Raw genomic sequence first — 114,850 nt, 5'->3', positions numbered from 1 at the left:
TCGCCCTCAAGGTACTTGGCCATCAGCTTCATGCCCTGATAGCCCCATTCGAAGGGCTGCTGCACCACGGTGCCGGCAAAGCTGCCGTCGCGCACGGCGCCAAGGGTGATCGGGTCTTCGTCAAAGGCGATGACCGTGATCTGGCCGAGCTTGTTGGCGGCCTGCAGGGCTTCGTAGATCTTCGGGGGATTGTACGAATAGAAACCGACCATGCAGTTGATCTCGGGGTTGGCGGCCAGCACGTCGTCCACGTTGCTGCGGGCGCGGGCGAAGTCCACGTCATCGCCGCGTGTATCAACGAGTTCGATGCCCTTGCCTTCCACGGCCTGCTTGAATCCGGCAATGCGTTCCTTGGCGTTGTCGGCATCGAGGAAGCCGACGAAGCCCATGCACTTGCCGCCGTTTGGCAGAGCCTTCACAGCCACTTCACCAGCCTGCACACCCGCATCGGTGTTGGAAGAACCGAGGTAGGCAATGCGGTTGCTGGCAGGTGCATCGCTGTCCGTGGTGAAGAGCGGCACCTGGGCGGCAATGCGGTTGAATGCGTCGATCGAGGTCTTGGGATCGACCGACGAGATCATGATGGCGTCGGTGCCCGCGGCCACGAGGTCGTCCATCAGGGCGTTCTGCAGGGCGGCAGTGCCTTGTGCGGGGTATTTGAACTGCAATTCATAGTTGGGCAGTTCGGCCTGCGCCTTCTTCACGCCCGCTTCCGCAAGTTTCCAGAAGTCCGAGGCGGCATTCACGATAAAGGCCAGTTGCTTCTTCTCCTGTGCCAGTCCGGGTGTGACTGAAAGCATCAGGCCGGCAGCCACGGCTGCAGCAAATCTCAGTTTCATCAGGCGTCTCCCATTCAAAATGTTGTCGTCATCGTCTTTGCCGGCTTGCCAGACGGCAGGGCCGTGAGTTAACGTAATCACTATTACTAATATCAGTCAACATTACTGTTGGAAGTTGTGGAGGGGGAAACATTGCAGTTTGAGGATGTCCGACGGTGTGGTTGCATTGGCAGGCGAAAGACCTGGGGGATAATCCATGACTGAACAACGCCGCCCGACCATGACTGACGTGGCAACATTGGCGGGGGTGTCGCAGACCACCGTGTCGCTGGTGCTGAACGGCATTGCCGAGGCCCGGGTGTCAGACGACACCATCACGCGTGTGAAGAAGGCGGCGAAATCGCTGGGCTATCTCCATGCCGGCCGCCGCAATGGAAACGGCGCGCGTCCCGACAGCGGCGTCATTGGATTTCTTGTCGATGAAATGTCCACCGATCCGTGGATGGCGATTGCGCTCGACGGGTTGCGGGAGAAAGCGGCATCGAGCAGCCTCGACATCCTGACCTTCGTCACCAGCGGCGATGCGGAAGCGGAAGAGATGGCCATTCGCACGCTGGCCAGGATCAATCTCAGGGGACTCGTCTACGGCACGATCCAGACCCGTGCGGTCACGCCATCGCAGGCGGTGCTGGGCCAGCCCACGGTACTGCTCAACTGTTATGTCATGGACCGCAGCGTGGCATCGGTCACGCCGGGCGAGGTGGTTGGCGGGCGTACGGCCACGCGTCACCTCATCGAACTGGGCCACCGCCGCATCGCCATCATCCAGGGCGAAGACTGGATGGATGCCTCCAAGGACCGGCTCAAGGGCTATCGCCAGGCCCTCGCAGCGGCGGATATCGCCTTCGATGAAGATCTCGTGCGGCCCGGCAACTGGGAGCCGTCCGCCGGTTATGCGCAAACCAAAGAGATGATGCAGTTGCCCCATCCGCCCACGGCGATTTTCTGCTGCAATGATCTCATGGCGCTCGGTTGCCTTGAGGCATTGCGGGAACTGGGCAAGGCCATTCCCGGCGATGTCAGCGTTGTCGGCTACGACGACCGCGAGATCGCGCAGTTCACCCATCCGCCGCTGACAACCGTGCTGCTGCCGCATTTCGAGATGGGCGCGCTGGCGGCGGAACTGCTGCTCGAACAGATCGACCAGCCCGGCGTGCCTCCGGCGCAACTCAAGTCCGAATGTCCGCTCGTCGTGCGGAATTCCTCCAGCCAACCCTAGCAAGCCGCGCCGTCCGGTGCCGCGATCAGGAGATGAACATGAAACTTCTCATCACAGGCGCAACCGGCAAGGTGGGAACGCGGTTCATTGCGCATCTTGAGTCGGCGCTCGGCATGCCGCGCTCGGCCATGCGGGCCCTGTGCCACACCAGGAGCATTGCAGGCATCGAAGCAATCCACGGCACCATTGCAGACCGCAATTGTGTTGCGCGTGCGATGCAAGGCGTCACGCACGTCATCCACATGGCGACCTGCAAGGAAACGCCTGACGATGTGATGGACGTGACGGTGAAGGGCCTGTTCTGGATGCTGGAGGAATTCCGCCAGAGCAAGACGGCGCGCCAGTTCATCCTGATCGGCGGCGATGCGGCGGTGGGTCATTTCTTCTACGATCACGGCACACCTGTCACCGAGCAGACACCACACATGGCCTATCCCGGCTGCTATGCGCTCTCCAAGGTGCTGGAGGAGGTGATGCTTCGCCAGTTCGTCATACAATACGGCATCAATGCCTGCTGTCTGCGGGCGCCGTGGATCATGGAGAAAGACGACTTCAAATACACCCTGTCCTTCGGTGATGATGTGTTCGGCGGTCCGCGCTGGAAAGAACTGGTGGCGCCCGATGTGGCCGCGGCCGCAGCGCTTGACGGCACGGTTCCGCTGCTGCTGGATGCGAAGGGCCGGCCGCTGAGGCGCAACTTCGTGCATGTGGATGATCTGGTGGATGCCATCGGCAAGGCGCTGGGCCGTGAGGATACGGCGGGGCGCACCTACAACATCTGCATGAATGAAGCTGTCGACTACGGCGAAGTGGCCGCCTACCTGCTGGCAACGCGGGGGTTGAAGAGCATTGCCATTCCCAGTTCCTATCATTCCAACTGGATGGACAATGCCGCCGCGAAGTTTGATCTGGGCTGGCGGCCCGCCGTCGACCTGCCGCAACTCATTGACCGTGCCTATGACCATGTGCGCAGGCCCGAGGAACCGCGCAAGATCTGGTACCCGGGCTGAGGTGTCTTCCACGCTGGAAGATTTTGGTCTTTAGTGCGGAAATTGGGGGACCACCTGCATCATGCCCGACGCTCACTATCATGCTTTGGATACAAGCCGGTTGCGTGACTATCTCAATGGATTGCCAATTGCGCGGGAACGGCTGGGTGGAACGGCGCAGGCGTGGACAATCCGTGAAGTGGGTGACGGCAACCTCAATCTCGTCTTCATCATCGAGGGCGGCGCAGGCGGCCTCGTGGTCAAGCAGGCATTGCCGTACGTCCGGCTTGTGGGCGAAAGCTGGCCCTTGCCGCTGAAGCGGTCCTTCTTCGAGAGCAGCGCCCTTGCCATTCAGGCGCAACATGCGCCGGCGCTCACGCCGCAGGTCTTTCACTACGACAACGACATGGCGCTCATCGTCATGGAATACCTCACGCCGCACATCACCTTGCGCAAGGGGCTGATCCGGCGCCGCATCTATCCACGCGCGGCGCAGGACATCGCGATCTTCATGGCGCGGACGCTGTTCCACACCTCCATGCTGGCGTCCTCCGCCGAGGCGCACAAGGCGCGGATCGAGCTGTTTGCCTCCAACACGGCGCTGTGCCGGATCACAGAAGACCTCGTCTTCACCGATCCCTACCGCGTGGCGGAACTCAACCGCTGGACCAGGCCCTATCTCGATGGGATCAAGTCCGCCTTTGAGGCCGACGCCGCACTCAAGATCGCCGTGCAGGAAAAGAAGTGGCAGTTCATCACGGAGGCGCAGGCCGTGATCCACGGAGACCTGCACACCGGTTCAGTGATGGTGACGGAAACGGAAACCCGCGTCATCGACCCGGAATTTGCCTTCGTCGGCCCCATGGCCTTCGATGTGGGCGCCATCATCGCCAACTATCTCCTGTCCTTCTTCGCCCATGCGGGGCAGGGACAAGGCCGGCCCGATCCCTATTGTGACTGGCTGCTCGAACAGACGAAAATCGTGTGGTCCGCATTCAAGGCGGAGTTCCTGCACACGTGGGAACATCATGCGGATGGAGAAACATTCGGGCAAGGCCTGTTCAAGGATGATGCGGCGTTGGCCGCGCTGGCGCGATACCGGGCGGATTTCATGGACAAGCTCTTCCGCGATTCGCTTGGCTTCGCCGGATGCAAGATGATCCGCCGCATCCTCGGCCTTGCCCATGTGGAAGACATGGAGAGCATAGCGGATGAGCGTGTGCGGGCGGGTTGCGAGTTGCTTGCACTTGGCTTCGCGCGCAGCCTCGTTCTCAACGCTACATCATTCAACGGCATCGAAGAGGTCGTTGCTGCAGCGCGGGATCACGTGAATGCAACGCAACACTCTCAAGGCGCACCGCCGAACGCATGAAGGAATCACATCAGTCACCATGCGACGCGCGCAGTGTGCTTGACAGCCTTCACCTATTGTATGACAAATATTTCCACCTCGTCCCGCAGAGGACGACAATTTGAAGAGCAGGCATACCTGCCGGTCGACGTACTGAATTCGCTTTTCACGTAAACGAACATCAGATTGGGAGACCCAAATGGCACGCAAGAAGGAAGAAACGATTCTGGACGACCGCAAACTCTTTGAGGATGCGTCGCGCCGGGACATTTTCAAGGCAATGGGCGGAGCGGCGGCGCTTGGCGCCATCATGTTGGCGGAAGCGGGCTTCGATCCCGCGATCGCGCAGGAACTCAAGCCGTCTGGCAAGCCCTTGAAGGCTGCCATGGGCAACGCCGGTCTCCAGGCCACATGGTGCGCGCAGGGCAAGCAGGCGGCGGAAGCGTGGGCCAAGCTGATGAACGTGGAAATCACATGGTTCGACGGAGAACTGTCGGCCACCAAGCAGCGCGCCACGGTTGAAAACCTGGCGACGCAGAAGTGGGATTTCGTGGCGCTGCAGACGTTCGGCATCGGCACACTCAATGAGCCGATCCAGCGCGTCATCGATGCGGGCACGCCCGTCATCGCCATGGACACGATGATGGCGCCCGAAGGCCAGCTTGCGCTCCACACCTTCATCGCGCCCGACAACCAGATGATGGGATCGGTCGTGACCGCGGCGCTCATCAACGCCATCGGCGGCGAGGGCAATGTGGTGATGACGCAAGGCGCACTGGGCCATTCCGGCGCACAGGGACGCGCCAAGGGCTTCCATCAGGTGATCGACGGCAACGGCAAGATCAAGCTGCTCGACGAGCAACCCGCCGACTGGGACGTGACGAAAGTGACGCGCATCTGGGATTCGTTGCTCACGCAGCATCCCGACATCAAGGGTGCATTCTTCCACAACGACGACATGGCGCTCGCTGCCCATAACGTGATGAAGGCCAAGAACCGCACCGACATCCTGATCGCGGGCGTCGACGCGATGCCGCCGGCGGTGAACGCCGTTCTCGACGGCACCATGGTGGCGACGGTGCGCAACCCGTCCTGCCGCATCCATGGCTGGGCTGTTGCGGCAGGCGTCGCTGCGGTCGCTGGTGGAGAGAAGGCGGGCAAGGACATTCCGAACTTCATCCTCGCCGACGGTCCCGTCATCACCAAGGATACGGCTGCAGGTCATCTCTGGCTGCAGAAGAACTTCCTGATCTGATCAGGGCCTCTGTCGTGGTTCCTCCCACACACGACGCGATCAACGGCACGTCTGTGCCGTTGATCGAGTTGAAAGGCGTCTCCAAGACGTTCGGCGGCGTGACGGCGCTGCAGAACGTGGACTTCTCTGTCTTCCCCGGCGAGATCCATGGTCTCGTCGGCGAGAACGGCGCCGGTAAATCAACCCTCATGAAGATCATCGCCGGCCTGCACACGGGCTACGAGGGCGAGATGCGCGTCGAGGGCCGCGTGGTGCAATTCCGCTCCGCGCGCGATGCCATCGCCGCCGGCATCGGCATGGTGCACCAGGAATTGTCGGTGGTTCCCGACCTGTCGGTGGCCGAGAACGTTTTTCTTGGCGTGCAGCCCGTGAAGGCGGGCGGCATCATCGATTGGTCCGGCATGAAGCAACAGGCGCGGGCCCTGATCGGCAGCCTTGGTGTGGATATCGATCCGTCCACGCGGGTGAGCACATTGCCGGTCGGAGTCCAGCAACTCATCGAGTTGTCGCGCGTGCTGTTCTCCGGCGCCCGCACCATCATCCTGGACGAACCCACGTCCGCACTCTCACCCCCGGAAGTGGCGCGCCTCTTCTCGGCCTTGCGCAAGTTGCGCGCCGAAGGCCGCGGCCTGGTCTTCATTTCGCATTTCCTCGATGACGTGCTCGACATCTCCGACCGCATCACCGTGTTCCGCAACAGCCGCCGCGTTGCCACGGAGCCGCGCGCCAATCTCGACAAGGACAAGATCATCGGCCACATGATCGGGCGCGGCTCGGCCGACATGCACATGGGCGAAACGGCAGTTCTTCGGGGTGCGCCGGACGCGCAACCCATTCTCGTGGCGCGCGAGGTGGGCGATGGCCGGTCGCTGAACGGTGTATCGATCGAACTCCGCCCCGGCGAAATCACGGGCATGTATGGCTTCATGGGAAGCGGCCTGATCGAATTCGCGCGTGCGCTGTTCGGGCGGCACGCCTTCACGCGGGGCAACATCACGCTGGAAGGCAAGCCAGCGCATTTCCGATCCACCGCCGCGGCACGCAGGGCAGGCCTTGCCTTCGTTCCCGAAAACCGCGGCATGATGCTGTTCCGCAATGAACCCGTGTTCAAGAATGTCAGCATCTCAATGCTGGGGCGCATTCACCGCATCCTGCTCAAGCCGCAGCAGGAGCGCGTTGTGGCCCAACACCAGATCAAGGACCTGCAGATCAGGCCGCCGTTGACGGACATCGACCTCGGTTCACTTTCGGGCGGAAACCAGCAAAAGGTGGCCCTGGCGAAGTGGCTGACCAGCCTTCCGAAAATCCTGATCCTGTCCGAGCCGACGCGCGGCATGGACGTGGGCGCCAAGGAAGACGTGATCCGCATCATCAAGGCGTTGCGCGACAAGGGTGTGTCGATCCTCGTCCTCTCCACGGAACCCGAAACCATCCTGACGCTGGCCGACAAGATCTATGTGGTGAAGCGCGGGACCGTGGTGAGTGAAATGACGTCGGGCACTGTCACCAAATCCGACCTGTTGACGGCAGCTTGAGAAAGGCCAGATGAACGTGAGCACAGATACCGCCGCCGCCAAGAGCTTCAATCCCAAGCGGGCCATCGCCGACAAGCTGCGTACGCTGGCGCCGCTGCTCACCCTCGTGGCGCTGGTGGTGTTCTTCTCTTCCACCACCACGACTTTCGCCACGCTCGACAACGCGGTGAACATCATCCGGCAGATGTCCATCACGGGCATCATCGCGGTTGGCCTCACCTTCGTCATTCTCACGGCGGAGATTGATCTGTCGGTGGCCGCCGTCGCCAATGCCGTCGGCATCACGGTCGCCTATTTCACCATACAGCCGGACTACGTGAACATCGCCAACATTCCGCTGAATGGTGCACTGGCGATCATCCTGACGCTGATGTCGGCGCTGGCCTTCGGGCTGATCACGGCCTTCGGCATGACATCGATCGGCATCCCGTCCTTCATCATGACGCTCGCCATCATGCAGATTGCCAATGGCGTTTCGGCGCTGCTGGTGCGGGGCCAGATTGCCTACCAGTATCCGGACCTCGTGACTCTGCTTGGTGCCAAGACGGCATTCCAGATTCCGCTGGGCGTCGATGCGGCTGGGAAGGCGCTGTTCATTCCCGTGGGCTGGACCATCATCGTTTGCCTCATCTTCTTCATCGTCGGGCATCTGGTGCTGACCTACACGCGTTTCGGGCGCTACGTTTACATGGTGGGCGGCAACCGCGAGGCGGCGGAATATTCGGGCGTCAACGTGAAGCTGGTCATCGGCTCCGTCATGGTCATCAGCGCGTTGTGCTCTGGCATCGCCGGCATGCTGGGCGTGGCCTACTTCGGCTCGGCCCAGCAGAACCAGTTCGATACATACTTGCTGGATGCCATTGCCGCCGTTGTGGTGGGCGGCACCAGCCTGTTCGGCGGAAGGGGCGGGATCGGGAATACCATCATCGGTCTCCTTGTGCTTGGCGTGGTGAACAACGGACTGGATCATATCCAGATGGATTCGTTCCAGAAAATCCTGATCCGCGGCCTCATCCTGCTGGCGGCCCTTGTCATCAACGTCTACGTCGAGAAATTCCGCGAGAAAGTCTAGCGGGCCTCCTGCAAAGCACGTGCTCCGCGCTGGCGGCTTGATGTGAGTCAAGTCGCGCCACCCGACGGATGTTACAACTCCCCCGGTTGACGGCCGATGGGAGACGCTGATGTTTCAGGTTCGGATTCACGGACGGGGCGGGCAGGGAGTCGTGACGGCGGCGGAGATGCTCTCGGTTGCGGCCTTCATCGAAGGCAAACACGCCCAGGCCTTTCCCAGTTTCGGCTCCGAGCGCATGGGCGCACCGGTTGTTGCCTTCTGCCGCATTTCCGATCGCGAAATCCGCCTGCGCGAACCGATCCAGAATCCTGATGCGCTGATCGTGCAGGATGCCACCCTTTTCCGTGCCATGGATGTGCTGGAGGGCCTCTCGCCGAGCGGATATTTGCTGGTCAACACCGGCAAGAGCTTCGCGGACCTTCATCAGGACGCCATTGCCGCACGGCTGTCGCAAGGCCATGCGCAAACCGTCGCTGCCACGGAACTGGCGCTCAGCCACGTGGGCAGGCCCGCGCCCAATACCTCGCTCCTTGGTGCGTTCACCGCGATGTCAGGACTTGTCTCGCTCGCGTCCGTGCTGGAAGCGATCCGCCGCACGTTTCCCGGCAAGGTGGGCGAGGCCAACGTGATTGCCGCCCGCGCCGCCCATGACATTGTTGCCGCAGCCTTGGGCCGTCCGGCGGCCGCTGCACGGGAGGCTCTCCATGCTTGAGCAAATCGAAGGCTCCAAGGCCATGGCGAAGGTGATCGGCCTCTGCCGCCCTCAGGTGGTCTGTGCCTATCCGATCACGCCGCAGACGCATATCGTGGAAGGACTGGGTGAACTGGTCCGCACGGGTGATGTGCAGAACTGCGAGTTCATCAATGTGGAAAGCGAGTTCGCGGCCCTGTCGGTGGCGATCGGCGCCTCTGCGGCGGGAGCCCGCGCCTATACGGCCACGGCCAGCCAGGGTCTCCTGTTCATGGCGGAGGCGGTCTACAACGCGGCGGGGCTCGGCCTTCCCATCGTGATGACGCTGGGCAACCGTGCCATCGGCGCGCCCATCAACATCTGGAACGATCACTCCGATGCCATGGCGCTCCGCGAGTCGGGGTGGATACAGCTTTTTGCCGAGCACAACCAGGAAGCAGCCGACCTTCACGTCATCGCCTTCAAGCTGGCGGAAGAATTGTCCGTGCCCACGATGGTCTGCGTGGATGGCTTCATCCTCACGCATGCCATGGAACGGATCGACATTCCCGCGCAAGCGGATGTGGATGCCTACCTGCCTCCTTATGAACCGGTGCAGGTGCTGGACCCGGAAGATCCGATCTCCATCGGCGCGATGGTGGGGCCCGATGCCTTCACGGAGGTGCGCTACTTGCAATTCTACAAGCAGCAGACGGCGTTTCGCCTGATCGAGCAGATGGCGCGCGATTTCAGGCAGCGCTTCGGGCGCGAAGCCGGGGGATTGCTGCGGAGCTACGCCATGGACGATGCCGAGACGGTGGTCGTTGCGATGGGTTCGATCAACGGCACCATCAAGGATGTCATCGATGAGATGCGGGGCGAAGGCATTCTCATCGGCCTTGTCAGTCTCGTCACCTTCCGGCCGTTCCCGGCCAAGGCGTTGCGCGAGGTGCTGACGCAGGCGCGCGACGTGATCGTGATCGACAAGAGCCTCGATCCGGGAATGGGCGGACCATTGGCGAGCAACATCGCCATCGCGCTGCGCGACATGCCGCAATCGCCCCACATGCACGCGGTGATCGCAGGGCTGGGTGGCCGTCCCGTCACCAAGGCATCGCTGCACCGCGTCTTCCGCCAGGCGCTGATCCAGCCGTGGGAAGGTCCGCATTTCATGGACCTCAACGAGCGTGTCATCGCGCGGGAAATCCATCGCAAGGGCAAGGCGCGGCGGTCGGGCCCATCGGCGGAGAATGTGTTGAAGATTCTCGAGCGCGAGCGGGCCGAGCGGGCCCAGCGCGCCGACGCCGAACGCCAGGCAGCGGCGGAGAAGGAGACATCGTGATGAACGAGATCCAGAAGCTCAAATTCTACCAGAAGGGTACGCTCACTGTCGGCAACCGCCTCATTGACGAAACGGAACGCAATGTTCAGGCCAGCCTGTCGCGCTCCAACTCGCTCACCTGCGGCCACCGCGCCTGCCAGGGCTGCGGCGAGGCGCTAGGAGCGCGCTACGCGATTGATGCCGCCATGCGGGCGAGTGGCGGCAATCTCATCGCCGTCAACGCGACGGGTTGTCTGGAGGTCTTCACCACGCCCTATCCGGAAACGTCGTGGCAGATGCCGTGGATGCATTCGCTCTTCGGCAATGCGGCGGCTGTGGCAACGGGCGTCGCTGCGGCGATGCGCGTCACGGGGCGCGCGGGCACGCGCGTCGTTGCCCAGGGCGGAGACGGCGGCACCACCGACATCGGTTTCGGCTGCCTCTCCGGCATGTTCGAGCGCAACGATGACGTTCTCTACATCTGCTATGACAACGAAGGCTACATGAACACGGGCGTGCAGCGCTCGTCCGCCACGCCGCCGGCGGCGCGCACGGCGACGACGCCCACACTGGGCGATGAGCCCGGCAATGTCTTCGGCACGGGCAAGTTTGTTCCCAAGATCGCGGTTGCCCACGACATTCCCTATGTGGCCACCGCAAGTGTCGCCGACCTGCATGATCTCGAAGCCAAGGTGACAAAGGCGATGGGCATTCGCGGTGCGCGCTACATCCAGATCAATGTGCCGTGCCCCCTCGGTTGGGGTGCGGCCTCGCATGACACGATCCGCCTTGCCCGGCTTGCCATTGAAACAGGCCTGTTCCCCATCTTCGAGGCGGAAGGCGGACACATCACCCATGTGCGCAAGATCAGGCAGCCCAAGCCGGTGACGGAGTATCTCAGGCTCCAGCGCCGTTTTGCCCATCTGTTCAAGGGGGGTGTCACGGACCCGCGGGTGGCGCGCATCCAGGCCATTGCCGACCGTCATATCGCGGAGTTCGGATTGACCGAGGCCGTGGCGCAGGCAACGACGGGAGCGGCGTCATGAAACATCCCTATGCGATCGCGCTCGATGTGGGCACCAGCAAGCGGAACCTGACGGGCTCCTGGCGCACCGTGCGGCCCGAATACGTGGACCGCCTGCCGCCCTGCAATGCCGCCTGCCCGGCAGGCGAGGACATTCAGGCCTGGCTCTTCCACGCAGAGGCGGGTGACTATGAAAAGGCCTGGCGCGCCCTCACGCTGAACAATCCGCTGCCCGCCATCATGGGCCGTGTCTGCTACCACCCCTGCGAAGGCGCCTGCAACCGCGCCAGCATCGACGAGGCGGTCGGCATCAATTCGGTGGAACGTTTCCTGGGTGATCTTGCGATCGAGAAGGACTGGCAGTTCGATCCGCCTGCGGCTGAAAGCGGCAAGACGGTGCTGGTGGTGGGGGCAGGGCCTGCCGGGCTGTCGGCGGCCTATCACCTGCGGCGCATGGGCCATGGCGTCACGTTGCGCGAGGCGGGGCCGCTCGCCGGTGGCATGATGCGCTTCGGGATCCCGAAGTACCGCCTGCCGCGCCACATCATCGACGCGGAAGTAAAGCGCATTACCAACATGGGCGTGACGCTTCATCTCGACAGCAAGGTGGCCGACATCGAGCAGGAGATGATCGCGGGCGGATATGATGCGGCATTCCTCGCCGTCGGCGCGCATATTGCCAAGCGTGCCTATATTCCCGCTGCGGGCGCCGCCAAGGTGCTGGATGCGGTGCAATTGCTACGGTCCATGGAAGGCGAGGCACCGCCGCTTCTCGGCCGCAAGGTCGTCGTCTATGGCGGCGGCAACACGGCCATCGATGTGGCCCGAACGGCGCGCCGTCTTGGGGCCGAGGAAGCAATCATCGTCTATCGCCGCACCCGCGAGAAGATGCCGGCCCATGACTTCGAGGTGGAAGAGGCTTTGGAAGAGGGCGTCTCGATGAAGTGGCTCTCCACCATCAAGACCATCGACGGCGGCACCCTGCAGATCGAAAAGATGGCACTGGACGACAAGGGTTTTCCGCAGCCGACGGGCGAATACGAAACGCTTGATGCCGACAGCCTGGTGCTCGCGCTGGGGCAGGACGTGGACCTGTCATTGCTGGAGAAAGCGCCGGGTGTGGTGATCGAGAACGGCGTGGTCAAGGTCGGTCCCGACATGATGACGGGTTGTGCCGGCGTGTTCGCGGGTGGCGACATGGCGCCCTCCGAACGCACCGTGACCGTGGCCGTGGGGCACGGCAAGAAAGCCGCGCGCCATATCGACGGGTATCTGCGCGCAGCACCCTATGTGCCGGCTGAAAAGCATGGACTCGCGTCACCCGAGCGCCTCAACACCTGGTACTACGAGGATGCCTCGCCCACGGTGCGGCCAATGCTGGAGGCGGCACGGCGCGTGCGCAGTTTTGCGGAGGTGCAGGGCGGGCTTGACGAGACGAACGCGCTCTACGAGGCGCGGCGCTGTCTCTCCTGCGGCAACTGCTTCGAATGCGACAATTGCTATGGCGTCTGCCCGGACAACGCCATCATCAAGCTGGGGGCGGGCAACCGCTTCCGCATCGACTACGACTATTGCAAGGGCTGCGGCCTGTGCGCCGCCGAATGCCCCTGCGGGGCAATCGACATGGTGCCGGAAAGCAGCTGAGGACGGTCAGCGGACGAGTCGCACCAGTTCATTGCTGATCTGGGCGGTGATTTCCGAGAAGACCAGGTTGATCGAATTGCCGCCCACGTCCGGCTCGAAATATTTGCCGGGGGCACAGCTCTTGAGCAGCGTCGTCACCTGCTTGTCGGTCACGTCATAGGCGATGGTGAAGACGGTGATGCCCTTGGCGCGCATGCCCGTGCAGAGCGTCACCAGGTTCTTCTGGCCGTGTTCGATGTTGCGGCTCTTGCCTGGTCCCCACTCCTTGGACGTCTGCACGCCATCGGTCAGCAGCACCAGGTACTTTCGCGTCTCCTTGTCGTTATAGGGCACGGCCTGGGCATAGGGAGCGGCGTCATCCAGAAGGTTCCAGCCGAATTCGGCGCCCAGCGCGATGTTGGTGTTGCCAAGCGGCCTCATGGCATCGAGCTTCTTGCCGACCTTGACGAAATCATCCGTGAGCGGAAGAATATCCAGCGATTTGGCGGCATAGGCATTGCAATCGTAGGCCCCCTTGTTCTCGGACGTGTTGTCGAAATAACCCCATTTGCTGTCTGCACCACCGGATGGACTGGCCACGCCCGTGTTGTTGGGATAGGCGCGGTCCTGGGTGCAGCCGTTCCATGTTTCTCCCGCTGCGGCCTGCGTCACCATCGCCGATGGCATGCTGGTGCGCACCATGGCGGAAAACGGCACGAGCCCAACCTTGAGGTTGCCATGCTCCGTGGCGGTGGCGAGGCGGGTGACCATGTCCTTGGCAGCAGCGGCCATGCGGACGTACTTGCCGGACTCCGACATGGAGCCGGAATAATCGAGGACGAGCGCCACCTCGGCCTTGCCGGCGCTGGGCAGCATCACTTCCGATGTGGCCTTGGCGGTCATGGTGGGAATGCCACCCAACTGCATCAGGATCGTCGGCACGTCTTCCTTTGCCGTCGCCATGATGGAATTGCCGCTCATCTCGACGGACAACTCAGGGGCACGGCCGGAGCCGGTGACGTTCTTGGCGAAATAGTCGCGCGCAATGCTGATGCGGTCGGCTTCGGTGGCGTCCTTGGCCGTTGCCGCAGCGAGTGCCGCGCCATCCAGTGCCGCGCTCAACTCGGTTTGCCGGTCGCTCAGGCGTACGTAGTCAACGGCGGCGCCCACGCCCAGCAACAAGGGCACGAGGACAAGCGCAAACATAACGCCAGTATTTCCGGCCGTGGAAGCGCGGAAGTTCGTCAAGTTCGTAAGCATTTTCGCAGTCCCTGGGTGCCCCTTCAGGTCAGGGATGATCCTACAGAGGGAATGCGAATGCTTCCGAAACAGATTGCCTCAAATTTTAGGGATGCGAGCGGCCGCCCGGACGTCAGACCTTGCGCGGGCGGGCAACGTCGTTGGAGCCTTCCGCTTCGGGCCCGTGGCCATAGCTCATGCGCTTCATCTGGGCGATGACGCGTTCCATCTCGTCGTCGGGCAGGATGGGCGGATCGCCCAGCGTGAGGGCCTGCACGTAAAGGCGCGAGATCGTTTCCACTTCCGTGGCAAGCCACAATGCGCTGTCCAGCGTCTTGCCGAGCGAGATCTGCCCATGCTGGCCAAGCAGGCAGGCGAGGCGGCCCTCAAGCGCCTCGATCGCCGCATCGGACAGTGCCTGCGTGCCGAAGGTGGCATAGCGGGCGCAGCGGATGGTGGTGCCGCCGGCAACGCCGGTCATGTAATGGAAGGACGGAATGGTCTTGTGGTGCACGGCCAGCGTGGTGGCGTAGACGGAATGGCAATGCAGCACGACGTCAATGTCGGTGCGGTGCTTGAGGATGTCCCGGTGGAAGCGCCATTCCGAAGACGGGCGGCGGCCGACATAGGTGCCGTCGAAGGCCATCTCCACAATGTCCTCGGGCGTCATGGTGTCGTAAGGCAGTGATGACGGCGTGATGAGGAATTTGTCGCCGATGCGCAGCGAGAGATTTCCGGCGGTGCCCTGGTTGATGCCGCTGGCATTCATCTTGCGGCAAATGGCAACCATCTCGCGGCGTTCGGCGAGGTCGGAAATCGCAGGCATGGGCAGGTCCTTGTGGGGCGGGGGTTGAGGTGAACGGTCTTTTCCAAATTGTGCGCTTAATCGCAAGGGCAATGCACACACACTTGCCATGCGGGTGAGGCAGGCCTCAGGTGAGGGAGACGGTCACGCGACCCAACGTGCCGAAGTCGCCCTCTACGGTATCGCCTGCGGCGATGGGCATGGGAACAAGGCAGGTGCCGGTGGTGACAACCTCGCCCGCCCGTGCGGTGATGCCATGGGCGGACAGTTCATTGACGAGCCATGTCATGGCGGTCCGGGGTGAGCCCAGCACGTTTGCGCCGAGGCCCTTCACCTCAGGTTTGCCCGAGACGCGGCCCACCGGCACAAAGCGCGCAAGGTCCAGCGTGCGCCATGTGTCCGGCATTGCTTCGCCGACGCAGAGCCAGTGGGCGCAGGCATTGTCGGCAATGAGGGCTGCTGCACCCACTGTCTCGAAGTGATCGTAGCGGCTGTCGGGAATTTCGATCGCGGGATGAAGGGCGGCCACCGCTGCGAAGACCTCGTCGTCGCGATAGGGCGCGGACCGTGGCGGCAGGTCGCGTCCGAGGCGGAAGGCAAATTCCACCTCCGCCACGCGCATGTGATTGTTGCCGAAGGGGATGTGGCCGCCCGAGGAGACGACGCGCTCCGCGATGTAGCGACCGGCGAGTGGACCATCAACACCGATATGCTTCTGCCCGGCAATGCTGGTGGCGGCGATCTTCCATCCCGCCAACGGTTGCGAGGACTGATCCTGCCAGTGACGTTGCACGCGATAGCCCTCGGCCCTCGTGGCGGGAGCGCAGGCAGGGGGCAGCCGGTCGAGGCGGCTCTCCTCGCGCCAATGTCCGATGAGAATGGAGGCGGCGCGGCGGGCGGATTGATCGTCAAACATGGGCCCAGCATGGAACGCAGGGCGCGCCGTGACAAGACGGGCTCAGGCCTGCAATTCGTCGGGGCAGGTGGACGCCGTTCCCTTCACCGCGCCCCGGGCGGTGTAGTCGGAGCGCTTTGCCGGGTCCATCGCCTCCCGTTCACTGTCGGCGGCGGCGTAGAAATCGAAGCAGTTGGCGCTCACCTGCACGATGCGGAAACAGCCGCCGGTCATCGCCGTGTAGAAGGTGCAGAACAGGTTGTTGACGACGGACCATTGCCCGCCGCTTGAGGCGCGGGGATCCCAGTAGTCGATGTTGCCGCCGCTGAAATAGGTTTCGCGGAAAGCCAAGCCGTCATTGTAGGCGCCTTCCACCGTCTTGCCCTCGAAGGCGGAAATTATGTCGGGGCCCTGCAGCAGCCTGGGCGCAGTCGTGACCGTCGCGCTGTCCGCCAGCCACAGCATGAGCAGCGGCAGGGCGATGGCGGCAGCGCCGGGGCTCAGGCTTCGATGATCTTCCATGCGTGGGAAATCTCCGCGGTCTTCTCGAACATCTTGGAGGCTGAACAGTATTTTTCCGCCGAAAGTTTGACGGCGCGCTCCACCACGGCGGGTTTCAGTCCGTGGCCCTTCAGCACGTAGGTCATGGTGACTTTCGTGAAAACTTTGGGGTCTTCCGTGGCGCGTTCACCGTCGAGTTCGATTTCGCAGCCCGTCACTTTCTCGCGCGCCTTTTCGAGGATCATCACGATGTCGAAAGCGGTGCAGCCGCCGAGGCCGAGCAGCAGCATTTCCATGGGGCGCACGCCGATGTTGCGGCCTCCCGCCTCCGGCGCACCATCCATGACGACGGCATGACCCGAGCCCGACTCGCCCAGGAAGGCGCGGCCGTTGATCCAGGTGATTTTGGCTTTCATCTGATGCTCCCGGAGATTGCGTGGCCTTCCCTTAGGGTCGCGGGCGGGATTGGTCAAAGGACAAAAGCCGTGTTAGCCTTTGGCCCATGGCCACTGTCCATTTCACCTCGAACCTGCGGCGCCATGTGGATTGCGCGCGCGTGGAGAGCACCGGAGGTACGGTCAGGGCCGTGCTGGATGGCGCCTTCGCGGCCAATCCGCAGCTCCGCCACTATCTGCTGGATGACCAGGGGGCGCTGCGCAAGCACATGCGCATCCTCATCGACGGCCAGGCCATCAACGACCGGCACCATCTCTCCGACATCGTGACGCCCACTTCGCAAATCTGGGTCATGCAGGCCCTCTCGGGAGGCTAGAATGGCACCATCCCTCATGGTTTCCACCCGCAAGGGCTTGTTCGATGTGGCGAAGGGAAGCCGGGGATGGATGGTGCGGGATGCCCATTTCCTGGGAGACAACGTCACCCTCACCCTGCACGACCCCCGTGACGGGGCCGACTATGCGGCGCTGAACCACGGGCATTTCGGCATCAAACTGCATCGCCGCGACAGGGGCCGCAAAAGCTGGAAGGAAATCACCACGCCCGCCTATCCCAGGAAGCCGGAGACGCTTGTCGATCTTGATGGCTGGGGCAAGCCCGTCACCTGGTCCACGCAACTGATCTGGTCGATGGAGACGGGTGGTCCCAACCAGAAGGGCACGCTCTGGGCCGGCACCTTGCCGGGCGGTCTCTTTCGCTCGCGTGACCGGGGCGAGACTTGGGAGTTGATGGAAAGCCTGTGGCGTCACCCGTCGCGCAACAAGTGGCTGGGCGGCGGTGCCGACATTCCGGGCATCCACTCGATCTGCGTTGACCCCCGCGATCCGGATACGGTTCGCGTTGCGGTCTCGTGCGGCGGCGTGTGGGTCACGAAGGATGGCGGCGAGACCTGGGCGCAGTCGGCCCATGGCATGCGCTTTGGCGATGGTCCGCCGGAAGAAGTGGCCAACCCCGAGACGCAAGACCCGCACATGATGGTGCAATGTGCCGGAGACCCGTCGTGCTTCTGGGTGCAGCACCACGCCGGCATCTTCAAATCAGTCAACGATGGCGTGACGTGGCGCGAGGTGAAGGCCAAGCCCTCTTCATTCGGCTTCGGCGTTGCTGTTCATCCGCAAGACCCTGACACGGCGTGGTTCGTGCCGGGCATCAAGGATGAAAAGCGAATCCCCGTGGGCGGTGCGCTGGTGGTCACGCGCACGCAGGATGGCGGGCGGACGTTCAAGAGCCTCAGCAAGGGCCTGCCGCAGAAGAATGCCTATGATCTCGTCTTCCGCCACGGCCTCGCCATTGACGGCAGCGGCAAGCGCCTTGCCATGGGGTCGACGACGGGCAACCTGTGGGTCAGCGAAAACGGTGGCGAGGGGTGGAAGCAGGTCAGTTCCACGCTTCCACAGATCTATGCGGTGCGCTGGGTGTAACGGTGGAACCGCACGCGGGCCTTCGGCGTTGAAGCCCCGGCGGCCGAGGAGGACTTGCGATGAACAAGAGCACAATCTGCCTGTGGTACAACCACGACGCCGAAGAGGCCGCGAATTTCTATGCGGAGACATTTCCCGACAGCAAGGTGACGGGCATCCACTACGCGCCCTCGGATTTTCCGGATGGAAAGAAGGGCCAGGTACTGCTCGTTGAATTCACCGTCTGCGGCATTCCGTGCATCGGCCTCAACGGCGGTACGGCCTTCCGCCACAACGAGGCGTTCTCTTTTCAGATCGCTACCGACGACCAGGTTGAAACCGACCGCTACTGGAACGCCATCGTGGACAATCACGGCGAGGAAAGCGCCTGCGGCTGGTGCAAGGACAAGTGGGGCGTGTCGTGGCAGATCACGCCGCGCGTCCTGACGGATGCCATGGCCAAGGGTGGTGCCGTTGCCAAGCGGGCCTTCGATGCGATGATGCCCATGCGCAAGATCGACGTTGCCGCGATCGAGGCGGCGGTGCGGGGCGAAGCCGCCTGAGATCAGATGGCGGCAAGATGCCGGGCAAACCCCGGCGCTGCCATCAGAGTCTTGCAGCGGTTGAAGCGGTTGAGGGCATACGCCGCGAAATCATCCGCGGGATTCTTGTTGGCATGCTGGATCAGGCCCCACAGGGTCCACAGCAGATCGCACATGGCCTTGTAGATCACCATGCGGCCGTGATCGGCGGCGGCGGGCGCGCCATCGAAGTAGGCCGACAGCATCTCCATCTCCTGCGTCTGGTCAAAGCCTGCCTCGACGGACAAATCTCCGAGGTCCCACATGGGATCGTTCATGCCGGAGTATTCCCAATCGACAATCCACATGCGGCTGCCGGTGTCGATGAAGTTCTCGCACAAGGGATCGCAGTGACAGGCAACAAGCGGTGCGGGTTTGCGCGCCAGTGCGGCGCGGATGGCATCGGCCTCGCGCACCACGTCATGATAACCGTCCGGCAGGTCCACATCCTTGGTTGCCAGCACCTTGAGATAGTCGTCGATCATGGCGAAGAGTTCGAAGCGGAACGGGAAGAGTCCGCCCGAGGTGTGCAGGCGGCGGAGTGCCAGTCCGGCGCGGGCGGGTGAGCCCTTGCGGCTTCGGAAGGCGTCGGGCGACATGGTCACGGCATCGGGCACCAGCACGGTCGCCATCACACCGGTCTGTGGATCGGCGTGGATCACTTCGGGGCTCACGCCCGCCGTGGCGGCGACACGGGCTGCCTCCGCCTCATGGGTCCGGTTGATGTATTCCTCCGTGCCTTTGCCGGGGATGCGCAGCACATGGCCCCCGGCGCGGTAGACCCGGTTGGTCAGGCCACCCAGGCGCTCAATGGGGCCGGAATAGGCCGAGAGGGTGGGAATGACGCGCATGGCGTCGCGGGCGTCTTTTTCTTCTTCTGGCGTCATGGCAAAACGCTAACATGCAAAAAACAACTTTGGGAAGAGATCATGGGGCAAGGTGACGGCGCGAAGCACGACGGCTTTCTCGGAGCTGTCTATGACTCCCGAAGCACGACGGACGTTGCGGCCCTCTACGACAAGTGGGCGGCCACCTATGACGCCGAGATGGCGCAGGCGGGCTACCGCCATCCCACCATCTGCCTCGCCCTGCTGGCGCGCCACCTGCCAAAAGGAACAGCGCCCCTGCTGGACGCCGGAGCGGGCACGGGCCTGATCGGGGAATGGTTGCAGATCATGGGCTACCCGCAAGTCGAAGCGCTGGATATTTCCGAGGGCATGTTGAAGGTGGCCGAGACGAAGCGCTGTTATTCCGCCTTTCATGTGCTGGCGCTGGGCGGGCCCTTGCCCTTTGCCGATGACAGCTATGGCGGCGTCATCTCGGCGGGCGTCTTCACCTCCGGTCACGTTGGCGCGGAAGGCCTGGATGAGCTGATCCGCATCACGCGGCCCGGCGGCATCATCGTGCTGACCGTGAAGAACACCCTGTGGGAGGCAGGCTTCGCGGAGCGCGTGGCGGCCCTCGAATCAGAAGGACGTGTGAGCCGCGCCGAAGAGACGGAGCCTTACGTGTCGATGCCCGGCGAAACCGGGACCACCCCCAGCCGCGGGCTGGTTTTGAGGGTGCGCTAAACCAGTTCCGCCAACTCAACGAGGCTGGTGATCACGCGGGCGGGTTTGCCGGGGATGTTGTCGTCGATGGTGGGCTGGCGGGCGATCCGCACCACCTGGAAGCCGAATTGGGCTGCGGCCTGTGCATCCCAGGTGTTGGCGGATACAAAGCAGATCGATGGCGTGTCGTGGATCACCAGCTTCTGCATGGCGAGACGGTAGACGCGGCGGCTTGGCTTGTAGATGCCCACTTCCTCGGCCGACAGCACGTGATCGAAGAGCTTGTCCATCCCGGCGTGGCGCACGGTTGAATCGAGCATCGATGGCGAGCCATTGGAGAGAATGGCCGTGCGCTTGCCCTTCTTCTTCAGCGCCGCGAGACCCTCCAGCGCATCGGGGTAGGGATCGAGTTTGAGATAGAGCGTCATCAATTCATCGGCGAGGCCGGCTTCATTGATGTCGAGTTGCTTGAGGGAGTAGTCGAGCGCCTCGCGCGTCACATGCCAGAAATCGGCATGCACGCCCATGAGGCTGCGGAGCCAGGTGTATTCCAGTTGCTTGCGGCGCCAGAGAGGCGCCAGGTCCACCGCCTTGTCACCAATTTCGCCTGCGAGTTTTTCCACCGGAGCGGCGACGTTGAACAGCGTGCCATAGGCGTCAAAGACGCAGGCCTGAATGCCTTCCAGTTTCGCCGCTGCCATGGGTCTTGGTCCTCGTGCCGGACACTACAGCGTTTTGATGTTTTGCAGAACCATCAAAATCGCCTTGGGTTATTGATGCCGATCCATTCGCCTGAATCTTGGCGGTCCCGTCAGAGCGCAGATTTTCCTGGACGATCAGCCGATGGATGCAAGGCCGGGGAACCACTCGATCAGCCAGTAGGAGAGCGTCTGCATGGAGCCTGTGAGGAACATGACGCCGGTGATCACGAGCAGCAGTCCCATGATGCGCTCCACCTTCGGCATGTGGCGGCGGAACTTGCGGGAGAAGCCGAGGAACGTATCAAGGCTGAAGGCGGCGATGAGGAAGGGAATGCCGAGGCCCAGCGAATAGATGGCGAGCAGGCTCATGCCCTTGCTGACGCTTTCCGTCGATCCTGCCACTGAGAGAATGGCGGCCAGCACAGGCCCGATGCAGGGCGTCCAGCCGAAGGCAAAGGCAAGTCCGATGCCGTAAGCGCCGATCAGCGTCACGCCTTCGCCGGGATGATGGTAGCGCTTCTCCTGCGCGAGGAAGGAGAGGCGGAAGAGTCCGAGGAAGTTCAGCCCCATGACGATGATGGCGATGCCGGCCACCTGCGTCAGCACGGGAAGATACTGGCGCAGCATCTGCCCGGCGGCGGAGGCCGTGGCCCCCAGCAGCACGAAGACGGTGGTGAAGCCGAGCACGAAGCACAGGGCCGCCAGCATCACGCGGAGGCGATGATGGTTCTGTACCTTTACTTCTTCTCCGGAGAGATCGTCCAGCGAGACGCCGCTGATGTAACAGAGATAGGGCGGCACCAGCGGCAGCACGCAAGGGGAGAGGAAGCTGAGAGCTCCCGCCAGAAGAGCCGCGCCGATGCTGACATTCAAATCCATGCCCGGCTCTCTGGCAGGGGATTGGCCGTGGCGCAAGGCAGGCAGCGTCGCGGGGGCGTCACGATCGCGTGCGCAGGGGGAGGAAAACCGGACTTGATCGATCGCCTGGATATGTTATGTTATAACATATCCAACCATGGGAGGGTGAATGCGCCTGAATACCTGCCTTGCAGCGCTCGCACTCGGGACCGCGATTTCTACGCCCGGCGCACTCGCCGGCCCCCGCGTCATTGCGTCCATCGTGCCGGTACATTCCCTCGTGGCATCGATCATGGACGGCGTGGGGGAGCCGGAACTTCTGTTGCAGGGGCTGAGCAGTGAACACCAGGCCTCCTACGCGCCGCGGCAGATCGAGGCGCTGGGGTCCGCTGATGTGGTGTTCATGATCGGTCACGGCCTTGAACTGAAGCTTGATGAATTGAGCGGCAGCGAAGCGGTGAACCGCCGGACATTCGTCGCCCTTTCGGACACGCCGGGCCTGACGAAGCTGCCGATCCGTGTGGGGGCCACCTTTCCGGCACATGTGCATGACGCGGGCGAAGCGGAGGACGGCCATGCCGACGGCACGGCGGCCTACGACCCGCATCTCTGGCTTGATCCCGAGAATGCCAAGCTGATGGGGGCGGCGATTGCCGGGACGCTGGCGAAAGCCGATCCGGATCATGCCTCGCAATACGCTGCGAATGCCAGGGCCTTGTCGGCGGAGATTGATGCACTGGAAGCCGCGTTGCGCCGCGACCTTGCGGATGTGCGCGGCAAACCGTTCCTCGTGCAGCACGACGCCTACCAGTATTTCGAAAGGCGCTTTGGCCTCACGGCGGCTGGAAGCATCACGGATTTTGCCGCGAGCGAACCGTCGGCGCAGCGGCTGAAGGAGGTGCGCGACATCGTCAAGGAATCGGGTGCCGTGTGTGTGTTCCGTGAGCCGCAGTTCTCGGCGCGCGCCGCAGATGCCGTGACGGAGGACACGCCCGCCCGCAGTGGTGTTGTCGACGGCATCGGCAGCACGCTGGTGCCGGGCAAGCAGGCCTACGGCACATTGCTGAGCACTTTGGCGCAGAGCCTGAAAGACTGCCTCGCCGGGTGAGGCCTTCACTTTCTCGCCCCATTCTCCGATCATTGCAGGCGTCGAATCGGATTTTGGAGCGACATGCGGCGGCCCATCCTTTCTCTCGTCTTTCTCTGCGGCGTGGGCCTGTCTTCGGCGTCGGCGCATCCGCATGTGTGGGCCGATGTGCGCACGAGCCTGATGGTGGACGCACAGGGCCTCATCACCGGTGTGCGCATGGAGTGGACCTTCGATGAAGCCTACAGCGGCTTCGCACTCGATGGACTCGATGTGAACGGTGACGGCACCTATGGACCGGAAGAAATCAAGCCGCTCACCGACGAGAATATCGCAAACCTCGCGGAGTCCGACTACTTCGCCGTGATGCGGCAGAACAACAAGCCGCTGCCGCATGGCAAGGTCACGGACTACACGCAGATCTACGAGAACAACCGCCTGACGCTGGCCTTTGTCTTCCCGCTGGTGACACCGGCCGATCCGCGCAAGGGCGTGTTCGACTACAAGGTCTATGACCCCGACTTCTTCATCTCCTTCGATTACGTGAAGGATGATCCCGTCGATGTGGAGGGAACGCTGCCGCAGGGCTGCAGCTGGGAACTGAAGCCGTTCCTCAGCGATGAGGAACTGGAGAAGAAGCGCAACTTCCTGGCCGACAAGGGCACGGACTGGGTGAATGACACGGGCGAGGATTTTGGCTCGCTCTTCGCGCGCCCGATGGTGGTGACATGCGGCTCCTGATCCGCGCGGTTCTGGTGCTGATGATGCTGGCGGGAGGGTTCTCGCTGCCGGTGCTGGCGCAGGAGGGTGCATCATCGCCACCGCCGCCGAAGATCGTGATCGACAAGCGCAAACTGCTGGTGCCTCCCCGCAATCCCGACGGGTCGATCATCGAGACGCCGTTCAGCGAGGACCCGGTGCGCTGGGCGCGGGACAAGCAGCAGAATTTCTATCACAGGCTCTCCGGTGCGATCCGCGGGCTTGCGTCCGATTCGCCGCTGCAGGCGGGATGGACGCTGGTGTTCGTGAGCTTCCTCTATGGCGTCTTCCACGCTGCCGGTCCGGGGCATGGCAAGGTGGTGATTTCGGGCTGGCTCGTTGCCACGCAGAACGACCTGAAGCGCGGCATCGCCATCGCCGCCCTGAGCGCCCTGTTCCAGGCCCTGACGGCGATCATCATCGTGACCGCGTTGCTGGCGCTGGTGGGAAGTGCTGCCGGCATGGCGCGAGACGTGGCGGGCTTCCTGGAAAGCGCCAGTTATCTCATGATCGCGGGACTCGGGCTTTATCTGATCTGGACCGGCCTGCGGCGGCCGGCGGTGGCGGTTTCCGCACCGGCACCCGCACCGGCACCCGCACCGGCACCCGTGCCGGCAGGCGTGGCGATGGGCGCAGACGATGGCTTCCGCTTCGAATTGGCGGAGCCCATGTCCGCATCACTTCCTGCTGGTCATGTGCACGGGCCGGAGTGCGGCTGCGGCCATGCCCATGTGCCGGCGGCGGCTGATGTCCGGGGAGACTGGTCGTGGCGGCGGGCCTTGTCATTGGCGCTGGCGGTGGGCCTCAGGCCCTGTTCGGGGGCGCTGCTGGTGCTGCTGTTTTCCTGGGGCATGGGGCTCTACTGGGCGGGAATCCTGTCCACGCTGGCCATGGGGCTCGGGGTGTTCATCACCATCTCGGCCATCGCTGCGCTGGCGGTGTTTGCCAAGGGTGCGGCATTGCGGTTTGCCGGATTGGGGAACCAAATGCTGGAGCGTGTCGTATTGGTTGTACGCCTGCTCGCCGGAGCAGGCATCGCGGCACTTGGCGGGCTCATGTTCTGGGCCTCGCTCGGCAGCGTCAACGGGATGATGTAAAGGTTGATCATGCGGGATTTTCTGGCACTTCTGGGGTTCATCGTGCTGTGCCTCGCGGTGGGCGCGCTGGGCGGATGGGCCACGGCCCAATCGGTGGCGGACTGGTATCCGACCCTGGCCAAGCCCTCGTGGACGCCGCCACCGTGGCTGTTCATGCCGGTGTGGACGACGCTCTACGTTCTCATGGGCATTGCGGCGTGGCTGGTCTGGCGCAAGGGCAATGCGCGGGGCGCCATGCTCATCTTCGCGGCGCAGCTGCTCTTGAACCTCGCCTGGTCGTTCCTGTTTTTCGGAGCCCGTTCGCCGGGGCTGGGGCTGCTCGACATCATCCCCTTGTGGATTGCGATCGCGGCGATGATCTTCGCCTATTCCTTCAGAAGCCGCCTCGCCGCCTTCCTGATGGTGCCCTATCTCGCCTGGGTCAGCTTCGCCACCGCGCTCAATGCGGCGTTGTTCATGCTGAATTGATGAGGGTTCATTCCCTTATTAAGAATTAAGGCACATTTGCGGGCTTGACTCTTGCGGTTGTGCGTGACAGAACAAATACAGAACATTCTGGACATCCTGTCATGCGTATCAACCCGATGCCCCTTCGGGCGGCGGGGGCGTTTTCGCGCCCGGCGTCTGCCTCACTCACCGGCTCTCCTGCAGGGGAGCCTGCCGCCATGCCTGCCGTGGCCCGGGTTCTGCCGGAGCGGGAGGAGGCGCAAGCCCTGATCGCCCGCCTGCGGGAGCATCTGGCCCGGCAGGGAGACGCAGGGGTCCAGCCGTCTCCCGGGCGACGGGCATCGCGCCGGGACAGCGTACCCTGGACCTTGGGCCTTCCGGACCTCGACAGGTTCCTGCCGGGCGAGGGATTGGCCGGGACAGGCCTTCATGACATCTCGCCTGCCGCCTATGGCGACTTCCCGGCGGCCTGTGGCTTTGCCCTGGCGCTGGCGGTTCGGCGCCTGACAGACCCGCGGGAGAAACGCCCCGTTTTATGGTGTCGTCTCGAAACTGAACAGCGGGAGTATGGTCATGTTTTTGGTCATGGCGTGGCGGCCATTGGCCTTCCCCGGGCCCGCTTTCTCACGCTCAGCCTGAAGCGTCCCGTGGCCCTGTTGTGGACCCTGGAGGAGGCTCTGAAATCCGGCTGTTTATCCGTGGTTCTGGGTGATGTTGCAGCGCACACTGCTGATCTGACGGCGACCCGTCGGCTGGCTCTGGCGGGGCAGGCCGGAGGCTCTGCCGGCCTTATTGTATTGACTCGATACAGTATGGATTCGACGGCCAGCTCCAGTCGATGGTGCATTGCAGCATCACGCTCGCCCCCGGCCGCATCCGATCTCCGCGCCCCCGGACTTCCCGCCTGGCAGGTGGCCCTTACCCGCATCCGGGGCGGCCGCCCCGGTTCCTGGACACTCAACTGGCAGAAGGATCATGCGCCGTCTCGTTTCACTCTGGTTCCCGGCCTTTCCGGTGGAGCGCTTCATTCGGGCGCGGCGGAAGAGGCGGGCCCCCGTGCCGCCCCCAAGCCTGCCCTTCGCGCTGGTTGAACGGGGCGCCAAGGGGCTTCGGCTCGCGGCCGTCAATGCGGCGGCGCGGGAATTCGGACTCATGCGCGGGCAGCGGCTGGCGGATGCGCGCGCCGCCGTGCCCGATCTCCTGAGCGAGGCCCATGAGCCGGAGCAGGACATCGCCAGTCTGCTTGGGCTGTGCCGCTGGATGGAACGCTACAGCCCATGGGTCGCCCCGGATGTGCCGGATGGCATCCTCATGGAGGTGACGGGCATTCCCCACCTCTTCGGCGGGGAGGCCGCCATGATGGCGGGCATGAAGGCGCGGCTGGCGGGCTATGGCTTTACCGCCCGCATTTCCTGTGCCGCCACCATCGGAGCCGCCTGGGCGCTGGCCCGTTATGGACGCGAGGGCGAGGACAGCCTGCAGGACCTCCCGGTGGAGGCGCTCCGCATCAATGCCGATGCCGCCCGCACCCTGCGGCGGCTGGGGCTGAAGACCATCGGGGCCCTCACCAGCCTGCCGCGGGCGAGCCTGGCGCGGCGCTTCCGTGGGGAAAGCATCCATGAAAACGTGCTGCTCCGCCTTGATGAACTGCTGGGCCAGAGGGCCGAACCGCTCAATGCGGTCAATCCTGAAACCTCGGTCATGGCGCACCGCGGGTTCCTGGAGCCGGTCATCACCCATGAAGGGCTGGTAACGGTGCTGCGCACCCTTTCCGCCGAGGTGGCGCGGGCGCTGGAGGCCAAGGGTGAAGGGGCCTTGCGGCTCATTCTCAAGCTCTTCCGCAGTGATGGCGGGCGGGTGCAGGTGCCCATTGGCCTCACGGTGCCGTCGCATGACGGCGGACATCTGTTCCGCCTGCTCTCGCCCCGGCTGGAGACGCTGGATGCGGGCTTCGGCATCGATGCCATGACGCTTGAGGTGCGCGAGGCGGGCTCTGCCGTGGCGCGGCAATACGGCTTCATGGAGGAGAACACGGCCAGCAACCTTGCCCAGCTCAACGACCGGGTGATGAACCGGCAGGAACGGGCGATCACGCAGCTTGCCGCTGTCGAAAGCCATCTGCCGGAGCGGTCGGAAGAGGCGCAGGCCTTGGGAATGCCCCTGCCACCGGCGGGAGGCGGCGGATTGCCGGAGCGGCCGCTGATGATCTTCGTGCCGCCGCAGCCCGCCCGCGTCATCGCCGCGGTGCCCGGATGGCCCGCCCATGTCACTCACCTGGCGGCGTGTCACGCGGCGCATCCTGCGCCATGCCGGGCCGGAACGGATCGCGCCGGAATGGTGGCGCGGCGACACGGGCACGCGGCCGCGCGACTACTACATGATCGAGGACGAGCAGGGCCGGCGCTACTGGATCTTCCGCGAAGGTCTCTATGGTGAAGACTCAGGCCCGCCGCCCAAATGGTTCGTACACGGACTATCGGCATGAGGAACCACGAGAGGGCTGCATCATGAACCGCTATGCCGAACTCGCCTGCGCTTCCAACTTCTCCTTCCTGCAGGGCGGATCGCATGCGGAGGAACTTGTGCTGCAGGCGAAGCACCTGGGGCTTTCGGCCCTCGCCGTCACCGACCGCAACAGCTTTGCGGGAATCGTGCGCGCCCATGGTGCGGCGAAGGATGCGGGCCTGCGTTTCCTGGTGGGTGTGCGGCTGGTGATGCGCGACGGCCTGGACCTGTTTGCCTGGCCCACGGACCGCAAGGCCTATGGGCGCCTGTGCCGGCTTCTCTCGCTGGGGCAGCGGCGGGCGGAGAAGGGGCAATGCCTGCTCACGCTGGAAGATGTGCGGGATTTTTCCGAGGGCACGCTCTTTGCCTTGCCGCAGGACCACGCGGTGCGGCTGGAGGAGGTCAAGGCCATCATCGCCGCGCCGCTTCACCTGGCGCTCTCCTGCCGTTTCGACGGGCGCGACACGGCGCGGCTGGCCGAGAGTGCCGCGCGGGCGCGCAGCGCCGGCGTGCCGCTGCTCGCCATCAACGACGTGCTCTACCATCATGCCGACCGGCGGCCCCTGCAGGATGTGCTCACCTGCATCCGCGAGAAGGTGACGCTGGCGGAAGCGGGCTACAAGCTGCAGGCCAATGCCGAGCGGCACCTCAAGACGCCGGATGAAATGGCGCGGCTCTTCCGCGCCTATCCCGACGCCATTGCCAACACCGTCGCGGTTGCGGAGGCGTGCCTCTTCTCGCTCGATGAACTGCGTTACGAATATCCTGAAGAGCCGGTGCCGGCGGGACTCGATCCGCAGGCCTATCTCTCGCATCTGGCCTGGGAGGGCGCCCGGGAGCGCTACCCCGAGGGCATTCCCCGCCAAGATCAAAAGCAACATCGCCAAGGAACTGGTGTTGATCGAGAAGCTCGACTACGCGCCGTATTTCCTTACCGTCCATGACATCGTGCGCTTCGCCCGCAGCCTCGATCCACCCATCCTCTGCCAGGGGCGGGGCTCCGCTGCCAACTCCACGGTCTGCTACGTGATCGGCATCACCGCGGTTGATCCCAACCAGATCGATCTTCTCTTCGAGCGTTTCATCTCGGAAGAGCGCAAGGAGCCGCCCGACATCGACGTCGACTTCGAGCATGAGCGGCGCGAGGAGGTGATCCAGTATCTCTACCGGCGCTACGGGCGCGAGCGTGCCGGGCTTGCCGCCACCGTCATCACCTATCGCGGGCGCTCGGCCATGCGCGAGGTGGGCAAGGTCATGGGGCTCTCCGAAGACGTGACGGGCGTATTGGCCGGAAGCATCTGGGGCATGATGCCGGAAGAGTTGCAGGAGAAGCGGCTGAAGGAGATCGGCCTTGATCCGGATGATCCGCATCTCGCCCGCGTGCTGGAACTTGCCGCCGAGATTGCCGGTTTCCCGCGTCATCTCTCGCAGCATGTGGGCGGCTTCATTCTCACGCGCGAGCGGCTGGACGAGACGGTGCCCATCGGCAATGCGGCGATGGATGACCGCACCGTCATCGAGTGGGACAAGGACGACATCGATACGCTCGGCATGCTGAAGGTCGATGTGCTGGCGCTGGGCATGCTCACCTGCATCCGCAAGAGCTTCGAGCTCATCGAGGCGTGGTATGGGCACAGATATGTTCTGGCCACCGTGCCGCGCGAAGATGCGGCCGTCTATGACATGCTGTGCAAGGCGGATTCCATCGGCGTGTTCCAGGTGGAGTCACGGGCGCAGATGAACATGCTGCCACGCCTCAAGCCGCGGCGCTTCTATGATCTGGTGATCGAGGTGGCGATCGTGCGGCCCGGTCCCATCCAGGGCGACATGGTGCATCCCTATCTGCGGCGGCGCGATGGTCTTGAGCCCGAGGACTATCCCGCGCCCCACCCGGATTTCGGGCCGCCGGATGAATTGCGCCAGGTGCTGGGCCGCACCAAGGGTGTGCCGCTGTTCCAGGAACAGGCGATGAAACTTGCCATGGTGGCGGCGGAATTCACGCCGGCGGAGTCCAACGAGTTGCGCAAGGCTTTGGCCACATTCCGGCGGCGCGGCACCATCGGGCGGCTGGAACAGAAAATGGTGAGCCGCATGGTGGAACGCGGCTACGACCCGGACTTTGCCGCGCGCTGCTTCAACCAGATCAAGGGCTTTGGCGAATATGGATTCCCGGAAAGCCATGCCGCAAGTTTCGCGCATCTCGTTTACGTCTCGGCCTGGCTCAAGTGCCACTATCCGGCGGTGTTCGCCTGCGCGCTGCTCAATTCGCAGCCCATGGGCTTCTACGCGCCGGCCCAGATCGTCCGCGACGCCCGCGAACATGGCGTCGAGGTGCTGCCTGTCGATGTGAGCTTCTCACAGTGGGATTCCGTGCTGGAGAAACGCGGCAGAGCGATTGCCGTGCGACTCGGCTTTCGTGAGGTGGATGGTTTGCGGGAACGGGATGCCACTCCGCTTCTCTGCCCTGCGGGGCAGCGGCGCCTGTCGGGAATGACGGATCTTCTGCGCCTCGGCCTTCCTGTTCCGGCGCTGGAGAAACTGGCCGCCGCCGATTGCTTCCGCTCCCTCGGTCTCGACCGGCGGCAGGGCCTGTGGGAGGTGACGGCGCTGGCCAAGGCGCGGGCGCCCTTGCCGCTCTTTGCTTTCGCTGAGGAACGGGACCAGGGGGCGGAGCAGCCCGTGCCGCTGCCCGAGATGCCACTCTCCGAGCATGTGGTGAACGATTACCAGACGGTGAAGCTGTCGCTGAAAGCGCATCCCATGCACTTCCTGCGGGCGCGCTGCGCGGCGGAAAAGGTGACGAACAACGGGGCGCTGAAATCCCTGCGCAACGGCCGTGCCGTATCGGTTGCGGGCGTGGTGCTGGTGCGTCAGCGGCCGGGTTCGGCGAAGGGGGTTGTCTTCCTTACTCTCGAGGACGAGTTTTCGGTGTGCAACGCGGTGATCTGGCCGGATGTGCTGGAGGCGCACAGGTCCACCGTGATGGGGGCGCGGCTGATGCTGATCCGGGGACGGGTGCAGCGGGCTGGCGACATCATCCACGTCGTCGCCAACCGCATCGAGGACAAGACGCACTGGCTCTCGTCCCTCACCGAGGATGGCCTGACGTTGCGCAGCACCACGGCGCGTGCCGATGAAGTGAAGAAGCCGGGGCCAGACCCCGCGCAACACCAGCAAAGCTCAACCCGCCATCCCCGCAACATCCGCGTGCTGCCGAGGAGCCGGGATTTTCACTAATGGCTTACGCCACGCGCCCCACGAAATGCGTCTCGCCACGCGAACGGGCGTGGGCGCGCACGGCATCGCCGAAGGTGGTGAAGAGCTTCACCGAGTCGGGATTGTTCGCGGCCTTGAACTCCGGGTGCCATTGGGTGCCGAAGGCGAAGGCTTTGGCGGTCTTCACCGACACGGCCTCGATCACGCCATCCGGCGCGGTTGCTTCCACGGCCAGTCCCTCGCCCAGGCGCTTGATGCCCTGGCGGTGGATGGTGTTCACCATGGTTTCGTCCTTGCCGAGCACGCGGTGCAGGAAGCCGTTGGGTGTGATGGCAATGGAATGGCGCGGCGCATAGCGCACGTCCACATCGTCGGACTTGGGCGCGCGGTGGTCGAGACGGCCCTCGACGCGCTGCAATTCCGTCTCCAGCGACCCGCCCATGGCGACGTTCAGTTCCTGGAAGCCGCGGCAAATGCAGAACAGGGGAATACCGCGCGCGATCACGGCCTTGATGAGTTGCAGGGTGGTGGCATCGCGGCGGTGGTCGTAGGGTTCGTGGTCCGCCGTGGGATCTTCGCCATAATGCGGGGGATGCACGTTGGAGACCGCACCCGTCATGAGAATACCGTCGAAATGGGCGAGCATGCCGTCGAGATTGCCGTGATCGAGCTGCGAAGGGATCATCACCGCATCGACATTGGCGACATCCGTCAGTGCACGGACATATTTGTCGCCGAGTGAATGGAACAGGAAGCCATCCTTCTCATAGGTATCAGCCGGAAGGCCGACCAACGGCTTTGACGAGGGCGCGCGCGACTTCACCTTGATCTCCAGGTCAGTTGACGACAAGCTGCCATATTAGCCCGGCCATTGCCGCCAAGGCCAGCGTTTTGGGAATGCCCAGCTTCGCCCAGAGCAGGGCAACACCGGCCAGCAGCGCCAGCACGGCCGAAGCCGGGTCGAAGCCCGCAAGCTCCGGCCACCACAGGGGCACGGGTCCCGGCAGGCGTTCCACTTTCGCAAAGAGCACATGCAGGCCGAACCAGAGGCTGAGGTTCAGGATGACGCCGACAACCGCCGCCGTGATGCGGGAGAGGGCGGCGGCGAGGCGCGGGCGCGATTGCAGGTAATTGATCCAGGGGGCGCCCGCAAAAATCCACAGGAAGCAGGGCGCGAAAGTCATCCACAGGAAAACCACTCCGCCCGCGAGGCCAGACCACAGGCTGCCCTCCTGTTTCGCGGCGGCGAGGAAGGCCACGAACTGGCCCACTAGGATGAGCGGTCCCGGCGTTGTTTCCGCCAGCGCCAAGGCGTCCACCATCTCGCGGGTGGTGAGCCATCCCGTCTGCTCCACCATGGTCTGACCGAGCGAGGTGAGGGCGGCATAGGCTCCGCCGAAGGTGACGATGGCGAGCACGGAAAACATGCGGCCCAGTTTTGCATAGATGTGATCGCTGCCGGGCAGGAGATGCAGGGCCGCCAGCGGCGCAAGCCACACGAACAGCCCTGTCGCGAGGGTGCGCAGCGTGGCCGTGCGGGAGGGACGCGGGACGGCAATGACATCAGGCGCTCCATCCCCGCGTTGCAGGAAACCCGCCATTCCCGCCAGCAGCACGACAAGCGGAAAGGGGAGCGCGAAGGCAAAGAGGGCGACGAAGGCCAGCGCCGCCGTGATCCAGTCGGCCGCCGACGTGAGGGCGCGGCGCGATACCTTCAGCAGGGCCTCCAGCACTATCGCCAGCACGGCCGCCTTCATGCCCCACAGAATGGCGGCGACGAAAGGCACGGTGCCGAACAGGATGTAGACCGCTGCCAGCGCGAAGATCACGGCCGCGCCCGGCAGGACGAAGAGAAGCCCGGCGATCAGTCCGCCGCGCACGCCGCCCTGCTTCCATCCGGCATAGGTCGCAAGCTGCATCGCTTCCGGACCCGGCAGCAGCATGCAGAAATTGAGGGCGGCGAGGAAATCCCGTTCGCGCAACCACTGCCGCTCCTCCACCAGTTCCCGGTGAAGCAGCGCAATCTGGCCGGCAGGCCCGCCGAAAGAGAGGAGGCCGATCCGCAGGAACACACGCGTTGGCGAGGGCGAGGCCTCCGTCACCGCGCCTGCTTGGCGATGTGGTGGAGCACATGCATGGCAATCCGCCCCGCCACCAGGGCGGCAACACTGTTGCGGTCCTTGGCGGGTACGAATTCCACCATGGCAAAACCGCCGATCCGCGCCTTGGCGGCAATGCCGGCGATCAGGTTTGTCACCTGCAGGAATGAGAGACCGCCAGGCGACGGATAGGCCACCGCCGGCATCACCGAGGAATCCAGCACATCAAGGTCGAGGGAGATGACACAGGTCGAATCCGGCTCGACATGTTGCAGCACGCTTTCAACGCCGTCGCGATGCAGCGTGTTTCCGGGCACGATGCGCGCACCCCAGGCGATGGCGGTGTCCACTTCACCCTGCCGGGCACTGCCGATGCCGCGCGCGCCCGCCTGCACGATCCGCCAGACATGGGGCATCTCGGAAGCGCGGCGCATGGTGGAGGAAAAGCCGAGGGGCTCGCCCTCGCGTTCCTGACGCCAGTCGATATGGGCATCGATCTGCACGATGGTGATGGGTGGTCCGCCTGCGAAGCCCGCGAGAAAGGGGATGGGCACGCTGTCGTCGCCGCCCACCATGATGGGCACGGCGCCCGCATCGAGGATGGCCTTCGTCTGTGCCTCGATCTTGCGGCGGTTGCCCTTGCCGTCCTTTGCTGCTGTTGCCAGATCGCCGAGGTCGACGGCCTTGAAGCCTTGATCGGGCAGAAGCCTGCTGCCGAAATCGAAGTCCCAATGGTCGAGCCACAGCGCATCACTTGCCAGGGCGGTTCGCACCGCGTCGGCGGCACCGGCATGGGGACGGTTGTCGATGGTCTTGTAGGGGGTGCCATGGGGCGCGCCAAAGATCGCGGCCTGGGTGCCTTTGGCTGATGCGGCGTAGACTGCACCCATCATGGCGGAGGCGCGGCGGCGGATTGCCTTCGCAGCCGGTGTGCGGGAGGGCTTGGCCGCATTCTTGCGGCGCGGTGACGGTTTCGGTGTCTTTGCCATGGCACGAAGTGTGCCGGAGAATCAGCAGTCAGGCAACGTGGCTTGCTTGTGCAAGGGGGGCTGCGGGAAGTGTCATCCAGTTCACCCGCGCGGCGGGAATAAACAGCCGCACCTCGGTGCCGGCGGCAGGACTGCTCTCCAGCGTCACGTCGCCTCCGTGAAGGCGCAGGATGCCCCGGGCGATGTAAAGGCCGAGACCCAATCCGGCATGGTGGCGCGCAGCACCTTCATCCAGTTGGCGGAAAGGTTCGAAGGCGCGGGCGCTGTCTTCGGGGGAAATGCCAGGCCCCGCATCCGTCACCGTGACGACAAGGCCGCCGCCTTCGCCGCGCAGCATGTTGACGTTGATGATGCCATCTCCCGGCGAGAAGGCGATGGCGTTGTCAATCACGCAGGCGATGGCCTGGCGCAGGCGGTTGGCGTCTCCGTGACAGGCGATGCCATCGGCGATCCGCGCCACGATGGTGACGCCGCGCGCTGCGGCTGCATCATAGCGGTCGCGGCACACCACCTCGATGATCTCCGCCAGATCACAGGCCTGCTCGGCGAGGTTCAGGGACTTGCTGGACAGGCGGTTGGCATCCAGAACGTCATTCAGGCGCTGCTGCAACTGGCGGGCATTGCTGACGATGGCGCCGGCAAATTCCTCGCGCTGGCGCCCGCCCGTGCCGGATGTCTCCGCATCGCGCAACAACTCGGAAAATCCCACGATGGCGTTGAGCGGCGTGCGCAGTTCATGACTGGCGGCGGCGAAGATGACCTGCGATGCGGGCGTCTCCCCGGCGGTCTCCCGCACCGGTTCGGCCGCTGGCGTTCGCGTGCGGGCGAGAGGGGCGGGTTGGGCCGCCACCGCGAGGGCGGCAAAGATGATGAGCGCGAGCCAAAGAAGGTCCGGCACGTCGACGCGGTTGAAGCGTCCGGCCGCCGTGAAGACGAGGCCTGTGAGCAGCAGCAGCGCCGCCGCGAACAACTGGCGCCAATGGCGCGTCAGTGCTCCGGCATGTTCCAGCCCGTCCGGTATTGTGTCCCTCATGATCCCAGCCCGTCCATCACACGGCCCCCCGTGGCAACGAATCAGGCGGCAGCTTAGCGCGACTTGCGGCGGAGGGCGCTGCCATTCGTGCGCGCCGACGGCGTGGCATGCGTGCCGATGGGGCGCGCGCCGTGTTGCACAATGGCTTCGCAGAGCGCGTCGTCCGCGCTAAGGGAGGCGCAATCCGGCGCTCAATCCGGTCCGTTGAAGTTGATCATGCCAGACATTTCCAATCCCCACCTGCCGCCGGGCCATCCGCCCATCCCCTCGCGCAAGACCGGGCTGCTGCTGTTGAACCTCGGCACGCCGGAGGCGACCGATTATTGGTCGATGCGCCGCTACCTGAGGGAGTTCCTCTGGGACAGGCGCGTGATCGAGGTGAACCGGGTGCTGTGGTGGCTGATCCTCAACGGCATCATTCTCACAACGCGGCCGAAACGATCCGGCCATGCCTATGAGCAGATTTGGAATCGGGAGCGGAACGAGTCGCCGCTCAAGACCTTCACGCGCGCCCAGGCCGAAAAACTGGCGGCGGCGCTGGGCCGTGCCGGCACTCTGGTCGTGGATTGGGCCATGCGCTACGGACTGCCGCCCGTGGCGGAGCGGGTGCAGGCCCTGAAGGACCAGGGCTGCGACCGCATCGTGCTGTTTCCGCTCTATCCGCAATATTCCGCAGCGACCACGGCCACGGCACTGGACAAGGTCTACGAGAAGCTCCTGACCATGCGCTGGCAGCCGATGATCCGCGTGGTGCCGCCCTATTTCGCGCACCCCGCCTATGTCGCCGCCATTGCCGACAGCCTGAAAGCCCACATGGACCAGTTGGGCTGGACGCCGGACCGCATCCTCGTCGCCTTCCACGGCCTGCCCAGGGAATATCTCGACAAGGGCGATCCCTATCATTGCCAGTGCCAGAAGACGGCGCGGCTGCTGCGGGAGCGGCTGGGCATGTCGAAGAATGATCTGCAGGTCGTCTTCCAGTCGCGCTTCGGCAAGGCGGAATGGCTCAAGCCCTACGCCCAGGACACGGTGGAAGAGCTTCCTTCGCAGGGGGTGAAGAAGCTGCTTCTCATCTCGCCGGGCTTCGCCTCGGATTGCGTGGAGACGCTGGAGGAACTGGCGATCGGGCTCAAGGAAACCTTCCTGGAAAAGGGCGGCGAGCAGTTCTCGGTGGTGCCTTGTCTTAACGATTCCCCGCGTTCCATTCAGATGCTGCAAACCATTGCCGGGGAAGAACTCACCGGCTGGGTCTGACAATCTTGTGCGATTCACCGGGGCGTCCCATATTGTCGGGACATTCAACCGGAGGTTCGCATGCCTGAAGGCCTTGGCATTTTCGTCATCATCCTGCTTGCGGTGGTGGTGTTCTACCTGCTGCGGGCCATCCGCATGGTGCCGCAAGGGTACAACTACACGGTCGAGCGCTTCGGCAAATATGTGCACACGCTGGAGCCGGGCCTCGGGCTGATCGTGCCGTTCATCGATCGCGTGGGCCACAAGATCAACATGATGGAACGTGTGATGCCGGTGCCGTCGCAGGAAGTGATCACCCGCGACAATGCCATGGTGACAGTGGACGGCGTGGCCTTCTTCCAGGTGCTGAACGCGGCGCGCGCGGCCTATGAAGTGCATGACGTCGAGAACGCCATCATCAACATGACAATGACCAACATCCGCACCGTGATGGGCTCCATGGAGCTGGACAGCCTTCTGTCACAGCGCGACCAGATCAATCATTCGTTGCTCGGCGTCGTCGACCAGGCCACGCAGCCGTGGGGCGTGAAGATGACACGCATCGAGATCAAGGACATCAACCCGCCGCGCGACCTCGTGGACTCCATGGCACGGCAGATGAAGGCCGAGCGCGACAAGCGCGCTTCCATTCTCGAAGCCGAGGGCATGCGCAGCGCCGCCATCCTCAAGGCCGAAGGCGAGAAGCAATCCTTCGTGCTGGAAGCCGAAGGCCGCAAGGAAGCCGCCTTCCGTGACGCCGAAGCCCGCGAACGCGCAGCCGAGGCCGAGGCCAAGGCGACACAGGTGGTGAGCGAGGCCATTGCCAAGGGCAATGTGCAGGCCATCAACTATTTCGTCGCCAACAATTACGTGAAGGCGCTGGAGTCTCTTGCGAAGTCACCGAACCAGAAGGTGCTGATGATGCCCGTGGATGCGACGTCGATTCTCGGCAGCATCGGCGGCATCGCGGAAATCGCCAAGGAAGCCTTCGGCGCGCCGCCCGCGCCCGAAGCTCCGCGCCGCCCGCGCAGCATGCCCTGAGGCGCTGGGTTGAAAGGATACGTCCATGGGTGATCTCTTCCCTCTCCTCGGCGACAACTGGTTCTGGTTCGTCGTCGGCCTTGCGCTGCTCATTGGCGAGTTGCTGATGCCGGGTATCTTCCTCCTGTGGCTTGCCATCGCGGCGGGGCTTACGGGCTTCGTCAATGCGGCCTACAATATGAGCTGGCAGGGTGAACTTGCTGTTTTTGCAGTTCTTTCCATCATCCTTGTGATGGCGTCCTGGCGATATGTGCGGGGTCAGCACCGGCCCAAAAGCGACCAGCCCGACCTGAACCAGCGCCAGACCGGCTACATCGGCCGCCGCACCACGCTGCTCAAGGCAATCAGCAACGGCTCCGGCAAGGTGAAGATCGATGACAGCGTGTGGGACGTGACAGGCCCCGACATGGCGCAGGGCACACCCGTGATCGTGACCGGCGTGAAAGATGCGACGTTGCAGGTGAAGGCGGTGGACTGAGGCGTGGGTTGCACACCCCTTGAGGCCCGCTGCGTGGGCTCCTCAGGGTGAGGACCATTTGTAATTGTCTACCCGGCGATCTATTTCACCTGCCTCTTCACGCCACCCATTCGCCGTTGCGCATCAATGCTTCCGCCTTCCCGTCCTTCGTCACGCCATCGACGTTCAGTTCGCCCGAGCCGATCATCCAGTCCACGTGGATGAGTGAGGTGTTCATGCCGGCGGCGAGTTTCTGTTCTGCCGACATCTCCGCCGTGCCTTCCATGTTCTGGGCGTAGGCCTGGCCCACGGCGATATGGGAGGCGGCGTTTTCATCGTAGAGGGTTTCGTTGAAGACGATGCCGGACGCCGAGATGGGCGAGGAGTGCGGCACCAGCGCCACTTCGCCGAGGCGGGCGGCCCCTTCATCCGTTTCGATCATCTTGCGGAAGACGTCGCCGCCCTTTTCCGCCGTGCCTTCGACGATCCGTCCCTTCTCGAAGCGTACCGAGATGCCGTCGATCAGCGAGCCCTGATAGGAGAGCGGCTTTGTCGACCGCACGATGCCGTCGGCGCGCTCGCGGTGCGGCATGGTGAAGACTTCTTCCGACGGGATGTTGGGATTGCAGAGAATGCCGTTGCGCGCCGTCGATGCACCACCCGCCCAGACGTGATTGTCGACGAGGCCGAGGGTGAAGTCCGTTCCCGGGCCTTTGTATTTCAGCGCGGCGTAGCGCTTTGCGTTCAGCATTTGCACGCGGGCATGCAGCGCCGCGTTGTGGTCTTTCCATGCGGCGACGGGATCAGGCTGGTCGGCGCGGGTGCATTTGAAAATGGCGGCCCAGAGGGCGGCGAGCGCCTGTTCCGGCGGCAGCTGGGGGAAGACCGACTTCGCATGCGAAGGCGTCGCCGCCGAGACGACGCACCAGTTTGTGGCAAAGCCCGTGATCTGCTCGATCACCGGCTTGTAGGCCCTGGAGCGGGCGCGGTTGGCACGCGAGACGTGTTCCGGGTCCTCCTTCGACAAGAGGGACGGGTCCTCGCCGATGATGGCGAGGCGTGCCGTGGAACCATCGCGGAAGGCCTCCGCCATGCCGTTGAACAGCCAGCCGGGAGCGGCATCAAAGGCAGTTTCCGCCCCGTGGCGGAAGCGCATGAGCGAGGTCTGTTCGTCGCTGTAGAGCGTGGTCACAAGAGAAGCGCCCGCCTTGTAGGCATGGAAGGTGACGCGGCGCACCAGGTCCACGGCCTCCAAAGGCGCCGTCATCAGCACCTGCTGTCCCGCCCGCACGTTGAGGCCGGAGCGGATGATGAGTTCGGCATACCTGTCGAGAAGCTGGTCGTGGCTGGTCATGGTGCACTTTCACTGAAGCTGGTTTCAGGTGAATTATCGCGGCTGTTGTCACGGGGCGCAACGATTGTGTTAGGGTCGCAGCCTGATATTCGGGCTTCCACATTCTTCTTCCTGCCCCTGCAATTTCTGGAGTTTCTTCATGCGCGCTGCCGGCTACGTCACGTCTCTCCCCGTCACGGACCCCAAGGCGCTGGAGGATGTGACCGTGCCTGAACCGGTGGCCACGGGCCACGACATTGTTGTCGATGTGAAGGCCGTCTCTGTGAACCCGGTCGATACCAAGGTGCGCAAGCGCTCTGCTCCTGCGGCGGGGCCAAAGGTGCTGGGATACGATGCAGCGGGCGTTGTGCGCGCCGTCGGTCCGGATGCGGCGGGGCTGTTCAAGGTGGGCGATGAGGTCTGGTATGCGGGCGCCATTGACCGCCCGGGCAGCAACGCGGAGCGGCAGGCTGTCGATGCCCGCATCGTGGGCCACAAGCCGGCGTCGCTCGATTGGGCAGAGGCCGCTGCTCTGCCGCTGACCGCCATCACGGCCTGGGAGATGCTGTTCGACCGGCTGGACGTGGCGCGGCCTGTGCCTGGTGCCGCAGCTGCGATCCTGATCATCGGCGGGGCCGGTGGCGTGGGTTCCATTGCCATCCAGCTGGCGCGGCAATTGACCGGCCTCACCATCATCGCCACGGCGTCACGGGCGGAAACGCAGGCGTGGTGCCGCAACATGGGTGCGCATCACGTGATCGACCACAGCCAGCCGTTGACGCCGCAAATTGCGGCACTCGGTGTCGGAGCGCCTGGCCTGGTCTTTTGCACCAGCAATGCCCAGCCCTATGGACCGGACATTGCCGCTCTCATTGCCCCGCAGGGACGGCTTGGATTGATTGCCGACGGGCTCGACATGTCGCCCTTCAAGACGAAGAGCATTTCCTTCCACTGGGAATTCATGTTCACGCGGCCCGTGGAGAAGACCGCCGACATCAGCGAGCAGGCGCGGCTTCTTGATGCGGTGGCGCGCCTCGTGGACGACGGCAAGCTCCGCACGACGCTCACGAAACGCATGGGCAAGATCAACGCGGCCAACCTCATCGCGGCGCACGCGGCGCTGGAAGAAGGCCGCATGATCGGCAAGCTGGCGCTTGAGGGTTGGTGATCAGACCTTGGCGAGGTCTTCAGGCCGCGGCATCGAGATGATGTTGTAACCGGAATCCACGTAATGGATTTCGCCAGTGACACCGCCGGACAGCGGCGAGAGCAGGTAGACGGCCGAGCCGCCCACTTCATCCAGCGTGATCGTGCGGCGGAGCGGCGCGTGCGCATGCTGGTAGTTGAACATGGCGCGGGCATCGCCCACGCCGGCGCCTGCGAGGGTGCGCATGGGGCCTGCGGAAATCGCATTCACGCGAATTCCCTGCGGGCCAAAATCGGCGGCGAGATAGCGGACGCTGGCTTCCAGCGCCGCCTTGGCCACGCCCATCACATTGTAGTTCGGCATCACGCGCTGTGAGCCGCCATAGGTGAGGGTGAGGATCGAGCCGCCGTCGGGCATCATCTCGGCGGCGCGCTTGGCGATTTCCGTGAAGGAGAAACACGAGATCACCATTGTGCGGGAGAAATTGGCGCGCGTCGTGTCGGCGTATTTGCCCTTCAACTCGTTCTTGTCGGAGAAGCCGATGGAATGGACGAGGAAGTCGATCTTGCCCCACTGCTTCTTCAGTTCGGCGAAGGCGGCATCGACGGAGGCAATGTCTTCCACGTCGCAGTTGATCAGGATCTTCGAACCGACGCTTTCCGCCAACGGCGCCAGACGCTTGCCGAACGCCTCGCCCTGGTAGGTGAAGGCCAGTTCCGCCCCATGCTTCGCCAGGTTCTGGGCGATGCCCCAAGCGATCGAATGATCGTTGGCCACACCCATTACGAGGCCGCGGCGGCCCTTCATCAGTCCGTCGGTCATGTTCTGCTTATCCGTTGTAACGTTGGAAGACGAGGGTGGCATTGGTGCCGCCGAAGCCGAAGGAGTTCGACATCACGGTATCGACCTTGGCGTTGTCCACCCGCTTGCGCAGGATGGGCACACCTTCGAATGCGGGGTCGAGTTCCTCGATGTTGGCGCTCTCGCAGAGGAAGCCATTCTTCATCATGAGGAGGGAATAGATCGCCTCCTGCACGCCGGTTGCTCCGAGCGAATGGCCGGTCAGCGACTTGGTAGAGGAAATCGGCGGAATCTTCGCGCCAAAAACCTCGCGGATCGCTTCGATTTCCTTGGCATCGCCCACGGGCGTCGAGGTGCCGTGCGGGTTGATGTAGTCGATCTCACCCTTCACGTCCTTCATGGCCATGCGCATGCAGCGTACAGCACCTTCGCCCGAGGGGGCGACCATGTCGTAGCCGTCGCTCGTGGCGCCATAGCCCACGAGTTCGCCGTAGATTTTGGCGCCACGCGCCTTGGCGTGCTCAAGTTCTTCGAGAACGACGACGCCAGCCCCGCCGGCGATCACGAAGCCGTCACGGTTCTTGTCATAGGCGCGGGAGGCGGAGGCCGGCCGGTCGTTGTATTTGGACGACATGGCGCCCATGGCGTCGAAGAGTACCGAAAGAGTCCAGTCCAGTTCCTCGCCGCCACCGGCGAACATCACATCCTGCTTGTTCCACTGGATCATTTCGGCGGCATTGCCGATGCAGTGGGCCGACGTGGCGCAGGCGCTGGAGATCGTGTAGTTCACGCCGCGAATGCCGAACGGCGTGGCCAGCACGGCCGAGTGGGCCGAGGACATCGATGGCGGCACGGCGAAGGGGCCGACGCGCTTTGGGCCTTTCTCGCGGGTGGTGTCGGCGGCGGCAACAATTGTCTTGGTCGAGGGGCCGCCCGAACCCATGATGATGCCGGTGCGCTCGTTCTTGACGTCTTTTTCTTCAAGGCCTGCATCGGCGATGGCCTGTTGCATGGCCACGTAGTTCCAGGCCCCGCCATCTCCCATGAAGCGGCGGGCGCGGCGGTCCACGGTATCGAGATCGTAATGGGGGGCACCATGCACCTGGCAGCGGAACCCCAGTTCCCTGTACTTGTCGGCCGAGACAATGCCCGACTTGGCCTCACGCAGGGAAGCAGTCACCTCCTGCACATTGTTGCCGATCGAGGAGATGATCCCCATGCCTGTGACGACGACTCGCCGCATTCTCTTCACACTCCGTGGAACAATGAACCGGTCTTCACCGTCTTCTAGCAGGACGGCGCGGGCCATTCCATGCGTTAAAAGGGGCCGTCCCCTACTTGGCTTCCGGCTGGAACAGGCCGACCTTCATGTCGGTCACCTGATAGATGGGTTCGCCATCGGCTTTCATCACGCCGTTGGCGACGGCGAGCTTCAGCTTGCGGAGGATCAGGCGGGTGACATCGACCTCATAGGTCACGGTCTTGACCTTGGGCGTCACCATGCCGGTGAACTTCACTTCGCCCACGCCGAGGGCACGGCCCTTGCCGGGTTCGCCCAGCCAGCCGAGGAAGAAGCCCGTCAACTGCCACAGCGCATCGAGACCGAGGCAGCCGGGCATCACGGGGTCGCCCTGGAAATGGCAGGGGAAGAACCAGAGATCGGGCTTGATGTCGAATTCGGCGACGACCTTGCCCAGCCCCGACGAGCCGCCATCCTTGCTGATCTCGGTGATGCGGTCGAACATCAGCATGGGCGGCAACGGAAGCTGCGCGTTGCCGGGGCCAAACAACTCGCCCCGCCCACAGGCCAGAATTTCTTCGTAGGAATAGGATGGTTTTCCGATCGGCATGATGTGCGTGAGCCCCTGTTTTTCCCTTGGTTAGCATGTCGCCCGCCCGGAACGCAAAGCAAGCAGGTTGACGTTGAACAGCTTCCCCTACAGCCTTCGCAGGAAGACGCTCCGGACCATGTGGTCGGTGCCCTTGCGCAGCACCAGGTCGGCGCGGGGGCGGGTGGGGAGGATGTTTTCTTTCAGGTTCACCAGGTTGATGGCGTTCCAGATGCGCGTTGCTGTATCGCGCGCCTCGTCGTCGCTCAGCTTGGCGTAGCGGTGGAAGTAGGACCTGGGGTTCTGGAAGGCGCCGCTCCGCAGGGTGAAAAAGCGCTCGATGTACCAGCTCTTCAGGTCGGATTCTTCGGCGTCGATGAAGATCGAGAAATCGAAGAAGTCGGAGGTGTTGGGAATGCCGCGGCCATCGCGGGGCGGGCGGCCCGTCTGCAGCACGTTGATGCCTTCGACGATGAGGATGTCGGGCTGGTCCACCACCTGCGTCTGGCCGGGGATCACGTCATAGGTGAGATGCGAATAGACCGGCGCTTCCACATCGCGCTCGCCGGACTTGATGTCGGACATGAAGCGGAGGATGCGCTGGAGGTCGTAGGACTCGGGGAAGCCCTTGCGCTGCATCAGGCCCTCACGGTCGAGCACGGCGTTGGGCAGGAGGAAACCATCAGTGGTGACAAGGTCCACCTTCGGATGCGACGGCCAGCGCGACAACAGCCGGCGGAGGATGCGCGCCGTGGTGCTCTTGCCGCTGGAGACGCTGCCCGCGATGCCGATCACATAGGGCACCTTCAGATCGCGGATGTGGAGGAACTGGTTGGAGGCGTGGAACAGCTTCTGGCTGGCCTGCACATAAAGATTGAGCAGGCGCGACAGCGGCAGATACACTGCCTCCACTTCCGCAAGGTCGATCTTGTCGTTGAGCGAGCGCACCTCGTCGAGGTCGGCGCTGGTCAGCGTCATGGGCGTGTCGGCGCGGAGTTCGGCCCATTCGCTGCGCGAGAAGCGGCGGAAAGGAGAGACTTCGCGGGCGAAGTCCTCGGCGAGGTCAATCATGCGGGCGGCTTGCCTTTTCCGCGAGGCCCGAGGTGCCTTCGCGACGCTTCAACTCGTCCATCACGGCCGATGGCGACACGCCGGCGGCCTGCAGCAGCACCAGCAGGTGATAGAGAACATCGGCGGCTTCTTTCGTGACCTCGGCCTTGTTCTTCTCAACGGCGGCGATCACCAGTTCCACCGCTTCCTCGCCCAGTTTCTTGGCGCATTTGTCCACGCCCCTGGAGAGCAGCTTCGCGGTATAGGAAGAGTCGGGGGAAGAGAAGGCCTTGGCCTCAATCTCCTTGGCGAGAATTTCCAGCTGGCTGAATGTTGTCATCACGAACCCGCTGCCATGCGGACGGGTATCCCCGCCTTCGCCATGGCTTCCTTTGCCTGGGCAATCGTAAAGGTTCCGAAGTGGAAAATCGAGGCGGCGAGCACCGCCGTGGCGTGGCCTTCCGTTATACCTTCGGCCAAGTGGTCGAGCGTGCCTACACCACCCGAGGCGATCACGGGGATGGTCACAGCATCGGCGATGGCGCGGGTAAGGGCGAGGTTGAAGCCCTTGCCGGTGCCGTCGCGGTCCATGGAGGTGAGCAGGATTTCGCCTGCTCCAAGTGCTTCCACCTCGCGGGCGAATTGCACGGCGTCGATGCCGGTTTCCTTGCGCCCGCCATGGGTGAAGATTTCGTATTTTCCGGGCGAGACTTCCTTGGCGTCGATGGCGACGACAATGCACTGGCTGCCGAACTTCCCGGCCGCGTCCTTGACGAATTGACGGTTGGCGACGGCGGCGGAATTGATCGAGACCTTGTCCGCGCCCGCCAGCAAAAGGGCGCGAATATCTTCGAGTGTGCGCACGCCGCCACCCACGGTGAGCGGCATGAAGCAGGCTTCGGCGGTGCGTGTCACCACGTCGAGCATGATGCCGCGGCCTTCGTGGGTGGCCGTGATATCGAGGAAGCAGAGTTCATCGGCGCCGGCCTTGTCATAGGCCTTGGCTGCTTCCACGGGATCGCCGGCATCGACGAGGTTCACGAAGTTCACGCCCTTGACGACGCGCCCGTCCTTCACATCGAGGCAGGGGATGACACGCATCTTCAGCATCAGCGGCCTCCCGCCACGCGCAATGTCGTGCCCGTGATGTAGCTTGCGGCATCGCTGGCGAGGAAGAGAATGGCTTCCGCCATTTCCTCCGCCTTGCCAATGCGCTGCATGGGAATGCCGGGGCGGATGCGTTCGACACGGGCGGCATCGCCGGTGGAGCGCTCATGGATTTCGGTTTCGGTCATGCCCGGCGTCACGGAGACGACCCGCACGCCCTCCATCGCCACTTCCTTGGCGAGGCCGGTCGTCAGGGAATCGATGGCGCCCTTGCTGGCGGCATACCAGACATATTCACCGGGGCTGCCCAGCAGGGCGGCGGCGGAGGAAATGTTGACGATGACGCCGCCCTTGCCGCCGTTTCGCGTCGAAAGGTGTTTCACCGCCTCGCGCGCCACGTAGATGGCGCCCGTGGTGTTGATGGCGATGGTATCGGCGATCACCTGCGGGTCGGCCTGATCGAGGCGGCTCGACTTGCCAGTGATGCCGGCATTGTTCACGACGACATCAATGGCACCGAAGCTGAGGATTGTTTGGCGGAACAGGCGCTCGATGTCGCCGAGCTTTGCCATGTCGCCCTGGAAGGCCAGCGCCATGCCGCCATCGCTGCGGATGTCCTCGCACAGGGCTTCGGCTGCGGCGCGGTCGGCGACATAATTCACGACCACACGGTAGCCGCGGCTTGCCGCCATGCGCGCCGTCGCCGCCCCGATGCCACGGCTGCCGCCGGTGATGAGCATCACTTTTGTCATGTGGCCTCCGCGATGAGTTTCAGGGCTTCGCCTGCATTGATGCGTCCGTCGTAGAGGGCGCGGCCGGTGATGGCGCCTGCGAGATTGCAGGCGTCAGGTTGCACCATGCGGCGAATGTCGGCGAGCGAGGCAAGCCCGCCCGAGGCAATCACCGGAATGGAGACGGCATTGGAGAGCGCGATGGTAGCATCCCAGTTGATGCCGGTGAGCACGCCGTCGCGGTCGATGTCGGTGTAGATGATGGCGGCGACGCCCGCGCCTTCGAAGGTCCGCGCCATTTCGATGACGCCGAGCGAGGAGGCCTCGGCCCAGCCTTCGACCGCCACCTTGCCGCCCTTGGCATCAATGCCGACGGCAACCTTGCCGGGGAAAAGGCGGCAGGCTTCCTTCACCAAGGCCGGATCACGTACGGCGATGGTGCCGAGGATGACGCGGGCAAGCCCTTTCGACAACCAGCTTTCGATGTGGGCCAGCGTACGGATGCCGCCACCCAGTTGCACAGGATTTTTCGTCGCCTTGATGATCGCTTCCACTGCGGCACCATTCACCGATTGTCCGGCGAAGGCACCGTTGAGATCGACCACATGCAGCCAGCGGAATCCCTGCTGCTCGAAGTCGCGTGCCTGCGCGGCGGGATCCTCGTTGTAGATGGTGGCCTGGTTCATGTCGCCCAGCTTCAGGCGCACGCACTTGCCGTCCTTCAGGTCGATGGCGGGAAAGAGGATCATCAGGGCTTCCAGCGCAGGAAATTGGCGATGAGGCGGAGGCCCAGTTCCTGGCTCTTCTCGGGATGGAATTGCGTGCCCACCAGATTTTCATAGCCGACGATCGCGGTGACGGCGCCGCCGTAATCGGTCGTGGCGATCAGGTCTTCCGGCAGCGTTGGCTGGAGGTGATAGGAGTGTACGAAATAGGCGTGCAGGCCACTTTCGCCCGTGGCGATGTCCTGCATCACGGGATGGCCGGAGTGGAGCTTCAGCGTGTTCCAGCCCATGTGCGGGATCTTCAGGGCGGGGTCATCGGGGGTGATGCGCACCACGTCGCCCGCCACCCATCCCAGGCCTTGCGTCGTCTGGTGTTCCAGCCCGCGCGTGGCCATCAACTGCATGCCGACGCAAATGCCGAGGAATGGGCGGCCGCGCGCGATCACCTGCTGTTGCAGAACCTCGCGCATGCCCTCCACGGCATTCAGGCCGTCGCGGCAATCCTTGAAGGCACCGACGCCCGGCAGCACGATGCGGTCGGCGGTCGCCACCTCGTCGGCCTTGTTGCTGACGATGATCTTGCCCTTGATGCCGTTGTCCGCCGCGGCGCGCTCGAAGGCCTTGAGGGCCGAGTGGAGGTTGCCGGAGCCGTAGTCGATGATGACGGTCTTCATCATCCGGCGAGCGACCCCTTGGTGGAGGGAATGCGATCCTTCTGGCGCGGATCGATTTCAAGGGCGTCGCGGAGCGAGCGCGCCAGCGCCTTGAAGCTGGACTCGGCGATGTGGTGGGCGTTGCCGCCCGCAGTGTTCTCGAGGTGCAGCGTGATGCCTGCGTTCATGGCAAAGGCCTGGAACCATTCGCGCACCAGTTCTGTGTCGAAGTCGCCGATCTTGTCGCGCGGATACTCGCAATTGAAGACGAGGAAGGGACGGCCCGAGACGTCGATGGCGACGCGGGTCAGGGTTTCGTCCATGGGCAGGTCGCAGGAGGCGTAGCGGCGGATGCCCTTGCGGTCGCCCAGGGCCTTGGCCACGGCCTGGCCCAGGGCAATGCCCGAATCCTCCACCGTGTGGTGGGCGTCAATGTGCAGGTCGCCCGTGGCCTTGAGGGTGATGTCCATGAGAGAATGGCGGGCCAGTTGCTCCATCATGTGGTCGAAGAAGCCGACGCCCGTCTTCACGTCATAGGTGCCGGTGCCGTCCAGGTTGACCGTGCAGGTGATGCCGGTTTCGGTTGTCTTGCGGCTGATGGTGGCTGTGCGCATGGCTTTTCCCGCTGTTTCGCGGCTGCGAGATAGCAGAACAGCCAAGCCCCGTCACCCCTGCGGTTGTGCAACCCGTTAACGCTTTTTCCGGGGGGCGGGATAGACCTTGATGATGGTGTCGGTGTCGGCCAGCAGGTCCAGCATGGCCTTGCGGGCGGCGGGGCCGTCAGCGGCGGTCACGGCGCGGACGATGTTCTGGTGCAGTTTCAGGGCGCGGTTGAAATGGGGGTTCTTGCGGGTGGTGTAATCGAACAGGTTGGTCAGCGCCTGTTCGATGATGATGGAGAAGGGCACCAGAAGTTCGTTGTTGGCGCAGGCCAGCAGGGCCTCGTGGAATTCCACGTCGGCGGCCACCATCGCCTGGGCTTCACTCGCCGTCGCCATGCCGTGGCAGGCCGCGGCGAGGCGCTCCAGTTGCAGGGGCGTGTGCTTGCGCGCGGCGAGTTCGGCGATGCCGGGCTCGACGAGACGGCGGGCTTCCTGGGTGGAGGCGAGGAAGGCCTTGCGGTCCATGGCGGCGCGGTGCCAGGCCAGCACGTCGCGGTCCAACATGTTCCAGCGGGTCCGGGGCTCCACGCGCGAGCCGATCTTGGGGCGGGACTGGATCAGGCCCTTGGCGGTGAGGCTCTTGATGGCTTCGCGCACGGCGGTGCGGCTGGCGTCATAGGTCCGTCCCCACTCCGCCTCGTTGGGCAGGAGTGCGCCCGGCGTGAACTCGCCACTGAGGATGCGCTCGCCGATGGCGCGTTCGATCTTGGCGTGAACGTTGCCGCTGGACCTGGTCTTGCCTCTGCCGCTCATGTTGCGCTGCCGCAATTGTCCCTTCGCAATTGTCATACAAGGGACGGGCTATTTGTCATACAAAATTCTTGATCAGTTTTTGACGTGCCACTAAGGTCCGGCCTCAAGAACCGCGCAAGCCCGGCATAGGGCCAGGCACAGCGGCTCTTTCAGGGAGGACTACTCGTGACAAACCGCAGACATTTCATGATGGCAACCGTTGCCGCTGCCGTCATCGCCGCGGCTGGCCCGGCATTGGCCGAAGGCAAGGGCCTGATCGGCATCTCCATGCCGACGAAGTCGTCGACGCGCTGGATTTCCGACGGTGAATCCATGGTGAAGGAATTCACCGCGCTCGGCTACGACACCGATCTCCAGTATGGTGAAGATGACATTCCCAACCAGCTCGCCCAGATCGAGAACATGGTCACCAAGGGCGCCAAGGTCCTGATCATTGCCGCGATCGACGGCTCCACGCTCTCGGACATCCTCAAGAAGGCCCACGAAGCCGGCGCCAAGGTGTTCGCCTATGACCGCCTGATCACCAAGACGGGCGACGTTGACTACTACACCACGTTCGACAACTTCGGCGTGGGCGTGCTGCAGGCCAACTCGCTGGTGAAGGGCCTCAAGGAGCGCTTCCCGAGCGTGAAGCCGTGGAACGTCGAGCTGTTCGGCGGTTCGCCGGACGACACCAACGCCTTCTACTTCTACGACGGCGCCATGTCGGTGCTGAAGCCGCTGATCGACTCGGGTGACATCGTCATCCCGTCGGGCCAGATGGGCATGGACAAGGTCGGCACGCTGCGCTGGGACGGCGCCGTGGCGCAGGCCCGCATGGATAACCTGCTGTCGGCCAACTACACCGACAAGAAGGTCCACGGTGTTCTCGCCCCTTATGACGGCCTGTCGCGCGGCATCATCTCGTCGCTCAAGGGCGTGGGTTATGCACCGGGCGCCGAAATGCCGATCGTCACCGGCCAGGACGCCGAAGTGCCGTCGGTCAAGGGCATGATGGCCGGCGAACAGTATTCGACCGTGTTCAAGGACACGCGCGAACTCGCCAAGGTCACGGCCAAGATGGTGGACTCCGTGCTGCAGGGCAAGGAACCCGAAATCAACGACACCAAGACCTACAACAACGAAGTCAAGGTTGTACCGTCCTATCTCCTCACGCCGCATGACGTGGGCAAGGACGACATCCAGAAGCTCCTCGTCGACTCGGGCTACATCAAGGCCGACGACCTGAAGTAAGACGTCATGGAAGCGGGCCCTGCAAGTTCACTTGCGGGGCCCGCCTTTTCATGTGTAGCGTTGCGCGAAGCACGCAAGATGCAAACAGCGCAAGATGCGGCGCAAAGCTGGTCCGCCGGATGGCCGGACGCGCTGCAGGGGTGGGAGGACCGGGATGGGCATGCAGCCGATCCTTGAAATGAAGGACATCACCAAGACGTTTCCCGGCGTGAAAGCGCTGACGAACGTCAATCTCTCGGTCATGCCGGGGGAAATCCATGCCGTGGTGGGCGAGAACGGGGCCGGCAAGTCGACGCTGATGAAGGTGCTGTCGGGTGTCTATCCGGCGGGCAGCTATGAGGGCGCCATCCAGTTCGAAGGCGCCGAGCGGCGCTTCCACACCATTGCCGACAGCGAGAACACCGGCATCATCATCATCCATCAGGAGCTGGCGCTGGTGCCGCTCCTTTCGATTGCGGAAAACATCTTCCTCGGTCATGAGCCGGCGACACGCGGCGTCATCAACTGGTATGAAGCCTTTGCCCGCACGCGCGAACTCCTCGACAAGGTCGGGCTGAAGGAACATCCCAACACGCTCATCACCAACATCGGCACCGGCAAGCAGCAACTCGTCGAGATTGCCAAGGCGCTGAACAAGAAGGTGAAGCTGCTGATCCTGGACGAACCCACGTCCAGTCTCAACGAGACCGATTCCAACGCGCTCCTCGAATTGCTCAAGGGTTTCCGGGCGCAGGGCATTTCCTCGATTCTCATCACCCACAAGCTGAATGAAGTCACCAAGGTCGCGGACCGCATCACGGTGTTGCGCGACGGCATGACGGTGGACACGCTGGATGCCCGCACGGGCACCGTGGACGAGGACCGCATCATCAAAGCCATGGTCGGCCGTGAACTCACCGACCGCTTCCCGCCGCGTCACGCCAAGATCGGCCATCCGATCTTCGAGGTGAACGACTGGAGCGTCTATCACGCGCTTCATGCCGACCGGCAGATGATCAAGAATGTCAGCTTCCATGTGAAGGCGGGCGAAGTCGTCGGCATCGCGGGGCTGATGGGGGCAGGGCGCACGGAACTTGCCATGTCGGTGTTCGGCCGCGCCTATGGCCAGAAGATCACCGGCGAGGTGAAGCTGCACGGAAAGCCCATCGATGTCTCGACGATCCCCCGCGCCATGGACGCGGGCCTCGCCTATGCCACCGAGGACCGAAAGACCTATGGCCTCGTGCTCATCGACCACATCAAGCACAACGTCACGCTGGCCAATCTCGAAGGCGTGTCGAGCCGCGGCGTCATCAACGACCTGCACGAGCTTTCGGTAGCCAACAAGTACCGCAAGGACCTGGGCATCCGTTGTTCCGGCGTGTTCCAGACGACAGTCAACCTCTCGGGCGGCAACCAGCAGAAGGTGGTGCTGTCGAAGTGGCTGTTCTCGGGGCCCGAGGTCCTGATCCTCGACGAGCCGACGCGCGGCATCGACGTCGGCGCCAAGTATGAAATCTACGAAATCATCAACCAGCTCGCCGAAAGCGGCAAGGCGGTGATCGTGATCTCCTCTGAAATGCCGGAACTGCTCGGCATCTCGGACCGCATCTACGTCATGAACGAAGGCCGATTTGTTGCCGAAATGCCTGCCAGGGACGCCAGCCAGGAAAAGATCATGCGGGCCATCATGAAATCATGGGACACTTCACAATGAGCGACGCCGCCACCCCCGCCCTGCCCAAGCCGGATCTCCTGCGCTTCGTGAAGGCCAACATCCGCGACTATGCCTTGCTGCTGTCGCTGCTCGCCATCATGATCTTCTTCCAGTTCACCACCAACGGCACGTTGTTCAAGCCGGTGAACATGACGAACCTCATCCTGCAGAACAGCTACATCGTCATCATGGCGCTGGGCATGCTGCTGATCATCGTGGCGGGGCATATCGACCTGTCGGTGGGGTCCGTCTCGGGATTCATCGGCGCCGTCGCGGCGGTGATGATGGTCAACTGGAAACTCGATCCATTCTCCACCTCGATCGCCTGCATCGCGCTCGGCGCGTTGATCGGCGGAACGCAGGGGTATTTCGTCGCCTACTACAAGATACCGGCCTTCATCGTGACGCTTGCCGGCATGCTGATCTTCAAGGGCCTCGCGCTCACGGTGCTGGGCGGCGCTTCGGTCGGTCCGTTTCCCAAGGAGTTCCAGTTGCTCTCGTCCGGCTTCGTGCCGGACGGCCTGGCGCTGACTTTCGCGGGCGGCCCGTTCAATTTCGTGGCGCTGCTGATCGGTGCGGCCGTGACGGCGCTGATCATCTATTTCAACGTGAAGGAGCGGCGCAGCCAGCAGGCGCATGGCGTTGCCGAGGAACCGGATGTCATCTTCCTCGGCCGCAACCTGCTCATCGCCGTGGCGCTTCTGGGCTTCACCTTCCTCATGGCGCAGTACAAGGGCCTGCCCAACGTGCTGATCGTCATGTTCGCGCTCATCGCGCTGTTCGTGTTCATCACCACGCGGACAACCTTCGGGCGGCGCATCTATGCCATGGGTGGCAATGAAAAGGCGACCAAGCTCTCCGGCATCAATACCGAGAAGCTGACCTTCCTGATCTTTGTCGTCATGGGGGCGCTGGCTGGCCTGGGCGGCCTCATCTTCGCGGCCCGCCTCAACGTGGCGACACCGAAGGCGGGGGCGGGCTTCGAACTGGAAGTGATCGCGGCCTGCTTCATCGGCGGGGCGGCGGTGACGGGCGGCGTCGGCAAGATCGTGGGCGCCGTCATCGGGGCCTTCATCATCGGCGTCATGAACAACGGCATGTCGATCATGGGCATCGGCATCGACTGGCAGTTCGTCATCAAGGGCGCGGTCCTGCTGCTGGCCGTGTTCCTGGACGTCTATTTCAAGAACAAGTCCTAGCGCCCGTTGGACAAGGCCGTCCGGATGCCCCTCGCCACACCGGGGGGAATGCCCTTGGGCCAACCTGGGTCAGGGGCTGGGGCCAGTGAAAACGACCCCATTGCCGGAACGTCACATCGGCGTCATAGTGTGTGAATAACTCAGCCAGAAACCGGGTTAACCGGACCTATGGGAGTTTACGATTGGCATTGGGCCAATCCCAGTTTGGAGGAACAAACATGAGCAAATCCAAATCCACGATGGAGCTGCTGAAGGCTGCCCAGCTTTCGCGCCGTACGGTGATGAAGGCTGCTGCTGCCACGGGCGCAATGGGCTTCGCTGCGCCCTTGCTGTCGCAGAATGCGCTGTCGTCGTCGGGCGAACTCAATCTCCTGATGTGGTCGGACGAATTCCCCGGGGACGTCATCCCGAACTTCGAGAAGGCCAGCGGCATCAAGGTGAACCAGACGCCGTTCTCGCAGAACGAAGAACAGATCAACAAGCTGCAGGCCACCGGCGGCGAAGGCTTCGACCTCTGCCAGCCCACCGTGAACCGCGCCCCGCAGTTCAAGGACATCGACGTCACCGCAGCCTATGACATGAACAAGCTGAAGAACACGGGCGCCATCCTGCCGTCCATGATGAAGGCTTCGGAAGACCTGTGGAAGTGGGAAGACGGCCTGCATCATTTGCCGCACTGCTGGGGTTCTGAAGCCCTGTCCTTCCGCACTGATCTCTACAAGGGCGACCTGAGCAAGCTTTCCTATGGCTCGCTGTGGGCAGACGACGTGAAGGGTCACACCCAGGGCCGCGGCCATTCCTTCCTGCTGACCATCGGCTTGTGGTGGGATGCCGAAGGCAAGATGGCGACCAACCGCATGCTGGACGGCTACAAGGACGAAGACAGCTTCAAGAAGGCTTGGGACCCGATCCTTGCCTTCGCCATCGAGCACAAGAGCTGGGTGAAGCAGTTCTGGGATTCCGCCGACAATACCAAGTCGGGCCTCATGGAAAACGACGTGTGGCTCGGCCAGACGTGGGACGGCCCGCCGCTGACCCTCAAGAAGGAAGGCAAGCCCGTGAGCTACCAGGCTCCGAAGGAAGGCGCCATCGTGTGGATCGACGGCATCACCATGACGAAGGCTGCCAAGAACGTCGACCAGGTCTACGAGTTCCTCAACTACCTGCACACGCCGGAAGTCTCGGCCATGGTGTCGGACGGTTCGAACTACAACCCGGTCATCCAGGGCGCCGATGCCAAGACGTCGGACGCGTTCAAGAAGAACTTCCAGGAAGCCTATCCGGGCGACGCCTTGAAGAACCTCTGGCCGTGGCCGGCTGAGCCGTCGTGGTATGCGGAAATCCGCAGCCAGTACACGGACAAGTTCAAGGCCGCCTGATCCGGGCCAAGCCTGCTCACATCGAGCCAGTCCCTCCGGGGGCTGGCTTTTTTGTTGGCGCAAAGTGGTCCGGTGGATTGTCTTGATCTTTCGCCACGTTCCGTGGAAAGTGCATTCCAAAGCGAAAAATAAACGCGCAGGGGAATCTTTATGAGTGCAGGCGTCGAGCTTGACCACGTCACCGTGAAGTTTGGAAATTTCACGGCGGTGAATGATGCCACGCTCGATATCAAGGGCGGTGAGTTCTTCTCGTTCCTTGGGCCGTCGGGCTGCGGCAAGACCACCATCCTGCGCACCGTGTCTGGCTTCCTCGATCCCACCGGTGGCCGCGTGCGGATCGGCGGGCAGGACATGGAAGGGATCGGCCCCAACAAGCGGCCAACGGCCCTCATCTTCCAGAACCTGGCGCTGTTCCCGCTCATGACGGTTGCCGACAACATCGCCTACGGCCTTCGCGTGCGCGGCATGTCCAAGGCCGAGCGCATGAAGAAGGCGGATGAACTCCTGCACATGATCGCGCTGCAGGGGCAGGGCCAGAAGCTGGTCAGCGAATTGTCGGGCGGCCAGAAGCAGCGCGTCGCCATCGCGCGCGCGCTGGCGGTGCAGCCCAAGGTGCTGCTCCTCGACGAGCCGCTCTCGGCGCTCGATCTCAAGCTCCGCCAGCACATGCGCACCGAGTTGCGCGCCATCCAGCAGCAGGTCGGCATCACCTTCATCTACATCACCCATGACCAGGGCGAAGCACTCACCATGTCGGACCGCATCGCCGTCATGAGCGACGGCGTGATCGAGCAGGTGACTGACGGCAAGACCGTCTATGATGATCCCTCGACGCCGTTTGTCGCGTCCTTCGTGGGCGAGAACAATGCCTTCCCCGGAACAGTGGTGGCGGCGGATGCCAGCGGCGCCATGATCGAAACGGCCTTCGGGCCGTTGCGCGGGCGCAATCCCAAAGGCCTGAAGAAGGGCGACAAGGCCATTCTCTTCGTGCGGCCGGAAGCCTTGCGGCCCGGCAAGTCGACGGCAGACACGAGTTTCGCCAGCCCGGTGCTGAGCGTCGCCTTCGAAGGCAACATGACTCATCTGTTCCTGAAGGGTCCCGCGAAGAAGGACATCATGATGACAGTGGCGCGCCACAGCGGGGCGAAAATCCCGGCTCAGGGCAGCACAGCGGCGGTGCATTACGAACCCATCCACGGCCTTGCCCTGCCCGAGGGCAAGATGGCGCGCGAGTAACCGCCATGGGCAGCCGCGGTTTCGTTTTCATCATCCCCGTCATCGTCATCGCCGCCTTCTGGCTGATGGCGCGCTGGGAGGAGCGTCACTTCCACGACCCGACGCACAAGGGCTATTTCGAACGCAACGGCGTCATGCTCGGCACCGCCTTCGTTGTGCTCGTCGTGTTCTGGACGTTGTTCCTCGTGACGCTGCCCTATCTCTACATGGTGGTGGAAAGCTTCCATCCGCAGTTGCCGGTTCTGCAGCGCGGCGGGCCCAAGGATTTCCTGACGGTTGCGCAATACAAGTCCTTCATCATCGATCCCACAAGCGACGAAGTGAACTGGCCGCACATCAACGCCTTCTGGATCTCGATTCTCATTTCGGCGCTGGTCACTTTCATCAACCTGGTGATCTGCTATCCGCTGGCATTCTACATGGCGCAGACGGGCGGGGCGCAGAAGGTGCGCCTCCTGATGATGGCGCTCATCGTGCCCTACTGGGTCAACGAAATCCTGCGCGCCTTCGCGGTGCGCGTCATTCTCGCCGCCAAGGGGCCGCTGAATCTTGCCCTCATGGGATCAGGCCTCACCAGCGAGCCCATCGATTTCCTCGGCAACAACACAGGCCTCTACGTGGGCCTGTCCTATGCCTACCTGCTGGTCATGATCTTCCCGCTCTACAATGCCATCGAAAGCCTGGACAAGAACCAGATCGAGGCGGCACGCGATCTCGGTGCGCCCTTCTGGAAAATCCATCGCGACGTGGTGATCCCCTACGCCAAGCCCGGCATCGCGTCTGGCTGCACCATGGTGTTCATGCTTGCGGCGGGCTCGCTTGCGGCACCGCTGTTCCTCGGGGGCCCACGCACGCAGTGGTTCACCCTCAAGGTCTATGACTTCTTCTTCCAGACCTTCAACTGGCCGCGTGGCTCGGCCTACGCCTTCATCCTGCTGGCGGCCTGTATCACGCTGGTGATGATCATGCTGCGCCTCTTCAAGGTGAAGCTCGGGGAGGCGATCCGATGACATCCTCCACGCTGCGCAAGGCCATGATGGTCTTCTACACCGCGTTGTTCTTCCTCTACCTCTTCGGGCCGCTCATCTTCATGTCGGTCACGGCCTTCAACACCTCGTCCTATCCGCAGGCCATCCCCTTCGAGGGCTTCACCACGGAATGGTTCGGCAAGCTGGTGCATGACCGCCAGATGATGGAGGGACTGCTGAACTCCATCATCATCGGCGTCGGTGTCACGGCGCTTTCGGTACCGGTCGGGCTCGCCGCGGCGATCCTGATGAACCAGATCTACCATCGCGCCCGCGGACTGTTCTATCTCATCACCATTTCGCCCATGCTCACGCCCGGCGTCATCATCGGCATTTCCACCGTGATCTTCTGGAAAGACATGATGGGGCTCACGGCGGTGACCAAGGCGCTGTTCTACAAGGGCATCATCCTCACGATCTTCGGACAGGCGAGCTTCGTCTCGGCCTATTGCCTGCTCATCATCATGGCGCGGCTGGCGCGTTTCGACCGTTCGCAGGAAGAAGCCGCACTCGACCTCGGCGCCTCTTATCCGCAGGTGTTCTGGCATGTGCTGCTGCCGTTCCTGAAACCGGCGCTCGTTTCGGCGGGCGTCATCGCCTTCCTGTCATCGTTCGAGAACTTCAACACCACGACCTTTTCCATCCTCGCCGACAAGACGCTGGTGACAGTGCTTGCAGGGCAGGTGCGGCAGGGCACGACGCCCGCACTTTCGGCGCTGGCGGTGATCATCATCTCGCTCTCGCTTGTTGGTGCAATCATCTATGAATTCATGAAGCGGCGCGAAGAAGCAGCAACCGAGCAGATGAAGGAAAACGCCCGGCTCGCCGAACGGGGCGAACTTGCGGTCGCCTGAACCTCTTTCAACGGCGTCTTCCACCTTTCCCCCAACGCGGTTGGGGGGCTGTCACTCCGTGACTGACGGGTTGCTGCGGCTGATGATCAGACCGCTCTCAGTCCCCTCCGCCCTTCGCGCACCTTCCCGGCAGAGCCGGTCAAGGGGTGGGGGCCCGGATTGAGGCGGGACTTATGGCAGCAGAGTACAAATGCCCGAGAGGCAAATCTCCCCGCCACTGCATTCACTGTTGGTCACGCACGCCTGGGGGCCGGGGGCAGGTTTCCGGCTCTGCTTGGTGTTGGACCAACCAGTGCTCAGCTGCACTTTCTTCTGCAGGAAATCATAGCTCAGCATTGGCGTCACATGGGTGAAGTTGTAGCCGGCGCCCACGTCTACGCCGAACTTCTGTTCGGCCCAGGGATAGAAGGTCACGCCCGCACCGAGCACAGGATTGTTCTCGTGGCGGTTTGAAATGATCTTGGCGGTCAATCCGACATCGGCGGATGAAGGACTCGATCCTCCGAAGGCAAAGGCCATCCCCACGCTCACCCCGGGCTGGTCAAAAACATCGTCGCTCCAGCTTGGCGCTCCACCCAGCGGCGCGAGGACAAGTCCCAGCACCAGCGCCATTCGCCCCACTGCGGCCATTGCAATCTCCCTCAGCGCCCCCGGTGCTTGTGGGTTATTCCGTGCAGTCCCCCCGTGTCGTGCACCATACCGAGACGACTCGCGGGCCTGCAAGAAAAACTGCGCCAACCGCAGCTGTCCGCCGGCGCTCGCACGGGTTGCGAGGTCTAGTTGCGCGCCTTCACCTTCAGGCGGGCGGCGTGGAGGAGGGGTTCGGTGTATCCGTTGGGTTGCTCGCGGCCCTTGAACACGAGGTCACAGGCGGCCTGGAAAGCGGTCGACAACTCGAAATCCGGCGCCATGGGCTTGTAGGCGGAATCTCCGGCGTTCTGCTTGTCCACCACAGCGGCCATGCGCTTCATCACATCCATCGCCTGCGCCTTTGTGCAGATGCCATGATGCAGCCAGTTGGCAATATGCTGTGAGGAAATGCGCAGCGTGGCGCGGTCTTCCATCAGTCCGACATTGTTGATGTCCGGCACCTTGGAGCAGCCGATGCCCTGGTCGATCCAGCGCACGACGTAGCCGAGGATGCCTTGCGCATTGTTCTCGATCTCGCGAAGTATCTGCGCCTCGCCCCACATGCGGAAGCTGGCGACGGGAATATCCAGCAGCGCCTCCACATGGGCACGGCGGCCCCCGGCGGCGAGCTTCTTCTGTACGGCGAAGACATCGATGCGGTGATAGTGCAGCGCGTGCAGCGTGGCGGCCGTGGGAGACGGCACCCAGGCGCAGTTGGCGCCGGCCTTGGGGTGATCCACCTTCTGCTCCAGCATCGCGGCCATCAGGTCGGGAGCGGCCCACATGCCCTTGCCGATCTGGGCCTTGCCGGACAGGCCGCATTCGAGCCCGATATCCACGTTGAGATTCTCGTAAGCCGTGATCCAGCCCTTGCGCTTGATGAAGTCCTTGCGGCTGAAGGGGCCCGCTTCCATGGAGGTGTGGATTTCGTCGCCGGTACGGTCGAGGAAGCCGGTGTTGATGAACACCACGCGTCTTCTGGCGGCGCGGATGCATTCCTTGAGGTTGACGGTGGTGCGGCGCTCCTCGTCCATGATGCCGATCTTCACGGTGTCTGCGGGCAGCCCCAGCAGCTTCTCCACGCGGGTGAAGATGTCGTTGGTGAAGGCCACTTCCTCGGGCCCGTGCATCTTGGGCTTCACCACATAGATGGAACCGTGCAACGAATTGCGCGTGCCGTCCTTCTTCTTCAGGTCGTGCACCGCGATGGTGCAGGTCAGCACGGCATCCATCAGGCCTTCGGGAATCTCCGCGCCGCCCTTGTCGAGAATGGCGGGTGTCGTCATGAGGTGGCCGACATTGCGCACCCAGAGCAGGGCCCGGCCCTTCACGGTGAAGGGCTTGCCGTGGGCGCCGGTGAATTCGCGATCGGCATTGAGGCGGCGGATGAAAGTCTTGCCGCCCTTGTCCATCCGGGCTTCAAGGTCGCCCCTCATCAGGCCAAGCCAGTTGGAATAGGCGAGCACCTTGTCCTCGGCATCGACGCAGGCAACCGAATCCTCACAATCCATGATGGCGGAAAGAGCGCTCTCGATTACCACATCGGCAAGAAGTGCCTGGTCCTTGCTGCCGATGAAATGGGCGCGGTCGAACACCAGTTCCACATGGAGGCCGTTGTTGCGGAGAAGAACCGAGTCGGGTGCCTTCGGGTTTCCGCGGTAGCCGACGAACTTTTCCGGCTGCAGCAGAGGCTGGTCATCCACCAGCAACGCACCGTCCTTCACGTGATAGCGGCGCACGTCGGCATGGCTTGTGCCCGCAATGGGGAAGGCCTCGTCGAGGAACACACGCACCCGTGCCACAACGCGCGCGCCCCGGCCCCGCTCATAACCACCGGGCGGCGGCGGGCTTCCCATGGCGTCCGTGCCGTAGAGGCAATCATAGAGCGATCCCCAGCGGGCGTTCGCGGCGTTCAGCGCGTAGCGGGCATTGGTGATGGGCACCACCAGCTGCGGGCCTGCAATGGTGGCGATCTCCGCGTCGACATTCTTCGTCTCGATCTGGAAATCCGGTCCTTCGGGCAGCAGGTAGCCGATCTCTTCGAGGAAGGATTTCTGGGCGGCGATGCTGGCGCCCTGGTTCTGGCGATGCCAGGTGTCGATGCGGGCCTGCAGGCTGTCGCGGGTGGCCAGCAGGGCGCGGTTGCGGGGTGCGAGGTCATGGACCAGCGCCGAAAAACCGCCCCAGAACGCGGCGGCTTCCAGTCCCGTTCCCGGCAGCACTTCGTTCTCCACGAAATCCGCCAGCAGCGGCGCAACCTTCAGTCCATGCTTTTCAATGTGCATCGTTGTCCACCCGATCCAGTTTGGCGGGCCGTGGCCCGCCATAGGCCCAGTCCAGCAGTTCCACGGTGTGCACTACAGGAACTTCCGCGCCAAGACCAAGTTGCGTGATGCAGCCGATATTCCCCGTGGCGATGACGGCTGGGGCGGTGGTGGCGATGTTGGCCAGCTTGCGCGCCCGCAGTTGGGCGGAAATGGCGGGCTGGAGAATGTTGTAGGTGCCTGCCGACCCGCAGCAGAGGTGGCCCTCGGGAATCTCCGCCACGTCGAAGCCGGCGCGGCGCAACAGGGCTTGCGGGACTTGCGTGATCTTCTGGCCATGCTGCAGGGAGCAGGCGGAATGATAGGCGACGCGGAGGCCACCCTTTGCTTCCGGCAGGTCAAGTCGGGACAGGAGTTCGCTCACGTCGCAGGCCTTGGCCGACACCGCCGCTGCCTTGGCCGCGTAATGCGGGTCGAGGCGCAGCATGTGGCCGTAATCCTTGACGGTGGTTCCGCAACCGGATGCCGTGATGACGATGTGGCCGGGATTTTCATCCGTCCACTGATCAATCATGCGGCGGGCGCGGGCCAGCGCGTCATCGTCCTTGCCCATGTGATGGGTCAGGGATCCACAGCAGCTTTCGCCACCGCTCACCGTGACGTCGTATCCGAGGCGGTTCAGAAGCCGGATGGTGGCGGCATTGATGGCGGGATCGACGACTGGTTGCACGCAGCCGCGCAGCAGCGCCACCTTGCCCTTGCGCGCAGCTTGCGCCGGATAGATGCCGGGCCGTCCCACATGCTCGTTGGGAAGGTTTGCCGGGACCAGCGAGAGGCCCGCTGCCATGCGCGTCAGCCCCAGCGACCGGAGAAGCGGCGCCAACGGTTTCGCCAGCGTTGCCGCCGCCATGGCATAGCGGAACAGGGCCGGGCGCGGCATGACGAAGGCGAGCAGGTTGCGCAACAGGGTTTCGCCTGGCGGACGTGTGTAGGTCTTCTCGATGTGCACGCGCGCGGTATCGACGAGGTGCATGTAGTTCACGCCCGAGGGGCAGGTGGTCATGCAGGCGAGGCAGGAGAGGCAGCGGTCGATGTGGCGGACGTCGCTATCGGTCGCGGGGCGGTCTTCCTCCAGCATCTGCTTGATGAGGTAGATGCGGCCCCGCGGACTGTCGAGTTCATCGCCGAGCAGCACATAAGTGGGGCAGGTGGCGGTGCAGAAGCCGCAATGCACGCAGGCGCGCAGGATGCTGTTGGCATCGGCGGTGACGGGGTCCTGCAATTGCTCCGGCGTGAAATGCGTCTGCATGGATCAACCCTTCACCATGATGCCGGGATTGAAAAAGTTGCCGGGGTCGAAAGACTGTTTCACGCGCGCCGCCAGCGCGGCCAGTGCCGGGGGTTGCGGCGTGAAAGCGGAAACGGCCTTACGCACCGGATCAGGCGCGCGCATGAGCGTGGCATGTCCGGAGGTCAGCGCGGCGCGGATCACGGCGGCGCCGCCGTCACTTGCATTGGACACCGCCATCCAGATCAGGCCGCCGGCCCAGTCGAAATAGGAGCTGGCATCGATCTCGCGGGCGATGCGTGCTGCAATGGCGGGGCCTTCCGAGGGCGTCACGCTGATGCGCCATATGGCACTCTCTCTCAGCGGCCACAGGGGCTTCACATCGCGAAGACCGGTCCACAGTGCCGTCGACTCAGCCGAACCGAGAATGCCGGTGTCGCGGGCCAGCAGTTTCACCAGGCGGTCGCGGCGCGCGGCGACAGATGGAGCAATGCCTTCCAAACGGAGATAGGTCCCCACACCCGGCACATGAGCCGCGGCCGAGACATCCGCAGGCGATTGCATGGCTTCGGAAAGCAGCGCGATGGCGGCGGCGTCGTCAAGGCCGCGCAGCACAAGTGTCTCTTCCGTTTCCGGGCGCGGCAGCACTTTCATGATGATCGAGGTGAGGGCCACCAGCGAGCCATGGGAGCCCGTGGCAAGTTTGGCGAGATCGTAGCCCGTCACGTTCTTCACCACGCGGGCGCCCGCACGCATGGTCACGCCTGCACCGGTGACGCCGGAAAACCCCAGCACATGATCACGCGCCGCCCCCGCCCGCACGCGCCGCGGACCGGACAACCCGCAGGCCACGACGCCGCCCAGGCTGCCGGCGGACGTGCTGCCGAGAAGGCTCGCATAATCCGGCGGCTCGAAGGCCAGCATCTGGTTCCTCTGGGCCAATGTCTTTTCGATGTCGGAGAGAGGTGTTGCCGCACCCGCCTCAAGGATCAGTTCTTCCGGTTCGTAGATCACGAGGCCGGTGAAATGGCGCAACGACAGCACCTGCGGGGAGGAGACGGGATTGCCCAGGGTAGGCTTCGTCCCCAGTCCCTGCAGGCGAAAGGGTGAAGCTGCATCCTTCACGCAGGCGGCGAGTTCGGCTTCACTGGCGGGGGCAAGAAGGGGTGTCATCAGAAGCGCGGCAAGTCCGGGTGTGTTAGGTTTCCCTTGCTCACATGCACGCGGCCCAGTTCGGCGCAGCGGTGCAGCACGGGGAACACCTTGCCGGGGTTGAGCAGGCCCTTGTCATCGAAGGCGCATTTCACCCGCTGCTGTTGTTCAAGGTCGGCCTCGGAGAACATCTCGGGCATGAGGTCGCGCTTCTCGATGCCGACGCCATGTTCGCCCGTCAGCACGCCGCCCACCTTCACGCAGAGGCGGAGGATGTCGGCGCCAAAGGCTTCGGCGCGGTCGAATTCGTCGCCCGTGTTGGCATCGAACAGGATCAGCGGGTGCAGGTTGCCGTCGCCTGCATGGAAGACGTTGGCCACGCGCAACCCGTGTTTTTTCGAGAGGTCCTCCATGCCGCGCAGCACCTGCGGCAGCGCCTTGCGCGGAATGGTGCCATCCATGCAGATGTAGTCGGGCGAGATGCGGCCCACCGCGGGGAAAGCGGCCTTTCGCCCCGCCCAGAAGGCGAGACGTTCGGCCTCGCTAGTCGAGACCTTCAGCGTGCGCGCCTTGTTCTGCCCGGCAATCGCCTTCACGCGCTCGATCAGGTGGTCCACCTCAACCTGCGGCCCGTCGAGTTCGATGATGAGAAGTGCCTCCACATCGCGGGGGTAGCCGCATCGCGCAAAATCCTCGGCCGCGTGGATGGCGGGGCGGTCCATCATCTCCATGCCGCCGGGGATGATGCCGGCGGCGATCACATCGGCCACGCACTGACCGCCGTCCTCGCTGGTGTCGAAGCCGACCAGAAGGGCGCGGGCGGTTTCCGGTTTCTGAAGGATGCGTACCGTCACCTCCGTGACGACGCCGAGCAGGCCTTCCGAACCGGTCATCAGGCCCAGCAGGTCATAGCCTTCGCTGTCGAGATGCTTGCCGCCGAGGCGGATCACCTCGCCCGTCACCAGCACCATCTCGAGGCCCAGGATGTTGTTGGTGGTGAGGCCGTATTTCAGACAATGCACGCCGCCGGAATTTTCAGCGACGTTGCCACCAATGGTGCAGGCGATCTGCGAGGAGGGATCGGGCGCGTAATAGAAGCCCTTGTGCTCCACGGCCTTGGTGATGGCGAGATTGGTGACGCCCGGCTGCACCACGGCGCAGCGGTTGGCAAAATCCACGTCGAGCACGCGGTTGAATTTCGCCATGCCGAGCAGGATGCCATCGGCGAGCGGCAGCGCGCCGCCAGAGAGTGACGTGCCTGCGCCGCGTGGCACGATCTTGATGTTGTTGTCGAAGGCATATCTGAGAATTGCGGAGACCTGCGCCGTCGTTTCCGGGAGCGCCACGACCAGCGGCGGTTGACGATAGGCGGCAAGACCATCGGACTCGTAGGCCCGCAGGGCGGAAGCCGCATCGATCACGCTTGCCACCGGAATGATGCGGCGGAGTGCGGCGGCGATGTCATCGCGCCGGGACATGACGTCCGCATCGGGCAGAGGCATGGCAATCATGGATGTTACCCGTTCACCGCCAGGAAGACCGAATAGAGCGAGGTGCAGCCGCAAATGAAGAGGCGGTTGCGGCGGGGTCCGCCGAAGCACACGTTGGCCACGAGTTCGGGGATGTGGATTTTGCCGATCAGCGTGCCATCCGGCAGGAAGCAGTGCACGCCGTCGCCGGCGCTCGACCACACGCGGCCCGACTCATCGACACGGAAACCGTCGAACAATCCGGCCGTGCAATCCGCAAACACCCGGGATTTGCCCAAGGTCTTTCCATCTGCATTCACGGTGAAGGCGCGGATGTGTTTCGGCCCATCCTGCTTGTGGGAGATGCCCGTGTCGGCGATGTAGAGAAGGCTTTCGTCCGGCGAGAAGGCGAGGCCGTTGGGCTTGTCGAAATCATCGGCCACGATGGACACCGAACCCGAGGGATCAACGCGGTAGACGTTGCAGCGGCCGATCTCGCTCTCGCTGCGCTTGCCTTCGTAGTCGGCGAGGATGCCGTAGCTCGGATCCGTGAACCAGATGGAGCCATCCGACTTCACCACCACATCGTTGGGCGAGTTGAAGCGCTTGCCGTCGAAGTGGTCGGCGATGATTGTGATGGAACCGTCATGTTCCGTGCGCGTCACGCGCCGCGCCAGGTGTTCGCAGGTGACGAGGCGTCCCTGCCCGTCGGTGGTGTTGCCGTTGGAGTTGTTGGAGGGGTGGCGGAACACCGAGACATGGCCGTCGCATTCATCGAAGCGCATCATTCGGTTGTTGGGAATGTCAGAGAATACGAGATAGCGGCCGGCGGCGAACCATGCCGGTCCTTCAGCCCAGCGCGCCCCTGTCCACAGGCGCTCCACGCGCGCATGTCCGATCAGGGTTTCGGAGAAACGCCTGTCGAAAACCTCGAAACCCGTTCCTTCGGGTTCACCGTGATAGACGGTTGCATGCATGGCGGTTCCTCCTGCTCCGGCGAGTTTAAGCGAAAGCCCGCGCGGGCGTCATGTGGAATTCGCGCGGAAGAGGGATACCGATTGCGGGGGGCAGCCGGGGCCGGTCCCGGAGGTGAAGATGCGGCTCCAGGACTCACCCTCACCTTGCAGGGGGAGCGCCACGGCGGCATCCGTCCCGTTGACGGCAAGGGCCAAACGCTCGGCGTCACCCGTGAGGACGAGGCCGAGGAAGCGCTTGCCGGATTTGTCCCAGTCCGCCGGACCGCCCTCCGCGCCGAACCAATGCGCATCGCCGTCCCCGTTCAGGAACCGGTCTTCTGCCAGCATGGGGTGGCGCTTGCGGATGGCGATGAGGCGGGCGGTGAAATCGACGAGCGAGCGGTCGGCGTCCTCCCACTGCAACCAGGTGGTGGCATTGTCCTGGGCGTAGGCGTTGTTGTTGCCGCCCTGGCTCCGGCCCAATTCGTCGCCAGCCGTCAGCATGGGCGTGCCGCGGGACAAGAAGAGCGTGGCGAGGAGGGCGCGCACATCGCCGCCCGGCCACGTCACCTCGTCGGACTTGCCGTCGCGGTTGCCCTCGCCATTGGCCATGTTGTCCTTGTGGGCAAAGCGCGTGAGGTCGGCCAGCGTGAAGCCGTCGTGGGCGGCGATGAAGTTTACGCTGTTGGAAGGTTGCCTTGGCTTGAAGATGTCGGACGATCCGGCGATGCGCGTCGCCAAGGCATTGACGGAGAAGCTGTCGCCGCGCCAGAAGCGGCGCACATCGTCGCGGAAGCGGTCGTTCCACTCCAGCCAGCGGGGCGGGAAATTGCCGAGCTGATAACCGCCCGGCCCCACGTCCCAGGGTTCGGCGATGAGGATGGAGCGGGAGAGAACGGGATCGGCGTTGATGGCGCGGATCAGGGGCGCATCGGCGTGAAAACCATGGGCGCTGCGGCCCATGACGGTGGCGAGGTCGAAGCGGTAGCCGTCGATCCCCGTGACATTGATCCAGTGGCGGAGCGCCGCCAGCGCGTAGGCGGCCACCACGGGATGATCCAGCGCAACCGTGTTGCCGCAGCCCGTGTCATTGACGGGATGGCCGTGGACGTGGCGGTACCAGAGCGTGTTGTCCAGGCCGCGGAAGGACAGCGTCGGCCCTGCGGCGTCGCTTTCGCCGGTGTGGTTCAGCACCACGTCGAGCAGCACCTGGATACCGTGGTCGTGCAGCGTGGCCACGGTGCGGGCGATTTCGGCAAAGCCGCCGGGCGCAAGCCGCGGGTCGGGCGCAAGGAAGGTGACGGGATTGTAGCCCCAGGCATTGGCGAGGCCGAGCGCATGCAGATGGCGCTCGTCGATCCATGCCATGAGCGGCATGAGTTCGATGGTATCGACGCCCAGGCGCTGGAAATGTTCCAGCGCTGCGGATTCGGCCAAGGCTGCGATGGTGCCGCGTTTCTCCGGCGCAATGCCGGGATGGCGCATGGTGAAGGCCTTCACCGGCACTTCATAAATCCAGCCGGGCATGCGCGGTGGGGCGCGCGTCGCTTGTGGCAGCGGTGCCTGCACGATGGCCTTGGGCACAAGGTCGCTCGTGTCGCGCCCGTGTTCGCACAGGCCGGGATGAAAGGCATAGGGCCGGTCGAGTGCCGTGGCATAGGGATCGACCAGCAGCTTGCTTGCGTCGAAACGCTGGCCCTCATGCGGATTCCACGGGCCTTCGGCGCGGAGGCCATAGCGAGCGCCGTCCTTCACGCCGGCGATGAAGCCATAGTGAATGTCGCCCTGCCGTTGCGGCAAGGCGAAGCGGTGCAGCTTGCGCCTGCCATGGGCATCGAAGAGGCAGAAGAACACCTGCGTGGCTTGGGCCGCATGCACGGCCACGTTTACGCCGCCCTCCACAAGCGTTACGCCAAGCGGGTGCGGCGTGCCGCGCGGCTCCAGTCGAACGGGTGTCAGGTGATCACCGTCGGCGCGGTGCGGCCGGTGTGGCCTGCGATGTCGGGAATACTGCGCGAGAGGGCGATGAGATCCTTCAGCGCCTCCTGCGTTTCGGTGCTGTGGCGCGCCGGGTCCGCCTCGTAGCGTTCGATGTAGACGCGCAGTGTGGCGCCCGATGTGCCCGTGCCCGAGAGGCGGTAAATGATGCGCGCCCCATCCGCGAAGATCAGGCGGATGCCCTGCTTGGCGGTGTGCGAATGGTCCACGGGATCGTCATAGGCAAAATCGTCCGCGGTGGTCAGGCCGTATTGTGTCTTGATGGCGGGGAGCCGGGCGCGCAAGCCGTCCATCAGGCGGTTCGCTGCGTCCGTTTCCACTTCCTCGTAGTCGTGGCGCGAATAGAAATTGCGGCCGTATTCCTGCCAGTGCGCCGTCACGATGTCGGCCACGCTCTTGCGCGTTCCGGCGAGAATGTTGAGCCACATGAGCACGGCCCAGAGGCCATCTTTCTCGCGCACGTGGTTGGAGCCGGTGCCGAAACTTTCTTCGCCGCAAACCGTGGCAAGCCCCGCATCGAGCAGGTTTCCGAAGAACTTCCAGCCTGTCGGCGTTTCGTAGCAGGCGATGCCCTTCTTCTTCGCCACGCGGTCGGGGGCGCAGCTCGTCGGCATGGAGCGGGCGATGCCGGCGATGCCGCTGGCATAGCCGGGCGCACATGTGGCGTTGGCGGCGATGATGGCGAGCGAATCCGAGGGTGTGACGTAGATGCCGCGGCCGACGATGAGGTTGCGGTCGCCGTCGCCGTCGGAGGCAGCGCCGAAATCGAAATCCTTGCCCAGCATCACGTCGTCGCACAGTTCCTTGGCGTGGACGAGGTTGGGGTCGGGGTGATGTCCGCCGAAGTCAGGGAGCGGCGTGCCGTTGATGACCGTGCCTTGCGCCGCCCCCAGCATGCCCTCCAGGATCGTCTTCGCGTAGGGCCCGGTGATGGCGCTCATGCCGTCGAACTTCATGCGGAAACCAGCCTTGAACAGGGCGCGGATGGCGTCGAAATCGAAGAGCTTCTGCATCAGCTGCGCATAATCGGCGACGGGATCAATCACATCGACGGTCATGCCCTCGACCAGACTGCGGCCCGTGCGCGAGAGGTCCACGTCGGGCGTGTCGGTGGTCTGGTAGGCGGTGATCACCTTGCTGCGGGCGAAGACGGCATCCGTCACCTTCTCTGGTGCGGGGCCGCCATTGCCGATGTTGTACTTGATGCCGAAGTCGCCATCGGGTCCGCCGGGATTGTGGCTGGCCGAGAGGATCAATCCGCCGAAGGCGCGGTGGTGGCGGATGACGTGGGAGGCCGCAGGCGTTGACAGAAGGCCGTTCTGCCCCACGATGACGCGGCCGAAACCATTGGCCGCCGCCATGCGGATGGCGATCTGGATGACTTCCTTGTTGTAGTAGCGGCCATCCCCGCCGATGACGAGAGCCTGGCCCGCATGGCCTTCCAGGCTGTCGAAGATCGACTGGATGAAATTCTCGGCATAGTGCGGCTGCTGGAAGACGGTGACCTTCTTGCGCAGGCCGGATGTGCCGGGCTTCTGCCCTTCGAAGGGTTTGGTGGCGGTGGTGACACGCATGAGGGGTCAGCCCTTTAGCTGCTTGTAGAGATTTGCATAGTGGGTGGCGCTGCGGTCCCAGGAGACATCGGCCGCCATGCCGTTGAGTTGCACCTTGCTCCACTGTGACGGCTCGGCAAAAAGGGCGGCGGCACGCTGCAGGGCATTCTGCAGGGAAGGCTCATCGACGGGCGAGAACTGGAAGCCCGTGGCAACGCCCGACGACAGGGCCGCCTCGTTGGCGTCAATCACGGTGTCCGCCAGTCCGCCGGTGCGCGCCACCACGGGCACGCAGCCATAGCGGAGACCGTAGAGCTGCGTCAGGCCACACGGTTCGAAGCGCGAGGGTACCAGCATGGTGTCGGCACCGCCCTGGACGAGGTGCGATAGCTGCTCATCGTATTTCATTGCGAAGCCGATGCGTCCCTTGTGGCGCTGGGCGGCGGCGGCGAAGGCGCCTTCGATGCCAGGCTCGCCCGTGCCGATCACCGCCAGGCGCGCGCCCGATGCGACCAGCCAATCCAGTTGGCCCGCCAGAATGTCGAGACCCTTCTGCCAGGTGAGGCGGCTTACCACGCCGTGCACGATGCCGTTGCCTTCCTCAAGGCCGAAGCGCTTTTCCAGTTCGCGCTTGTTGTCCTTGCGGCGCGCCACGGTCTTGGCCGAGTAGGTTGACTTCAAGGCGCCATCGGCAGCGGGATTCCAGATGTCGGTGTCGATGCCGTTGACGATGCCATGGGTGTTGTGACGCCGGGCCCGCAAGAGGCCATCGAGCCCCATGCCGAATTCCGGCGTGCAGATTTCGCGGGCGTAGGTTGGCGACACGGTGGTGATCGCATCCGCCATGGCAAGCCCACCCTTGAGGAAGCCGACGTTGCCGTAATACTCGACACCCTCGATCGAGAAGGCGGCGGCGGGCAATCCCAGTTGCGGAAAGACCGCCGCCGAGAACTGGCCCTGGAAGGCGATGTTGTGCACCGTGACGATGGTGCGCGGCCCGCCGCGATGGCGGACGTCGACGGCGGCAAGGGCGGCCTGCCAGTCGTGCAGGTGCAGGATGTGGGGTTGCCACGTCTTCAGTGCGCCCCGCCCGATGTCGGCGGCCACGGTGGAGAGCGCGGCAAAGCGGATGGCGTTGTCGGGCCAGTCCTTGCCATCGGCGCCGATGTAGGGATTGCCCGGCCGGTCGTAGAGGTGGGGCGCATCGAGGGCGAGAATGTCCATGCCATGCACGCTGCCCGACACAATGCGGGCCTTGCCGCCGAACAGGTTGGGGTAGGCATGCACCGGCTTGCCGGCGGCAAGGGCCGCCATCACGGCGGGATAGCCCGGCACCAGCACGCGCATGGCAACGCCATGGGGCTTCAACGCGGCAGGGAGCGCCCCCACCACATCGGCGAGGCCGCCCGTCTTCACCAGCGGAAAGACTTCTGAGGCGACGGAGAGGACGTGGATCATCCGCTGCGTCACCCCAGCCGGTCGATCATGGGCTTGGTGATGAGGCAGACGCCGTTCTCGGTGCGGCGGAAGCGCTTGGCATCCAGTTCCGGGTCTTCGCCCACCACAAGGCCTTCGGGGATGATGACGTCGCTGTCGATCACCACGCGCTTCAGCATGGCGTTGCGGCCGATGGTGGCGCGGGGCAGTACCACGGCTTCTTCCAGCGTGGTGAAGGAGTTGACGCGCACATTGGTGAAGAGCAGCGAACGGCGGATCGCTGCACCCGATACAACGCAGCCGCCGGAGACGAGCGAGGCGACGGCAAGGCCGCGGCGGCCTTCCAGGTCGTGCACGAACTTCGCAGGCGGCGTCACTTCGCCGTAAGTCCAGATCGGCCAGTTGTGATCGTAGAGATCGAGTTCCGGCACCGTGTCGGTCAGATCGACATTGGCGGCCCAGTAGGCATCGACGGTGCCGACGTCGCGCCAGTAGGAGCCGGCTTCAAGGTCGGAGCGCACGCAGGAGCGGGTGAAGCGGTGGGCCACGGCCTTTCCGTTCTTCACCACGTAGGGGATGATGTCCTTGCCGAAGTCGCGGCTGGATTTCTTGTCGGCGGCGTCGCGGCGCAACAGGCCTGCGAGGAATTCCGTTTCGAAAACGTAGATGCCCATGGATGCGAGCGCCAGGTCCGGGTTGTCGGGAATGCCGGGCGGGTCCTTGGGCTTTTCCACGAAGGCGGTGATGCGGTCTTTGGTATCCACATGCATGACGCCGAAGCCCGAGGCTTCCTCGCGCGGCACTTCAAGGCAGCCGATGGTGACGTCAGCCCCCGTGTCCACGTGCTGCTGCAGCATCAGTTCGTAGTCCATCTTGTAGATATGGTCACCGGCGAGGATGACGATGTATTTCGGCCGGTAGGAGAGGATGATGTCGAGGTTCTGGTACACGGCGTCGGCGGTGCCCGCATACCACTGGTCTTCCGAGACGCGCTGCGAGGCGGGCAAGATGTCGAAGCCCTCGTTGCGTTCCGGGCGGAGGAAGTTCCAGCCGCGCTGCAAATGGCGGATCAGGCTGTGGGCCTTGTACTGCGTGGCGACGCCGATGCGGCGGATGCCGGAATTGACGGCATTGGAGAGGGCGAAGTCGATGATGCGCGACTTGCCGCCGAAGGGCACGGCCGGCTTGGCGCGCTTGTCGGTCAGTTCCATCAAGCGGCTGCCGCGGCCACCCGCCAGAACATAGGCCATGGCTTCACGCGCTAATGGTGCTGTCTGCTTTGCTCCCACGGAACTCTCCCACGTCGTTCTTGTCGTTACGTCTCAGCGGCAAAAATTACCGTGGCGAGCGGTGGAAGGGTGACCTTCGCTGACGCGGGCTTCCCGTGGGAGGGCGTGTCTTGCGCCACGATTCCTCCCAGGTTGCCGCGCCCCGTACCCCAGTAGGCTTCGGCATCTGTATTGAGGACTTCACGCCAGTTCCCCGATTTTGGCAAGGGCAGAGTGTAGCCCTCGCGGGTGATGGAGGTGAAGTTGCTGACGCTCACGATCATGGGTGCCGATCCGTCGCCCGAATGGCGGGCCCAGGCGAAGACCGAGTTCTCGTGGTCGTCAGCCACCAGCCACTCGAAGCCCTCCGGTTCACAGTCGCGGGCGTGCAGGGCGGGTTCGCGGGCATAAAGGTGATTGAGGTCGCGGATCAGCGACTGCATGCCGGCGTGGGGCGCACCCGTAAGCAGGTGCCAGTCGAGACTGCGGGCCTCGCTCCACTCCTGCCACTGGGCAAATTCCTGCCCCATGAAGAGCAGCTTCTTGCCGGGATAGGCCCACATGAAGGCATAGAAGGCGCGCAGCGTGGCAAATTTCTGCCAGTCATCGCCCGCCATCTTGGCAAGCAGCGATCCTTTGCCATGCACCACTTCGTCATGGGACAGCGGCAGGACGAAGTTCTCCGAGAAGGCATAGAGCAGGCCGAAGGTGAGATCGTTGTGGTGGAATTTGCGGTGCACGGAGTCGCGCTTCAGATAGGCCAGCGTGTCGTGCATGAAGCCCATGTTCCACTTGAAGCCGAAGCCCAGGCCGCCCGCGTTGGTGGGCTTGCTCACGCCGGGGAAGGCCGTCGATTCTTCCGCGATGGTGACGACGCCCGGATGCTGGCCATAGACCTCGTGGTTCATGCGCTGCAGGAAGCCGATGGCCTCCAGGTTTTCGCGCCCGCCATGGCGGTTGGGAATCCACTCGCCTTCCTTGCGGGAGTAGTCGAGGTAGAGCATCGATGCCACGGCATCAACGCGCAGGCCGTCGATGTGATAGCGGCTGCACCAGAACAGCGCGTTGTTGAGGAGGAAGCTCAGCACCTCGCGGCGGCCGAAATTGTAGATCGCCGTGTTCCAGTCGGGATGGTAGCCCTGCCGCGGGTCAGCGTGCTCGTAGAGCGCCGTGCCGTCGAAGCGGGCGAGGCCGTGCTCGTCGGTCGGGAAATGCGCCGGCACCCAGTCGAGGATGATGCCGATTCCCGCTTCATGGGCGCGATTGACGAAGCGGGCAAAACCATCCGGCGCGCCGAAACGCGATGTTGGCGCGAACAGCCCCGTCGGCTGGTAGCCCCAGGACGGATCGAAGGGATGCTCGGAGACCGGCAACAGTTCGATGTGCGTGAAACCCATGTCCTTGACGTAGGAAATGAGCTGGTCGGCGAGTTCGTCGTAGCTGAGGAAGCGGTTGTCCGGCCCGCGCCGCCAGGACCCCGGATGGACCTCGTAGATCGACATCGCGGCGCGGCGCTGGTCTTTCTGGCGCGCCGACAGGTAGGCGCCGTCGCTCCATTCGAAACGGTCGGTGCGGGCGACCTTGGAGGCGGTGTTGGGGCGCAGTTCGGCGGCGAAGCCGAAGGGATCGCTCTTCAGCGGCAGCAGGTTGCCATCGTGGCCAAGCAGTTCAAACTTGTAGCCTTGTCCCTCGCAGGCGCCGGGCACGAAGGTTTCCCAGATGCCGGTGTCGAGGCGCTTGCGCATCACGTGCAGGCGTCCGTCCCAGCCGTTGAAATCCCCTGTCACGGAGACGCGCTGGGCATTGGGGGCCCACACCGCGAAGTGCACGCCATCGCAGCCCTCGTGGTGCAGCGGATGGGCGCCGAGCTTGTCGTAAAGCCGGAGGTGGTTGCCTTCGCCGATGTAGTAATCGTCCATCGGCCCCAGCACGGGGCCGAAGCTGTAGGCGTCGGTCACGGACCAGGCACCGCCCTCGTTGGAGCAGGAGTAGCGCAGTGGCTGGCGGTTGCCGGCTTTCACGGTGCCTTCGAAAAAGCCCGCGGAATGGCGCTGTTCGAGAATTCCCAGCCGCGTGCCGTCGAGGGCATGCACTTCGACGCCGAGCGCTCCCGGCACGAAGCAGCGGGCAATCCAGATCTTGCCCCGTTGGTGGAGGCCGAGAACCTCAAAGGGATTGGCATGGCGGCCCTGGACGATTGCCTCGACTTCGGCGCCAGACAATCTCCACTTCGGTTCAGCCATGCGGCATACCTCTCACCTCACCGGAACAGACCAGATGTCACGGGCGTATTCAGTGATCGTCCTGTCGGACGAGAACCAGCCCATGCGCACGGTGTTCATGATGGCAGAGTGCGTCCACTCGTCGGGGTTTGTCCAGAGGCTTGATACGTTTTCCTGGGCAGCGGCGAATGCGGCAAAGTCACTGCCCACCATGAACCAGTCCCCGTTCAGGAGGGAATCCACGATGGGGCGGTAGCGCATGGTGTCGCCGTCGGAATAGTGGCCCGAGAGCAGCGCCTCGCAGACACGCTTCAGCGCCGGCGTGGCGTCGAGGACGGCGCGGCCATCCACACCGGCGCGGCGGCGCGCTTCCACCTCATGGGCCTCAAGGCCGAAGAGGAAGAAGTGCTCCGCACCCACGTGTTCGCGGATTTCCACATTGGCGCCGTCGAGGGTGCCGATGGTGAGTGCGCCATTGAGCGCGAACTTCATGTTGCCGGTGCCGGAAGCTTCCATGCCGGCGGTGGAGATCTGCTCCGAAAGATCGGTCGCGGGCACAATCACCTCGGCGAGGCTCACGTTGTAGTTCGGAATGAAAGCGACCTTCAGCCGGCCCTTCAGGCTGTGATCGGCATTGATGACGGCGGCCACATCATTGATGAGCTTGATGATGAGCTTGGCCTGGGCATAGCTCGCCGCCGCCTTGCCGGCGAATATCTTGACGCGCGGCGCCCAGTCCTTCTCTGGCGCATCGCGCATCGCCTCGTAGAGGGCGACCGTTTCGAGGATGTTCAGGAGCTGGCGCTTGTATTCGTGGATGCGCTTGATCTGCACGTCGAACAGGGCATCGGGATCTGTTGCAATACCCATGCGCGCGGCGATGAGGTTGGACAGCTCCGCCTTGTTGGCGCGTTTCACCGCGGCGAATTTCTGGCGGAAGGCCTTGTCGGCCGCCATGGGCTCGGCTTTGCCCAGCAGTGCGGCATCGGTGAGGAAGCCATCACCGATCACGGATTTCAGCAGGTCGGCAAGGCCGTGGTTGGCGCCGTTGAGCCAGCGCCGCGGCGTGATGCCATTGGTCTTGTTGTTGATGCGGCCGGGGAAGAGGGCATGCAGGTTCTTGAACACCGTCTCCTTCATCAGCCCGGTGTGCAGGGCCGAAACGCCGTTGATGCTGTGCGAGCCGACGAAGGCCAGTTGCCCCATGCGCACGCGCCGTCCGCCGTTTTCATCGATCAGCGAGATGGAGGAGATGAACTCCGCCGTGACGCCGGGACGGGTGCGTGCCACCTTCAGAAGGTCTTCGTTGATGGCGTAGATGATCTGCATGTGGCGGGGCAGCATGCGTTCCATCAGGTTCACGGGCCAGCTTTCCAGCGCTTCCGGCAGCAGCGTGTGGTTGGTGTAGGCGGTCACGGCCTGGGTAATCCGCCAGGCTTCCGACCAGGCAACGCCATGCATGTCGACGAGGAGGCGCATGAGTTCCGCCACGGCGATGGCGGGGTGCGTGTCGTTCAACTGGATCGCCACCTTGTCGGGCAGCGTTGTCAGGTCCTTGTCGCTCTGCAGGTGGCGGCGAATGATGTCCTGCAGCGAGGCGGAGGTGAAGAAGTATTCCTGGCGCAGGCGCAATTCCTGCCCCTGCGGGGTGGAGTCGGCGGGATAGAGCACGCGGGTGATGATCTCGGCGCGATTGTGATCGGCGAGTGCGCCGGCGTAGTCACCCACGTTGAAGGCTTCAAGGTGGATGGGATCGAGCGGCCTTGCCGACCAGAGACGGAGCGTGTTCACGCGGCGGCCGCGCCAGCCCACCATGGGTGTGTCGTAGGCGGTGGCGAGCAGGGATTCCCCGTGATGCCAGAAGTGGCGCTGGCGCACATCGGCGAGGGCGTCTCCGGCCACATGGCCGAAGAAGGCCACGCGATAGGCGGCCTCGCGGCGGGGGAATTCCCATGGGTTGCCGCCTTCCAGCCAGTCCTCGGGACGCTCGGTCTGCCAGCCGTCGGTGATCATCTGGCGGAAGAGACCGTGGGAATAGCGGATGCCATAGCCGTAGGCGGGAATATCGAGGCTTGCGAGGCTTTCCATGAAGCAGGCGGCAAGGCGGCCGAGGCCACCGTTGCCCAGGGCCGCATCCGGCTCCAGTTCCTCGACCAGCGAGAGATCGACATCGAGGGAACGGAGCGCCGACTCGAAGGGTTCGGTCAGTTCGAGGTTGGAGAGCGCATCGCGCAGCAGGCGGCCGATGAGGAATTCGAGCGAGAGATAATAGACGCGCTTGGCACCGGCCTTGTAGGCACGGCGGGTCGAATCCATCCAGCGGTCGATGATGCGGTCGCGGAGCGCGAGGATGGTGGCGTGCAGCCAGTCATGGCGCTTGGCCACCACGGGGTCCTTGCCGATGGCGTAGGTCAGCTTGGCAAGGATCTCCGAGCGGGCCTTTTCGGCATGGGCATTCATCACCGCTGGCTTCATTCCGTGTGCGCTCCTCAAAAATGGCCGCTCCGTTTAGGGGTGGAACGCAACGGGAGCAAGAGGCGGGGGACCGCTGTGCATGAGGGGCGTGCCGCAGCCCTGGGCCGGATCAGGTGCCGCAGAAGGTCTGGCGGACTTCCTCGTCGGCGCTGGGCGGGTCTTCCAGGTCTGCGCTGCCGGGCTGTTCGGCAAAGGGCGCGGCCAGGACCTGCAGCAGCCTCTGTGTATGGGCGAGGTCTCCTGCCGAGGCGGCGGCCAGGGCTTCTTCAACGCGATGGTTGCGGGCGGTGTAGACGGGATTCGACCGGCGCATGGCGTCCACATCCGGGGCGGCACCGGCCCGTTGGCGCCAGTCCGCCAGCGTTGCCGCGGCGTCATCGGCGGTGGCGAAGAGGGGCGACATCACGGCGTCTTCTGCACCCGCCGCCACCTGTGTCAGGCGGCGGAAGAACAGGGTGAAGTCGGCATTGCCCTGCATCATGTGGCGGAAGACCGTGGCGATGCGTTCGCCATCTCCCGCATCGGCACCGCGCCATCCCAGCTTGGCGCGCATGCCTTCCTCGAAGTGCTGTTCGAAGGCGGGCATGAAGAGCGCCAGTTCTTCCCTGGCGATTGCCACGGCCTTGTCTTGGTCGTCAGCGAGCAGGCTGAGCAGGCATTCGGCCAGACGCGCCAGGTTCCACGCGGCGATGGTGGGTTGTTTGTCCCAGGCATAGCGGCCGGACCGGTCGATCGACGAAAAGACCTTCTGCGGATGGAAGCGGTCCATGAAGGCGCACGGTCCGAAGTCGATTGTCTCGCCCGCCACCTGCATGTTGTCGGTGTTCATGACGCCGTGGATGAAGCCCACGCACATCCATTGCGCGATGAGCTTCGCCTGGCGGGCGATGACGCTGCGCAGGAAATGCCGCGCCGGTGCGAGGCCCGGCGGCGGGGCGGGGAAGTTGCGCGCCAGTTCATGCGACAGCAGGGCCTCGATTGCTTCTGCATCGCGATTGACGGCAGCAAGCTGGAACGTGCCGACGCGCACATGGCTGCGGGCGATCCGCGTGAGGACGGCGCCCGGTTCCTTGCGCTGGCGATGCACCGCTTCGCCTGTTGCGACCACGGCAAGGGCGCGTGTCGTGGGAATCCCCAGTCCGGCAAAGGCCTCGCTGACGATGTATTCGCGCAGCATGGCGGAGAGCGTGGCGCGGCCATCGCCGTTGCGGGCGAAGGGGGTGGGGCCCGAACCCTTCAGGTGCAGGTCGTAGCGGGTTCCGTCCGGAGCCAGCCACTCGCCCGCAAGCTGGGCGCGGCCATCGCCGAGGAGTGGCGAGAAGCCACCGAACTGGTGTCCGCTGTAGGCCATGGCAACGGGGCGCGCACCCGGAAGCGGCCTGTTTCCGGCGAGGGCCTGCAAGGCATCGTCCGAGCGCAGCCATGCAATGTCGAGGCCAAGCGTCTCCGCCAGCGCCTCGTTGCGCAACACCCAGGATGGATTGGCCACGGGGTCGAGGGCGGCGCCATGATGGAAGAGCGCGGGAAGGTCCGTGTAGGTGAGGGGGAATGTGGGCGTTTGCGCGTGCGCCATCAGTTCTCGCCTGGGCGGCGCAGCCAGCCCAGGTCCGGATAGGCAATCGGTTCCTTGGCCGAGAAGAAGAAGCGCCGGAAGATCTCGCTGTAGCCCTGCATGGTGTAGCCGTTGTTGCGGGTGATCATCTCGTCCTTCTCGGCGGCATAGTAGTCAGGGATCTTGTACCACGGCAGGGCGGGCTTGGTGTGGTGGGCCACATGCAGGTTGTTGTTGAGGAAGAGCAGCGACCAGAAGGGATGCGCCTCCACGATGATGGTGCGGTGCTGGGCATTGGCGGCCGCCTGGTGCTCACAATAGGACCGCACCAGTGCCAGCGACAGGCCCGGATAGGCGACGAGCAGATAGTATTTCCAGAACGGCATGCCTGCGACCACCGTGATGAGGACGAAGGAGATCACGCAGGAGACGGCAAAAAGTGCCCACTCGTTGCGGCGATAGGTATCACCTTTGAGGACGAGGGCGATTTCCGACACCCAGATGCGCACGATGCTGACGGCAGGTCCGATGATCATGCGGCCGGCAAGGGTGTGGTTGATGTGGAAGAAGAAGCGCTTCACCGCACCCGCGTTGGCCCAGTCGTCGGGCAGGAGATAATAGGACTCGGGATCGCGCGCCGGGTCGGTGAGGTCAATGTCGTGATGGTGCTGCAGGTGTGTGTCGCGGTAGCGGCCATAGGGCAGCCAGAAGGTCGGCGTGACGAAGACGAGAAGTTCGTTCAGCCAGCGCTTGCGGGTGGGATGGCCGTGCAGAACCTCGTGCTGCAAGGAGGCATGGAGGGAGGCAAAATACGCGCCGATGGGCAGCAGCCACCACGGCAGCACGGAATGGTTCCAGACCAGCGTGGCGAGGACGCCATAGACGAGGGCAATCAGTCCGATGGTCGGCCATTCGATGCGGGCCGTGCGGGTTTCAACGTAAGCCATGCCATATTTTAACGGCGCAAACCCCACGTCGCAATGCAACAAAATTCACCAGTTGTCGGCCATGCCAAAATCGGGCCATGTCGTTTCCGATGTTCGCAACCCTGCAGATGTATGACTTTCCCGAAGCCCGTGACGCCACGGATGCGTGGTGGGCCGCCATCGCGCGGCGGGCGGGTGTGGCGGTGGCCCTGTCGCGCCCTGAGGATTACATGGGTGCATGGGCGCGGAGCGACCTCGTTTTCAGCCAGACCTGCGGCTATCCCTTCACCCACGGTTTCCGGGGCGCGCTCACCCTGGTGGGGACGCCCCATTCTGCCGTGCCGGGGTGCGAGGGCTTCCGCTACCGCAGCTTTGTCTTTGCGCGCGGCGAGCGTCCGCCTGCCGACTATCGCGATGCCACGGCGGCGGTGAACACGCCGGATTCCATGTCGGGCATGCTGGCGCTGAAGGCGTTCTTCGCCGGGCACGCGCGCGATGGACAGTTCTTCGGCCGGGTGGTGCTGTCCGGCGGCCACCTCAAGTCTCTCGCCCTGCTGCAAGCGGGCGGTGCTGATGTCTGCGCCATTGATGCCGTGTGCGTGGAATATGCGCGGCGCTTTCATCCGGAACTTCTGGAAGATTTGCATGTGGTCGGGCAGTCCCCCCTTGTTCCGGGGCTCCCATACGTGACGCGCGAAGCCGATCCCCGGCGCTGGCAGGAGGCCGTGGCGGCCTGCTGTGCAGATACGGAGCTTGCGGATGTGCGCGCCAGGCTGATGATCTGCGGCTTCACCGCAACAAAGCCCTCGGACTATGACGCCATTCTGCGTCTTGAAGAGGATGTGGAGCGGCAGGGCGGGCTCGCGCTTCTCTGACGCCAGCGCTGTGGCGGACATGGCTGCACCACAATTTTCGTGTTAGTGCGGCACCATGCAACCGGGGCGACTTCTCCTATTTGTCATTGCACTGCTGCTGGGGGGAGGGCCTGCGCCCGCCGCCGGAAGCATGGGCGTGGGTGAAACGGCCCGGCTCATCCGGCATGCGGAAAAGAACGTCGGTGACGCCGAAGGCTGGGCCATCGATCTCATCAGCGCGCTCACCATGCACCAGCTTGATCCGGGCCGCGAGAATGTCTGCGCCGTCATTGCCGTCGTTGACCAGGAGTCGGGCTTCGTCGCCGATCCCGCCGTGCCGGGCCTTGGCAAGTTGTCGGAACAGGCCTTGCGGGTGAAGCTCGGCAAGGTTCCTGTCGCCGGCGGCGTGGCGCTGCGCTGGCTCGAACGCAATCCGTCGCCGCAGGCCAGCTTCATGGCCCGCATCCGTGCGGCGCGGACGGAGCGCGACCTCGATCTCGTCTACCGTGCGCTCATCGACCATGCCGGGCAAAAGTCGGGCTTGTCGGAAGTCGTGCAGCTTGGGCTTCTCAATCGCCTCATCGAGGACAAGAACGAGATCGACACGGCAGGCTCCATGCAGGTTTCGGTGAAGTTCGCACTCGACCTGGCGCGGCGGCGGCGCTGGCTGCCGATGATGCTGGATGATGTCTATGCGGTGCGCGACCAGCTCTACACACGGCAAGGCGGGCTCTACTACGGCGTGCCACAGTTGCTGGCCTACGAGACGGGCTATGCCCGCAAGATCTACCGTTTCGCGGATTACAATGCCGGCCGCTACGCCAGCCGCAACGCGGCCTTCCAGCAGGTGCTCGCTACGCTGGCGGGGACTGACCTGGCATTGGATGGCGACCTGCTGCGCTACGGCAAGGCAGGCGAAGTCCTCTCTGCCGTCACCAGCAGCGAGAAGGCGGCGCGGGCGGCCAGCAAAAAACTTGCGCTGGGCCTCACGGACGCAGAAATCAGGGACGACCTGTCACACGAGAAGAACGCCGATTTCGTCAGCACACGGACATTCACGGCGTTCCGCGGCGCCTATGCCCGCAAGACCGGCAGGCAGCCGGTCTTCGCCATCCTTCCCGTGATCAAGCTCTCAAGCCCCAAAATCCGCCATAGCATGACCACCCGTCTGTTCGCGGAAAGCGTGGAGAAACGCTACCAGGCCTGCATGGCGGCGAAGTGAGTGCTATGCCTTGATCCGCTTGTTCTCCGGATCGACCAGCGGTCCAAGGTGGGGCACGGCCTTCACGGTTTCCTTGGCGACGACGAGTTCGTAGCTTCCGTTCATCACGTAGTCCGCCGTCACGCCATCGGGATGGCGCACATAGCCGAAGCCGATGGGCCGGCCCACGGTGTAGCCGTAGCCGCCACTTGTGAGGTAGCCCGCAAACTGGCCGTTGCGGAGGATGGTCTCGCGGCCCACCAGCACGATGTCTTCGCGCGTGGTGGTGAAGCCGGTCAGCATCTTCTTCAGGGGCTGGCCCGCCTTTTCCTCCAGCGCCTTGCGGCCAAGGAAATCGCCATTGCCCTTCAGCTTCACCGCCCAACCGAGGCCCGCCTCGAAGGGCGTGTCGTTGGGCGTGATGTCGGACGACCAGGCGCGATAGCCCTTTTCCAGCCGCAGCGATTCCAGCGCGCGGTAGCCAGCGAGTGCCAGGCCACGGGGTTCACCCGCCTGCATGAGGGCGTCGAATACCGCGCCAATGCCAGTCACGGGCACATGAAGCTCCCACCCCAGTTCACCCACATAGGTGACGCGGAGCGCCCGAACGGGCTGGCCGGCCACCGTGATCTCGCGGGCCTGCGCGAAGGGGAAGGCCGCATTGGATATATCATCGGCCGTGACGGCGGAGAGAATGCCGCGGGCCGCGGGTCCCATCAGCACCAGCGTGCCCCAGGCTTCGGTCACGTCGCTGAGGCTGCAGGCGGTGCCGTCCGGTGCATGGTCCTTGATCCAGTGGAAGTCGTGGGTGCGGAAGCCCGTGCCGGTGACGACGTAGTAATGGTCATCGGCAAGCCGCGTCACCGTCAGGTCGCATTCAATCCCGCCGCGCGAGTTCAGCATCTGCGTGTAGACGACGCTGCCTACGGGTTTTGAAATGCGGTTGGCGCAGATCCATTCCAGTGCAGCAGTGGCGTCCTTGCCCTTCAGTTCGAACTTGGCGAAGGACGACTGGTCGAACAGGCCTGCGCGTTCGCGCACGGCCTTGTGTTCGGCACCGGCATTGGCGAACCAGTTCTGCCGCCCCATGGCATATTCATCGCGGGCCACCTGGCCGGTGTCGGCGAACCAGTTGGGGCGTTCCCAGCCGAGCTTCGCACCGAAGCAGGCGCCACGCGCCTTCAGCCGTTCATAGAGCGGCGAAACGAGATAGGGCCGCCCGCTCTCATATTCTTCGTGGGGGTAGGCAATGGTGTAATGCTTGCCATAGGCCTCCAGCGTGCGCTCGCGCACGAAGCCGCGGTCCTCATGAAGGCTTGCGAAGCGGCGGATGTCCACGGTCCACAGGTCCATGGGCGCTTCGTTGCGCGCCACCCAGTCCGCCAGCACCCAGCCCGCGCCGCCGCCCGAGGCGATGCCGAAGGCATTGAAGCCTGCGCCCACAAACATGTTGGCGCATTCCGGCGCCTGGCCGAGGATGAAGTTGCCGTCGGGCGTGAAGCTCTCCGGTCCGTTGATCATCTGCTTGATGCCGGCCTTGGCCAGCGCCGGCACGCGGCGCAGGGCCGCTTCCATGTGCTGCTCGAAATGCTCGAAGTCATCCTCGAACAACTGGAACTCGAAGGTCGATGGCACGTCGCCATCGGTCCAGGCGATGGGATCAGGTTCGTAGCCCCCGAAGACAAGGCCGCCCACTTCCTCCTTGAAGTAGGTGAGGAGGTCGGGGTCTCGGATCGTCGCGGCATCCGGCGAGAGGCCGGGAATCTTCTCGGTGACGACATATTGGTGCTTCACCGGTTGCAGCGGGACATTCACTCCCGCCATCACGCCGATCTGCCGTGCCCACATGCCGCCGCAGTTGACGACTTTCTCTGTGGTGATGGTGCCCTTGGTGGTGCGCACGGCGGTGATGCGGTTGTTGGCCATGTCGAAGCCTTCGACACGCGCCTGCTCGACGATGGTGGTACCGTGCATGCGCGCGCCCTTGGCCAGCGCCTGGGTGATGTCGGAGGGCGAGGCCTGTCCGTCGGTCGGAAGGAAACTTGCGCCGACGAGGTCATCGACCTTCATCAGCGGCCACATCTTTTTCACCTCGGCGGGAGAGAGGAGATGCATCTCCATGCCGAAGCTCTGGGCCGTGGTGGCGAGCCGCTTGTATTCGGTCCAGCGGTCGGGCGTGGTGGCGAGGCGCAGGCACCCGGTCATCTTCCAACCGGTCTGCAGCCCCGTTTCGGCTTCCAGCTTCTTGTAGAGATCAACCGAATATTTCAGCACCTGGGTGATCGACGCCGAAGAGCGCAACTGGCCCACCAGTCCCGCCGCATGCCAGGTGGAGCCGGAGGTGAGGCGGTTCTGTTCGAGCAGCACCACCTTCAGCTTGTGGTCGCGCGCCAGATGATAGGCGGTGGAGCAGCCGATGATGCCGCCGCCGATCACGACGGCATCGGCATGGCTGGGAAGCGCAGTCGTCATTCAGGCAAAGTCCTTGCTGTAGGCGGCGTGGATGGCCTCGAAGCGGCCGACATATTCAGCCGCATAGGCCACGTAATCGACGCCCGGTGCGGCGAGGAACAGTTCGGAAATCATGCCCCACATGGCCTCGCGCAGAGCGGCGGCCACCTTCATGGCATAGTAGGCACGAGAGAGGGCAAGGTCCGGGGCCTTGCCGAAATAGGCGCGCAGCATCTCCGCTTCCATGGCGGCATCGAAACTGTTGGCGGCGGCAATGTTGGCGAGGTCGAACATGGCCGTGCCGAAGGCACCGTATTCCCAGTCGATGAGCCAGAGGCGCTTGTCATCCGCCATGAAGTTGGTGGGCAGAAGGTCGTGGTGGCCGAAGATCACAGGCAGCGGCACCTGGGCGGCTTCGAGGCCATCGGTGATCTTCATCCAGTCCTGCAGGCGCGGCGTACTGCGGTGATGGGCAATGCGCAGCGTCTCGGCATAGTCGCGCAGGATCTGGAACACCCAGAAGATGGCGCCTTGACCGTGGATGCGGTGGCCCATGTCCCGGTGGGTACGCATGACGAGGTCGAGGCAGCGCTGCCAATCCTGGCGCACGTCAGGTTCGCCGAAGGTGCGGGCTTCGATGAAGCGCACCACCATCACGCCGTCGCGGGCGAAGACGAGTTCGGGCGAGAGCCCTGCCTCGAAGGCGGCGCGGTGGGCATGGGCTTCACGGGCGCGGGAGACCTGGTGGAACGGGTAGTCGGCGCCGACACGGGCCACGAAACGTCCCGTGGCATCATCCACCACGAAGGCGGCATTGCTCACGCCACCCTTCAGCGGCGTCATGCTCCGGATGCCCTGCCACAGCGAAAGGCCGCGAACGGCCTGTTCCACATCCGCCATGTCGTGGGAGGGAAGATCAGCCATGGGGCTGCTTCTGGTGTTTCGGTCGGAACGGCATGGGAGAAAAAAGCCCCCGGGGTTGCAGGTTGCGCGATTGGGAGATGGCAGAAATGGCAGGGAAGCCACCGCTGGATTTCTCCAGCCACCTCATCCACCTGACCGGGGGCGTGCTCAGATGTGTGAGGTGCCCCCGGAGGAGGGTGGCTCCCAGAATGCCCAAACTCACAAGGAGCCCGGGCACAGATGCGACGCTACTGCTTTCGCTTGCGGCGTCAATTCCTTTGTTGAAACTATGAATTTTTTTGTTGATTTAACGCCAATTTGCGTGTTCAACTGTTGCATTGACTGCGAAAAATCAACAGAAAACCACATTCAGCCGATGGCAAACCACAAAATCTCTGTCAGACTCGGTCAAATCATGGGTCTCATCGCCCAGCAGGGCACCCTCAGCGTGGCCGAACTGGCCAAGACGCTCGGCGTCTCGGAGGAAACGGTGCGGCGCGATGCCCGGCAACTGGAAGAGCGGGGCGACGTGCTCAAGCTCCATGGCTCGCTTGCCCTGCCGCATCATGTGGGGGAGGCGCCGTTCGAGCGGCGCATGCGCGAGAATGCGGAATCGAAGCGCAGCATTGCCAGGGCCGCCCTGGCGCTGGTCGAGGACGGGGACAGCCTCATCATCGACACCGGCACCACCACCAGCATCTTCGCCCAGGAACTGCGCAGCCGCCGCGGCCTCACCATCGTCACCAATTCGTCGGACATCGCGCGCACACTCGCCACCGTGAACGGAAACCGTGTCTACATGGCCGGCGGCGAGTTGAAGGCCGACAATGGGGCTGCCTTCGGGCCGCCCGCCGTCGAATTCATCTCGCGCTTCAGGGTGCGGCACTCCTTCATTTCAATCGCCGCACTTCATGCCATCGACGGTCCCATGGACATGGCCTTCGAGGAAGCGGAACTGGCGCGCATGGCGCTGTCGCGCTCGGACAGCCGCATCATCCTCTCGGACAGCAGCAAGTTCGGCAAGACGGCCCTCGTCAAGGTTTGCGACTTCTCGGAGATCAACCGCCTCTACAGCGATGAGATGCCGCCACCGGACCTTCTGACCGCCCTGGAGAAGGCGGGCGTCAAGCTCCATGTGTCGCGCGCCCCGGTGAGCGGCTGAGCCTGTTGCACGATGGTGAATCCGCCTGCCCGCACCGTGGTGTCGCAGACGGTTGACCTACCCCCTCCGCATAGACCAAACTGTACCTCTCAATCCAAACAGGTGAATGATGCGATACGAATCTCCGGCAACGACAAAAGAGGCCTGTGCCCTTTTGGCCAAGGAAAAAGGCACAGCCTTTGTCCTGGCAGGTGGAACCGATCTTCTGGTGAAGATGAAGGCTGGCATGGTCGAGCCCGACCTGGTGGTGGACATCAAGCGCATCAAGGGCATGCGCGACATCAAGAAAACCGCCAGCGGATTTGTCATTGGCGCGGCAACGCCCAACGTCGCGCTGTCGGAAAACGCCGCTTTGCTGAAGGCATGGCCTGGCGTTGTGGAAGCAGCCCAGCTCATCGGCTCGAAGCAGGTGCAGGGCCGCTGCACCATGGCCGGCAACCTGTGCAATGCCTCGCCTGCCGCCGATGCCGTTCCGGCACTTGTTGCCGCCGGGGCCAAGGTCGTTCTTGCCAGCGTGAAGGGCAAGCGCAAGCTCGCCGTTGAAGATGTGCCGGCCGGCGTTGGCCGCACCGTGCTCAAGAAGGGCGAGATCGTCGAGGCGATCGAACTTCCCGCCAAGAAGCCCAAGTCGGGCGATGCCTACCTGCGCTTCATTCCGCGCACGGAAATGGATATCGCCGTCGTTTCCTGCGGCGTGAATCTGACAATCGACGGCAAGGGCGTCATCACCTCGGCGCGCGTGGCGCTCGGTGCCGTCGCCCCCACCGTGCTGCTGGTCAAGGACGCGGCCAAGGCCATCATCGGCTCGAAGCTCGATGATGCTGCCAAGGCCAAGCTCGCCGCCGCCGCATCCGCCGCCTGCCGTCCCATCGACGACAAGCGCGGCACCGTTGAATTCAGAACCGAAGTGGCTGGCGTCATGGCGCGCCGGGCCGCTGAAATCGCGTATGCCCGCGCAGGAGGCAAGTGATCATGGCCGTACTCGTCAAGACAACCATCAACGGCGACACGGTCGAATACGCCTGCCAGCCCGATGAACCGCTGCTCGATGTGCTGCGCAACCGCCTTGGCCTCACCGGTGCCAAGGAAGGCTGCGGCACGGGAGATTGCGGCGCATGTTCGGTGATCGTGGATGGCCGGCTCACCTGCTCGTGCCTCGTCCTCGGCGCGGAAATGGAAGGCCGTACGCTGGAAACGATCGAAGGCATGGCCACTGGCGACAAGCTGCATCCTCTGCAGCAGCAGTTCATCGACCATGCTGCCTTGCAGTGCGGTGTGTGCACGCCGGGTTTCCTGATCGCAGCGAAGGCGCTGCTCAGCAAGAACCCCGATCCGAGCGAAGAGGAAATCCGCTTCGGCCTCGCCGGAAACCTGTGCCGCTGCACGGGTTATGACAAGATCGTGCGTGCCGTTCAGGCCGCCGCCAAGGAAATGAGGGGAGCATAACAGATGCCGCTCGACACATCACTCGTTCGCAAGCCCTTCAAGGTCATCGGTACGCGCGTGCGCCGTCCCGATGGCATCGACAAGGTGACGGGCCGCGCCAAGTATGGCGCCGATGCCTTCGCACCGGGGCAACTCGTGGGCCTCGTCGTCCGCAGTCCCCACGCCCATGCCCTCATCAAGAAGATCGATACCTCGAAGGCTGAAAAGGTGCCGGGCGTGAAGGCGATCGTCACCTCCGCCGACCTGCCGGACCTCACCGGCGGCGATCGCGGCATGCGCGACATTCTTGAAAACTGCATGGCGCGCAAGAAGGCGCTCTATGACGGCCATGCCGTCGCCGCCATCGCGGCGGTGGACATGCACACGGCCAAGCAGGCGGCAAAGCTCATCAAGATCGACTACCAGGTCTTGCCGCACGTCACCGAAGTGGATGAAGCGCTGAAGCCGAACGCGCCGCTCCTGCATGACGACATCTTCACCGACGGCATCGAGCCCAAGCCCACGAAGCCGTCCAACTTCGTCAAGATCGCCGAATACGGCCATGGCGATGTGGAAGCTGGTTTCAAGGACGCCGATATCATCATCGAGAAGTCCTACAAGACCGAGCAGACGCACCAGGGCTACATCGAGCCGCATGCCTGCCTCGCCAACGTTTCGCCCGATGGCACGGGCGAACTGTGGGTGACGACGCAGGGACCGTTCGTGTACCGCAACCAGTGCGCCCAGCTTCTCGGCATGGACATCAACAAGCTCCGGGTCACGTCGTCGGAAATCGGCGGCGGCTTTGGCGGCAAGACGCACGTGTGGGGCGAACCCATTGCGCTCGCCTTGTCGCGCAAGGCCAACCGCCCGGTGAAGCTGGTGATGACGCGTGACGAAGTGTTCCGCGCCACGGGCCCGACCTCGTCGTCGTCCATCGACGTCAAGATCGGCGTGAAGAAGGACGGCACGATCACCGCCGCCTTTGCCGAACTGCGCTACCAGAACGGCGCCTTCCCCTTCACCTGGGCCGAATTCGGCGCCATGACGTGCTGGGCCTGCTACGACTTCAAGAACGTGAAGTCGGTTTCGAAGGATGTGGTTCTCAACCGTCCGAAGTGCGCGGCCTATCGCGCGCCCTCGGCGCCCATCGCGGCCTTCGCGGTGGAAAGCACCATGGACATGGTGGCCAAGGCCATCGGCATGGACCCTGTCGAACTGCGCATCAAGAACGCGGCCAAGGAAGGCTCCAAGTCGTCCTACGGCCCGGTCTATGGTCCGATCGGCATCGGCCCGACGCTGGAAGCCGCCAAGAACCATCCGCACATGAAGGCACCGCTCGGCCCCAACCAGGGCCGCGGCATGGCCTGCGGATTCTGGTTCAACTTCGGTGGCCAGACCTGCGTTGACGTCAACGTGACACCGGACGGATCGGTGACGGTCGCGGTCGGCACGGTGGACGTGGGCGGCAGCCGCGCTTCGCTGGCGCTCGCCGTGGCGGAAGAACTGGGCGTTCCCTACGAGCAGGTCCGCGTGATCGTGGCCGACACCTCGTCGCTCGGCCACAACGACATGACCGACGGTTCGCGCGGCACCTTCTCGTCGTCCATGGCGGCGGTCGATGCCACGCGCAAGGCGGTCCAGACGCTCCGTGAACGCGCTGCCAAGATCTGGGAAATCCCGGTCGAGGAAGTGGAATGGGTCGATGGCCAAGCCCGCGCCGTGGGTGAAAAGCACGGCAACAAGGCCGCGCTCTCGGTCAAGGACATCGCCGCACAGGCCGCCAACACCGGTGGCCCCGTGGCGGGGCATTCGGAAATCGTTGCCGATGGCGCTGGTGTTTCCTTCGCCACGCACATCTGCGATGCCGAGGTCGATCCGGAAACGGGCCGCACCACCATCAAGCGCTACACGGTCATCCAGGACGCGGGCAAGGCCATGCATCCCGCCTACGTGGAGGGCCAGTACCAGGGCGGTGCCGCACAGGGCATCGGCTGGGCGCTGAACGAGGAGTATGTCTACGGCAAGGACGGACGCCTGCAGAACCCGGGCTTCCTCGACTACCGCATTCCGGTGTGCTCCGACCTTCCGATGATCGACACGCAGATTCTGGAAATCCCCAACCCGAACCACCCCTATGGTGTGCGCGGCGTGGGTGAAACCTCGATCGTGCCGCCGCTCGGCGCCATTGCCAACGCGATCTCCAATGCAGCGGGCGTGCGCCTCAACCACATCCCCATGTCTCCGCCCCGCGTGCTGAAGGCACTCAAGGCGAAGAAGTCGTAACGGGACATTCCATCCCGAACGAAACGCCGGAAGGATGTCCTTCCGGCGTTTTTGTTTTTTGGGGGCGCTGTGCTAACCTGCAGGAATGAAGCCCACCCGCGACGATGACTTCTGATCACATCCACACGGTCCATCTCTGGGGAGCGCTGCGGCCGTTGGTGGGCGGGGCGGAGTCTGTGCAATCATCGGCGCGCACCATCCGGGAGTTGTTCCGCCTGTTGAGTGAAACCTATCCGGGCGTCGAGGCGCATATCCGGCGCGGCGTTGCCGTTTCGATCGATGGCAAAATCTACCGCGATCAGTGGGACACCGAGTTGCCTGCGGGCGCGGAGATCTATCTCATGCCGCGCATTCCCGGCGGATAGCACATCGGCTGCCTGCGCAATTGCGGGCGTGATTCAACCTGCTATTCTGCGCCGTGAGGAGAACCACAGAGGTGCCGCAGGGAGCAGCGCGACGGCTCGTCCCCATCTTGTCGCTTGACGTCGTTGGTTACGTGCGCATGGTCGAGGCCGACGAGCGCGCGGCCCTTGAGCTTGTTCAGACGCTCTTTCACGCGCGCATGGCGCCCAGCATGGCGGAGGCCGGGGGCAAGATCTTCAAGACCATGGGCGATGGCCTGCTGGCCGAATTCACCAGCCTTGTGTCGGCGGTTGCCTGGGCGGCGCGGTTGCAGGATGAATTGTTTCGCGTGCCAGTGACGGCCCCCAATGGCAAGCCGCTGCAACTGCGCATCGGCATCGTGCTCGCCGATGTTCTGGTCGACGGCGAGGACCGTTTCGGCGAGGGCGTGAACCTCACGGTGCGCGTGCAGGTGAAGGCGCCGCCCGGCGGCATCTGCATCACCAAATGGAGCCATGAATACCTGGGCGGCAAGCTCGATCTCTCCTTCGACGACATCGGCTCGCAGGCGCTCAAGAACATCAGCAAGATGGTGCGCCTCTACATCTGGCATCCGGACTGGCGCGTGCAGGAAGCCGCGGCGCGGGAAGCTTTTGTGCCGGTGGCGGGGCAATCGTCCACGTCGCGGCGGCCATCACTCGCCGTGCTGCCCTTCGACAACATGTCGGCTGATCCCGATCAGGTGCATTTCGCCGATGGCGTGGTGGAGGAACTGACCTCCACCCTGTCGCGGGTTGGCGATTTCCTTGTGATCGCGCGCAACTCCGCCTTTGCCTACAAGGGCACCAACACGGATGTGCGCCGCATCGGGCAGGAACTGGGCGTGCGCTACGTGCTCGAAGGCAGCGTGCGGCGCGCGGGAGAACGGGTGCGCATCACGGCACAGCTTATCGAGGCCGATACGGGCACGCATATCTGGGCGGGCAAGGAGGAGGGGACCACGGCCGACCTCTTTGACCTGCAGGACCGCATCGCCGAGATGGTGGCGGGTGCTGTCTACCCGTCGGTGCGGCGGGCGGAAATCGAGCGGGCACGCAAGAAGCGCCCCGACAGCCTTGAGGCCTATGATCTCGTCATGCGCGCCCTGCCGCATCTCTGGGCCCACCGCATGCATGAGAATCCGGAGGCCATCGCGCTTCTCGGCAAGGCGCTGGAACATGATCCGCAGTATGGCCTGGCCGCAGCGCTCTGTGCGTGGGCCCATGCCCAGCAGGTTGCCTATCAGTGGACCGAGGATAACGTGGGCGAACGCCGCAAGGGTCTGGCGCTTCTGGAGCGCGCGGCTGCCGCCGTGCAGGACGACGCCACGGGCCTCACGGCACTGGGCACGGCCATCATGCTGCTGGAAGGCAATCCCGGCCGCGCCCTCAGCTTTGTGGACCGCGCGTTGAAGCTCGACCAGAACCATGCCTGGGCGTGGATGCGGCGCGGCTTTGGCCTTGTCTACACGGGTGAGCCGGAGAAGGCCCTTGCCGCCTTCGCCCGGGCCGAACGCCTCTCACCGCTCGATCCCTTCGCGTTCAACATGCGGGTCGGCATCGGCCTGGCACATTTTTCGATGGGCGATCTGGTGGAGGCGGCGCGTCATGCGCAGATGGTGCTGGATGAGCGCCCCGGCTTGTCGTGGCCGCTCCGGGACCTCGCCGTCTACAAGGCCCATGCAGGGGATATGGGGAGCGCGCGCAAGGCACTCGCCGCCTTTGCCGACGGGCGTCCCGCCATGAGCGTTTCCAGCGTGCGCGACAGTCTCAGGTTCATGGCCGGGCCGTTGCTGGACAGATATCTTGAAGGCTTGCGCCTGTCCGGCTTGCCGGAAGAGATGTGATCGCCCGGTCGTGGGAGCAGATCGGAAGCGCTCAGGCCTTGTCGTAGGCGTGATTGTAGAATGCCTTCATCACGATCTGCCACTGCCCCCTGTCCCTGATCAGCGTCAGATAATCCGTCCATGTCGTGCCAAAGCATTCGTCGGTGACCTTGACGAATGCAATGTCGCCGGTGACATCAATCATCGAGATGTCGAATGCGAAGGCAGACCCGTCTGCTTCCGGCTTTTCCGCCTTGATCGCTTCGATGAATTCATCCCGCGGCATGAACTCATAGAATCCCTTGTCGTGCCCGGCCTGCATGCACAAGGGATGCATGGCGTTGCGGAGCCGCTCAGGCTGGCCATAGATCATGCCTTTGAGATATTCGGTCACCACGTGGCGAATGGCCTTCAAATCCTCTTGTCGCGCCATGGCAAATGTCTCCCTCTTTCCGGGCGGGATGGTGTGGCCTCGTTCAGTCCTCCAGCACCGCCTCGCCCTCGACTTCGCACAGGATTTCCGGCGAGGCCAGGCCTGCGACCTGCACGTAGGTGGAGGCGCTGGTATGGCCGCCCATCGCCTCGTCGCGCAGCTTGCGGGAAAGGCCGATCACCCCGGGTGCCGTCACATAGATCACCGACTTGACCAGATGACGCTTCTCGAAACCTCCTGCCTTCATCACTGCAAACAGGTTCGCCCAGCATTGGCGCAGTTGCGCCTCCATGCCATCCAGCAGTTTCCCGTCCGCCGTCATGCCGATCTGGCCGGAGATCACGAGGCGCCGGGCGTTGGCGGAATGCGCCACGGCTTGCACATAGGCGGAGGCCGGTTGCGGCACGGTGCCGGGGTTGAGGCGCTCGATCATGGAGATGTCCTTCTGTCAGAACCGGCTCAGGATTTTCACTCCTGTCCGGCGCGGGAATTCGACTATATTGCCCACGGAGATTCCCATGAGCAACGTCCTTGCAAGCCTTGCCGACGAACTCGACGCCATCCGCGCCCAGTCCCTGTGGAAGACGGAGCGGGAAATCCTCTCACCGCAGTCATCGCACATCACTGTGGCGGGCGGGCGGAAGGTTCTCAACTTCTGCGCCAACAATTACCTGGGCCTCGCCGACCATGCGGAGGTCGTGGCGGCGGCCCGCGCGGCCCTGGACAGCCATGGCTTCGGCATGGCCTCGGTGCGCTTCATCTGCGGCACCGCCGACATTCACCGGCACCTGGAGCAGCGCATCGCCAGCTACGTCGCCATGGACGATGCCATTCTCTTTGCCGCCTGCTTCGATGCCAATGGCGCGGTGTTCGAGCCTCTGTTCGGTGAGCAGGATGCCATCATCTCGGATTCTCTCAATCACGCCTCCATCATCGATGGCGTGCGCCTCTCCAAGGCCAGGCGTTTCCGCTTCGCCAATGGCGACATGAATGACCTCGAAACACAGTTGCAGGCGGCCAAGGCCGCGAACGCGCGGCGCATCGTCATCGTCACCGATGGTGTGTTCTCCATGGATGGCTATTTCGCCGACCTGAAAAGCATCCGCGCGCTCGCTGACCGCCATGATGCGCTGGTGATGGTGGATGATTGCCACGCCACGGGATTCGTGGGGCCGCAAGGGCGCGGCACGCCGGCGCGGGCGGGCGTGAAGGTGGATATTCTCACCGGCACCTTCGGCAAGGCGCTGGGCGGTGCGGCGGGAGGTTACATCGCGGCGGCGCGTCCGATCATCGACCTGATGCGGCAGCGGGCGCGGCCCTATCTCTTTTCCAACGCCCTGCCGCCCGCCATCGTCGGAGGCAGCCATGCAGCCATCGATCTGGCGGAGAAGGGCGATGATCTCCGGGCGCAACTTGCGGCCAACGCCACACGCTTCCGCGCCGGACTGGCGAAAGCGGGCTTCGACCTGCTCCCCGGCGAACATCCGATCATTCCGGTGATGCTTGGCGAAGCAAAGCGGGCGCAGGAGATGGCCGCAGCCCTCTATGACGAAGGCGTCTACGTCACCGGCTTCTTCTATCCCGTGGTGCCGCAGGGCAGGGCGCGCATCCGCACGCAAATGTCCGCCGCCCATGCCACGCAAGACATCGACGCCGCCATTGCCGCCTTCACGCGGGTGGGGCGCACATTGAAGGTGATTTCATGAAAGCACTGGTGAAAGCCGCGCCCGAAGAAGGGCTCGCCTTGCGCGACGAGCCGGTGCCGAAGATCGGCGCCGACGACATCCTCATCAAGGTGGCGAAGACCGGCATCTGCGGCACCGACCTGCACATCTGGAAATGGGATGAGTGGGCGCAAAAAACGATCCCCGTGCCCATGGTGGTGGGCCACGAGTTTGCGGGAACGGTTGTCGAGGTTGGCAGCCATGTGCGCACCGTCAAGGTGGGCGACCGTGTGTCGGGCGAGGGTCACCTCATCGGCCTCAAGAGCCGCATGGCACGCGCCGGGCACTTTCATCTCGATCCTGAGACGAAAGGCATCGGCGTCAACGTGCCTGGTGCCTTCGCGGAGTATCTGAAACTGCCCGCCTTCAACGCCATCCACCTGCCGCCCGAGGTGGATGACGAAATCGGCGCCATCCTCGATCCGCTCGGTAACGCCGTGCACACGGCACTTTCGTTCGACCTCATCGGCGAGGATGTGCTGATCACCGGGGCCGGCCCCATCGGCATCATGGCGGCGAGCGTCTGCCGTCACGTGGGCGCGCGCCATGTGGTCATCACCGACGTGAACGACTACCGGCTTGAGCTGTGCAACCAGGTCAACGACGCCGTTACCGTGAATGTGGGGCGCGAGGACCTGCGCGATGTGATGCAGCGCCTCGGCATGCAGGAGGGTTTCGACATCGGTCTGGAAATGTCGGGCGCACCCAATGCCTTCGACCAGATGGTCGATCACATGATCATGGGCGGCAAGATCGCCATCCTCGGCATTCCCTCGAAACCAACGCCGGTGGATTGGAACCGCATCATCTTCAAGTCACTCACGCTCAAGGGCATCTACGGGCGCGAGATGTTCGAGACCTGGTACAAGATGATCGCCATGCTGCAATCCGGTCTCGACGTACGCAAGGTCATCACCCACCGCTTCAAGGCCGCAGACTACGCCCAAGGCTTCGCCCTGATGAAACAAGGCGCCAGCGGCAAGGTGGTGCTGGACTGGGGCTGAGCGTCATCCGCCTTTCCGAGTTTGCCGTCATGGCACATGCATGTGGGTCATGTGCCTTTGTACGGGGGATGACCGGCAGACCCGCGCTTAATATCCCACGCCGTCGTTCAGCCGCATCATGCCTTTCACCAGGCGGTAGCCGAGCCAGAGCAGGAACAGCACATAGAGCGGCCAGGTGATGATGATGCCGATGCCGAAGGTGATGACGGTGAAGGCGAGCAGCAGCACCGCGACGACAAGTGCGATCGTCATCACGCGGGCGATGCTGGAGAGATGGCTGGCATAGATCGTGCCTGCCGCATCGTCGCGCCGGGAGCGGGCGAGGAAGATGACGGCGATGCAGCCGATCAGCAGCAGGGTGCCGGAGAACTCGCCCAGCGTTGCCAGGGCGATGACGCCTGATACGGCATACAACACCCAACTCAGGGCGAGGTAGCCATCCGGGCTGCGGGCAAAGGTTTTCGACAGGTCGGGCGAAGCCATGGCGCGTCTCTCCAAAAAAACAGTGGAAAACTAGCAGATGCAATCCGGGCGGTCATCCCGGGCCGATGTGGCTGAATTGCGGTTGTTTTCCAGTCCCGGTTGCAGGCGGGTTTCCGATGGTGCCAATCCACTGGCGTCGATCACACCAGTTGAGGTTGCGCCGCCTGGAACGGAGGGTTATGCGGATTGTGTTCCCCACCGTGGGAATCGAGGGAAGGAACGTGAAGAAACGCATACCGCACAAGGAAAACAAGGGAATCACCGTGGTGGCCAAGCCCTCCACGAAGGTGCTTGTTTTCCTCTTGTCCGTTCTGGTGATGACCTTGGTCATGGTGGTCGTGAACCACGTGATGGCCGGCGTGTGACTCCGGCTTAATTCAATCTAAAAGTGCATCATTTGACGTGATGCCCTTTTTGCGTGTATTCTCGGAATCACCTCAACCGGCCCGCGGCGGGCCCGGCTTGGAAGTGAATGGATGTCATCATGACTCGCGCGCGAACGGAAAACAAAGGCCTCACCATCGTGGCAAAGCCCGGATTTCAGGTTGCGGTCTTTCTCATGGCCGTGGCCGCCACCGCGCTGGTGCTGGTGGTGGTCAACCTGGTGATCGCGGGAGACGTCTGAGCGGCGTCAATTGCCGTCGATCTGCTTGCCCATGATGGCAATGGCCTGCTGATAGACGGTCGCGGCGTTCCAGCCCTGGATGGCGCCATAGTTGGGCTGTCCGCGCTGATAGCCCTTGCCGCGCTGCCAACCGTGACCCACGAGGAACTTGGCGGTGGAGGCAAGTGCGCCTTCCTTGCTGTTGAGATTGCCGACACCATACATCAGCACGTTCTTCGGCATGAACTGGGTCTGGCCCAGTTCGCCGTGCATGGCACCCTTGGCGCCCGCCGAGATCTTGCCGGAGCCCACGAGCTTCAACATGGCATAGAGCTGTTCGGTGAAGAACTCGGTGCGGCGGCAGTCATAGGCCAGCGTGGCGGTGGCGGAGAGCACGTTCTGCTGCCCGGTGAAGTGTCCGAACGCCGTCTCCATGCCCCAGATGGCAATGAGCGGTCCGGCGGGCACGCCGTATTTCGCTTCGATCCGGTCGAACAGGGCCTGGTTGGCGGCCTTGAGGCGGCGGCCCTGCGCCACGATGGTGGCCGAGCCGCGCTTGGCCATGAAGGCGCTCAGGCTGAGCTTGAAGGAATGCTGGTTGCGGTCGGCGCGGATGGTTGCCGTGGCGTATCTCGTGCCCATCAGTGCCTTGACGGCCTTGTCGTTGATGCCGTTGGCCTTGGCTTCCGCGGCGAAGGATTTTTTCCAGCCTTCAAAGGCGCCGCCGGTGCTGCTGCACTTGGCAGCAAGCGCAGGGGCTGACATCACCACGAGTGAAACAAGGGTACCCAGAAACACCTTCCGCATCAGAATCTCCAAAAATTCGGCCCCGGCATTGTCTGCCACCGGACGGTGCAGTTGTCACCAGCATGGTTAACGCTTCGTTACCCGCGGTTTTCGGGGGTTGACGGCCTCGGCCTTCCTGCGCACATTTTCGGTACATGGCAGGATTGGCCCATTGACCAACGCTCCGGAACACCACGCCACTTCCACACGCAGCAAGCGGCGGATGGTCGTCTTTCTGGCTGCCGCCTCCATCGCCGTGGCCTGCGGTGTCCGCTTCACCAGTGCCGGCGCCTTGCTGTGGGGCCTCGCTCTTCTGCTCATGGCCGCAGCGGCCACCCGGAAACGCACGCCAAGCGGGATGACGGCGGCAGCGCTGATCCTGCTGGGACTGTCCTTTGCCGGACTGGCTTACGCCCATCCTGTTCAAGCCGGGCGAGTCATCCTTTGATCGCATCTATGCCGACGGCTACAGGGCAAACGTCTCGGATATCGGCGCACAGCCGAATCCTGGAACCTATCCCTCCAGCGCCCGCGCCTCTGACGGGCGGCTGCTCTATGAGATCCACTACACCATCGGGCCCGATCAGTTGCGCGTCACGCCGGACAATCCGCCCGGCCCGCACCGCGTCAATTTTCTCGGATGCTCCTTCACCTATGGCGAAGGCGTGAACGACAACGAGACGCTGCCCTATTTCGTCTCCCGGACGATGCAGGACGTGCATGTCGTGAACTTCGGCTTTCACGGCTACGGGGCCCACAACACGCTGGCCATCCTCGAAAGCAGCCGCAACACCAAAGGCGAGATCAACTTCTTTCTGGGCGCGGGCTTCCACATCGAGCGAAGCGCCTGCCACCCCGACTGGACGGCGAGTGCGCCGCGCTATGAGTTGCAGGGCGACGGCAGCGTGACACGCAACGGCAAATGTGGAGATACGCGCGGACCGCTGGACCAGCTCAAGAAAACGGCAATCCGCTATTCCAACATTGCCGCAGCCGCAGACCGCTTTTCCCGCACCCATATTGGCGACGAAGATGTGCGCCTCTATATCGCCATCCTCCGCCGCGCCGCGGAACTGACACATGCGCGTGGCCAGAAGTTCGTGATCGGCTACATCACGGGCAGTGAACCGCGGCTCGCATCCACGTCATACACGGATGAAAGCATCATGGCCGCGTTCAAGACCTTCGCGGATGATGTGTTCGATGCGCGGCTTCCACGGGACAGCCGCAATGCCATCCCCCTGGACGGGCATCCCACAGCCTTCGCCAACCAGAAGCGTGCCGTGATGGTGGCGGAACATCTCCGCAGGTTCCTGCCCTGATCCAGACAAAAACCCTCCCCGCACGGGCGGGGAGGGCTGACGACTTTGCAATCGCGTGGGGACGTTACTTCATCGTCGGCATGACGAATTCGGCGCCGGAGCGGATGCCCGTGGGCCAGCGTGCCGTCACGGTCTTGAGCTTGGTATAGAAGCGGATGCCTTCCGGCCCGTGCATGTGATGATCGCCGAAGAGCGAGGCCTTCCAGCCGCCGAAGGAGTGGAACGCCATCGGCACGGGGATCGGCACGTTGATGCCGACCATGCCGACCTGGATCGACTGGGCGAATTCGCGCGCCGCGTCACCATCGCGGGTGAAGATCGCGGTGCCGTTGCCGTATTCGTGCTTGTTGATCATGGCAGCCGCCTCGTCATAGGTCTTGGCGCGCACGAAGGAGAGGACGGGACCGAAAATTTCTTCCTTGTAGATGGTCATGTCCGTCGTCACGTGATCGAAGATCGAGCCGCCGAGGAAATAGCCGTTCTCGTAGCCCTGCATCTTGAAGCCGCGGCCATCGACCAGCAGCTTTGCGCCTTCCTTGACGCCGGTGTCGATGTAGCCCTTCACCTTCTCGTAGTGCTGCTTGGTGACGAGCGGGCCCATTTCGGCATCTGCATCGGTGCCGGGACCGATCTTCAGTGCACGGACTTTCGGCTCCAGCTTGGCCAGAACCTTTTCCGCCGTGCCTTCGCCCACCGCGACGGCAACCGAGATTGCCATGCAGCGTTCACCAGCCGAGCCATAGCCGGCGCCCATGAGGGCATCGACTGTCTGGTCCATGTCCGCGTCGGGCATGATGATCATGTGGTTCTTGGCGCCGCCCAGGGCCTGCACGCGCTTCCCGTTGGCGGTGCCGGTCGTGTAGATGTAGCGGGCGATCGGTGTCGAGCCGACGAAGCTCACGGCCGAGATGCCGGGGTGGTTCAGGATCGCGTCAACGGCTTCCTTGTCGCCCTGCACCACGTTGAACACGCCATCGGGAAGGCCCGCTTCCTTGAGCCAGGCGGCGATCAGCAGCGCGGCGGAAGGGTCACGCTCCGAAGGCTTCAGGATGAAGCAGTTGCCGGTGGCGAGTGCCGTCGGGAACATCCACATGGGCACCATGGCGGGGAAGTTGAACGGGGTGATGCCGGCAACGACGCCGAGCGGCTGGCGCGTGGACCACGAGTCCACCTTGGTGCCGACGTTCTCGGTGTACTCTCCCTTGAGGAGCGAGGGCGCCGCGGTGGCAAATTCGACCACTTCCATGCCGCGTTGCACTTCGCCCATGGCATCCGACAAGACCTTGCCGTGTTCGGCCGTGATGCAGGCCGCAAGTTCCTTGGTGCGCTGTTCGAGAATGCGGAGGAAGGCATTGAGGATGCGCGAGCGGCGGAGCGGCGTGGTGGCCTGCCAGCCCGGGGCAGCAGCCTGCGCCACCTTCACGGCGGCGTCGAGTTCCGCTGTCGTGGCGAGAACCACTTCGCCCGTCTGTTCACCCGTGGCGGGGTTGAACACGGCGCTCTTGCGGCCGCCCTTGCCTGCGGCTTCCTTGCCGCCGACCCAGTGATTGATTGTCTTGACCATGAGGTTTCCTCCCAAAATGATGACCTCCTATGCCCTGCAGCAATTTGCACAGCAAGATGAAGATTTGCGCTTTCGTTGTGCGCATTTTATAGTGCTGAAATGGACTGGGACAATCTCCGCATCTTTCTTGCCATTGCCCGCGCAGGCCAGATCCTGAGTGCGGCGAAGACGCTGCATCTCAACCATGCCACGGTGGCGCGCCGGCTCGATGCGCTGGAAGAGCAGCTTGGCACGCGGCTGTTCGACCGGCGCACCACGGGCACGGTGCTCACGCCTGCCGGCGAAAGCCTGCTCACCCGTGTCGAGCGGATGGAATCGGAACTGCTCCAGGCCGATGCCGCCTTGCCCGCCACCACGAACACGGTCAGCGGCACGGTGCGCGTCGGCGCGCCAGACGGGTTCGGCACCTTTCATCTTGCGGGTGTGCTGGCACGGCTCGCCAACCTCCATCCGGCGCTCACGATCCAGCTTGTGCCGCTGCCGCGTTCCTTTTCCCTGTCGCGTCGCGAGGCGGATATCATCGTGACGATCGAGCGCCCCAAGCTGGGCCGTGCCATCATCAAGAAGCTCACGGACTATTCGCTCTCGGTCTACGCCGCCAAGAGCTATCTCAAGCGCCAGGGAAACATTCAGTCCACGGATGATCTTCCGGGAAAGCTGTTCATCACCTATGTGGAGGACATCGCCTATTCTCGCGCGCTGGACTACACCGCCGACCTCGCCAAGCTCATGGCGCGGCACTATGAGTGCGGCAGCGTGGTGGCACAGATGGAAGCCGTGCTCGCCGGCGAGGGCATCGGCATCCTGCACGACTATGCCGCGGCGCGGCACTCGGACCTCGTGCGCATCCTGCCGGACATGCGCTTCTCGCGCACCTACTGGCTCATGAGCCACCCCGACACCCACGACACGCGGCGCGTGGCGGAAGTCTATCGCGCCATCGTGGAAAGCGTGAAGCTGCGCGGCGCCGAATTTGTGCTGCGCTGACATCCGGCTGACGGCCTTGGTCAGGCCGCTGACAACGTGAGTATGAGATGCCTCTCCTGGCGCTGCGGGATCAGCGCTTTTTCCAAGGAGAGAACCATGAAGATTATCCTCACCGCCCTTGCCCTCATTGTCGCTGGCACGGGGCTTTCCTTCGCCAACATCGCTCCTGCAAGTGATGCAACAGTGGTCACGCCGGACAAGGCCACGACTGTCCTGGAGGCGCGCCGCAAGCAGCGCATCCCCGGTGGCAGCGGGTGTGACGATGCGCAGGACCGCGCTGAACACGCGGAATGCCGGGGATAAGCAGTCAATCCCTCTGGAGTCGTGGCCCGCTGGAAAGCGGGCCACGATGGGTGGAGGTTGCGATAGCCACCCAACCGCCAGGGCCGGTCATGGAGAGGTGGGGGAGTGCGTTTGCCGGCCACCCGCTCCCGTCCTCCCATTCACCCGATCAACTTCTTCAACCCCTGCACCGTATCCGCTTCCTCCGCCGGCTTGTCCCAGCGGATGCGTGATATGCGGGGGAAGCGCATGGCGATGCCGCTCTTGTGGCGCGCCGAGGGCTGGATGGCATCGAAGGCCACTTCCAGCACAAGTTCAGGCTTCACCTGCCGCACCGGGCCGAAGCGTTCGGTGGTGTTGTGGCGGACGAAGGCGTCGAGCCGTTTCAGTTCCTCATCGGTGAAGCCGGAATAGGCCTTTCCCACGGGCACGAGTTCGCGCGGCGCCTTGCTCTCGTCCCAGGCGGCGAAGGTGTAGTCGGAATAGAAGGACGAGCGCTTGCCTGAGCCCCGCTGGGCGTAGATCATCACGCAGTCGGCGACGAGTGGCTCGCGCTTCCACTTCCACCACAGGCCCTTGGGACGGCCGGAGACGTAGGCCGACTCCTTGCGCTTGAGCATCAGCCCTTCGATTCCTTCCTCGCGGGTACCAGACCAGATCGCCTGCAACTCCGCATGTCCGGTCACGGGCACGATGGCCGAAAGATCCATGCGGGGCGGCTTCACGCGGGCGAACCAATCTTCCAGGGCCATGCGGCGTTCGCTCATGGTCCGTGTACGGAGGTCTTCGCCGTCCGATTCCAGCAGGTCATAGAGACGGATGAAGGCGGGATAGTCGGCCATCATCTTCTTCGTCACCGCCTTGCGGTTGAGGCGCTGCTGCAGGTCCTGGAAGGGCGCCACATGGCCTTCGCGCCCCACCAGCAACTCGCCATCAAGGGTGGCGTTGAAGGGCAATGTGGCGAACTCCGGAAATGTCGCCGTGATGTCGTCGCCGGAGCGGGAGTAGAGTTTCGTCACATCGCCGCGGGCACAGACCTGCACGCGGATGCCGTCCCATTTCCATTCAATCTGATAGTCGGCGGGATCGAGCGCGTCACGGTCCGCCGGCTCCAGCGGATGCGATAACATGAGCGGGAAGACCGGCAGGTTCTTGACGTCCGGCCGTTCCGCCTTGCCCAGCAGCCAGGCGAACAGCGGTTCATAGGGCATGCCCAGCCCGTGCCAGACCTCCTCGATGTCTTCGATGGGCTTTGCGAACCCTTGCGCCAGCGCCGTCTTGGCGAGGCGCGCCGAGACGCCGGTGCGCATGCCCCCTGTCACCAGCTTGAGCAGCGCCCAGCGCCCGTTCACATCCAGCGTGTCGAGCCACTGCGCCAGGGTCGCCTTGAGATCATTGCGGCCGATGAGGCCCAGCGTCTCCACCACCTGCGCCAACGTGGGCGGAGTGCCTGCGCCGCGATCCGGCCAGATCAGCGATAGCGTTTCCGCCGTATCACCCACATAGTCGCGGCTCAGGCGGAACAAGTCGGCATCGATGTGAGCGGAGGCAAGCTCCAGCACCGTCTGCCGCACGGGGAAGGAAAACGGCAGGCCATCGGTGAGGGCTGCAAGGGCGTAGCCGCGGTCAGGGTCCGGCGTGCGCTGGAAATACTCCGCCATCAGCGCCAGCTTGCCGTTGCGCGACGGCGTGTAGGACAGGCGGTCCAGGAGCGTGGCGAAGGCTTTCATTCGCCATCCTCCTCGCCAAAGCCCACGAGCGACAGCGCGCGGGCCTTGAGGCCCATGGCCTGGCATTGCAGGGTGAGGGCATCGTCGCGGCCATGGGTGATCCAGATTTCGCCAGCGCCCACATCGCGGATGGTCTGCACCAGTTCCGGCCAGTCGGCATGATCGGAGATGATGAGCGGCAGTTCCACGCCGCGCTGGCGGGCGCGGGCGCGGATGCGCATCCAGCCTGAGGCAAAGGCGGGCAGGGGATCGGCGAAGCGGCGGCTCCAGCGGTCGCCGATGGTGGAGGGAGGACAGATCACCACTTGCCCCGCAAGTTTGTCGGTGGCGTCGCTCACCAGCCTGAGGTCGCCAAGGCCGATGCCGAGCCGCTCATAGAGATCGCACAACGGCTTCATCGCGCCATGCAGCCAGACGGGACCATCAAGCCCTGCCTGCCGCATCATCATGATGAGGCGCTGGCACTTGCCGAGGCCATAGGCGCCGATCTGGTGGGTGCGTTCGGGGAAGGCGGCGAGCGACGTCATCAGTTTCGCCATCTCGTGCGTATCGCTCTCATGCACGAAGACGGGGAGCGCGAAGGTCGCCTCGGTGACAAAGAGATCGCAGGGCACCACCTCGAAACCCACGCATGTTGCATCGGCGCGGCGCTTGTAGTCGCCCGACACGACGGCGCGCTGGCCCTTGTATTCCATCACCACCTGGGCCGAGCCCAGCACATGTCCGGCAGGGGCCAGCCACACGGTCACTTCGCCGATCTGCAGCCGTTCACCAAGTGCAAGAGACTGCAAGCTGCGGCCCACCCCTTCACCCAGCCGCACTTTCATGATGGCGAGGGTTTCCGCCGTTGCCAGCACCCTGGCATTGCCGGGGCGGGCATGGTCGGAATGACCGTGGGTGATGATGGCGCGCTCCACCGGGGCGTGCGGGTCGATATAGAAATCACCCGGCACGCAGTGGAGGCCCCGGTCGTTGGGCCGGAGCCATGTTTCAAAGCCTTGCGCCATCTGGGGAATATGGGCAGCGGCGGGCGGTGCCGCAACGGCGCGTCCTTTCGCCCCTCACATGGCCCATGGCTTTTGCGCTTGCGACATACTAGGTGTTGCCCTAAGGAGACTGTTCGTTATAAAGAACGATCAGTCCGCCGATGGCCCCCATGACTGTCTTGAACCTCGAGCCCACCATGAACGACGCTGCCCTTGCTCCCGATCCCTCCACGGCTGCCCCGGTTTTCATTCCGGATGGCGTGTTTGCCGAGAAAGTGACGGAGGTCCAGCACTACACCGACCGCCTGTTCCGCTTCCGCATCACGCGGCCGCAGTCGTTCCGTTTCCGCTCGGGCGAGTTCGTGATGATCGGCCTGCCCAATGCGCCGAAGCCGGTGATGCGCGCCTATTCCGTGGCCTCGCCCTCCTGGGATGAGGAACTGGAGTTCTTCTCCATCAAGGTTCCGGGTGGCCCCCTCACCGAGCATCTGCAGAAGATCAAGGTGGGCGACACCGTCATCATGCGGCCCAAGCCCACGGGCACGCTGGTCAATGATGCGCTGCTGCCGGGCAAGCGCCTGTTCTGCTTCTCCACCGGCACCGGCTTTGCGCCGTTTGCCTCGCTCATCCGCGATCCTGAGACCTACGAGAAGTTCGAGCACGTCGTCGTCACGCACACCTGCCGCCAGCGCGATGAACTGAAGTATTCCGCCGACACGGTGCAGAACACGCTGGAGGATCCGCTGGTGGGCGAAGTGGCGCAAGGCCACCTGCATTATTTCCCCTCCACGACGCGGGAAGAAACAGCCCACATGGGCCGCATCACCACGCTCATCCAGACGGGCGAGCTTTACGAGACGATGGGCATTGCGCCGCTCAACGCGGAAACGGACCGCATCATGGTTTGTGGGTCGATGGCCTTCATGAAGGACATCCGCACCATCGTGGATGCGATGGGCTTCCACGAAGGCTCCAACGCCGACCCCGGCACCTACGTCGTCGAACGCGCCTTCGTCGGGTGAACCACGGGCCCGGTGCAATAAGCGGTGACTATGTCTTCTGCTCAAGTACCCTGCCCACGAGCACCGTGATCACCGGAATGGCGAGATAGCCGAAGCCGATCTGGAACGCATAATCCCGCAGGCTCATGCCCGTCATGGGAACAAGCACGGTTAGGTCCAGCACGAGGTTCATCGCAAGCCACAGCAACCCCAGCAGCAGGCCTTCGCGCAGAAAGCCGGATTTCACTCCCCGGAAGTAGGATACCAGCAGCATTGCCGCGGTTGCCGTTGCGGTCACGAACATCACCGACTTGAAGAAGCGGATGTCGGTGCGGAACTGCCCCGTCTGGTCCACGAAGCCGATGGAGATCGCAAGTGGCACCGCCCAGGAGATGATGCCATAGAGCAGGGCGCGGATCGGTTGGGTCATGTCATGCCTCCCATGACCTGCACATGTCGCGCGCGGACTCGCAGTCCGCACTGATGCATGTCAAACACTGTCGCCAGAATGATCACACCGCGCACCGCCTTTGAGGCCCAGGGCTACCTCCGTTTTCCGGTGACACCCGCGTTGACCCGCTGGGCGGAGGCAGCGGCGCGGGCCGGCGTTGCGGCGCTGGACGATCCGGCCCATGCCCATTGGTGGCGGCATGGACGCACCTGGTTCGTGGGTGTGGATGCGCTTCCCAATGATGGTGATGGTGCCGTTCCCGGCGGACCGGCGCTCATGGGCGAGGCGATTGATTTCGTCCAACAGGAGTTGGGCTTCACCCAGCCCTGGCACAAGGCGCAGGTCTCGGCCTGCTTTCCCGGTTACCCGCAGCGCGATGCCGATGAGAGCGATACGCAACACCGTTTCCGCCGCGCCCGCGACGCGGCCCATGTGGACGGCCTCCACGGCGAAGGCCCGGCGCGGCGCCGCCACATGCGGGAGTTTCACGAATTCATCCTCGGCCTGCCGCTGACGGACGCGAGTTCAGATGCCGCACCGCTCGCGGTGTGGGCGGGCTCGCACGTCATCATGCAGCAGATGTTCAGGCTCGCCTTCGCCCATGTGCCGCCACAGACCTGGGGCGATGTGGACGTGACGGCCTTCTATCAGGCGGCCCGCGCCCGCGTCTTCGACGAGTGCCCGCGCATTGAACTGCCCGCGCAGCCGGGCGAGGCGACGCTCGTCCATCGCTTCACCGTGCACGGCGTGGCCCCCTGGGGTGAACAGGCCAGCGCCTCGCCCCACGGCCGCATGATCGCCTATTTCCGCCCGGAGACGGAAGACCGCGTCATGTGGCTGGGCTGACGGCCCACATCCCCGCATCTTCCCGCGCGCCGATGAGGGCGAGACCCTTCGCGATCGAGATGAGTTCGTCGCCTGCTTCCACCTTGGCCGTGCCGAAGCGGGCGTGGAAGAGGGCGCGCACGGCGGGCACATGGGATGTGCCACCGGTGAGGAACACACGGTCGATGCCGCTGGCGCCAAGGCCCGCGCGCTCCAGCACCGTCGAGATGGCCGCGTCCAGCCGCGCCAGGTCCTCGGCGATCCAGCTTTCGAAATCCTTGCGGCGGATGGTGCGCTTGATCGCGACGCCCTCCACGGCGAAATCGAACTCTGCCTTGTCTGCATGTGACAGTTCGGCCTTGGTGGCAGCCACGGTCTGATACAGGCGATACACCGCGCCGCTCTCGATCAGCGCAATGAAGGCCTCCAACTGTTTTGCCTGCGGGCTGGCATTGGCGAATTCCTGCAGGGCCTTGATCACCGGCGGACGGTTCATCATCGAGAGTTCGTTCCAGCGCGCAAAGCTGGTGAAGTAATGCAGCGGGATCGGCAATTCCTTGCCCCAGCTGGTGTAGGTGGCCTGCTTGCCCAGTTGCGGCGTCACCACAGCATCGATGATGCGGTAGTCGAAGGTATCACCCGCAAGACCGACGCCCGCGTGTGCCAGGGCCTGCGCCGCCTCGCCGGGCGCGAAACGCATGACGGAGAAGTCGGAGGTGCCACCGCCGAAATCGCCGACGAGAACGGTTGCAGGTTCGGTGAGGCGTTGCGCGTAGAAGAAGGCGGCGGCCACGGGTTCCAGCACGAAATGAACCTCGTCGAAGCCCAGCGCCGCAAAGGCATCGCCGTAACGGCGGTGCGCCAGCGCTTCATCCGGGACAGCACCCGCAAAGGTCACGGGACGGCCGATCACCAGGCGCTTCGGATAGGTGACGCCACCATGTTCGCTGAGGCGGCGGAGGAAGACCTCCAGCAACTGGGCGAAGTTGAAACGCCGCGCGAAGACGGCGGTATCGGTGAAGGCATGGCTTGCCGCGAAGGATTTGAAGGATTGCAGGAAGCGTGTGTCCTCCGGTGCTTCCAGGAACATGTCGATGGCCCAGGGGCCCGCCTCGCTCACCGGATCATGGCGGCCCGAACGGCGGAAGGCCAGTGCCGTGCGCACGAGGTCGCGCACCGTGTTTTCGAAGGTGAAGGGAAGCACCCGCGCCGACACATCGTTCTCCGCCACGGCCAGAACGCTGTTGGTGGTACCGAAATCAATGCCGATGGTGGATGCGGAAAATGTCATGGAGAGCGGCGGATAAAGGATGACGGCCTGCGCCGCAATCACGCGCTTGCTGCCGCTCGTGGCAATGCCTAAACCCGGCGTCATGACACGCCCCGCCAATCTTCACATCCTCGCCCGGCTTTCGCCCGCGCAACGCAAGGCTTTGCTCACGCGCACGGAAACCGATCTCTCGTCCTTCATCGAGAAGGTGAAACCCATCGTTGCGGCGGTGAAAGCGGAGGGTGACGCAGCGCTCGCCCGTTTCGCCCAACAGTTCGACAAGGCGCCGGTGACGGCGGACACCATCGCCGCCACGCCAGCGGATTTCGCACGCGCTGAAAGGACGCTGTCACCGAAGATGCGCGAGGCCATGGGTTTTGCAGCCGAGTCCATCATCGCGTTTCACCGGGCACAGATGCCGGAGAAGCAATGGATGAAGGAACTGCGCCCTGGCGTGTTTGCCGGCGACCGCACCACGCCCATTCCCTCCGTCGCCTGCTATGTGCCGCGCGGCAAGGGGGCGTTTCCGTCCTCCGTGTTGATGACCTGCATTCCGGCGACGGTTGCAGGCGTTGAAGACATCTGCATCATCACACCGCCGGGTCCGGACGGGCAGATCGACGATGCGACGCTGGTGGCGGCGAAACTCGCGGGCGTTTCCAAGGTGTACAAGGCCGGAGGCGCGCAGGGCATCGCGGCGGTGGCCTTCGGCACGCAGACGATCTTGCCCGTGCGCAAGATCGTGGGGCCGGGGTCGCCCTGGGTGGCGGCGGCGAAGCGCATCGTTTCCGATACCGTTGATGTGGGCACGCCCGCGGGGCCATCGGAGACGATCGTGATGGCGGATGGCACGACGAATGGACAGCTCGCGGCACTCGATCTCCTGATCGAGTCGGAACATGGCCCGGATTCCTCCGGCTATCTGGTGACGTGGGATGAGGCCGTGGCGCGGGATGCACTGGCGGCGTTCGAGACCTTCTACGCGCACATGGGCGCGCTTCGGGTTGACTATGCGTCCACCGTGCTCTCAGGCCCGCTCGGCGGCGTGGTGCTGGCGCACGACGAAGATGATGCGATGGCCTTCATCAATGACTATGCGCCCGAGCATCTGCAGGTCTTGTCGCAGGAGCCCATGCGCTATCTCGACAAAATCAAGCACGCGGGTGAAATCCTGTTCGGCGAACATGCGCCTTCGACGCTCGCGAATTTCGTCGTCGGCCCCTCCCACGTGCTGCCAACCGGCGGCTGGGCGCAAACGGGCTCGGCGCTCTCCGTCCATGATTTCCTCAAGCGCACGTCGCTCGTGAACATCACGAAACAGGGCTACGATCTTCTGGCGCCACACGCCAAGGCCTTTGCCGAATACGAAGGCTTCGACGCCCATGCGAATGCAGTTTCAGAGTTGCGCACGCCGTTGCTGCGGAAGTGAAGGATGACGGGGGCAAGCTTTCCTCTCCCGGGCCGGGTCTGACTGGGCCACACCGCCCGCGCATGGGAGGGCTGCATCGCCTGAGCGCGCAGGTGGGGCCCGCCACCCCTTCCCATTGCGCCTGCTCTCCCCTATCCCCCGCGGCACCATGATCCGCATTGACTCGATTTCGAAACAGAATGGCCACCAGCTTCTCTTCGTGGAGGCGGCTGCCGCCTTGAACAGGGGGGAGAAGATCGGGCTCGTCGGGCCAAACGGTGCGGGCAAGACCACGTTGTTCCGCATGATCACGGGCCGCGAGGAGCCGGACGAGGGGCAGATCACGGTCGAGCGCGGCACCACCATCGGCTATTTCAGCCAGGACGTGGGCGAGATGGCGGGCCGCAGTGCCGTGGCCGAGGTGATGGACGGGGCAGGGCCGGTGAGTGCGGTTGCCGCCGAACTTGCAGCCCTCGAAGCTGCCATGGCCGATCCCGACCGCGCCGACGAGATGGACGAGATCATCGCCCGCTATGGCGAGGTGCAGGCGCATTTCGAGAAGCTCGACGGCTACGCGCAGGAGGCCCGCGCCCGCGAAGTTCTGGCGGGACTGTCCTTCACCCAGGAGATGATGGACGGAGACGTGGGCAAACTCTCGGGCGGCTGGAAGATGCGCGTGGCGCTGGCCCGCATCCTGCTCATGCGGCCCGATGCCATGCTGCTGGACGAACCTTCCAACCATCTCGATCTCGAAAGCCTGATCTGGCTTGAGGACTTCCTCAAGACCTATGACGGCATGCTGCTCATGACCAGCCATGACCGCGAGTTCATGAACCGCATCGTCACGAAGATCGTGGAGATCGACGGCGGCGAACTCAACTCCTATTCCGGCAATTACGAATTCTACGAGTCCCAGCGCGCCCTTCTCGAAAAACAGCAGCAGGCGCAATTCGAGCGCCAGCAGGCCATGCTGGCGAAGGAGCTGAAGTTCATCGAACGCTTCAAGGCCCGCGCCAGCCACGCCGCGCAGGTGCAATCACGCGTCAAGAAACTGGACAAGATCGAGCGGGTGGAAATGCCGAAGCGGCGCGAGAGCGTGCAGTTCGATTTTCCGGCGGCACCGCGCTCGGGCGAGGATGTCGTGGCCCTCAGCGCCGTGCACAAGGCCTATGGCTCGCGCGTCATCTATGACGGCTTCGATTTCACCATCCGCCGCCGGGAGCGCTGGTGCCTGATGGGCGTGAATGGCGCGGGCAAGTCCACGCTGCTCAAGCTGGTGGCGGGGGCAACGGAACCCGACGCAGGCAAGGTCACGCTCGGCGCCTCGGTGAAGATGGGATACTTCGCCCAGCATGCCATGGAGTTGCTCGACGGTGAGGACACGGTGTTCCGGTCGCTGGAGCGGGCCTTCCCGCAGGCCTCGCAGGGGAGCTTGCGCACGCTGGCGGGGTGTTTCGGTTTTTCCGGCGATGACATCGCCAAGCCGTGCCGCGTGCTGTCGGGCGGCGAGAAGGCGCGGCTCGTCATGGCGCGCATGCTCTATGACCCGCCGAATTTCCTGGTGCTGGACGAGCCCACCAACCATCTCGACCTGCTCACCAAGGAAATGCTCATCAGGGCGCTCGCCGGTTACGAAGGCACCATGCTGTTCGTGAGCCACGACCGGCATTTCCTGGCCGAACTGTCGAACCGCGTGCTGGAACTCACGCCCGAAGGCATCCACCAATACGGCGGCGGCTACACCGAATACGTGGAGCGCGTCGGCTACGAGGCACCTGGCTTGCACCATTGACGGTGTGTGCCGGCGGCTTCCGCTACCAGCGGAAGGTCATGCCGGCGTTGGCAGAGACTGCCGTGGCGGTGCCATCAAAGCGCAATTGGCCTTGGCCGAAGAGCGATGCGTTTGAGGCGATTTCGATACCCAGCTTGCCGCCCACTTCTCCGAACACGGCGTCAAACATGCCGCTGTCCGACACCGTGAGGGCAGGGCCCAGTGGCGCCAGTCCCAATGAATTGTCACCGGAGACATCGTTCCAAAGGCGTGCGGTCAGAGCGGCATCGACACCGTTTCCGGCGTAGCCGAGCCGCGCTCCGCCACCCAACCAGATCATGTCGTTTGACGCGTTGTTGAAGGTCACGCCCGCCAGAACGAAGTTGTCGAGATCGCTGTTGGCGACCGCCGCCGAAACCATCGGCTCAAGGAAAAGTCCGGTGCCGAACTCCAGGCGGTAGCCCGCGTCGGCGCGCAGGCCCCAGACGGCGGCATCTGTTGCGGCGGCAAACCCGCCGACAGCAAGATCGGTGTCGAGCAGGGCCACATTCGCCAACGTCTGCAAGAAGAAGCCATTGCCCAGAAGCGTGGCGTAGGCACCGCCCGTGAAGCCTTCAAGCTGGGCACCGGAGCCAAGGCCATCCTCGATATCGAGGTCTGACGTCACAAATCCGGCCTGAAGGCCGAAGAGCACCGCGCTGCCGCTGTCCAGTTCGGAGCCGAAGTCGGCGCCTGCAGTCAGGCCATAGATGTTCTGAGAGAAGCCCAGTTCCGTGCCTTGCGCCTCACGGTCATTCCAGTTGCCCGAGGCGGACAGCCAAAGCGTGCGAGGCATGTTCTCCCGTGATGGCGGGTCGGCCACTGCCGTCACCACCGTGCGGCCCGTTGCCCAGTCGCGCAACTCCTGCTGGCGCGCGTCCCATGTGTCCGTGGAGGCGGCCCAGATGGTCTCGGCTGCGGACACCACGACGGCCGGACCAGATGCAAGGGGTGCGTTGAGTGAGCTGACGAGTTCATGAGTCCCGCCATCGAGTTGCAGGTCGTAAATGAACAGGCCTTTTGAGATGGGGCCGTTCTTCAGAACAAAATGGTTCGCGGACGTCGTGCCGGACACCTGCACCAGCGCAATGCCATCGGGATTATAGGCGCCGGGACTGATCCCGATGTCGGTTACATCAATGGTGGTGACACCCGATGTGTTGCCATGCACAATCAATCTGTCAGCCAACGCGCCCGGCCCGGACAGATTGGCGTCGAACTCAAGTGTGCCTCCGCCGACGAAATTGCCCGCCACTGTCAGCGATTGATTGACGGCAGTGCCCTCGGAGAGGTCCAGTGTGCCTGTACCTGACCTGAGCCCAGCGTTCCTGCAGCCGTCACATACAGTGTGGCGTCAACACCTGTCGCTCCCGAATATGTGTTCGCCCCTGTCAATGTCAGTGATCCATTGATGACTTCGACCCTGCCGGTTCCATTGATGGTGCCATACAGGGTGGTGCTGCCATAACCGATCTTGATGATTCCGTTTGCCGTCGAACCAGTGGTGATGTTCCCGGAATATGTGGTGTTACTGTTGTCATTGCCGAACGTGAGGTCGGTTAGGCCCATGCCGTGGAGAAGCGCGATGGTGCCACCGTTGCCAGCCAGCGAATCGACGGTAAGGCCGCTTTCCAGCGTGAGTGTACCGCTGTTCACCACGAGGTCCCCGATATAGCGGACATCCAGGGAGGGCTGAATCCTGGGCTGGTTTCCGAGTGCGCCGCTGTCGATGGTGACATCTGACGTCGTCATCGGTGGGGTGTTGCCGTCCCAGTTCGTTCCGGTGTCCCAGTCCGTGCTCGTCAGTCCGGTCCAGGTGTCTGCCCTGGCATTGCTGGCGAGGCCTGTTGACAGGGAAAGCGCAAGCCAGGCCGCGGTTGATGATCGCAGGATGTGACGATGCGATCCGCGTACCGATTGGCGACCGCTGTGGGGAGCCGTTGACATTCGAAGACCCCTGTCATCCGCTGCCATTTCTTGCAGCATGTTGACCCCCGCACACATCCTGCACGAGCCCGTCGCACACGCAAGCGCGGTAAAAACCTGCGGGCGCGCTGAGTGCCTTGATGGTGCTGCGCCGCAATGGCTGCGGCCCAGGACGGCATGCCTGTCTTTGCAATAATCGCCTCCAGACTTCCCGCATGTCGTTTCCGCGAGGGGGTGAGGCGAAAAAGCTGCTGCGCCGTGCGCCGCTCTGACCTATGGAGATTTTCGGAATTTTCGATCCAGCCACTGGACCGGTGAGCTGGATTGTGTATTTCTTGCCAAGAAACATTGTTAACCCAGAGGAATGCCCTTCCATGACCGTTCGTTCCGACATCGAAATCGCCCGCGACGCCAAGATGAAACCCATCATGGAGGTGGGCCAGAAGCTCGGCATTCCCCATGCGGATCTCATTCCCTATGGCCACACCAAGGCCAAGGTGCACCTGAACTACATCGACGGCCTCGCCTCCAAGAAGGACGGCAAGCTGATCCTCGTCACCGCCATCAACCCGACGCCCGCGGGCGAGGGCAAGACGACGACGACGGTGGGCCTGGGTGACGGCCTCAACGCCATCGGCAAGAAGGCCATGGTGGCGCTGCGTGAACCGTCTCTCGGCCCGTGCTTCGGCATGAAGGGTGGCGCGGCGGGCGGCGGCTATGCCCAGATCGTTCCGATGGAAGACATCAACCTGCACTTCACCGGCGACTTCCACGCCATCACGAGCGCCCACAACCTGCTCTCGGCGATGATCGACAACCACATCTACTGGGGCAACGAACTCGGCATCGACACGCGCCGCGTGGCCTGGCGCCGCGTCATGGACATGAACGACCGGGCGCTACGCGAAATCGTCTGCTCGCTGGGCGGTGTGTCCAACGGCTATCCGCGCGAAGCGGGCTTCGACATCACGGTCGCTTCCGAGATCATGGCGATCCTCTGCCTCTCCACCTCGATTGCCGACCTTGAGCGCCGCATCGGCCAGATCGTCGTCGCCTACAAGAAGGACAAGACGCCCGTCCTCGCCAAGGACATCAAGGCCGCGGGCGCCATGGTCGTGCTGCTCAAGGACGCCCTGATGCCGAACCTGGTGCAGACGCTGGAAAACAACCCGGCCTTCGTGCACGGCGGCCCGTTCGCCAACATCGCCCATGGCTGCAACTCGGTGATGGCGACAAAGTCGGCCCTCAAGCTTGCCGACTTCGTGGTGACGGAAGCGGGCTTCGGTGCCGACCTCGGGGCCGAGAAGTTCTTCGACATCAAGTGCCGCAAGGCGGGCTTGCAGCCTGCCGCCACGGTGATCGTCGCCACCATCCGCGCCCTCAAGATGCACGGTGGCGTGGCCAAGGAAGACCTCAAGAAGGAAAACGTCGAAGCGCTCAAGAAGGGCTGCGCCAACCTTGGCCGCCACATCGAGAACGTGAAGAAGTTCGGCGTGCCGATCGCGGTCGCCGTCAACCACTTCATCACCGACACGGATGCCGAAGTGGACGCCATCAAGGCCTACTGCAAGGAACACGGCGTCGAGGCCTTCAAGTGCACGCACTGGGCCGAAGGCTCCAAGGGCACGAAGGAACTGGCCAAGCACGTGGCTGACCTCGCCGAGAAGGGCGCGGCCCAGTTCAAGCCGATCTACGACGACAGCCTCTCGCTGTGGGACAAGGTCAAGACCATCGCCCGCGAAATCTACCGCGCCGATGACATCGTCGCCGACAAGGCGATCCGCGACCAGCTCAAGGGCTGGGAAGCGCAGGGCTACGGCAAGTTCCCCATCTGCATGGCCAAGACGCAGTATTCCTTCACCACCGATCCGAACCTCAAGGGCGCGCCCACCAACCATGTGGTGCCGATCCGCGAGGTGCGCCTCTCGGCGGGTGCGGAATTCATCGTCGTCATCTGCGGTGAGATCATGACCATGCCGGGCCTGCCCAAGGTGCCGTCGGCGGAAGTCATCGGCCTCGACGCCAAGGGCCAGATCGACGGCTTGTTCTGAGGACTGCCTGCAAGAACTGAGCACACATCATGGCCGGGCAATGTCCCGGCCATCCCGTTTCAAACGACATTAAGCGAGGCACCAGCCATGGCCACATTGATCGACGGAAAAGCCTATGCCGAGGGCCTGCGGGCGCGCATCGGGGCGGCGGTTTCCGCCCTGAAAAAGGATCACGGCCTCACGCCGGGGCTGGCGGTTGTGCTGGTGGGTGAAGACCCGGCGTCGAAAGTCTATGTCGCCAACAAGGCGAAACAGACGGTCGAGGTGGGCATGAATTCGTGGGAGCACAAGCTGCCCGCTGACACCTCCGAGGCCGACCTGCTGGCGCTGGTGACGAAACTCAACAACGATCCCGCCGTGCACGGCATCCTGGTGCAGATGCCGGTGCCGAAGCACATCGACTCGGCCAAGGTGCTCAACACCATCAACCCGGACAAGGACGTGGACGGCTTCCATGTCGTCAACGTGGGCCGCCTCTCGACGGGCCAGGACGCGCTCGTCGCCTGCACGCCCACGGGCTGCGTGATGCTGGCGAAGTCGGTGCTGGGCAAGCTCGATGGCGTCAACGCCGTGGTCATCGGCCGCTCCAACATCGTGGGCAAGCCTGTGGCGCAATTGCTGCTGGCGGAAAACTGCACCGTCACCATTGCGCATTCCAAGTCGAAGGATTTGCCGTCCATCGTGCGCAACGCCGATCTCGTCATCGCCGCCGTCGGCCGGCCCGAGATGGTGAAGGGCGACTGGATCAAGCCCGGTGCCTGCGTGATTGATGTGGGCATCAACCGCATCGAACGCGACGGCAAGGGCAAGCTCGTGGGCGATTGCGATTTCGCAAGCTGCGAGAAGGTGGCGGGCAGCATCACCCCCGTGCCCGGCGGCGTCGGCCCGATGACGATTGCGTGCCTGCTCTACAATACGGTGCGGGCGGCGTGCGCGATCCACAAGGTCAAGACGCCGGAGATGTGAAACTGCTCCACCTTCACCTCTCCCGCCAGCAGCAGAGGACGCCGCACAGCGGCAGGTGAGGGACGTGCACATCTTTAGTGAGAATAGATGATTCTTAGATATTGCGGCGGTGCACTATTTGCCTAACCTTTACGCCGCCTTTCCGACCTTCACCTTCACATCCAATCCCGCCCTTGTCGCGTGATTGATCAGGGCATCCAGGCTGAACTTGGTGATGCGGCCTTTCAGCAGGTCGTTGAGGCGCGGCTGGGTGAGTCCGAGACGTTTGGCAGCGGAGGCCTGTGTGGTATTCCAGC

106 protein-coding genes and 1 pseudogene (2 of these 107 only partly in view) are annotated in these 114,850 nt (G+C 63.7%); 54 read left to right on the top strand and 53 right to left on the bottom strand.

Features of this window, described 5'->3' with window-relative positions; genetic code table 11:
* A protein-coding gene (locus IPM06_03855; GenBank protein MBK8769550.1) for a sugar-binding protein crosses the window boundary here: on the bottom strand, nt 1–839 show its 5' portion. Its footprint begins 109 nt before the window's first position; 839 of the gene's 948 nt are visible here — the first part of the coding sequence; the start codon lies at nt 837–839; the stop codon falls past the left edge of the window.
* A 196-nt stretch (nt 840–1,035) separates the two neighbouring features.
* On the opposite strand from IPM06_03855, the gene IPM06_03850 reads away from it, so the two are divergent.
* The 10 genes from IPM06_03850 (at nt 1,036) to IPM06_03805 (ending at nt 12,919) form a co-directional block, all read left to right on the top strand.
* The gene (locus IPM06_03850; protein ID MBK8769549.1) at nt 1,036–2,058 is read left to right on the top strand and encodes a LacI family DNA-binding transcriptional regulator; all 1,023 of its coding nucleotides are present in this window, start codon (nt 1,036–1,038) and stop codon (nt 2,056–2,058) included.
* 38 nt (nt 2,059–2,096) lie between these two features.
* Nucleotides 2,097–3,068 carry an NAD(P)-dependent oxidoreductase gene (locus IPM06_03845; protein ID MBK8769548.1) on the top strand — a complete coding sequence of 324 codons (972 nt, stop codon included), beginning with the start codon at nt 2,097–2,099 and terminating at the stop codon, nt 3,066–3,068.
* 61 nt (nt 3,069–3,129) lie between these two features.
* Nucleotides 3,130–4,419, top strand: a complete 1,290-nt coding sequence (gene mtnK / locus IPM06_03840) for an S-methyl-5-thioribose kinase (protein ID MBK8769547.1) — start codon at nt 3,130–3,132, stop codon at nt 4,417–4,419.
* A 178-nt stretch (nt 4,420–4,597) separates the two neighbouring features.
* Nucleotides 4,598–5,653 (top strand): sugar ABC transporter substrate-binding protein, encoded by a 1,056-nt coding sequence (locus tag IPM06_03835; protein MBK8769546.1) that lies wholly within the window; start codon nt 4,598–4,600, stop codon nt 5,651–5,653.
* A gap of 38 nt (nt 5,654–5,691) precedes the next feature.
* The gene (locus IPM06_03830; GenBank protein MBK8769545.1) at nt 5,692–7,188 is read left to right on the top strand and encodes a sugar ABC transporter ATP-binding protein; all 1,497 of its coding nucleotides are present in this window, start codon (nt 5,692–5,694) and stop codon (nt 7,186–7,188) included.
* Nucleotides 7,189–7,198: 10 nt separating this feature from the next.
* Nucleotides 7,199–8,260, top strand: coding sequence for an ABC transporter permease (locus IPM06_03825; GenBank protein MBK8769544.1), 1,062 nt, complete (start codon nt 7,199–7,201; stop codon nt 8,258–8,260).
* Between the two features lie 109 nt (nt 8,261–8,369).
* Nucleotides 8,370–8,972 (top strand): 2-oxoacid:acceptor oxidoreductase family protein, encoded by a 603-nt coding sequence (locus IPM06_03820; GenBank protein MBK8769543.1) that lies wholly within the window; start codon nt 8,370–8,372, stop codon nt 8,970–8,972.
* Nucleotides 8,965–10,272, top strand: a complete 1,308-nt coding sequence (gene porA / locus IPM06_03815) for a pyruvate ferredoxin oxidoreductase (protein MBK8769542.1) — start codon at nt 8,965–8,967, stop codon at nt 10,270–10,272. The genes IPM06_03820 and porA overlap by 8 nt, the downstream gene beginning before the upstream one ends.
* A complete protein-coding gene (locus IPM06_03810) occupies nt 10,272–11,297 on the top strand; it encodes a pyruvate ferredoxin oxidoreductase (protein MBK8769541.1) in 1,026 nt (341 codons plus the stop codon). The genes porA and IPM06_03810 overlap by 1 nt, the downstream gene beginning before the upstream one ends.
* Nucleotides 11,294–12,919 carry an NAD(P)-binding protein gene (locus IPM06_03805; protein MBK8769540.1) on the top strand — a complete coding sequence of 542 codons (1,626 nt, stop codon included), beginning with the start codon at nt 11,294–11,296 and terminating at the stop codon, nt 12,917–12,919. The genes IPM06_03810 and IPM06_03805 overlap by 4 nt, the downstream gene beginning before the upstream one ends.
* A gap of 6 nt (nt 12,920–12,925) precedes the next feature.
* Here the strand turns inward: IPM06_03805 and IPM06_03800 are convergent, their stop codons facing one another.
* The 5 genes from IPM06_03800 to IPM06_03780 form a co-directional block, all read right to left on the bottom strand.
* On the bottom strand, nt 12,926–14,104 hold the full coding sequence (locus IPM06_03800) for a VWA domain-containing protein (GenBank protein ID MBK8769539.1): 1,179 nt from the start codon (nt 14,102–14,104) through the stop codon (nt 12,926–12,928).
* Nucleotides 14,105–14,270: 166 nt separating this feature from the next.
* Nucleotides 14,271–14,927: a class II aldolase/adducin family protein gene (locus tag IPM06_03795; GenBank protein MBK8769538.1), complete on the bottom strand. Its 657-nt coding sequence runs from the start codon at nt 14,925–14,927 to the stop codon at nt 14,271–14,273.
* Nucleotides 14,928–15,069: 142 nt separating this feature from the next.
* Complete coding sequence (locus tag IPM06_03790; GenBank protein MBK8769537.1) at nt 15,070–15,858, bottom strand: hydratase; 789 nt, start codon at nt 15,856–15,858, stop codon at nt 15,070–15,072.
* Between the two features lie 42 nt (nt 15,859–15,900).
* Nucleotides 15,901–16,359, bottom strand: a complete 459-nt coding sequence (locus IPM06_03785; GenBank protein ID MBK8769536.1) for a hypothetical protein — start codon at nt 16,357–16,359, stop codon at nt 15,901–15,903.
* Nucleotides 16,338–16,754 (bottom strand): OsmC family protein, encoded by a 417-nt coding sequence (locus IPM06_03780; GenBank protein MBK8769535.1) that lies wholly within the window; start codon nt 16,752–16,754, stop codon nt 16,338–16,340. The genes IPM06_03785 and IPM06_03780 overlap by 22 nt, the downstream gene beginning before the upstream one ends.
* A gap of 86 nt (nt 16,755–16,840) precedes the next feature.
* Between IPM06_03780 and IPM06_03775 the strand changes: the two genes are divergently transcribed.
* Genes IPM06_03775 through IPM06_03765 form a run of 3 tightly spaced genes read left to right on the top strand, consistent with a single transcriptional unit; the run spans nt 16,841 to nt 18,757 of the window.
* Nucleotides 16,841–17,110, top strand: coding sequence for a MoaD/ThiS family protein (locus tag IPM06_03775; GenBank protein ID MBK8769534.1), 270 nt, complete (start codon nt 16,841–16,843; stop codon nt 17,108–17,110).
* 1 nt (nt 17,111) lies between these two features.
* Nucleotides 17,112–18,215: an exo-alpha-sialidase gene (locus tag IPM06_03770; protein ID MBK8769533.1), complete on the top strand. Its 1,104-nt coding sequence runs from the start codon at nt 17,112–17,114 to the stop codon at nt 18,213–18,215.
* 59 nt (nt 18,216–18,274) lie between these two features.
* Complete coding sequence (locus IPM06_03765; protein ID MBK8769532.1) at nt 18,275–18,757, top strand: VOC family protein; 483 nt, start codon at nt 18,275–18,277, stop codon at nt 18,755–18,757.
* A gap of 2 nt (nt 18,758–18,759) precedes the next feature.
* On the opposite strand, the gene IPM06_03760 is transcribed toward IPM06_03765, so the two are convergent.
* Complete coding sequence (locus tag IPM06_03760) at nt 18,760–19,662, bottom strand: phosphotransferase family protein (protein MBK8769531.1); 903 nt, start codon at nt 19,660–19,662, stop codon at nt 18,760–18,762.
* Nucleotides 19,663–19,704: 42 nt separating this feature from the next.
* Here IPM06_03760 and IPM06_03755 point away from each other — a divergent pair, with 42 nt between their 5' ends.
* A complete protein-coding gene (locus IPM06_03755; protein ID MBK8769530.1) occupies nt 19,705–20,346 on the top strand; it encodes a class I SAM-dependent methyltransferase in 642 nt (213 codons plus the stop codon).
* Here the strand turns inward: IPM06_03755 and IPM06_03750 are convergent.
* Together IPM06_03750 and IPM06_03745 are read right to left on the bottom strand one after the other, a co-directional pair.
* A complete protein-coding gene (locus IPM06_03750) occupies nt 20,343–21,026 on the bottom strand; it encodes a haloacid dehalogenase type II (GenBank protein MBK8769529.1) in 684 nt (227 codons plus the stop codon). The genes IPM06_03755 and IPM06_03750 overlap by 4 nt on opposite strands.
* A gap of 135 nt (nt 21,027–21,161) precedes the next feature.
* Nucleotides 21,162–21,905 carry a cytochrome c biogenesis protein CcdA gene (locus tag IPM06_03745; GenBank protein ID MBK8769528.1) on the bottom strand — a complete coding sequence of 248 codons (744 nt, stop codon included), beginning with the start codon at nt 21,903–21,905 and terminating at the stop codon, nt 21,162–21,164.
* 148 nt (nt 21,906–22,053) lie between these two features.
* On the opposite strand from IPM06_03745, the gene IPM06_03740 reads away from it, so the two are divergent.
* The 7 genes and pseudogenes from IPM06_03740 (at nt 22,054) to IPM06_03710 (ending at nt 31,016) form a co-directional block, all read left to right on the top strand.
* Nucleotides 22,054–22,992 carry a zinc ABC transporter substrate-binding protein gene (locus IPM06_03740; GenBank protein ID MBK8769527.1) on the top strand — a complete coding sequence of 313 codons (939 nt, stop codon included), beginning with the start codon at nt 22,054–22,056 and terminating at the stop codon, nt 22,990–22,992.
* A gap of 63 nt (nt 22,993–23,055) precedes the next feature.
* Complete coding sequence (locus IPM06_03735) at nt 23,056–23,712, top strand: DUF1007 family protein (GenBank protein MBK8769526.1); 657 nt, start codon at nt 23,056–23,058, stop codon at nt 23,710–23,712.
* A complete protein-coding gene (locus IPM06_03730) occupies nt 23,700–24,827 on the top strand; it encodes a nickel/cobalt transporter (GenBank protein ID MBK8769525.1) in 1,128 nt (375 codons plus the stop codon). The genes IPM06_03735 and IPM06_03730 overlap by 13 nt, the downstream gene beginning before the upstream one ends.
* 9 nt (nt 24,828–24,836) lie before the next feature.
* Nucleotides 24,837–25,295, top strand: coding sequence for a tryptophan-rich sensory protein (locus IPM06_03725; GenBank protein ID MBK8769524.1), 459 nt, complete (start codon nt 24,837–24,839; stop codon nt 25,293–25,295).
* A 197-nt stretch (nt 25,296–25,492) separates the two neighbouring features.
* Entirely contained in the window at nt 25,493–26,365 is an 873-nt protein-coding gene (locus IPM06_03720) for a hypothetical protein (protein ID MBK8769523.1), read from the top strand.
* Nucleotides 26,331–27,710, top strand: a complete 1,380-nt coding sequence (locus IPM06_03715; protein ID MBK8769522.1) for a DNA polymerase Y family protein — start codon at nt 26,331–26,333, stop codon at nt 27,708–27,710. The genes IPM06_03720 and IPM06_03715 overlap by 35 nt, the downstream gene beginning before the upstream one ends.
* 71 nt (nt 27,711–27,781) lie before the next feature.
* A pseudogene (locus IPM06_03710) lies at nt 27,782–31,016 on the top strand (error-prone DNA polymerase).
* A 4-nt stretch (nt 31,017–31,020) separates the two neighbouring features.
* Here IPM06_03710 and IPM06_03705 read toward each other — a convergent pair.
* The 4 genes from IPM06_03705 to IPM06_03690 are packed head-to-tail and all read right to left on the bottom strand — an operon-like array spanning nt 31,021 to nt 35,116.
* On the bottom strand, nt 31,021–31,818 hold the full coding sequence (locus IPM06_03705) for a gamma-glutamyl-gamma-aminobutyrate hydrolase family protein (GenBank protein ID MBK8769521.1): 798 nt from the start codon (nt 31,816–31,818) through the stop codon (nt 31,021–31,023).
* A gap of 13 nt (nt 31,819–31,831) precedes the next feature.
* Nucleotides 31,832–33,097, bottom strand: a complete 1,266-nt coding sequence (gene chrA, locus IPM06_03700; GenBank protein MBK8769520.1) for a chromate efflux transporter — start codon at nt 33,095–33,097, stop codon at nt 31,832–31,834.
* Nucleotides 33,094–34,083 (bottom strand): arginase family protein, encoded by a 990-nt coding sequence (locus tag IPM06_03695; protein MBK8769519.1) that lies wholly within the window; start codon nt 34,081–34,083, stop codon nt 33,094–33,096. Before IPM06_03695 ends, chrA begins: the two co-directional genes overlap by 4 nt.
* Before the next feature lie 28 nt (nt 34,084–34,111).
* The gene (locus IPM06_03690) at nt 34,112–35,116 is read right to left on the bottom strand and encodes a HAMP domain-containing histidine kinase (protein ID MBK8769518.1); all 1,005 of its coding nucleotides are present in this window, start codon (nt 35,114–35,116) and stop codon (nt 34,112–34,114) included.
* A gap of 216 nt (nt 35,117–35,332) precedes the next feature.
* Between IPM06_03690 and IPM06_03685 the strand changes: the two genes are divergently transcribed.
* The 3 genes from IPM06_03685 to IPM06_03675 are packed head-to-tail and all read left to right on the top strand — an operon-like array spanning nt 35,333 to nt 37,868.
* Nucleotides 35,333–36,370, top strand: coding sequence for a ferrochelatase (locus IPM06_03685; GenBank protein ID MBK8769517.1), 1,038 nt, complete (start codon nt 35,333–35,335; stop codon nt 36,368–36,370).
* A 60-nt stretch (nt 36,371–36,430) separates the two neighbouring features.
* Nucleotides 36,431–37,390, top strand: coding sequence for an SPFH/Band 7/PHB domain protein (locus IPM06_03680; protein ID MBK8769516.1), 960 nt, complete (start codon nt 36,431–36,433; stop codon nt 37,388–37,390).
* 25 nt (nt 37,391–37,415) lie between these two features.
* Nucleotides 37,416–37,868: an NfeD family protein gene (locus IPM06_03675; GenBank protein MBK8769515.1), complete on the top strand. Its 453-nt coding sequence runs from the start codon at nt 37,416–37,418 to the stop codon at nt 37,866–37,868.
* Nucleotides 37,869–37,965: 97 nt separating this feature from the next.
* Here the strand turns inward: IPM06_03675 and IPM06_03670 are convergent, their stop codons facing one another.
* Nucleotides 37,966–39,201 (bottom strand): aminopeptidase, encoded by a 1,236-nt coding sequence (locus IPM06_03670; GenBank protein MBK8769514.1) that lies wholly within the window; start codon nt 39,199–39,201, stop codon nt 37,966–37,968.
* 139 nt (nt 39,202–39,340) lie between these two features.
* Between IPM06_03670 and IPM06_03665 the strand changes: the two genes are divergently transcribed.
* Entirely contained in the window at nt 39,341–40,348 is a 1,008-nt protein-coding gene (locus IPM06_03665; GenBank protein MBK8769513.1) for a zinc-binding alcohol dehydrogenase family protein, read from the top strand.
* Here IPM06_03665 and fabI read toward each other — a convergent pair whose 3' ends face one another.
* From fabI to IPM06_03610, 11 genes are all read right to left on the bottom strand, one after another.
* Nucleotides 40,349–41,149 carry an enoyl-ACP reductase FabI gene (gene fabI / locus IPM06_03660; GenBank protein ID MBK8769512.1) on the bottom strand — a complete coding sequence of 267 codons (801 nt, stop codon included), beginning with the start codon at nt 41,147–41,149 and terminating at the stop codon, nt 40,349–40,351.
* Between the two features lie 7 nt (nt 41,150–41,156).
* A complete protein-coding gene (gene fabB, locus IPM06_03655) occupies nt 41,157–42,371 on the bottom strand; it encodes a beta-ketoacyl-ACP synthase I (GenBank protein ID MBK8769511.1) in 1,215 nt (404 codons plus the stop codon).
* Nucleotides 42,372–42,462: 91 nt separating this feature from the next.
* A complete protein-coding gene (gene fabA / locus IPM06_03650; protein ID MBK8769510.1) occupies nt 42,463–42,978 on the bottom strand; it encodes a 3-hydroxyacyl-[acyl-carrier-protein] dehydratase FabA in 516 nt (171 codons plus the stop codon).
* Between the two features lie 87 nt (nt 42,979–43,065).
* Nucleotides 43,066–44,028, bottom strand: a complete 963-nt coding sequence (locus tag IPM06_03645) for a type I pantothenate kinase (GenBank protein MBK8769509.1) — start codon at nt 44,026–44,028, stop codon at nt 43,066–43,068.
* Complete coding sequence (locus IPM06_03640) at nt 44,021–44,347, bottom strand: phosphoribosyl-ATP diphosphatase (protein MBK8769508.1); 327 nt, start codon at nt 44,345–44,347, stop codon at nt 44,021–44,023. Before IPM06_03640 ends, IPM06_03645 begins: the two co-directional genes overlap by 8 nt.
* The gene (gene hisF / locus IPM06_03635) at nt 44,347–45,117 is read right to left on the bottom strand and encodes an imidazole glycerol phosphate synthase subunit HisF (GenBank protein MBK8769507.1); all 771 of its coding nucleotides are present in this window, start codon (nt 45,115–45,117) and stop codon (nt 44,347–44,349) included. Before hisF ends, IPM06_03640 begins: the two co-directional genes overlap by 1 nt.
* The gene (locus IPM06_03630) at nt 45,117–45,866 is read right to left on the bottom strand and encodes a glucose 1-dehydrogenase (protein ID MBK8769506.1); all 750 of its coding nucleotides are present in this window, start codon (nt 45,864–45,866) and stop codon (nt 45,117–45,119) included. The genes hisF and IPM06_03630 overlap by 1 nt, the downstream gene beginning before the upstream one ends.
* The gene (hisA, locus tag IPM06_03625; protein MBK8769505.1) at nt 45,863–46,594 is read right to left on the bottom strand and encodes a 1-(5-phosphoribosyl)-5-[(5-phosphoribosylamino)methylideneamino]imidazole-4-carboxamide isomerase; all 732 of its coding nucleotides are present in this window, start codon (nt 46,592–46,594) and stop codon (nt 45,863–45,865) included. The genes IPM06_03630 and hisA overlap by 4 nt, the downstream gene beginning before the upstream one ends.
* The gene (hisH, locus tag IPM06_03620) at nt 46,594–47,244 is read right to left on the bottom strand and encodes an imidazole glycerol phosphate synthase subunit HisH (protein ID MBK8769504.1); all 651 of its coding nucleotides are present in this window, start codon (nt 47,242–47,244) and stop codon (nt 46,594–46,596) included. Before hisH ends, hisA begins: the two co-directional genes overlap by 1 nt.
* The gene (gene hisB, locus IPM06_03615) at nt 47,244–47,837 is read right to left on the bottom strand and encodes an imidazoleglycerol-phosphate dehydratase HisB (GenBank protein MBK8769503.1); all 594 of its coding nucleotides are present in this window, start codon (nt 47,835–47,837) and stop codon (nt 47,244–47,246) included. The genes hisH and hisB overlap by 1 nt, the downstream gene beginning before the upstream one ends.
* Nucleotides 47,838–47,912: 75 nt before the next feature.
* Nucleotides 47,913–48,638 (bottom strand): FadR family transcriptional regulator, encoded by a 726-nt coding sequence (locus tag IPM06_03610; protein ID MBK8769502.1) that lies wholly within the window; start codon nt 48,636–48,638, stop codon nt 47,913–47,915.
* A 186-nt stretch (nt 48,639–48,824) separates the two neighbouring features.
* Here IPM06_03610 and IPM06_03605 point away from each other — a divergent pair, with 186 nt between their 5' ends.
* From IPM06_03605 to IPM06_03575, 7 genes are all read left to right on the top strand, one after another.
* Entirely contained in the window at nt 48,825–49,871 is a 1,047-nt protein-coding gene (locus IPM06_03605; protein ID MBK8769501.1) for a sugar-binding protein, read from the top strand.
* 160 nt (nt 49,872–50,031) lie between these two features.
* Nucleotides 50,032–51,567 carry a sugar ABC transporter ATP-binding protein gene (locus tag IPM06_03600; GenBank protein MBK8769500.1) on the top strand — a complete coding sequence of 512 codons (1,536 nt, stop codon included), beginning with the start codon at nt 50,032–50,034 and terminating at the stop codon, nt 51,565–51,567.
* Nucleotides 51,549–52,766: a sugar ABC transporter permease gene (locus tag IPM06_03595; GenBank protein ID MBK8769499.1), complete on the top strand. Its 1,218-nt coding sequence runs from the start codon at nt 51,549–51,551 to the stop codon at nt 52,764–52,766. Before IPM06_03600 ends, IPM06_03595 begins: the two co-directional genes overlap by 19 nt.
* A 218-nt stretch (nt 52,767–52,984) precedes the next feature.
* The gene (locus IPM06_03590) at nt 52,985–54,145 is read left to right on the top strand and encodes an extracellular solute-binding protein (protein ID MBK8769498.1); all 1,161 of its coding nucleotides are present in this window, start codon (nt 52,985–52,987) and stop codon (nt 54,143–54,145) included.
* A 150-nt stretch (nt 54,146–54,295) separates the two neighbouring features.
* A complete protein-coding gene (locus IPM06_03585; GenBank protein MBK8769497.1) occupies nt 54,296–55,381 on the top strand; it encodes an ABC transporter ATP-binding protein in 1,086 nt (361 codons plus the stop codon).
* Nucleotides 55,382–55,446: 65 nt separating this feature from the next.
* A complete protein-coding gene (locus tag IPM06_03580; protein ID MBK8769496.1) occupies nt 55,447–56,391 on the top strand; it encodes an ABC transporter permease in 945 nt (314 codons plus the stop codon).
* Nucleotides 56,388–57,263 carry an ABC transporter permease gene (locus IPM06_03575; GenBank protein MBK8769495.1) on the top strand — a complete coding sequence of 292 codons (876 nt, stop codon included), beginning with the start codon at nt 56,388–56,390 and terminating at the stop codon, nt 57,261–57,263. The genes IPM06_03580 and IPM06_03575 overlap by 4 nt, the downstream gene beginning before the upstream one ends.
* A gap of 171 nt (nt 57,264–57,434) precedes the next feature.
* Here the strand turns inward: IPM06_03575 and IPM06_03570 are convergent, their stop codons facing one another.
* The 14 genes from IPM06_03570 to IPM06_03505 form a co-directional block, all read right to left on the bottom strand.
* Complete coding sequence (locus IPM06_03570) at nt 57,435–57,893, bottom strand: hypothetical protein (protein ID MBK8769494.1); 459 nt, start codon at nt 57,891–57,893, stop codon at nt 57,435–57,437.
* Nucleotides 57,894–58,039: 146 nt separating this feature from the next.
* Entirely contained in the window at nt 58,040–60,178 is a 2,139-nt protein-coding gene (locus IPM06_03565) for a malate synthase G (protein MBK8769493.1), read from the bottom strand.
* Complete coding sequence (gene glcF / locus IPM06_03560; protein MBK8769492.1) at nt 60,168–61,466, bottom strand: glycolate oxidase subunit GlcF; 1,299 nt, start codon at nt 61,464–61,466, stop codon at nt 60,168–60,170. The genes IPM06_03565 and glcF overlap by 11 nt, the downstream gene beginning before the upstream one ends.
* A gap of 3 nt (nt 61,467–61,469) precedes the next feature.
* Nucleotides 61,470–62,618: an FAD-binding protein gene (locus IPM06_03555; GenBank protein ID MBK8769491.1), complete on the bottom strand. Its 1,149-nt coding sequence runs from the start codon at nt 62,616–62,618 to the stop codon at nt 61,470–61,472.
* Nucleotides 62,618–64,099, bottom strand: a complete 1,482-nt coding sequence (locus IPM06_03550) for an FAD-binding protein (protein MBK8769490.1) — start codon at nt 64,097–64,099, stop codon at nt 62,618–62,620. Before IPM06_03550 ends, IPM06_03555 begins: the two co-directional genes overlap by 1 nt.
* Before the next feature lie 14 nt (nt 64,100–64,113).
* Nucleotides 64,114–65,043, bottom strand: coding sequence for an SMP-30/gluconolactonase/LRE family protein (locus IPM06_03545; protein MBK8769489.1), 930 nt, complete (start codon nt 65,041–65,043; stop codon nt 64,114–64,116).
* A 48-nt stretch (nt 65,044–65,091) separates the two neighbouring features.
* Nucleotides 65,092–66,966 carry a glycogen debranching protein GlgX gene (gene glgX / locus IPM06_03540; GenBank protein MBK8769488.1) on the bottom strand — a complete coding sequence of 625 codons (1,875 nt, stop codon included), beginning with the start codon at nt 66,964–66,966 and terminating at the stop codon, nt 65,092–65,094.
* A gap of 11 nt (nt 66,967–66,977) precedes the next feature.
* Complete coding sequence (locus IPM06_03535) at nt 66,978–68,594, bottom strand: alpha-D-glucose phosphate-specific phosphoglucomutase (GenBank protein ID MBK8769487.1); 1,617 nt, start codon at nt 68,592–68,594, stop codon at nt 66,978–66,980.
* A 6-nt stretch (nt 68,595–68,600) separates the two neighbouring features.
* Entirely contained in the window at nt 68,601–70,028 is a 1,428-nt protein-coding gene (gene glgA / locus IPM06_03530; GenBank protein MBK8769486.1) for a glycogen synthase GlgA, read from the bottom strand.
* A gap of 11 nt (nt 70,029–70,039) precedes the next feature.
* The gene (gene glgC, locus IPM06_03525; GenBank protein ID MBK8769485.1) at nt 70,040–71,299 is read right to left on the bottom strand and encodes a glucose-1-phosphate adenylyltransferase; all 1,260 of its coding nucleotides are present in this window, start codon (nt 71,297–71,299) and stop codon (nt 70,040–70,042) included.
* 26 nt (nt 71,300–71,325) lie between these two features.
* Nucleotides 71,326–73,521 (bottom strand): 1,4-alpha-glucan branching protein GlgB, encoded by a 2,196-nt coding sequence (gene glgB / locus IPM06_03520; protein ID MBK8769484.1) that lies wholly within the window; start codon nt 73,519–73,521, stop codon nt 71,326–71,328.
* A 12-nt stretch (nt 73,522–73,533) separates the two neighbouring features.
* Nucleotides 73,534–75,975, bottom strand: a complete 2,442-nt coding sequence (locus IPM06_03515; protein ID MBK8769483.1) for a glycogen/starch/alpha-glucan phosphorylase — start codon at nt 75,973–75,975, stop codon at nt 73,534–73,536.
* A 109-nt stretch (nt 75,976–76,084) separates the two neighbouring features.
* Complete coding sequence (locus tag IPM06_03510; protein MBK8769482.1) at nt 76,085–77,548, bottom strand: YdiU family protein; 1,464 nt, start codon at nt 77,546–77,548, stop codon at nt 76,085–76,087.
* On the bottom strand, nt 77,548–78,474 hold the full coding sequence (locus IPM06_03505; GenBank protein ID MBK8769481.1) for a fatty acid desaturase: 927 nt from the start codon (nt 78,472–78,474) through the stop codon (nt 77,548–77,550). Before IPM06_03505 ends, IPM06_03510 begins: the two co-directional genes overlap by 1 nt.
* A gap of 89 nt (nt 78,475–78,563) precedes the next feature.
* Here IPM06_03505 and IPM06_03500 point away from each other — a divergent pair, with 89 nt between their 5' ends.
* Together IPM06_03500 and IPM06_03495 are read left to right on the top strand one after the other, a co-directional pair.
* Nucleotides 78,564–79,328, top strand: coding sequence for a PhnD/SsuA/transferrin family substrate-binding protein (locus tag IPM06_03500; GenBank protein ID MBK8769480.1), 765 nt, complete (start codon nt 78,564–78,566; stop codon nt 79,326–79,328).
* Between the two features lie 136 nt (nt 79,329–79,464).
* Nucleotides 79,465–80,529, top strand: coding sequence for a DUF1615 family protein (locus IPM06_03495; GenBank protein MBK8769479.1), 1,065 nt, complete (start codon nt 79,465–79,467; stop codon nt 80,527–80,529).
* Nucleotides 80,530–80,532: 3 nt separating this feature from the next.
* Here the strand turns inward: IPM06_03495 and IPM06_03490 are convergent, their stop codons facing one another.
* Nucleotides 80,533–82,980, bottom strand: coding sequence for an FAD-dependent oxidoreductase (locus IPM06_03490; protein ID MBK8769478.1), 2,448 nt, complete (start codon nt 82,978–82,980; stop codon nt 80,533–80,535).
* Complete coding sequence (locus IPM06_03485) at nt 82,981–83,859, bottom strand: phosphotransferase family protein (protein ID MBK8769477.1); 879 nt, start codon at nt 83,857–83,859, stop codon at nt 82,981–82,983. It lies immediately after the preceding gene.
* Nucleotides 83,860–84,238: 379 nt separating this feature from the next.
* On the opposite strand from IPM06_03485, the gene IPM06_03480 reads away from it, so the two are divergent.
* From IPM06_03480 to IPM06_03455, 6 genes are all read left to right on the top strand, one after another.
* Entirely contained in the window at nt 84,239–85,024 is a 786-nt protein-coding gene (locus IPM06_03480; GenBank protein MBK8769476.1) for a DeoR/GlpR transcriptional regulator, read from the top strand.
* Nucleotides 85,025–85,133: 109 nt separating this feature from the next.
* Nucleotides 85,134–85,994 carry a xanthine dehydrogenase family protein subunit M gene (locus IPM06_03475; protein MBK8769475.1) on the top strand — a complete coding sequence of 287 codons (861 nt, stop codon included), beginning with the start codon at nt 85,134–85,136 and terminating at the stop codon, nt 85,992–85,994.
* Between the two features lie 2 nt (nt 85,995–85,996).
* Nucleotides 85,997–86,470: a (2Fe-2S)-binding protein gene (locus IPM06_03470; GenBank protein MBK8769474.1), complete on the top strand. Its 474-nt coding sequence runs from the start codon at nt 85,997–85,999 to the stop codon at nt 86,468–86,470.
* A 3-nt stretch (nt 86,471–86,473) separates the two neighbouring features.
* The gene (locus IPM06_03465; GenBank protein ID MBK8769473.1) at nt 86,474–88,735 is read left to right on the top strand and encodes a xanthine dehydrogenase family protein molybdopterin-binding subunit; all 2,262 of its coding nucleotides are present in this window, start codon (nt 86,474–86,476) and stop codon (nt 88,733–88,735) included.
* A gap of 119 nt (nt 88,736–88,854) precedes the next feature.
* A complete protein-coding gene (locus tag IPM06_03460; protein MBK8769472.1) occupies nt 88,855–89,100 on the top strand; it encodes a MoaD/ThiS family protein in 246 nt (81 codons plus the stop codon).
* A 71-nt stretch (nt 89,101–89,171) separates the two neighbouring features.
* Nucleotides 89,172–90,962, top strand: coding sequence for a hypothetical protein (locus IPM06_03455; protein MBK8769471.1), 1,791 nt, complete (start codon nt 89,172–89,174; stop codon nt 90,960–90,962).
* Between the two features lie 31 nt (nt 90,963–90,993).
* Here the strand turns inward: IPM06_03455 and IPM06_03450 are convergent, their stop codons facing one another.
* Together IPM06_03450 and IPM06_03445 are read right to left on the bottom strand one after the other, a co-directional pair.
* Nucleotides 90,994–91,374 carry a nuclear transport factor 2 family protein gene (locus tag IPM06_03450; protein MBK8769470.1) on the bottom strand — a complete coding sequence of 127 codons (381 nt, stop codon included), beginning with the start codon at nt 91,372–91,374 and terminating at the stop codon, nt 90,994–90,996.
* Nucleotides 91,375–91,417: 43 nt separating this feature from the next.
* Complete coding sequence (locus tag IPM06_03445) at nt 91,418–91,807, bottom strand: RidA family protein (GenBank protein MBK8769469.1); 390 nt, start codon at nt 91,805–91,807, stop codon at nt 91,418–91,420.
* A gap of 85 nt (nt 91,808–91,892) precedes the next feature.
* On the opposite strand from IPM06_03445, the gene IPM06_03440 reads away from it, so the two are divergent.
* Together IPM06_03440 and tdh are read left to right on the top strand one after the other, a co-directional pair.
* On the top strand, nt 91,893–93,080 hold the full coding sequence (locus IPM06_03440; protein ID MBK8769468.1) for a glycine C-acetyltransferase: 1,188 nt from the start codon (nt 91,893–91,895) through the stop codon (nt 93,078–93,080).
* Complete coding sequence (gene tdh / locus IPM06_03435) at nt 93,077–94,102, top strand: L-threonine 3-dehydrogenase (protein ID MBK8769467.1); 1,026 nt, start codon at nt 93,077–93,079, stop codon at nt 94,100–94,102. The genes IPM06_03440 and tdh overlap by 4 nt, the downstream gene beginning before the upstream one ends.
* A gap of 87 nt (nt 94,103–94,189) precedes the next feature.
* On the opposite strand, the gene IPM06_03430 is transcribed toward tdh, so the two are convergent.
* A complete protein-coding gene (locus tag IPM06_03430; protein ID MBK8769466.1) occupies nt 94,190–94,585 on the bottom strand; it encodes a hypothetical protein in 396 nt (131 codons plus the stop codon).
* Between the two features lie 221 nt (nt 94,586–94,806).
* On the opposite strand from IPM06_03430, the gene IPM06_03425 reads away from it, so the two are divergent.
* Complete coding sequence (locus tag IPM06_03425; GenBank protein ID MBK8769465.1) at nt 94,807–94,950, top strand: hypothetical protein; 144 nt, start codon at nt 94,807–94,809, stop codon at nt 94,948–94,950.
* Between the two features lie 119 nt (nt 94,951–95,069).
* Nucleotides 95,070–95,210 carry a hypothetical protein gene (locus IPM06_03420; protein ID MBK8769464.1) on the top strand — a complete coding sequence of 47 codons (141 nt, stop codon included), beginning with the start codon at nt 95,070–95,072 and terminating at the stop codon, nt 95,208–95,210.
* Nucleotides 95,211–95,216: 6 nt separating this feature from the next.
* Here IPM06_03420 and IPM06_03415 read toward each other — a convergent pair whose 3' ends face one another.
* Complete coding sequence (locus tag IPM06_03415; GenBank protein MBK8769463.1) at nt 95,217–95,996, bottom strand: lytic murein transglycosylase; 780 nt, start codon at nt 95,994–95,996, stop codon at nt 95,217–95,219.
* A 151-nt stretch (nt 95,997–96,147) separates the two neighbouring features.
* Between IPM06_03415 and IPM06_03410 the strand changes: the two genes are divergently transcribed.
* A complete protein-coding gene (locus IPM06_03410; GenBank protein MBK8769462.1) occupies nt 96,148–96,423 on the top strand; it encodes a hypothetical protein in 276 nt (91 codons plus the stop codon).
* Entirely contained in the window at nt 96,371–97,297 is a 927-nt protein-coding gene (locus IPM06_03405) for a hypothetical protein (protein ID MBK8769461.1), read from the top strand. Before IPM06_03410 ends, IPM06_03405 begins: the two co-directional genes overlap by 53 nt.
* 64 nt (nt 97,298–97,361) lie before the next feature.
* Here the strand turns inward: IPM06_03405 and IPM06_03400 are convergent, their stop codons facing one another.
* Nucleotides 97,362–98,861: a CoA-acylating methylmalonate-semialdehyde dehydrogenase gene (locus tag IPM06_03400; protein ID MBK8769460.1), complete on the bottom strand. Its 1,500-nt coding sequence runs from the start codon at nt 98,859–98,861 to the stop codon at nt 97,362–97,364.
* 99 nt (nt 98,862–98,960) lie between these two features.
* Here IPM06_03400 and IPM06_03395 point away from each other — a divergent pair, with 99 nt between their 5' ends.
* Nucleotides 98,961–99,848, top strand: coding sequence for a LysR family transcriptional regulator (locus tag IPM06_03395; protein ID MBK8769459.1), 888 nt, complete (start codon nt 98,961–98,963; stop codon nt 99,846–99,848).
* 96 nt (nt 99,849–99,944) lie between these two features.
* Nucleotides 99,945–100,151: a hypothetical protein gene (locus IPM06_03390; GenBank protein MBK8769458.1), complete on the top strand. Its 207-nt coding sequence runs from the start codon at nt 99,945–99,947 to the stop codon at nt 100,149–100,151.
* Between the two features lie 140 nt (nt 100,152–100,291).
* On the opposite strand, the gene IPM06_03385 is transcribed toward IPM06_03390, so the two are convergent.
* Together IPM06_03385 and IPM06_03380 are read right to left on the bottom strand one after the other, a co-directional pair.
* The gene (locus IPM06_03385; GenBank protein ID MBK8769457.1) at nt 100,292–101,860 is read right to left on the bottom strand and encodes a cisplatin damage response ATP-dependent DNA ligase; all 1,569 of its coding nucleotides are present in this window, start codon (nt 101,858–101,860) and stop codon (nt 100,292–100,294) included.
* Nucleotides 101,857–102,867, bottom strand: a complete 1,011-nt coding sequence (locus tag IPM06_03380; GenBank protein ID MBK8769456.1) for a ligase-associated DNA damage response exonuclease — start codon at nt 102,865–102,867, stop codon at nt 101,857–101,859. The genes IPM06_03385 and IPM06_03380 overlap by 4 nt, the downstream gene beginning before the upstream one ends.
* A gap of 176 nt (nt 102,868–103,043) precedes the next feature.
* Here IPM06_03380 and IPM06_03375 point away from each other — a divergent pair, with 176 nt between their 5' ends.
* Complete coding sequence (locus IPM06_03375; protein ID MBK8769455.1) at nt 103,044–103,868, top strand: ferredoxin--NADP reductase; 825 nt, start codon at nt 103,044–103,046, stop codon at nt 103,866–103,868.
* Between the two features lie 28 nt (nt 103,869–103,896).
* Here the strand turns inward: IPM06_03375 and IPM06_03370 are convergent, their stop codons facing one another.
* Nucleotides 103,897–104,277, bottom strand: coding sequence for a hypothetical protein (locus IPM06_03370; protein ID MBK8769454.1), 381 nt, complete (start codon nt 104,275–104,277; stop codon nt 103,897–103,899).
* A gap of 78 nt (nt 104,278–104,355) precedes the next feature.
* On the opposite strand from IPM06_03370, the gene IPM06_03365 reads away from it, so the two are divergent.
* Nucleotides 104,356–105,144, top strand: a complete 789-nt coding sequence (locus tag IPM06_03365) for a hypothetical protein (GenBank protein MBK8769453.1) — start codon at nt 104,356–104,358, stop codon at nt 105,142–105,144.
* Here IPM06_03365 and IPM06_03360 read toward each other — a convergent pair.
* Nucleotides 105,128–106,414, bottom strand: a complete 1,287-nt coding sequence (locus tag IPM06_03360; protein MBK8769452.1) for an Hsp70 family protein — start codon at nt 106,412–106,414, stop codon at nt 105,128–105,130. The two genes, IPM06_03365 and IPM06_03360, sit on opposite strands and share 17 nt — an antisense overlap.
* Nucleotides 106,415–106,496: 82 nt before the next feature.
* Between IPM06_03360 and hisD the strand changes: the two genes are divergently transcribed.
* The gene (gene hisD / locus IPM06_03355; GenBank protein MBK8769451.1) at nt 106,497–107,822 is read left to right on the top strand and encodes a histidinol dehydrogenase; all 1,326 of its coding nucleotides are present in this window, start codon (nt 106,497–106,499) and stop codon (nt 107,820–107,822) included.
* Nucleotides 107,823–107,970: 148 nt separating this feature from the next.
* The gene (locus IPM06_03350) at nt 107,971–109,593 is read left to right on the top strand and encodes an ABC-F family ATP-binding cassette domain-containing protein (GenBank protein MBK8769450.1); all 1,623 of its coding nucleotides are present in this window, start codon (nt 107,971–107,973) and stop codon (nt 109,591–109,593) included.
* Nucleotides 109,594–109,615: 22 nt separating this feature from the next.
* Here the strand turns inward: IPM06_03350 and IPM06_03345 are convergent, their stop codons facing one another.
* Together IPM06_03345 and IPM06_03340 are read right to left on the bottom strand one after the other, a co-directional pair.
* Nucleotides 109,616–110,866, bottom strand: a complete 1,251-nt coding sequence (locus IPM06_03345; protein ID MBK8769449.1) for an autotransporter outer membrane beta-barrel domain-containing protein — start codon at nt 110,864–110,866, stop codon at nt 109,616–109,618.
* A gap of 2 nt (nt 110,867–110,868) precedes the next feature.
* The gene (locus IPM06_03340; GenBank protein ID MBK8769448.1) at nt 110,869–111,558 is read right to left on the bottom strand and encodes a hypothetical protein; all 690 of its coding nucleotides are present in this window, start codon (nt 111,556–111,558) and stop codon (nt 110,869–110,871) included.
* A 353-nt stretch (nt 111,559–111,911) separates the two neighbouring features.
* Between IPM06_03340 and IPM06_03335 the strand changes: the two genes are divergently transcribed.
* Entirely contained in the window at nt 111,912–113,588 is a 1,677-nt protein-coding gene (locus IPM06_03335; protein ID MBK8769447.1) for a formate--tetrahydrofolate ligase, read from the top strand.
* Between the two features lie 87 nt (nt 113,589–113,675).
* On the top strand, nt 113,676–114,554 hold the full coding sequence (folD, locus tag IPM06_03330; protein ID MBK8769446.1) for a bifunctional methylenetetrahydrofolate dehydrogenase/methenyltetrahydrofolate cyclohydrolase FolD: 879 nt from the start codon (nt 113,676–113,678) through the stop codon (nt 114,552–114,554).
* 129 nt (nt 114,555–114,683) lie between these two features.
* On the opposite strand, the gene IPM06_03325 is transcribed toward folD, so the two are convergent.
* Nucleotides 114,684–114,850: the 3' portion of an XRE family transcriptional regulator gene (locus tag IPM06_03325; GenBank protein MBK8769445.1), read on the bottom strand. 115 nt of this gene lie beyond the right edge of the window; 167 of the gene's 282 nt are visible here — the last part of the coding sequence; its start codon lies beyond the right edge, outside the window; the stop codon is at nt 114,684–114,686.

Source organism: Hyphomicrobiales bacterium, assembly GCA_016710435.1.
GTDB lineage: Bacteria > Pseudomonadota > Alphaproteobacteria > Rhizobiales > Aestuariivirgaceae > Aestuariivirga.
The sequence above is the reverse complement of the archived record's forward strand: the minus strand, read 5'-3'. Positions and strand labels throughout refer to the sequence as shown.

Coding starts and splice junctions, on each gene's coding strand:
- IPM06_03720 (MBK8769523.1), top strand. CDS start 25,493: ATGCCTGCCGTGGCCCGGGTTCTGCCGGAGCGGGAGGAGGCGCAAGCC.
- IPM06_03685 (MBK8769517.1), top strand. CDS start 35,333: ATGCCAGACATTTCCAATCCCCACCTGCCGCCGGGCCATCCGCCCATC.
- IPM06_03640 (MBK8769508.1), bottom strand. CDS start 44,347: ATGACAACATTCAGCCAGCTGGAAATTCTCGCCAAGGAGATTGAGGCC.
- IPM06_03670 (MBK8769514.1), bottom strand. CDS start 39,201: ATGACCAGCCACGACCAGCTTCTCGACAGGTATGCCGAACTCATCATC.
- IPM06_03440 (MBK8769468.1), top strand. CDS start 91,893: ATGAGCAACGTCCTTGCAAGCCTTGCCGACGAACTCGACGCCATCCGC.
- hisH (MBK8769504.1), bottom strand. CDS start 47,244: ATGAAGACCGTCATCATCGACTACGGCTCCGGCAACCTCCACTCGGCC.
- IPM06_03775 (MBK8769534.1), top strand. CDS start 16,841: ATGGCCACTGTCCATTTCACCTCGAACCTGCGGCGCCATGTGGATTGC.
- IPM06_03600 (MBK8769500.1), top strand. CDS start 50,032: ATGCAGCCGATCCTTGAAATGAAGGACATCACCAAGACGTTTCCCGGC.
- hisA (MBK8769505.1), bottom strand. CDS start 46,594: ATGATCCTCTTTCCCGCCATCGACCTGAAGGACGGCAAGTGCGTGCGC.
- IPM06_03515 (MBK8769483.1), bottom strand. CDS start 75,975: ATGAAGCCAGCGGTGATGAATGCCCATGCCGAAAAGGCCCGCTCGGAG.
- IPM06_03550 (MBK8769490.1), bottom strand. CDS start 64,099: ATGCCTCTGCCCGATGCGGACGTCATGTCCCGGCGCGATGACATCGCC.
- IPM06_03760 (MBK8769531.1), bottom strand. CDS start 19,662: ATGACGCCAGAAGAAGAAAAAGACGCCCGCGACGCCATGCGCGTCATT.
- IPM06_03610 (MBK8769502.1), bottom strand. CDS start 48,638: ATGAGCGGCAGAGGCAAGACCAGGTCCAGCGGCAACGTTCACGCCAAG.
- IPM06_03690 (MBK8769518.1), bottom strand. CDS start 35,116: ATGAGGGACACAATACCGGACGGGCTGGAACATGCCGGAGCACTGACG.
- IPM06_03595 (MBK8769499.1), top strand. CDS start 51,549: ATGGGACACTTCACAATGAGCGACGCCGCCACCCCCGCCCTGCCCAAG.
- IPM06_03380 (MBK8769456.1), bottom strand. CDS start 102,867: ATGGCGCAAGGCTTTGAAACATGGCTCCGGCCCAACGACCGGGGCCTC.
- IPM06_03385 (MBK8769457.1), bottom strand. CDS start 101,860: ATGAAAGCCTTCGCCACGCTCCTGGACCGCCTGTCCTACACGCCGTCG.
- glgB (MBK8769484.1), bottom strand. CDS start 73,521: ATGGCTGAACCGAAGTGGAGATTGTCTGGCGCCGAAGTCGAGGCAATC.
- folD (MBK8769446.1), top strand. CDS start 113,676: ATGGCCACATTGATCGACGGAAAAGCCTATGCCGAGGGCCTGCGGGCG.
- IPM06_03845 (MBK8769548.1), top strand. CDS start 2,097: ATGAAACTTCTCATCACAGGCGCAACCGGCAAGGTGGGAACGCGGTTC.
- IPM06_03390 (MBK8769458.1), top strand. CDS start 99,945: ATGAAGATTATCCTCACCGCCCTTGCCCTCATTGTCGCTGGCACGGGG.
- IPM06_03480 (MBK8769476.1), top strand. CDS start 84,239: ATGGCAAACCACAAAATCTCTGTCAGACTCGGTCAAATCATGGGTCTC.
- IPM06_03585 (MBK8769497.1), top strand. CDS start 54,296: ATGAGTGCAGGCGTCGAGCTTGACCACGTCACCGTGAAGTTTGGAAAT.
- IPM06_03795 (MBK8769538.1), bottom strand. CDS start 14,927: ATGGTTGCCATTTGCCGCAAGATGAATGCCAGCGGCATCAACCAGGGC.
- tdh (MBK8769467.1), top strand. CDS start 93,077: ATGAAAGCACTGGTGAAAGCCGCGCCCGAAGAAGGGCTCGCCTTGCGC.
- hisD (MBK8769451.1), top strand. CDS start 106,497: ATGACACGCCCCGCCAATCTTCACATCCTCGCCCGGCTTTCGCCCGCG.
- IPM06_03370 (MBK8769454.1), bottom strand. CDS start 104,277: ATGACCCAACCGATCCGCGCCCTGCTCTATGGCATCATCTCCTGGGCG.
- IPM06_03430 (MBK8769466.1), bottom strand. CDS start 94,585: ATGGCTTCGCCCGACCTGTCGAAAACCTTTGCCCGCAGCCCGGATGGC.
- IPM06_03800 (MBK8769539.1), bottom strand. CDS start 14,104: ATGTTTGCGCTTGTCCTCGTGCCCTTGTTGCTGGGCGTGGGCGCCGCC.
- IPM06_03680 (MBK8769516.1), top strand. CDS start 36,431: ATGCCTGAAGGCCTTGGCATTTTCGTCATCATCCTGCTTGCGGTGGTG.
- IPM06_03555 (MBK8769491.1), bottom strand. CDS start 62,618: ATGACACCCCTTCTTGCCCCCGCCAGTGAAGCCGAACTCGCCGCCTGC.
- IPM06_03565 (MBK8769493.1), bottom strand. CDS start 60,178: ATGCACATTGAAAAGCATGGACTGAAGGTTGCGCCGCTGCTGGCGGAT.
- IPM06_03445 (MBK8769469.1), bottom strand. CDS start 91,807: ATGATCGAGCGCCTCAACCCCGGCACCGTGCCGCAACCGGCCTCCGCC.
- IPM06_03375 (MBK8769455.1), top strand. CDS start 103,044: ATGAACGACGCTGCCCTTGCTCCCGATCCCTCCACGGCTGCCCCGGTT.
- IPM06_03505 (MBK8769481.1), bottom strand. CDS start 78,474: ATGGCTTACGTTGAAACCCGCACGGCCCGCATCGAATGGCCGACCATC.
- IPM06_03500 (MBK8769480.1), top strand. CDS start 78,564: ATGTTCGCAACCCTGCAGATGTATGACTTTCCCGAAGCCCGTGACGCC.
- IPM06_03605 (MBK8769501.1), top strand. CDS start 48,825: ATGATGGCAACCGTTGCCGCTGCCGTCATCGCCGCGGCTGGCCCGGCA.
- IPM06_03785 (MBK8769536.1), bottom strand. CDS start 16,359: ATGGAAGATCATCGAAGCCTGAGCCCCGGCGCTGCCGCCATCGCCCTG.
- IPM06_03755 (MBK8769530.1), top strand. CDS start 19,705: ATGGGGCAAGGTGACGGCGCGAAGCACGACGGCTTTCTCGGAGCTGTC.
- IPM06_03590 (MBK8769498.1), top strand. CDS start 52,985: ATGAGCAAATCCAAATCCACGATGGAGCTGCTGAAGGCTGCCCAGCTT.
- IPM06_03450 (MBK8769470.1), bottom strand. CDS start 91,374: ATGGCGCGACAAGAGGATTTGAAGGCCATTCGCCACGTGGTGACCGAA.
- IPM06_03415 (MBK8769463.1), bottom strand. CDS start 95,996: ATGCGGAAGGTGTTTCTGGGTACCCTTGTTTCACTCGTGGTGATGTCA.
- IPM06_03745 (MBK8769528.1), bottom strand. CDS start 21,905: ATGGATTTGAATGTCAGCATCGGCGCGGCTCTTCTGGCGGGAGCTCTC.
- IPM06_03820 (MBK8769543.1), top strand. CDS start 8,370: ATGTTTCAGGTTCGGATTCACGGACGGGGCGGGCAGGGAGTCGTGACG.
- IPM06_03360 (MBK8769452.1), bottom strand. CDS start 106,414: ATGACATTTTCCGCATCCACCATCGGCATTGATTTCGGTACCACCAAC.
- IPM06_03765 (MBK8769532.1), top strand. CDS start 18,275: ATGAACAAGAGCACAATCTGCCTGTGGTACAACCACGACGCCGAAGAG.
- IPM06_03780 (MBK8769535.1), bottom strand. CDS start 16,754: ATGAAAGCCAAAATCACCTGGATCAACGGCCGCGCCTTCCTGGGCGAG.
- IPM06_03835 (MBK8769546.1), top strand. CDS start 4,598: ATGGCACGCAAGAAGGAAGAAACGATTCTGGACGACCGCAAACTCTTT.
- IPM06_03400 (MBK8769460.1), bottom strand. CDS start 98,861: ATGGTCAAGACAATCAATCACTGGGTCGGCGGCAAGGAAGCCGCAGGC.
- IPM06_03365 (MBK8769453.1), top strand. CDS start 104,356: ATGATCACACCGCGCACCGCCTTTGAGGCCCAGGGCTACCTCCGTTTT.
- IPM06_03770 (MBK8769533.1), top strand. CDS start 17,112: ATGGCACCATCCCTCATGGTTTCCACCCGCAAGGGCTTGTTCGATGTG.
- IPM06_03575 (MBK8769495.1), top strand. CDS start 56,388: ATGACATCCTCCACGCTGCGCAAGGCCATGATGGTCTTCTACACCGCG.
- IPM06_03510 (MBK8769482.1), bottom strand. CDS start 77,548: ATGGCGCACGCGCAAACGCCCACATTCCCCCTCACCTACACGGACCTT.
- glcF (MBK8769492.1), bottom strand. CDS start 61,466: ATGCAGACGCATTTCACGCCGGAGCAATTGCAGGACCCCGTCACCGCC.
- IPM06_03750 (MBK8769529.1), bottom strand. CDS start 21,026: ATGGCAGCGGCGAAACTGGAAGGCATTCAGGCCTGCGTCTTTGACGCC.
- IPM06_03850 (MBK8769549.1), top strand. CDS start 1,036: ATGACTGAACAACGCCGCCCGACCATGACTGACGTGGCAACATTGGCG.
- IPM06_03725 (MBK8769524.1), top strand. CDS start 24,837: ATGCGGGATTTTCTGGCACTTCTGGGGTTCATCGTGCTGTGCCTCGCG.
- IPM06_03730 (MBK8769525.1), top strand. CDS start 23,700: ATGCGGCTCCTGATCCGCGCGGTTCTGGTGCTGATGATGCTGGCGGGA.
- IPM06_03580 (MBK8769496.1), top strand. CDS start 55,447: ATGGCGCGCTGGGAGGAGCGTCACTTCCACGACCCGACGCACAAGGGC.
- IPM06_03790 (MBK8769537.1), bottom strand. CDS start 15,858: ATGTTTGACGATCAATCCGCCCGCCGCGCCGCCTCCATTCTCATCGGA.
- IPM06_03395 (MBK8769459.1), top strand. CDS start 98,961: ATGGACTGGGACAATCTCCGCATCTTTCTTGCCATTGCCCGCGCAGGC.
- IPM06_03350 (MBK8769450.1), top strand. CDS start 107,971: ATGATCCGCATTGACTCGATTTCGAAACAGAATGGCCACCAGCTTCTC.
- IPM06_03645 (MBK8769509.1), bottom strand. CDS start 44,028: ATGATTGACCTCGCCGAGGACTTCGCCCGCGAAGTCTCTCCTTTCCGC.
- IPM06_03545 (MBK8769489.1), bottom strand. CDS start 65,043: ATGCATGCAACCGTCTATCACGGTGAACCCGAAGGAACGGGTTTCGAG.
- IPM06_03470 (MBK8769474.1), top strand. CDS start 85,997: ATGGCCGTACTCGTCAAGACAACCATCAACGGCGACACGGTCGAATAC.
- fabA (MBK8769510.1), bottom strand. CDS start 42,978: ATGCCGATCGGAAAACCATCCTATTCCTACGAAGAAATTCTGGCCTGT.
- IPM06_03805 (MBK8769540.1), top strand. CDS start 11,294: ATGAAACATCCCTATGCGATCGCGCTCGATGTGGGCACCAGCAAGCGG.
- hisB (MBK8769503.1), bottom strand. CDS start 47,837: ATGCGCACAGCCACCATCAGCCGCAAGACAACCGAAACCGGCATCACC.
- IPM06_03825 (MBK8769544.1), top strand. CDS start 7,199: ATGAACGTGAGCACAGATACCGCCGCCGCCAAGAGCTTCAATCCCAAG.
- IPM06_03535 (MBK8769487.1), bottom strand. CDS start 68,594: ATGCGTGTCACCACCGCCACCAAACCCTTCGAAGGGCAGAAGCCCGGC.
- IPM06_03810 (MBK8769541.1), top strand. CDS start 10,272: ATGAACGAGATCCAGAAGCTCAAATTCTACCAGAAGGGTACGCTCACT.
- IPM06_03735 (MBK8769526.1), top strand. CDS start 23,056: ATGCGGCGGCCCATCCTTTCTCTCGTCTTTCTCTGCGGCGTGGGCCTG.
- fabI (MBK8769512.1), bottom strand. CDS start 41,149: ATGACCGACGGACTGATGAAGGGCCGCCGCGGCCTCGTAATGGGTGTG.
- IPM06_03475 (MBK8769475.1), top strand. CDS start 85,134: ATGCGATACGAATCTCCGGCAACGACAAAAGAGGCCTGTGCCCTTTTG.
- IPM06_03675 (MBK8769515.1), top strand. CDS start 37,416: ATGGGTGATCTCTTCCCTCTCCTCGGCGACAACTGGTTCTGGTTCGTC.
- IPM06_03485 (MBK8769477.1), bottom strand. CDS start 83,859: ATGGCGGATGTGGAACAGGCCGTTCGCGGCCTTTCGCTGTGGCAGGGC.
- mtnK (MBK8769547.1), top strand. CDS start 3,130: ATGCCCGACGCTCACTATCATGCTTTGGATACAAGCCGGTTGCGTGAC.
- hisF (MBK8769507.1), bottom strand. CDS start 45,117: ATGCTGAAGATGCGTGTCATCCCCTGCCTCGATGTGAAGGACGGGCGC.
- IPM06_03570 (MBK8769494.1), bottom strand. CDS start 57,893: ATGGCCGCAGTGGGGCGAATGGCGCTGGTGCTGGGACTTGTCCTCGCG.
- IPM06_03695 (MBK8769519.1), bottom strand. CDS start 34,083: ATGGCAAAGACACCGAAACCGTCACCGCGCCGCAAGAATGCGGCCAAG.
- IPM06_03490 (MBK8769478.1), bottom strand. CDS start 82,980: ATGACGACTGCGCTTCCCAGCCATGCCGATGCCGTCGTGATCGGCGGC.
- fabB (MBK8769511.1), bottom strand. CDS start 42,371: ATGCGGCGAGTCGTCGTCACAGGCATGGGGATCATCTCCTCGATCGGC.
- IPM06_03420 (MBK8769464.1), top strand. CDS start 95,070: ATGACTCGCGCGCGAACGGAAAACAAAGGCCTCACCATCGTGGCAAAG.
- IPM06_03665 (MBK8769513.1), top strand. CDS start 39,341: ATGCGCGCTGCCGGCTACGTCACGTCTCTCCCCGTCACGGACCCCAAG.
- IPM06_03740 (MBK8769527.1), top strand. CDS start 22,054: ATGCGCCTGAATACCTGCCTTGCAGCGCTCGCACTCGGGACCGCGATT.
- IPM06_03465 (MBK8769473.1), top strand. CDS start 86,474: ATGCCGCTCGACACATCACTCGTTCGCAAGCCCTTCAAGGTCATCGGT.
- IPM06_03335 (MBK8769447.1), top strand. CDS start 111,912: ATGACCGTTCGTTCCGACATCGAAATCGCCCGCGACGCCAAGATGAAA.
- IPM06_03630 (MBK8769506.1), bottom strand. CDS start 45,866: ATGACAAAAGTGATGCTCATCACCGGCGGCAGCCGTGGCATCGGGGCG.
- IPM06_03340 (MBK8769448.1), bottom strand. CDS start 111,558: ATGTCAACGGCTCCCCACAGCGGTCGCCAATCGGTACGCGGATCGCAT.
- porA (MBK8769542.1), top strand. CDS start 8,965: ATGCTTGAGCAAATCGAAGGCTCCAAGGCCATGGCGAAGGTGATCGGC.